Annotated in this window: 99 protein-coding genes and 6 pseudogenes (2 of these 105 running past the window's edge); 50 read left to right on the top strand and 55 right to left on the bottom strand. The window is 72.1% G+C overall.

The window, feature by feature from the left end; genetic code table 11:
• Nucleotides 1-93: the 3' end of a MerR family transcriptional regulator gene (locus ACWD1U_RS20815; RefSeq protein ID WP_451109391.1), read on the top strand. 417 nt of this gene lie to the left of the window's left edge; 93 of the gene's 510 nt are visible here — the last part of the coding sequence; its start codon lies off the left edge, out of view; its stop codon occupies nt 91-93.
• Nucleotides 94-211: 118 nt separating this feature from the next.
• On the opposite strand, the gene ACWD1U_RS20810 is transcribed toward ACWD1U_RS20815, so the two are convergent.
• From ACWD1U_RS20810 to ACWD1U_RS20800, 3 genes are all read right to left on the bottom strand, one after another.
• A complete protein-coding gene (locus ACWD1U_RS20810; protein WP_031113406.1) occupies nt 212-403 on the bottom strand; it encodes a DUF397 domain-containing protein in 192 nt (63 codons plus the stop codon).
• Nucleotides 404-599: 196 nt separating this feature from the next.
• Complete coding sequence (locus ACWD1U_RS20805) at nt 600-1,457, bottom strand: helix-turn-helix domain-containing protein (RefSeq protein WP_451109389.1); 858 nt, start codon at nt 1,455-1,457, stop codon at nt 600-602.
• Between the two features lie 256 nt (nt 1,458-1,713).
• The gene (locus ACWD1U_RS20800; protein ID WP_451109387.1) at nt 1,714-2,469 is read right to left on the bottom strand and encodes a GOLPH3/VPS74 family protein; all 756 of its coding nucleotides are present in this window, start codon (nt 2,467-2,469) and stop codon (nt 1,714-1,716) included.
• Nucleotides 2,470-2,705: 236 nt separating this feature from the next.
• Between ACWD1U_RS20800 and ACWD1U_RS20795 the strand changes: the two genes are divergently transcribed.
• The 3 genes from ACWD1U_RS20795 (at nt 2,706) to ACWD1U_RS20785 (ending at nt 9,586) form a co-directional block, all read left to right on the top strand.
• The gene (locus ACWD1U_RS20795; protein ID WP_451109386.1) at nt 2,706-5,699 is read left to right on the top strand and encodes a D-alanyl-D-alanine carboxypeptidase; all 2,994 of its coding nucleotides are present in this window, start codon (nt 2,706-2,708) and stop codon (nt 5,697-5,699) included.
• A gap of 195 nt (nt 5,700-5,894) precedes the next feature.
• Nucleotides 5,895-7,760 carry an MFS transporter gene (locus ACWD1U_RS20790; protein WP_451109384.1) on the top strand — a complete coding sequence of 622 codons (1,866 nt, stop codon included), beginning with the start codon at nt 5,895-5,897 and terminating at the stop codon, nt 7,758-7,760.
• Between the two features lie 254 nt (nt 7,761-8,014).
• Entirely contained in the window at nt 8,015-9,586 is a 1,572-nt protein-coding gene (locus ACWD1U_RS20785; protein WP_451109382.1) for a sodium:solute symporter family protein, read from the top strand.
• Between the two features lie 23 nt (nt 9,587-9,609).
• Here the strand turns inward: ACWD1U_RS20785 and ACWD1U_RS20780 are convergent, their stop codons facing one another.
• Together ACWD1U_RS20780 and ACWD1U_RS20775 are read right to left on the bottom strand one after the other, a co-directional pair.
• On the bottom strand, nt 9,610-10,725 hold the full coding sequence (locus ACWD1U_RS20780) for an ADP-ribosylglycohydrolase family protein (RefSeq protein ID WP_451109380.1): 1,116 nt from the start codon (nt 10,723-10,725) through the stop codon (nt 9,610-9,612).
• A gap of 181 nt (nt 10,726-10,906) precedes the next feature.
• A complete protein-coding gene (locus tag ACWD1U_RS20775; RefSeq protein ID WP_451109435.1) occupies nt 10,907-11,143 on the bottom strand; it encodes a hypothetical protein in 237 nt (78 codons plus the stop codon).
• Nucleotides 11,144-11,302: 159 nt separating this feature from the next.
• Between ACWD1U_RS20775 and ACWD1U_RS20770 the strand changes: the two genes are divergently transcribed.
• Nucleotides 11,303-11,497: a DUF397 domain-containing protein gene (locus ACWD1U_RS20770; RefSeq protein ID WP_451109378.1), complete on the top strand. Its 195-nt coding sequence runs from the start codon at nt 11,303-11,305 to the stop codon at nt 11,495-11,497.
• Between the two features lie 481 nt (nt 11,498-11,978).
• Nucleotides 11,979-12,491: a DUF2165 domain-containing protein gene (locus tag ACWD1U_RS20765; protein ID WP_451109376.1), complete on the top strand. Its 513-nt coding sequence runs from the start codon at nt 11,979-11,981 to the stop codon at nt 12,489-12,491.
• Here the strand turns inward: ACWD1U_RS20765 and ACWD1U_RS20760 are convergent.
• Both ACWD1U_RS20760 and ACWD1U_RS20755 read right to left on the bottom strand, forming a co-directional pair.
• A complete protein-coding gene (locus tag ACWD1U_RS20760) occupies nt 12,484-13,038 on the bottom strand; it encodes a hypothetical protein (protein WP_451109375.1) in 555 nt (184 codons plus the stop codon). The genes ACWD1U_RS20765 and ACWD1U_RS20760 overlap by 8 nt on opposite strands.
• Before the next feature lie 104 nt (nt 13,039-13,142).
• Nucleotides 13,143-14,141: a glycosyltransferase family 2 protein gene (locus ACWD1U_RS20755; RefSeq protein WP_451109373.1), complete on the bottom strand. Its 999-nt coding sequence runs from the start codon at nt 14,139-14,141 to the stop codon at nt 13,143-13,145.
• Nucleotides 14,142-14,233: 92 nt separating this feature from the next.
• On the opposite strand from ACWD1U_RS20755, the gene ACWD1U_RS20750 reads away from it, so the two are divergent.
• Nucleotides 14,234-14,704, top strand: a complete 471-nt coding sequence (locus ACWD1U_RS20750; RefSeq protein WP_451109371.1) for a GtrA family protein — start codon at nt 14,234-14,236, stop codon at nt 14,702-14,704.
• Nucleotides 14,705-14,740: 36 nt separating this feature from the next.
• Nucleotides 14,741-16,150, top strand: coding sequence for a hypothetical protein (locus ACWD1U_RS20745; RefSeq protein ID WP_451109369.1), 1,410 nt, complete (start codon nt 14,741-14,743; stop codon nt 16,148-16,150).
• Between the two features lie 12 nt (nt 16,151-16,162).
• Here ACWD1U_RS20745 and ACWD1U_RS20740 read toward each other — a convergent pair whose 3' ends face one another.
• The 3 genes from ACWD1U_RS20740 to ACWD1U_RS20730 form a co-directional block, all read right to left on the bottom strand.
• A complete protein-coding gene (locus ACWD1U_RS20740; protein ID WP_451109368.1) occupies nt 16,163-18,748 on the bottom strand; it encodes a bifunctional FO biosynthesis protein CofGH in 2,586 nt (861 codons plus the stop codon).
• Nucleotides 18,749-18,791: 43 nt separating this feature from the next.
• Nucleotides 18,792-18,998 (bottom strand): hypothetical protein, encoded by a 207-nt coding sequence (locus tag ACWD1U_RS20735; RefSeq protein WP_451109367.1) that lies wholly within the window; start codon nt 18,996-18,998, stop codon nt 18,792-18,794.
• Nucleotides 18,999-19,186: 188 nt separating this feature from the next.
• On the bottom strand, nt 19,187-20,032 hold the full coding sequence (locus tag ACWD1U_RS20730) for an LLM class F420-dependent oxidoreductase (RefSeq protein ID WP_451109366.1): 846 nt from the start codon (nt 20,030-20,032) through the stop codon (nt 19,187-19,189).
• 186 nt (nt 20,033-20,218) lie between these two features.
• Here ACWD1U_RS20730 and ACWD1U_RS20725 point away from each other — a divergent pair, with 186 nt between their 5' ends.
• Nucleotides 20,219-21,733 carry a CehA/McbA family metallohydrolase gene (locus tag ACWD1U_RS20725; protein WP_451109364.1) on the top strand — a complete coding sequence of 505 codons (1,515 nt, stop codon included), beginning with the start codon at nt 20,219-20,221 and terminating at the stop codon, nt 21,731-21,733.
• Between the two features lie 3 nt (nt 21,734-21,736).
• Here ACWD1U_RS20725 and ACWD1U_RS20720 read toward each other — a convergent pair whose 3' ends face one another.
• A complete protein-coding gene (locus tag ACWD1U_RS20720; RefSeq protein WP_451109363.1) occupies nt 21,737-22,558 on the bottom strand; it encodes an endonuclease/exonuclease/phosphatase family protein in 822 nt (273 codons plus the stop codon).
• A 400-nt stretch (nt 22,559-22,958) separates the two neighbouring features.
• Here ACWD1U_RS20720 and ACWD1U_RS20715 point away from each other — a divergent pair, with 400 nt between their 5' ends.
• The 4 genes from ACWD1U_RS20715 (at nt 22,959) to ACWD1U_RS20700 (ending at nt 29,155) form a co-directional block, all read left to right on the top strand.
• Entirely contained in the window at nt 22,959-25,988 is a 3,030-nt protein-coding gene (locus ACWD1U_RS20715; RefSeq protein ID WP_451109361.1) for a BTAD domain-containing putative transcriptional regulator, read from the top strand.
• A gap of 385 nt (nt 25,989-26,373) precedes the next feature.
• Nucleotides 26,374-26,559, top strand: coding sequence for a hypothetical protein (locus ACWD1U_RS20710; protein ID WP_451109360.1), 186 nt, complete (start codon nt 26,374-26,376; stop codon nt 26,557-26,559).
• A gap of 386 nt (nt 26,560-26,945) precedes the next feature.
• On the top strand, nt 26,946-27,878 hold the full coding sequence (locus tag ACWD1U_RS20705) for an SMP-30/gluconolactonase/LRE family protein (protein ID WP_451109358.1): 933 nt from the start codon (nt 26,946-26,948) through the stop codon (nt 27,876-27,878).
• 326 nt (nt 27,879-28,204) lie between these two features.
• Nucleotides 28,205-29,155, top strand: a complete 951-nt coding sequence (locus ACWD1U_RS20700) for an alpha/beta fold hydrolase (protein WP_451109433.1) — start codon at nt 28,205-28,207, stop codon at nt 29,153-29,155.
• Nucleotides 29,156-29,195: 40 nt separating this feature from the next.
• Here ACWD1U_RS20700 and ACWD1U_RS20695 read toward each other — a convergent pair whose 3' ends face one another.
• The 3 genes from ACWD1U_RS20695 to ACWD1U_RS20685 form a co-directional block, all read right to left on the bottom strand.
• Entirely contained in the window at nt 29,196-29,384 is a 189-nt protein-coding gene (locus ACWD1U_RS20695; protein WP_451109356.1) for a hypothetical protein, read from the bottom strand.
• Nucleotides 29,381-31,759: an outer membrane protein assembly factor BamB family protein gene (locus tag ACWD1U_RS20690; protein ID WP_451109354.1), complete on the bottom strand. Its 2,379-nt coding sequence runs from the start codon at nt 31,757-31,759 to the stop codon at nt 29,381-29,383. Before ACWD1U_RS20690 ends, ACWD1U_RS20695 begins: the two co-directional genes overlap by 4 nt.
• A 203-nt stretch (nt 31,760-31,962) precedes the next feature.
• On the bottom strand, nt 31,963-32,685 hold the full coding sequence (locus ACWD1U_RS20685) for a VOC family protein (RefSeq protein ID WP_451109352.1): 723 nt from the start codon (nt 32,683-32,685) through the stop codon (nt 31,963-31,965).
• 134 nt (nt 32,686-32,819) lie between these two features.
• On the opposite strand from ACWD1U_RS20685, the gene ACWD1U_RS20680 reads away from it, so the two are divergent.
• From ACWD1U_RS20680 to ACWD1U_RS20665, 4 genes and pseudogenes are all read left to right on the top strand, one after another.
• Nucleotides 32,820-33,455: a TetR family transcriptional regulator gene (locus tag ACWD1U_RS20680; RefSeq protein ID WP_451109432.1), complete on the top strand. Its 636-nt coding sequence runs from the start codon at nt 32,820-32,822 to the stop codon at nt 33,453-33,455.
• Between the two features lie 236 nt (nt 33,456-33,691).
• A pseudogene (locus ACWD1U_RS20675) lies at nt 33,692-33,948 on the top strand (acetyl-CoA acetyltransferase); the annotation flags it as partial.
• A 124-nt stretch (nt 33,949-34,072) separates the two neighbouring features.
• The gene (locus tag ACWD1U_RS20670) at nt 34,073-34,498 is read left to right on the top strand and encodes a pyridoxamine 5'-phosphate oxidase family protein (protein ID WP_451109351.1); all 426 of its coding nucleotides are present in this window, start codon (nt 34,073-34,075) and stop codon (nt 34,496-34,498) included.
• A gap of 27 nt (nt 34,499-34,525) precedes the next feature.
• A complete protein-coding gene (locus ACWD1U_RS20665) occupies nt 34,526-35,197 on the top strand; it encodes a pyridoxine/pyridoxamine 5'-phosphate oxidase (protein WP_451109349.1) in 672 nt (223 codons plus the stop codon).
• Nucleotides 35,198-35,290: 93 nt separating this feature from the next.
• Here ACWD1U_RS20665 and ACWD1U_RS20660 read toward each other — a convergent pair whose 3' ends face one another.
• The 3 genes from ACWD1U_RS20660 to ACWD1U_RS20650 all read right to left on the bottom strand — a co-directional run bounded on the left by ACWD1U_RS20660 (nt 35,291) and on the right by ACWD1U_RS20650 (nt 37,141).
• Nucleotides 35,291-36,160 (bottom strand): GNAT family N-acetyltransferase, encoded by an 870-nt coding sequence (locus ACWD1U_RS20660; protein ID WP_451109430.1) that lies wholly within the window; start codon nt 36,158-36,160, stop codon nt 35,291-35,293.
• Nucleotides 36,161-36,217: 57 nt separating this feature from the next.
• The gene (locus ACWD1U_RS20655) at nt 36,218-36,430 is read right to left on the bottom strand and encodes a DUF4287 domain-containing protein (protein ID WP_451109348.1); all 213 of its coding nucleotides are present in this window, start codon (nt 36,428-36,430) and stop codon (nt 36,218-36,220) included.
• A gap of 108 nt (nt 36,431-36,538) precedes the next feature.
• Complete coding sequence (locus ACWD1U_RS20650; protein WP_451109346.1) at nt 36,539-37,141, bottom strand: GNAT family N-acetyltransferase; 603 nt, start codon at nt 37,139-37,141, stop codon at nt 36,539-36,541.
• Nucleotides 37,142-37,468: 327 nt separating this feature from the next.
• Between ACWD1U_RS20650 and ACWD1U_RS20645 the strand changes: the two genes are divergently transcribed.
• Nucleotides 37,469-38,674 carry a flavin-containing monooxygenase gene (locus tag ACWD1U_RS20645; protein ID WP_451109344.1) on the top strand — a complete coding sequence of 402 codons (1,206 nt, stop codon included), beginning with the start codon at nt 37,469-37,471 and terminating at the stop codon, nt 38,672-38,674.
• Between the two features lie 232 nt (nt 38,675-38,906).
• On the opposite strand, the gene ACWD1U_RS20640 is transcribed toward ACWD1U_RS20645, so the two are convergent.
• A complete protein-coding gene (locus ACWD1U_RS20640) occupies nt 38,907-40,019 on the bottom strand; it encodes a methyltransferase (protein ID WP_451109428.1) in 1,113 nt (370 codons plus the stop codon).
• Between the two features lie 182 nt (nt 40,020-40,201).
• On the opposite strand from ACWD1U_RS20640, the gene ACWD1U_RS20635 reads away from it, so the two are divergent.
• Both ACWD1U_RS20635 and ACWD1U_RS20630 read left to right on the top strand, forming a co-directional pair.
• Nucleotides 40,202-40,672 (top strand): hypothetical protein, encoded by a 471-nt coding sequence (locus ACWD1U_RS20635; RefSeq protein WP_451109342.1) that lies wholly within the window; start codon nt 40,202-40,204, stop codon nt 40,670-40,672.
• A 275-nt stretch (nt 40,673-40,947) separates the two neighbouring features.
• A pseudogene (locus tag ACWD1U_RS20630) lies at nt 40,948-41,091 on the top strand (cyclase family protein); the annotation flags it as partial.
• A gap of 431 nt (nt 41,092-41,522) precedes the next feature.
• Here ACWD1U_RS20630 and ACWD1U_RS20625 read toward each other — a convergent pair.
• Nucleotides 41,523-42,011 carry an ATP-binding protein gene (locus ACWD1U_RS20625; protein ID WP_451109426.1) on the bottom strand — a complete coding sequence of 163 codons (489 nt, stop codon included), beginning with the start codon at nt 42,009-42,011 and terminating at the stop codon, nt 41,523-41,525.
• 480 nt (nt 42,012-42,491) lie between these two features.
• Nucleotides 42,492-42,876, bottom strand: a pseudogene (locus ACWD1U_RS20620) (acyl-CoA dehydrogenase family protein); the annotation flags it as partial.
• A gap of 44 nt (nt 42,877-42,920) precedes the next feature.
• Here ACWD1U_RS20620 and ACWD1U_RS20615 point away from each other — a divergent pair.
• A pseudogene (locus ACWD1U_RS20615) lies at nt 42,921-43,300 on the top strand (AMP-binding enzyme); the annotation flags it as partial.
• Between the two features lie 186 nt (nt 43,301-43,486).
• Here ACWD1U_RS20615 and ACWD1U_RS20610 read toward each other — a convergent pair.
• Both ACWD1U_RS20610 and ACWD1U_RS20605 read right to left on the bottom strand, forming a co-directional pair.
• A complete protein-coding gene (locus ACWD1U_RS20610; protein ID WP_451109340.1) occupies nt 43,487-43,999 on the bottom strand; it encodes an EF-hand domain-containing protein in 513 nt (170 codons plus the stop codon).
• Nucleotides 44,000-44,167: 168 nt separating this feature from the next.
• Nucleotides 44,168-44,548 (bottom strand): STAS domain-containing protein, encoded by a 381-nt coding sequence (locus ACWD1U_RS20605; RefSeq protein ID WP_451109339.1) that lies wholly within the window; start codon nt 44,546-44,548, stop codon nt 44,168-44,170.
• Nucleotides 44,549-44,913: 365 nt separating this feature from the next.
• On the opposite strand from ACWD1U_RS20605, the gene ACWD1U_RS20600 reads away from it, so the two are divergent.
• Both ACWD1U_RS20600 and ACWD1U_RS20595 read left to right on the top strand, forming a co-directional pair.
• Entirely contained in the window at nt 44,914-45,495 is a 582-nt protein-coding gene (locus ACWD1U_RS20600; protein WP_451109338.1) for a sigma-70 family RNA polymerase sigma factor, read from the top strand.
• Nucleotides 45,492-46,892: a zf-HC2 domain-containing protein gene (locus tag ACWD1U_RS20595; protein WP_451109336.1), complete on the top strand. Its 1,401-nt coding sequence runs from the start codon at nt 45,492-45,494 to the stop codon at nt 46,890-46,892. Before ACWD1U_RS20600 ends, ACWD1U_RS20595 begins: the two co-directional genes overlap by 4 nt.
• Nucleotides 46,893-46,987: 95 nt before the next feature.
• Here the strand turns inward: ACWD1U_RS20595 and purU are convergent, their stop codons facing one another.
• Together purU and ACWD1U_RS20585 are read right to left on the bottom strand one after the other, a co-directional pair.
• Nucleotides 46,988-47,869, bottom strand: coding sequence for a formyltetrahydrofolate deformylase (gene purU / locus ACWD1U_RS20590; RefSeq protein WP_451109334.1), 882 nt, complete (start codon nt 47,867-47,869; stop codon nt 46,988-46,990).
• A gap of 70 nt (nt 47,870-47,939) precedes the next feature.
• On the bottom strand, nt 47,940-48,440 hold the full coding sequence (locus ACWD1U_RS20585) for an SCO4402 family protein (protein WP_451109332.1): 501 nt from the start codon (nt 48,438-48,440) through the stop codon (nt 47,940-47,942).
• A gap of 117 nt (nt 48,441-48,557) precedes the next feature.
• Here ACWD1U_RS20585 and ACWD1U_RS20580 point away from each other — a divergent pair, with 117 nt between their 5' ends.
• A complete protein-coding gene (locus tag ACWD1U_RS20580) occupies nt 48,558-49,868 on the top strand; it encodes an ABC transporter substrate-binding protein (protein ID WP_451109330.1) in 1,311 nt (436 codons plus the stop codon).
• A gap of 37 nt (nt 49,869-49,905) precedes the next feature.
• Here ACWD1U_RS20580 and ACWD1U_RS20575 read toward each other — a convergent pair whose 3' ends face one another.
• Together ACWD1U_RS20575 and ACWD1U_RS20570 are read right to left on the bottom strand one after the other, a co-directional pair.
• Nucleotides 49,906-51,711, bottom strand: coding sequence for a hypothetical protein (locus tag ACWD1U_RS20575; RefSeq protein WP_451109328.1), 1,806 nt, complete (start codon nt 51,709-51,711; stop codon nt 49,906-49,908).
• A 200-nt stretch (nt 51,712-51,911) separates the two neighbouring features.
• Entirely contained in the window at nt 51,912-53,297 is a 1,386-nt protein-coding gene (locus tag ACWD1U_RS20570; RefSeq protein ID WP_451109327.1) for a transcriptional regulator, read from the bottom strand.
• A gap of 306 nt (nt 53,298-53,603) precedes the next feature.
• Here ACWD1U_RS20570 and ACWD1U_RS20565 point away from each other — a divergent pair, with 306 nt between their 5' ends.
• The 3 genes from ACWD1U_RS20565 to ACWD1U_RS20555 all read left to right on the top strand — a co-directional run bounded on the left by ACWD1U_RS20565 (nt 53,604) and on the right by ACWD1U_RS20555 (nt 56,761).
• The gene (locus ACWD1U_RS20565) at nt 53,604-54,266 is read left to right on the top strand and encodes a bifunctional DNA primase/polymerase (protein ID WP_451109325.1); all 663 of its coding nucleotides are present in this window, start codon (nt 53,604-53,606) and stop codon (nt 54,264-54,266) included.
• A gap of 114 nt (nt 54,267-54,380) precedes the next feature.
• Nucleotides 54,381-55,172, top strand: a complete 792-nt coding sequence (locus ACWD1U_RS20560) for an ABC transporter ATP-binding protein (RefSeq protein ID WP_451109324.1) — start codon at nt 54,381-54,383, stop codon at nt 55,170-55,172.
• The gene (locus ACWD1U_RS20555) at nt 55,169-56,761 is read left to right on the top strand and encodes a transporter (protein WP_451109322.1); all 1,593 of its coding nucleotides are present in this window, start codon (nt 55,169-55,171) and stop codon (nt 56,759-56,761) included. Before ACWD1U_RS20560 ends, ACWD1U_RS20555 begins: the two co-directional genes overlap by 4 nt.
• Before the next feature lie 26 nt (nt 56,762-56,787).
• On the opposite strand, the gene ACWD1U_RS20550 is transcribed toward ACWD1U_RS20555, so the two are convergent.
• Entirely contained in the window at nt 56,788-57,687 is a 900-nt protein-coding gene (locus ACWD1U_RS20550) for an alpha/beta fold hydrolase (RefSeq protein ID WP_451109321.1), read from the bottom strand.
• Nucleotides 57,688-58,495: 808 nt separating this feature from the next.
• On the bottom strand, nt 58,496-59,188 hold the full coding sequence (locus tag ACWD1U_RS20545) for a metal-dependent transcriptional regulator (protein WP_283971932.1): 693 nt from the start codon (nt 59,186-59,188) through the stop codon (nt 58,496-58,498).
• A 281-nt stretch (nt 59,189-59,469) separates the two neighbouring features.
• On the opposite strand from ACWD1U_RS20545, the gene ACWD1U_RS20540 reads away from it, so the two are divergent.
• Complete coding sequence (locus ACWD1U_RS20540; protein ID WP_451109319.1) at nt 59,470-60,225, top strand: SIS domain-containing protein; 756 nt, start codon at nt 59,470-59,472, stop codon at nt 60,223-60,225.
• Nucleotides 60,226-60,468: 243 nt separating this feature from the next.
• On the opposite strand, the gene ACWD1U_RS20535 is transcribed toward ACWD1U_RS20540, so the two are convergent.
• From ACWD1U_RS20535 to ACWD1U_RS20525, 3 genes are all read right to left on the bottom strand, one after another.
• On the bottom strand, nt 60,469-61,926 hold the full coding sequence (locus ACWD1U_RS20535) for a PAS domain-containing protein (protein WP_451109317.1): 1,458 nt from the start codon (nt 61,924-61,926) through the stop codon (nt 60,469-60,471).
• Between the two features lie 129 nt (nt 61,927-62,055).
• Complete coding sequence (locus tag ACWD1U_RS20530; RefSeq protein WP_451109315.1) at nt 62,056-62,469, bottom strand: RidA family protein; 414 nt, start codon at nt 62,467-62,469, stop codon at nt 62,056-62,058.
• Between the two features lie 445 nt (nt 62,470-62,914).
• Nucleotides 62,915-64,015, bottom strand: coding sequence for a citrate synthase 2 (locus tag ACWD1U_RS20525; protein WP_451109313.1), 1,101 nt, complete (start codon nt 64,013-64,015; stop codon nt 62,915-62,917).
• A gap of 283 nt (nt 64,016-64,298) precedes the next feature.
• Between ACWD1U_RS20525 and pdxH the strand changes: the two genes are divergently transcribed.
• On the top strand, nt 64,299-64,967 hold the full coding sequence (gene pdxH, locus ACWD1U_RS20520) for a pyridoxamine 5'-phosphate oxidase (RefSeq protein WP_451109312.1): 669 nt from the start codon (nt 64,299-64,301) through the stop codon (nt 64,965-64,967).
• Nucleotides 64,968-65,122: 155 nt separating this feature from the next.
• Here the strand turns inward: pdxH and ACWD1U_RS20515 are convergent, their stop codons facing one another.
• The 5 genes from ACWD1U_RS20515 to ACWD1U_RS20495 form a co-directional block, all read right to left on the bottom strand.
• Nucleotides 65,123-65,725 carry a DinB family protein gene (locus ACWD1U_RS20515; protein WP_451109310.1) on the bottom strand — a complete coding sequence of 201 codons (603 nt, stop codon included), beginning with the start codon at nt 65,723-65,725 and terminating at the stop codon, nt 65,123-65,125.
• Between the two features lie 65 nt (nt 65,726-65,790).
• Nucleotides 65,791-66,753, bottom strand: coding sequence for an EamA family transporter (locus ACWD1U_RS20510; RefSeq protein ID WP_451109308.1), 963 nt, complete (start codon nt 66,751-66,753; stop codon nt 65,791-65,793).
• A gap of 154 nt (nt 66,754-66,907) precedes the next feature.
• Entirely contained in the window at nt 66,908-68,044 is a 1,137-nt protein-coding gene (locus ACWD1U_RS20505) for a lipid II:glycine glycyltransferase FemX (protein ID WP_451109307.1), read from the bottom strand.
• Between the two features lie 120 nt (nt 68,045-68,164).
• Nucleotides 68,165-71,080 (bottom strand): FAD-binding and (Fe-S)-binding domain-containing protein, encoded by a 2,916-nt coding sequence (locus tag ACWD1U_RS20500; RefSeq protein WP_451109305.1) that lies wholly within the window; start codon nt 71,078-71,080, stop codon nt 68,165-68,167.
• Between the two features lie 43 nt (nt 71,081-71,123).
• A complete protein-coding gene (locus tag ACWD1U_RS20495; RefSeq protein WP_451109303.1) occupies nt 71,124-71,942 on the bottom strand; it encodes an alpha/beta fold hydrolase in 819 nt (272 codons plus the stop codon).
• Between the two features lie 183 nt (nt 71,943-72,125).
• On the opposite strand from ACWD1U_RS20495, the gene serC reads away from it, so the two are divergent.
• Nucleotides 72,126-73,244: a phosphoserine transaminase gene (gene serC, locus ACWD1U_RS20490; protein WP_451109301.1), complete on the top strand. Its 1,119-nt coding sequence runs from the start codon at nt 72,126-72,128 to the stop codon at nt 73,242-73,244.
• A 51-nt stretch (nt 73,245-73,295) separates the two neighbouring features.
• Here the strand turns inward: serC and ACWD1U_RS20485 are convergent, their stop codons facing one another.
• From ACWD1U_RS20485 to ACWD1U_RS20470, 4 genes are all read right to left on the bottom strand, one after another.
• Nucleotides 73,296-74,012: a formylglycine-generating enzyme family protein gene (locus ACWD1U_RS20485; RefSeq protein ID WP_451109300.1), complete on the bottom strand. Its 717-nt coding sequence runs from the start codon at nt 74,010-74,012 to the stop codon at nt 73,296-73,298.
• A gap of 59 nt (nt 74,013-74,071) precedes the next feature.
• Nucleotides 74,072-75,586: a cellulase family glycosylhydrolase gene (locus ACWD1U_RS20480; RefSeq protein ID WP_451109298.1), complete on the bottom strand. Its 1,515-nt coding sequence runs from the start codon at nt 75,584-75,586 to the stop codon at nt 74,072-74,074.
• A 133-nt stretch (nt 75,587-75,719) separates the two neighbouring features.
• Nucleotides 75,720-76,538 (bottom strand): ABC transporter permease, encoded by an 819-nt coding sequence (locus tag ACWD1U_RS20475; protein ID WP_451109296.1) that lies wholly within the window; start codon nt 76,536-76,538, stop codon nt 75,720-75,722.
• Complete coding sequence (locus ACWD1U_RS20470) at nt 76,535-77,494, bottom strand: ATP-binding cassette domain-containing protein (protein WP_451109294.1); 960 nt, start codon at nt 77,492-77,494, stop codon at nt 76,535-76,537. Before ACWD1U_RS20470 ends, ACWD1U_RS20475 begins: the two co-directional genes overlap by 4 nt.
• A 109-nt stretch (nt 77,495-77,603) precedes the next feature.
• Between ACWD1U_RS20470 and ACWD1U_RS20465 the strand changes: the two genes are divergently transcribed.
• On the top strand, nt 77,604-78,377 hold the full coding sequence (locus ACWD1U_RS20465; protein ID WP_451109293.1) for a TetR/AcrR family transcriptional regulator: 774 nt from the start codon (nt 77,604-77,606) through the stop codon (nt 78,375-78,377).
• 241 nt (nt 78,378-78,618) lie between these two features.
• Here ACWD1U_RS20465 and ACWD1U_RS20460 read toward each other — a convergent pair whose 3' ends face one another.
• Nucleotides 78,619-79,596: a WD40 repeat domain-containing protein gene (locus ACWD1U_RS20460; RefSeq protein ID WP_451109291.1), complete on the bottom strand. Its 978-nt coding sequence runs from the start codon at nt 79,594-79,596 to the stop codon at nt 78,619-78,621.
• A gap of 133 nt (nt 79,597-79,729) precedes the next feature.
• Between ACWD1U_RS20460 and ACWD1U_RS20455 the strand changes: the two genes are divergently transcribed.
• The 4 genes and pseudogenes from ACWD1U_RS20455 to ACWD1U_RS20440 all read left to right on the top strand — a co-directional run bounded on the left by ACWD1U_RS20455 (nt 79,730) and on the right by ACWD1U_RS20440 (nt 83,973).
• Nucleotides 79,730-80,404 carry an SGNH/GDSL hydrolase family protein gene (locus ACWD1U_RS20455; RefSeq protein ID WP_451109289.1) on the top strand — a complete coding sequence of 225 codons (675 nt, stop codon included), beginning with the start codon at nt 79,730-79,732 and terminating at the stop codon, nt 80,402-80,404.
• A 378-nt stretch (nt 80,405-80,782) separates the two neighbouring features.
• Nucleotides 80,783-81,003 (top strand): annotated as a pseudogene (locus tag ACWD1U_RS20450) (IS5/IS1182 family transposase); the annotation flags it as partial.
• 152 nt (nt 81,004-81,155) lie between these two features.
• A pseudogene (locus tag ACWD1U_RS20445) lies at nt 81,156-81,563 on the top strand (transposase); the annotation flags it as partial.
• Nucleotides 81,564-81,897: 334 nt separating this feature from the next.
• Nucleotides 81,898-83,973 carry a PA14 domain-containing protein gene (locus tag ACWD1U_RS20440; protein WP_451109287.1) on the top strand — a complete coding sequence of 692 codons (2,076 nt, stop codon included), beginning with the start codon at nt 81,898-81,900 and terminating at the stop codon, nt 83,971-83,973.
• On the opposite strand, the gene ACWD1U_RS20435 is transcribed toward ACWD1U_RS20440, so the two are convergent.
• Nucleotides 83,970-84,209: a hypothetical protein gene (locus ACWD1U_RS20435; RefSeq protein WP_451109285.1), complete on the bottom strand. Its 240-nt coding sequence runs from the start codon at nt 84,207-84,209 to the stop codon at nt 83,970-83,972. The two genes, ACWD1U_RS20440 and ACWD1U_RS20435, sit on opposite strands and share 4 nt — an antisense overlap.
• Nucleotides 84,210-84,260: 51 nt before the next feature.
• Here ACWD1U_RS20435 and ACWD1U_RS20430 point away from each other — a divergent pair, with 51 nt between their 5' ends.
• A complete protein-coding gene (locus ACWD1U_RS20430) occupies nt 84,261-85,253 on the top strand; it encodes an aldo/keto reductase (protein WP_451109424.1) in 993 nt (330 codons plus the stop codon).
• A 242-nt stretch (nt 85,254-85,495) separates the two neighbouring features.
• Here the strand turns inward: ACWD1U_RS20430 and thpR are convergent, their stop codons facing one another.
• The 3 genes from thpR to ACWD1U_RS20415 form a co-directional block, all read right to left on the bottom strand.
• Nucleotides 85,496-86,068 carry an RNA 2',3'-cyclic phosphodiesterase gene (gene thpR / locus ACWD1U_RS20425; RefSeq protein WP_451109284.1) on the bottom strand — a complete coding sequence of 191 codons (573 nt, stop codon included), beginning with the start codon at nt 86,066-86,068 and terminating at the stop codon, nt 85,496-85,498.
• A 188-nt stretch (nt 86,069-86,256) separates the two neighbouring features.
• Complete coding sequence (locus tag ACWD1U_RS20420) at nt 86,257-87,657, bottom strand: MFS transporter (RefSeq protein ID WP_451109282.1); 1,401 nt, start codon at nt 87,655-87,657, stop codon at nt 86,257-86,259.
• Nucleotides 87,658-87,807: 150 nt separating this feature from the next.
• Nucleotides 87,808-88,245: a MarR family winged helix-turn-helix transcriptional regulator gene (locus ACWD1U_RS20415; protein ID WP_451109280.1), complete on the bottom strand. Its 438-nt coding sequence runs from the start codon at nt 88,243-88,245 to the stop codon at nt 87,808-87,810.
• 156 nt (nt 88,246-88,401) lie between these two features.
• Here ACWD1U_RS20415 and ACWD1U_RS20410 point away from each other — a divergent pair, with 156 nt between their 5' ends.
• On the top strand, nt 88,402-88,629 hold the full coding sequence (locus ACWD1U_RS20410) for a ribbon-helix-helix protein, CopG family (RefSeq protein WP_451109279.1): 228 nt from the start codon (nt 88,402-88,404) through the stop codon (nt 88,627-88,629).
• On the opposite strand, the gene ACWD1U_RS20405 is transcribed toward ACWD1U_RS20410, so the two are convergent.
• A complete protein-coding gene (locus tag ACWD1U_RS20405; RefSeq protein ID WP_451109278.1) occupies nt 88,599-90,050 on the bottom strand; it encodes an NCS2 family permease in 1,452 nt (483 codons plus the stop codon). The two genes, ACWD1U_RS20410 and ACWD1U_RS20405, sit on opposite strands and share 31 nt — an antisense overlap.
• A gap of 117 nt (nt 90,051-90,167) precedes the next feature.
• On the opposite strand from ACWD1U_RS20405, the gene ACWD1U_RS20400 reads away from it, so the two are divergent.
• From ACWD1U_RS20400 to ACWD1U_RS20390, 3 genes are all read left to right on the top strand, one after another.
• Entirely contained in the window at nt 90,168-90,446 is a 279-nt protein-coding gene (locus tag ACWD1U_RS20400) for a DUF2530 domain-containing protein (protein WP_451109276.1), read from the top strand.
• 113 nt (nt 90,447-90,559) lie between these two features.
• Complete coding sequence (locus ACWD1U_RS20395; protein WP_451109275.1) at nt 90,560-91,405, top strand: class I SAM-dependent methyltransferase; 846 nt, start codon at nt 90,560-90,562, stop codon at nt 91,403-91,405.
• A gap of 136 nt (nt 91,406-91,541) precedes the next feature.
• Complete coding sequence (locus tag ACWD1U_RS20390; protein ID WP_451109273.1) at nt 91,542-93,935, top strand: HAD-IC family P-type ATPase; 2,394 nt, start codon at nt 91,542-91,544, stop codon at nt 93,933-93,935.
• 11 nt (nt 93,936-93,946) lie between these two features.
• On the opposite strand, the gene ACWD1U_RS20385 is transcribed toward ACWD1U_RS20390, so the two are convergent.
• The 4 genes from ACWD1U_RS20385 to ACWD1U_RS20370 form a co-directional block, all read right to left on the bottom strand.
• On the bottom strand, nt 93,947-94,807 hold the full coding sequence (locus ACWD1U_RS20385) for a hypothetical protein (protein ID WP_451109271.1): 861 nt from the start codon (nt 94,805-94,807) through the stop codon (nt 93,947-93,949).
• A gap of 197 nt (nt 94,808-95,004) precedes the next feature.
• The gene (locus tag ACWD1U_RS20380; protein ID WP_451109269.1) at nt 95,005-95,871 is read right to left on the bottom strand and encodes a calcium-binding protein; all 867 of its coding nucleotides are present in this window, start codon (nt 95,869-95,871) and stop codon (nt 95,005-95,007) included.
• Between the two features lie 168 nt (nt 95,872-96,039).
• The gene (locus ACWD1U_RS20375) at nt 96,040-99,189 is read right to left on the bottom strand and encodes a sacsin N-terminal ATP-binding-like domain-containing protein (RefSeq protein WP_451109268.1); all 3,150 of its coding nucleotides are present in this window, start codon (nt 99,187-99,189) and stop codon (nt 96,040-96,042) included.
• Between the two features lie 127 nt (nt 99,190-99,316).
• Nucleotides 99,317-100,243: a DUF3027 domain-containing protein gene (locus ACWD1U_RS20370; RefSeq protein ID WP_451109266.1), complete on the bottom strand. Its 927-nt coding sequence runs from the start codon at nt 100,241-100,243 to the stop codon at nt 99,317-99,319.
• Nucleotides 100,244-100,515: 272 nt separating this feature from the next.
• Here ACWD1U_RS20370 and ACWD1U_RS20365 point away from each other — a divergent pair, with 272 nt between their 5' ends.
• The 4 genes from ACWD1U_RS20365 (at nt 100,516) to ACWD1U_RS20350 (ending at nt 104,136) form a co-directional block, all read left to right on the top strand.
• The gene (locus tag ACWD1U_RS20365) at nt 100,516-101,949 is read left to right on the top strand and encodes an MFS transporter (RefSeq protein ID WP_451109265.1); all 1,434 of its coding nucleotides are present in this window, start codon (nt 100,516-100,518) and stop codon (nt 101,947-101,949) included.
• Between the two features lie 189 nt (nt 101,950-102,138).
• Nucleotides 102,139-102,612 (top strand): DUF2771 domain-containing protein, encoded by a 474-nt coding sequence (locus ACWD1U_RS20360; protein ID WP_451109263.1) that lies wholly within the window; start codon nt 102,139-102,141, stop codon nt 102,610-102,612.
• A 23-nt stretch (nt 102,613-102,635) separates the two neighbouring features.
• On the top strand, nt 102,636-103,298 hold the full coding sequence (locus ACWD1U_RS20355) for a futalosine hydrolase (protein WP_451109262.1): 663 nt from the start codon (nt 102,636-102,638) through the stop codon (nt 103,296-103,298).
• A complete protein-coding gene (locus tag ACWD1U_RS20350) occupies nt 103,288-104,136 on the top strand; it encodes a 1,4-dihydroxy-6-naphthoate synthase (RefSeq protein ID WP_451109261.1) in 849 nt (282 codons plus the stop codon). The genes ACWD1U_RS20355 and ACWD1U_RS20350 overlap by 11 nt, the downstream gene beginning before the upstream one ends.
• A gap of 3 nt (nt 104,137-104,139) precedes the next feature.
• On the opposite strand, the gene ACWD1U_RS20345 is transcribed toward ACWD1U_RS20350, so the two are convergent.
• The gene (locus ACWD1U_RS20345) at nt 104,140-104,523 is read right to left on the bottom strand and encodes a cold-shock protein (protein ID WP_010035896.1); all 384 of its coding nucleotides are present in this window, start codon (nt 104,521-104,523) and stop codon (nt 104,140-104,142) included.
• 164 nt (nt 104,524-104,687) lie between these two features.
• On the opposite strand from ACWD1U_RS20345, the gene ACWD1U_RS20340 reads away from it, so the two are divergent.
• On the top strand, nt 104,688-104,936 hold the full coding sequence (locus ACWD1U_RS20340) for a hypothetical protein (protein ID WP_039932946.1): 249 nt from the start codon (nt 104,688-104,690) through the stop codon (nt 104,934-104,936).
• On the opposite strand, the gene ACWD1U_RS20335 is transcribed toward ACWD1U_RS20340, so the two are convergent.
• Complete coding sequence (locus ACWD1U_RS20335; protein WP_451109259.1) at nt 104,915-105,547, bottom strand: HAD family hydrolase; 633 nt, start codon at nt 105,545-105,547, stop codon at nt 104,915-104,917. The two genes, ACWD1U_RS20340 and ACWD1U_RS20335, sit on opposite strands and share 22 nt — an antisense overlap.
• 51 nt (nt 105,548-105,598) lie before the next feature.
• Nucleotides 105,599-106,609, bottom strand: a complete 1,011-nt coding sequence (locus tag ACWD1U_RS20330) for an HAAS signaling domain-containing protein (RefSeq protein WP_451109258.1) — start codon at nt 106,607-106,609, stop codon at nt 105,599-105,601.
• Between the two features lie 153 nt (nt 106,610-106,762).
• Here ACWD1U_RS20330 and ACWD1U_RS20325 point away from each other — a divergent pair, with 153 nt between their 5' ends.
• The 3 genes from ACWD1U_RS20325 (at nt 106,763) to ACWD1U_RS20315 (ending at nt 109,955) form a co-directional block, all read left to right on the top strand.
• On the top strand, nt 106,763-109,339 hold the full coding sequence (locus ACWD1U_RS20325) for a helicase-associated domain-containing protein (RefSeq protein WP_451109256.1): 2,577 nt from the start codon (nt 106,763-106,765) through the stop codon (nt 109,337-109,339).
• 199 nt (nt 109,340-109,538) lie between these two features.
• Nucleotides 109,539-109,670, top strand: a complete 132-nt coding sequence (locus ACWD1U_RS20320) for a hypothetical protein (protein WP_451109255.1) — start codon at nt 109,539-109,541, stop codon at nt 109,668-109,670.
• 99 nt (nt 109,671-109,769) lie between these two features.
• Entirely contained in the window at nt 109,770-109,955 is a 186-nt protein-coding gene (locus tag ACWD1U_RS20315; RefSeq protein ID WP_451109253.1) for a hypothetical protein, read from the top strand.
• Here the strand turns inward: ACWD1U_RS20315 and istB are convergent.
• Nucleotides 109,933-111,333 (bottom strand): IS21-like element helper ATPase IstB, encoded by a 1,401-nt coding sequence (istB, locus tag ACWD1U_RS20310; protein WP_451109251.1) that lies wholly within the window; start codon nt 111,331-111,333, stop codon nt 109,933-109,935. The genes ACWD1U_RS20315 and istB overlap by 23 nt on opposite strands.
• A gap of 181 nt (nt 111,334-111,514) precedes the next feature.
• Between istB and ACWD1U_RS20305 the strand changes: the two genes are divergently transcribed.
• The gene (locus ACWD1U_RS20305; RefSeq protein ID WP_451109249.1) at nt 111,515-113,158 is read left to right on the top strand and encodes a DNA repair helicase XPB; all 1,644 of its coding nucleotides are present in this window, start codon (nt 111,515-111,517) and stop codon (nt 113,156-113,158) included.
• A gap of 25 nt (nt 113,159-113,183) precedes the next feature.
• Here the strand turns inward: ACWD1U_RS20305 and ACWD1U_RS20300 are convergent, their stop codons facing one another.
• Entirely contained in the window at nt 113,184-113,372 is a 189-nt protein-coding gene (locus tag ACWD1U_RS20300) for a hypothetical protein (RefSeq protein ID WP_451109247.1), read from the bottom strand.
• Between the two features lie 268 nt (nt 113,373-113,640).
• Between ACWD1U_RS20300 and ACWD1U_RS20295 the strand changes: the two genes are divergently transcribed.
• Nucleotides 113,641-113,961: the start of a HelD family protein gene (locus ACWD1U_RS20295; RefSeq protein ID WP_451109245.1), read on the top strand. Its footprint extends 1,722 nt past the window's final position; the window shows 321 of its 2,043 coding nt (coding positions 1-321); the start codon lies at nt 113,641-113,643; its stop codon lies off the right edge, out of view.

Here is a 113,961-nt window from a genome sequence, read left to right as displayed (position 1 = left end):
CCGGCCGGTCCCTGCCGGGAGCTGTACTTCGCGGACTGGGCGGCGACGGGACCCGAGGATCCCGTGTGTGACGTGGCGTTCCCCGTGCGCTGACCCGTGCGCTGATCCGCTTCCGGCGCACGTGGGCACAAGCGGAGCCCCCTCGGCAAGGACGGCGATACTGGTCGAGAGGGCTCTGTCGGTGGTGCTTGTGCTGTTGTCGTGCCGCGGCTCAGGCCTTGACCGAGGCCACGAAGGCGTTCCACGCGTCGGCGGGGAACGCCAGCTTGGGGCCCTCGGGGATCTTGGTGTCCCCGAGCTCCAGGGCCTCCTCGACGGTCGACCTGACCATCACGCAGGCGCCGTTGTTGTTGGTGTAGGAGGACGTCGTCCACGTTTCCGTGGCGCCCAGACGAATAGCCATGTTCGCTCCGTAGCCAGTTGCGTTTACGCCAACCCGTGCTGGTGGTTGGCGTGATCGACGCTACTCGCCCACATCCTCGTTCGGAGGAGTCATTCACTCGACTGGATGGCATATTCCAGGGGACACTGCAGTCAGGCTTGTCAGGGGTGTAGCATCCCGCGCTTCGCTGACCGGAAGGTCATCCTCCGGCGGCTGATCAGCGCGCGTAATCCTTCGCCAGGCGCTCGATGAGCTGCCGCGACTGGTCCACGTTCAGCGACTGGGCGCGCAGGTGCTCGTACATCACCGTGTACTTCTGCACGTCGAGCGGCTTCTCCAGGTACAGGTCGCTGGTGACGCCCTCGATGTACACCACGCTGGAGTCGGCCGCGTCGGCGAACTCCAGGATCGAGTACTGGCCGTTGATACCGGCGTGCGCACCGACCTCGAACGGCAGGACCTGCACGGTGATGTGGGGCAGCTGCGCCATCTCGATGAGGTGCTCCAGCTGCTCGCGCATCACCTGCCGGCTGCCCACGACCCGGTGCAGGGCCGCCTCGTCCAGCACCACCCACAGCCGCAGCGGCTCCGTCTCGGCGGTGATACGGCCCTGCCGGCGCAGCCGGACCTCGACGCGCTTGTCGTGGTCCGCCTCCGAGGCCTCGGGCGAACCGCCCCGGATGATGGCCTCGGCGTACGCACGGGTCTGCAACAGGCCGGTGATGATCTGGGGTTCGTAGACCCTGAGCGACTCGGCGTCCGTCTCCAGGCCGATGTAGACGCTGTACGGAATGTCCCCGAAGGCGTGCCACCAGCCCTGCTGCCGCGAGTCCTTGGCCATCTGCATCAGCGATTCGACGATCCGCTGGTCCTCGACCTCGTAGACTCCGCACAGGTCGCGCACGTCACGCTGGCTGATGCTGCGCCGCCCGTTCTCCAGACGGCTGATCTTCGACTGCGACACCAGCAGCCGCTCGGCGACCTCTTCGGCCGTCATGCCCTTGAGCTCGCGGAGCCTGCGGAGCTCCTGGCCCAGACGGCGCCGCCTGACGGTGGGATTGACATTGGACGCCACGGGACGTGCACCTCCGGCTGCGTGCCTCTACTTTGCGTATCTGCTGTTGAGCAGACTGCCACCAAGGCGCTTCCTACCGCTGGGAAACGGTGGATATGCGGCGGGTACACGCCAGTTCGGCCACGGCACGCCGAGCGGGGCGGAGAGAGTCTGCGCTCTCTCCGCCCCGCTCGGACAGCGGCTCCCGTGACCGGGCTCGTGGGGTCCCGTGATGCGTGTACCGGCCGTGGGTCGTACAGGTCCGGTGCGGTCCGGCTCAGTGGACCGCGGCGCGCGCCATGGTTCCGTGGCGCGGCTGCATCGGAACGCCTCGGGCGGGTTCCGCTGCGGGCCTGGCTCCGCCGGTGGCCTGACGGCCGGACGGGGCCTGGCTGCGGCGCGGCTGTGCGCCCACGCCGTTCTGAACGTCCATCACCGCGTGCGCGACGAGGCCGCCCATGGGGTCGTGCCTGATCAGGTCCCTGAGCCGGGAGCGAGAGGAACGTCCCTCGTTGCCCGGGTACAGGTGCTTGCCGAGGCCGACCGCGTGTGCGAGGGCGGCGAGCGCCGCGGTCCGCGGGTCCGGCGGTACGCCGGTGCGGATCGCGGAGTCCAGCCGGGCCCTGATCTCCCGGCTGATCTCGGTGTCCGTCGCCTGGTAGCGAGTCGTCGGCAGCACTCCGCACATCTGTCCCGCCACGGCATGCACCATGCCGCACCGCTCCAGATGCGAGAGGTAGGTCTGGCGGAGCCCGAGACGCGGCCCGCCTATCCAGTGGACCGCCCGTACGGGAGCGCCACGCCTTCGCAGCAACTCCAACGCGCAGTCCAGAGTCGGATCTCCAGTCGGCCGTGGTACCACCACGGCGATACGATCCCCGTCTGGGGCTATCCGTCCGGCCAGCGCCAGCTCCACTAGCTGTGCTCCGGCCAGACCAAGGTCGAGCGACTGCGGCTGTGCAGTGGTACCCGTGGCCGGGTCCAGTGCCAGCAGCAGAAGCTCCTCCGGAATGGTTCTGCGGCTCCTGCCCATCCATGCCTCCCCGCGTGGATGAATGACAGGGTGACCCCTCTCACATTGGTCTGTCGAGGGTGCGTGACCGGTTCGTAGTGGAACCAGTAGGTATGTCGTTCTCGTCTACCGGACGGGTTCGATCCGCGCGCAGGACACTGGTACATGGTTCGGACAGCGCCGGGGAGCGGTGTCAGGGCGGCGGTTCACGGTTCGGTACGCGCACGCGGGTGGTGCGGCGCGAGGAGGAGGCATCGGTGGCGGGCGAGTCCCCCGACAGGTCGAAGCAGCGCGAGTCGTCGGCAGAACCGACGTCGGGGAGCGCGGGTCCGGTTCCCGAGGCCAGGAGCGAGTCCGCCGACCCGCGACTCGCGGTGGCCCGGGACGCGAAGAGTTCCTCGACGGCGGCGCGCGGCGGCGTCGATACGGCGACGCGGGTGCTGTCCGTCCGGACGGCCGAGGAGCCGGAGGACGCCGAGCGGGACGCCGAGCGGGACACCCAGCGGAACACGGATGCGGCGGCTGACGCGGAGCGGGGCGACAGCGACTCGGGCACGGAGGACGCGGTCGCGGACGCCGAGGGCGTGTCGGCCGGCGCCGGGCGGGGCGCGAGCGACTCGGGCGAGGTGCCCGAGGCTCGACGGGCGGACGCGGAGCGGGACGAGGACGCCCCGGGGGCCGAGGAGGCGGTGGCGGACGCCGAGCAGGGTGAGGAGCCCTCGGGTGCGGCTGACCCCGAGCAGGGTGAGAGCGCCTCGGTTGCGGCCGGTGAAGGGGGCCAGGAGCCCGCGGAGGCGTCCGTGAAGGGCTCCGGCAAGTCCCCCGGTTCCGGCGGGCAGGGCGACGACGCCGCCGCCGGTGACGGGCGGCTCCGTGACGCCGTGGCCGCGTGGGTCGTGTCGGCGGACGAGGACGTGAAGCCTGCCGATGCCGAGGGCCGGGCCGAGGCCGCCGAGGGTGCCGACAAGGCCTCCGCGGACGGCCGGCAGACCGACGGGAAGGCGTCCGAGCCCGCCCAGGGCGGCACGGCCGCGGTGGACGGCCAGGAGGCCGGGGACTCGGACCGGCCCTCCGGCACCGGCGACCGCGCCGAGGAAGGCCGGGAAGCCAAGGGCCCGGACAAGCCGGCCGACACCGGGAAGCGCACCGGGGACAACCAGGAAGCCAAGGCCGCGAACAAGCCCGCCGACACCGGCGAGGGCGCCCAGGACGGCCAGGCGGCCGCCGGCAGCGCCGGTGGCCCAGAGGGCGGCCAGGAGGGCGTAGGGGCGGCGTCCAAGGGCGCCCGGAGCCGGGACGAGGAGGCGGAGGCGGACCGTTCCGCCACCGCCGGCCTCCCGGGCACCGACGGCGAGATCGACACCGCCGCGTCCGAGACCGACACCGACACCGAAGGCGAGACCGACACCGCCGCTTCCGATGCCGGCGGCCCGGCACGTGACGCGAGCCGCACCGCGGACACCGGCGGCGAGGCCGCCGAGCCCGCGGACCCGCGGTCCGAAGACGCCGAGGCCGATTCGAAGGCCCGCGCCGGCACCACGGCCGCCGCCGAGGACAACGCCGCCGAGAGCGAGACCGAGGACGAGACCGAGGACGAGAACACCGGCGACGCCGGCAAGGACGACGACGGCGGCAAGCCCTCCTCGCCCCCCGTCGACCAGCCCACCGCCGTCTTCAAGGCGGTGCGGCCCCCGGTGGACCAGCCGACCACCATGCTGAAGCTCGGCGGCGCTCCCAAGGCCACTGCCAAGGCCACTTCCCAGGTCGCTCCCAAGGACGCCCCCGAGAAGGAATCCGAGCGGACCAGCAAGTTCGTCGCGCTCAAGCCGCTGGACGACCCGGCGACGCGGAAGCCGCCGTCCGACCCTCAGGCCGGACCGGCCGCACCCGCCGGGCGGACCCGGCCCGCCGACGCCACCGCCCCCGTCCCCACCGTCGGCCCCGAGCGGACCACGCAGCAGCCGTTGCCGCCGAAGCCGCCGCTGGATCTGCTGGCCGAGCTGACGAACACCCCGCCGCCCCCGGCGACCCCGCTGCGCACGGCCGTACGCCGGGTGAAGATCTGGACGCCGCTGGCGCTGCTGCTCGTGATCGTCTTCGCGGTCGTGCAGAGCGTGCGCCCGCTGCCGACGCCCACCCTCGACCTCACCGCGAAGGACAGCTACACCTTCGAGGGCGGCAAGGTCGACATCCCCTGGCCGACCGACGGCCAGGCCGCGCTGGACGTCCAGGGCATCGGCACGTTCGGCTCCTCCGGCGAGCAGAAGCCCGTGCCGATCGCCAGTGTCGCCAAGGTCATGACCGCCTACCTGATCCTGCGCGACCACCCGCTCAAGAGCGGTGAGAAAGGCCCGAAGATCGATATCGACCAGGCCGCCCAGGACCAGTCGGACGCGGGCCAGGAGTCCACCGTCGACGTGACCAAGGGCGACCAGATCACCGAGCGGGAGGCCCTGGAGAGCATCCTGATCGCGTCCGCGAACAACGTGGCGCGGCTGCTCGCCCGCTGGGACGCGGGGTCGGAGAAGGCGTTCGTGCAGAAGATGAACGACGCCGCCAAGGACCTCGGCATGAAGAACACGACGTACACCGACCCGTCGGGCCTGAACAACACGACCGTGTCCACGGCCGTGGACCAGGTGAAGCTCGCCAAGGCGGCCATGCAGCAGCCCGCGTTCCGCGAGGTCGCGGCGATGATGTCGTACGTCGACTACAAGGGCACCAAGCACGACAACTGGAACCGCCTGGTCGGCTACAACGACGTCACCGGCATCAAGACCGGCACCACCACCTCGGCGCTCGGCAACCTCGTCTTCTCGGCGAGGAAGGACGTCGACGGCGAGACCCGCCGGATCGTCGGCGCCGTCGTGCGCCAGCCCGCCGGCGGCCCGGACAACACCATCCTGGGTGCCGCGCTGCACGAGGGAGACAAGCTGATCAGGGCCGCGCAGGGCGCGCTGGAGTCGGCGACGATCCTGAAGAAGGGCGACATCGTCGGGTACGCCGACGACGGTCTCGGCGGCCGTACGCCGGTCGTCGCCACCGAGGACGTCACGGCCGTCGGCTGGGCGGGCCTGTCCGTCAAGCTGACGTTCGCCGCGGACGACCTGCCGCATCAGGCGAAGGCCGGCAGGAAGGTGGGTACGCTCACCGTCGGTGACGGCACGACCAGCGCCGTGAAGGTGCCGGTGGCTCTCCAGAAGGACCTGGTGGAACCGGGCTTCGCGGACAAGCTGACGCGCATCGGCTGAGCCGGACCGCGACCCCGCACCACCGCATCCCGCCGGTAACGGCCCGTCCGGGCGCTGCCCGGCGGGGTGCGTGCTAGCGTCACGAAACGGGGCAGGTCGCCGGGCGCGGCGGCGCGGCTGCGCACCGAGGGCGAACGGTACGCGGCGGGGGGAAGAAGCCGAGAACAGAAGACGGGACACGGGGAGTGCCTTCGAGTGGCCACTGCGGAGCCGAAACACGCAGACGACGCCGATCCGGGTTCGGTATCCGGCCCGCGAATACGCCTGCCCGCAAAGCCGGAAGGCCCCCCGCGGGAGGGCGCCGGTACGCCCGGACGTGACGGCCGATCCCGGCTCCACCCCGCCCTGTTGACGCTGCGTGAGCGCATGCTGCGCCACCCGGTCCTGTCGATCACCGGCCTGGCCGGAATCCTCCACGTCGTCTGGTTCTTCACGTTCGCGAACAGCGGCGGCGACCTGGCGGCGCAGGACGCGTGGGCCGAGTTCGTCGGCCGGCACCCGGACTCGGCGTACAACCTCGCCTGGTACGGCGGCATGCATCCGGTGTCGTACAGCATGGTGTCGCCGTATCTGATGTCGCTGCTCGGCGTGCGGACGACGATGATGATCGCGGGCACGGTCTCGGCCGGACTGCTGACGCTGCTCCTCCTGCGTTCCCGCTCGGTCCGCAACCCGCTCTGGGCGTCGCTGGCGGGCGTGTTCGGGCTGTTCTGCAACGCCGTGTCCGGCCGCGTGACCTTCGGCCTGGGCATGATGTTCGCGCTCGGCGCGGTCGCGGTCGTGTTCTGCTGGCCGTACAAGTGGCGTCACAAGCGCTGGGCGAAGGCCCTGTGCGCGGCGCCCCTGGCGGCGCTCGCCACCATGTCGTCGCCGGTGGCGGGCCTCTTCGTGGGCCTGGTGGCCGTGGCGCTGTTCCTGCAGAAGCGGCGTCCCGGCGCCTGGGCGCTGGGCCTGGCGCCGAGCGCGGTTGTCGCGGTCTCCGCGTGGCTGTTCCCGTTCTCGGGGACGCAGCCGATGATGATCGGGTCGGTGCTGCTGCCGCTCACGTTCTCGATCCTCGTCTTCGTCCTGGTGCCGCAGGACTGGAAGACGGTCCGGCTGACGGCCGCGGTGTACGGCCTGGGGGTCGTGCTGGTGTGGCTCATCAGCTCCCAGATCGGCTCGAACATCACGCGCCTGGCGATGCTCTTCGCCGGAGTCGCACTGGTCGCCGCGCTCCCCTTCACGGTGCCGCGCAGCCGCAAGTGGTACACCGCCGTCGTGGCACTCGTCGGATTCACCGTGTGGATCGGCTTCAAGACGGTCGACGACATCGTCCACACGGCCCCGGCGGCGTCCTGGTCCCGCGAGCTCGCGCCGCTGGTGAACGAACTGCAGGAGGTCGGCGCCGAGAAGGGCCGGGTCGAAATCGTCCCCGCCCGCTCCCACCGCGAGGCCTCCGCCCTCGCCCCCTACGTCAATCTGGCCCGCGGCTGGAACCGCCAGGCCGACATGGAGCGCAACCCCCTCTTCTACGACGACACCCTCAACTCGGCGAATTACCACGAGTGGCTGAAGCGCTGGGCAGTCCATTACGTCGTCCTGCCGAAGGACGAGCCGGACGGCGACGGCGGCGAGCGGGAACGCGCCCTGGTGCAGCGCGGTCTGCCCTACCTGAACCAGATCTGGGGCGACGCCAACTGGCAGCTGTTCAAGGTGACCGCCCCCACCCCCCTGGCCGAGCCGAACGCCGTGGTCGACCGCGCCGAGCAGGGCGAGATGATCCTCCAGGTGCGGAAGCCCGGCCGCATCCTGGTCCGTATCCCCTACTCCCCCTGGCTGAGCATCGTCGACGCGGAGGGCAAGAGCCTGGAGCCGCCCCAGGAGACGGAAGCCTCGAAGGACCGTCCCGAGGGCGAGCCCAAGTCGTACGTCAACGTCAACGGCTGCCTGACGGAGACGGAGGAGGACGCCCACGGCGACAAGTGGACGGAACTCCTGGCCCCGAAGGCGGGCACGTACCGCCTGGCGGCCCCGTACCAACTGCCCAGGGGAACACCGTGCCCGGAGGAGCTGCGCTGACCCTCAGCGCAGCCGCCCCGCGGTCAGGTCGGTACCCGGCACCGCGGGAACGAGCGGCGCCACCGGCTCCACCGTGCCCAGCCCCGACTGCGGTGAGGCCGATTCCCCACCCATTGCGTTCATGTGCGTGAACTGAGGTCACCTCAGCGAACTATTTTGCCCTCTCTTGACCTTCCCCTTCCTTGCCGTGCGCACGTCACCGAACCCAGAGTTCACATGCCTGACTGTGGCGGCAGCACCGTGGAAGGGGACTCATGAACGGTCTCGACTGGGCCGTGCTCATCGGCTACTTCGCCGTGATGGTCGCGATCGGCGTCTGGTCGCACAAACGCGTGGACAACGTCAGCGACTTCTTCACCGCCGGCGGCAGGATGCCGTGGTGGCTGTCCGGCATCTCGCACCACATGTCGGGCTACAGCGCGGTGATGTTCACCGGGTACGCGGGCATCGCCTACACCTACGGCGTCACGTCCTTCGTCACCTGGTCCTTCCCCATCGCCCTCGGCATCGCCATCGGGTCGAAGCTGTTCGCGCCGCGCATCAACCGGCTGCGCTCCCGGCTCCATGTGGCCTCCCCGCTGGAGTACCTGAAGAACCGCTACGACCTGAAGACGCAGCAGGCGCTGGCCTGGTCAGGAATGCTGCTGAAGATCGTGGACGTGGGCGCCAAGTGGGCGGCGATCGCGACGCTGCTGTCCGTCTTCACGGGCATCTCCCTCAACCAGGGCATCCTCATCACCGGCGGCATCACGGCGATCTACTGCACGATCGGCGGCCTCTGGGCGGACGCGCTGACCGAACTCGGCCAGTTCGTCATCCAGTTACTCGCCGGCGTGGCGATGTTCGTCGCGGTGTTCGTGCGGCTCGACGACCACGGCGGCTTCTTCGGCGTCTGGGACTCCCCCGAGCTCCAGGGCCACGAGAAACCGCTGGTCGGCCCGTACGGCACGGTCTTCCTGCTGGCGTTCCTCTTCATCAAGCTCTTCGAGTACAACGGCGGCATGCTCAACCAGGCCCAGCGCTACATGGCCACGCCGAACGCCAAGGAGGCCGAGCGGTCGGCCCGGCTGTCGGCGATCCTCTGGCTGGTCTGGCCGCTGGTGCTGTTCTTCCCCATGTGGATGTCCCCGCTGCTGGTCGAGTCGCAGAAGGGCGACGGCTCCGACTCGTACGCGCTGATGACCGAACAGCTCCTGCCGCACGGACTGTTGGGCCTGGTCATCGTCGGCTTCTTCTCGCACACCATGGCCATGTGCTCCTCGGACGCCAACGCCATCGCGGCCGTGTTCACCCGTGACTGCGCGCCGGTGATCTGGGCGCGGGCCCGGACCTGGAACCAGAGCCAGGGCCTGCGGGTCGCCCGTATCGCCACGGTCGTCTTCCTCGGGCTGTCCATGGCGGCGGCGACGCAGGTCAACTCCCCGGCGTTCAAGGACATCATCACGGTCGTCATCAAGTGGGTGGCCGGTCTGATGGGGCCGATGGCGATCCCGATGATGCTGGGCCTGCTGCGGGCGTTCCGCCGCTCCGGCCCGACGGCCGCCCTCACCAGCTGGTCCATGGGCCTGTTCGCCTTCTGGCTGGTCAACTACCCCATCCACTGGAGCGTCGAGGGCGGTGTCCCGCTCCAGTACCAGGTGTCGATCCCGCTGGCGGTCTCCCTGGTCCTCTACATCCTCATCGGCTACATCAAGCCGGAGGACACCCCGGAGCGGCTGGCGCTCATCGAGAAGATCAACACGGACGGGGACGGTGCGGCGGCGGCCGCGGTGCCGGCACCGGCCGGGCCTGCGGACGAGGTGGTGCGCACGACGGTCAAGGACTGAGGAGCACCTGCCGAAAGGCCGGCTCAGGCCCTCGGGTAGCGGGCGAGCCACCCCGGTGCGGACCCCCCGGGCCCGTGCAGTGCGGGGCCCTGGGTCATCTCCATGGCGAAGTCGTCGGCCAGCTCCAGAATCGTGGGGCGGCCCTCCAGCTCGGCCAGCCAGGCCGGGGGGAGGGCCGTCTCTCCGTGCAGGGCGCCGAGCAGACCGCCGGTCAGCGCGCCGACGGCGGCGGACGGGCCGTCGTGGTTGACGGCGAGGCACAGCCCGTGCCGGACGTCGGCGGCGACCAGCGCGCAGTACACGGCGGCCCCGACCAGCCCCTCCGCCGTCCCGGCCCCACTCAGCTCGGCCACCCGCTCCGGACCGGGCATGCCCTGCCGCACGGCGCCCAGCGCATGCTGCAACGCGTCCGAGACGGGCTGGTGCCCGGACCGGCCGGCGAGCAGCGTGAACGCCCGCTGGACGGCACCGTCGAGATTCTCCCCGAGCGCCAGCGCATGGACGATCACGGCGTACGCGCCCGCCGCGAGACAGGCCGTCGGATGCCCGTGGGTCTGGGCGGCGCACTCGACGGCGAGCTGCGCGACGAGCTGCGGCTCCCAGCCGACGAGCAGCCCGAAGGGAGCGGACCGCGCGGCGGCCTCGGGCCCGGCCTCACCGGGATTCTTGGGCGCGTCCGGGGTCCCCATCATCTCGTCCCCGAGCCCGAGGAGCAGCGCACGGCTGGGATCCCGCCGCGCGTACAGCCACTCCTCCCGGGCGAGCCACCCGTCCTCCTTGCGGCGCTCGTCCGGTCCCCAGTCCCGCTGGGTGGCGGCCCAGCGCAGATACGCCCGGTGCAGGTCGGTGGGCGGATGCCAGGCGCCGGTGTCCCGCCGCACCTGCGCGCGGATCAGCCCGTCGACGGAGAACAGGGTGAGCTGGGTGAGATGGGTGACGGCACCGCGTCTGCCGTAGGCGGGGGCGAGGTCCACAAGCCCCTCGGCCCCGTGGGCCTCCCTGATCGCGTCGATCCCCAGCCCGTCCACGGGCGCACCCAGTGCGTCCCCGACGGCCGATCCGAGCAGCGTCCCCCGCACCCGACTGCGAAAGTCCTGCTGCTCCGTACGGCCCCAGACGGCACCGGCAGTCGCACCCACCTTGACCTCCCAGGGACCGTCCACACGTACGACAGCTCAGCACTGTATTCGAAGGGGGACGGTGGGTTCAGGGGGTAGAAGGGGTGGAAGGTGTGGCCGGGGTGGTGCCGAGCGGTCGGTGGCAGCCCGCAATGCGCGACCGCTGAGGCAGCTCACCTCACATGACTTGTTCCCCGCACGCCTACTCCGCCTTCCGCTCGGTGGTCCGGCATTCGCGGCATCTGCCGGGCAGCGCCGCCCGGAAGGACCGTTCGCAGCCGTCGCAGGTCTGGAGCGGGTCGGGATGGAGGGCGGGCGCCGGACGAGGCGGAGCCTCGGGCAGGGGTGGGGGGAGGAGGGTGGTCAGGCGGTGGGACAGGAGGGCCGCCGGGTGCTTGATCGGGTCGTGGGGCAGGCCGGCCGTCAGGGTCCGCGTCACGGCCGAGGCGGGGACGCCCCGGTCCAGCCAGGCCGAAACCTCCGGAGCCAGGCATGTTGCGCCGTCAACTCGAACACCTTGCTACGGCATGATCCGGGCGCAGGCCCTCTCGCCCCGCGAGTCGCTGGGCTTCATCGAAAAAGTGCTGGGAGAAGAGACATGACGCCCACCGCGCTGACATGGATCAAGAACAGCTACAGCGGAAATGGCGGACCCGATTGCGTCGAGGTCGCCATATCCCCCGAGCATCACCCCGCCATCCACATCCGCGATTCCAAGAACAAGGACGGCGCCCGTCTGGCATTCACCGACGGCGCCTGGTCCGAGTTCCTGGAATTCACGGCGGGGCGCTGACTCTCAGTCCTGGGCGAGGGGCGTTTCAGGGGTCTCGTCCGCCTCCTCGCGCTCCTTCCTCAGGGCGAGTTCCCGGGCCAGCTTCTCCGAGTACAGCCTCATTTCCGCTTCTTTGCGCTCGTCGAACACCGATGCCTCCTTGAATGCAGGGGTGTTGAAAGGAAGAACAAGGGGGGGGTGGGGACGGTCAGGCAGATGTGCGCTGGGACCGGGGACGGCTGTGGTCCGGGAGTGAGCGTGCCGACCGGATCTGGGATTCGTCAGGAATCAGCCGCCGCACCATCGCACACCTCCCAGAAGTAACTCGACCAGACCACAAGCCTCTTGGCTCAAAGATTACCCCACCACGATCCATTGCGTCACGGTCGGATCACGTCCGTACACAGGTGATTCGCATGCTGTTCAACGGACCGCCTCCGTCGTCACTCCGGTCCAGCGGTTGGGGAGACACCGACGGCCGCGCCCGGGGAGAATGATCGTCATGGCCACCTCCACCACTTCACGCGGCGGGCTGTCCCTCGCCGCCACGCTGCTCACCGCATCCGTCGCCCTCTACATGGCGCTCGTCGCCTTCGGGAACATCACCGACTTCGGGACCAACCAGCAGTTCGTCCGCCATGTTCTGGCCATGGACACCACGTTCAAGGACGAGGACTTGATGTGGCGGGCCATCACCAGCGAGGGACTGCAGGACGCCGCCTACGTCGCGATCATCGCGTGGGAGACCGTCGCCGCCCTCGTCCTCATATACGGCAGCTGGCTGTGGGCCAGACGGGACGAGGCGCGTGCCCGGCGGATGTCGACGTACGGGCTGCTGATGGTGATGCTGCTGTTCGGGGCCGGGTTCATCGCGATCGGCGGTGAGTGGTTCTCGATGTGGCAGTCGAAGACCTGGAACGGGCTGGACGCCGCGATCCGGGTGTTCGTGTTCAGCGGGGTCGTGCTGATCGTCAACCAGCTGTCCGCCCCGCGGTCGGAGACGTCCGCTACTTGACCACGGCCACGGTCGTGCCGACCGTGCCGAACGCCCACAGTGCCGAGCCGTCCGCCTTCTTCATCCGGACACCGCCCGTCTTCGCGCCGGAGGCGGCGGGCGGCGGCGATGCCCCGTCGACCGCGTTGGAAAAGGCGACGGAAACGCCGGACTTCGCGGTGAAGTACATGATGTGCTCGATCCGGACGCCGTCCGAGCCGGTCGTCGCCGGGTTGCGGAACGATATCGCGTACGTGCCGGGGTCGGGGCTGACCGTGCCCGGCCAGACGGTGAAGGTACGGCGGGTCGCGTCGCTCGCGTCGACCAGCCAGACCCGCTTCTCGCCGAGGGAGTAGACGATGCGCCGGCCGCTGCCGGAGCCGTCGGGCACCCTCGCCGGGACCGACGCCGTGGGCGTGGGCTGCGCCGACGCCGTGGCGCTCGGCTTGGCGGAGCCGGCGGTGGGGTGCGCACCCCGGTCCGCCTGCACGCCCAGGACCGTCACCGCGGCTATCGCTCCCACGGTCAGCCCGGTCACCCAGGCCCACGAAGGAAGTCGGGCAGGCACCGGCACGCATCTCCTCAGTCACGGGACCCCGCACACCACCGGGGTTCCGATCATCGTACTGCGCGTCCGCCACTCCCCAGGCGGCCACGAGGGCACCGACCGCCTCAGGGCCCGTCGGCCGTCTCGCGGACCGGTACCGGCCCGGTGCCGGCGCCGCGGGCGGCGTGGCGCGGGGAGCGCACCGGGGCCGGGTACGAGAGGTGCACCAGCCGGGTCTGCTCCTGCCGCATGTGCGTGAGCGACTCGAGGATGTAGCCCACGAGCAGGACCAGGGCGGCGATCGTCATGATCGCGGCTGCGAGGATCGCCGTGGGAACGCGGGGCACGGTACCGGTCTCGATGAAGTCGGCGATGACGGGGATGCCGAGGATGACCGAGACCAGCGCCAGCACGCCCGCGATCACGGTGTGGACGAGCGAGGGGCGCTCGCGGCGCGCCAGGTCGAGGATGACCCGCAGGATGCGCCAGCCGTCCCGGTACGTGCGCAGCTTGCTCTCGCCGCCGGCGGGCCGGACCCGGTAGTCCACGACCACCTCCGCCGTGGGCAGCCGCAGGTGCAGCGCGTGGATGGTCATCTCGGTCTCGGTCTCGAACTCGCGGGCCAGCGCCGGGAAGGACTTCACGAAGCGCCGCGAGAAGACCCGGTAGCCGCTGAGCATGTCGCTCACGTCGTTGCCGAACAGCGACCGCACGGCCCCGGTGAGTACCTTGTTGCCCACCGCGTGCCCGGCCCGGTAGGCCCCGTCGACCGTCACCCGTCGGGCCCCCACGACCTGGTCGTACGGCCCATCGAAGAGCAGGTCCACCAGGTCCCGGGCGCGGGAGGCGTCGTAGGTGTCGTCGCCGTCGATGATGAGCAGCGCGTCCGCGTCCACGTCGGCGAAGGCCCGGCGGATCACGTTGCCCTTGCCCTTGCGGGACTCCTCCCGGACGATCGCGCCCGCCTCCCGGGCGAGCTCCACCGTGCGGTCGGTGGAGGCGTTGTCGTACACGTAGACGACGGCCTCGGGGAGGGTCGCTCGCAGGTCGCGGACCACCTTGCCGACGGCCGCCTCCTCGTTGTGACACGGCACGACACACGCGATCGTCGGTCGCACGACCACTCCTCACTCGAACCGATGCGTCATACGTACGAAATAATGCGATATGAGCGTGCCGGGGCGGTGAGGGCGCGCCGGGTGGTTACGCTCGCCGTGTGCCGGTCCTCGCATCTGTGACGCTGCGTGCGCGTGACGCCATCAAGGGCATCTGGCGCGAGGCCGCCAAGTTCGGCGTCATCGGGGCCCTGGCCTTCGTCGTCGACAACGGCGGCTACAACCTGCTCGTCTTCGGACTGCCGGGGGGTGCGGGGGGCGGGCCGATGAGCGCCTCCCCCGTCGAGGCGTCCGTCATCGCGACGGGTGTCGCCGCGCTCTTCAGCTGGGTCGGGAACCGCTACTGGACCTACCGCCACCAGCACCGCGAGAAGGTGACCCGCGAACTCGCCCTGTTCCTCGTCGCCAACGGCGTCGGGCTCGCCATCACCGCCGGCACCGTCTTCGCCTCCCGGGAGCTGCTCGGGCTCGACTCGGCGCTCAGCGACAACACCGCCCGCATCCTCGGCTGGGTGCTGGCGACGCTGTTCCGCTTCTACACCTATCGGCGCTACGTCTTCGTCGCACCCTGAGCGGCAGGCATCCGACGACCCGTTAGCATCCGGCACATGGGACAAAAGGGATGGATGCCGCGTACGCAGCACTGGGTCTGGGGGCTGGCCGCCGTCGCCGCGGGGTGCTGCCTGGCCACGATCCTCGTCTTCGCCCCCGGCTACCTGAGTCCCGACAGCCTCGACCAGCTCCGGCAGGCCAGGGGAACGACACCGCTGACCGACTGGCATCCGCCGGTGCTGAGTCTGGTGTGGCGTGCACTCATCGCCGTGACCGGCTCGATCGCGTCCATGCTCGTCCTGCAGTCCCTCGTCTTCTGGGGCGCGCTGTGGGTCATGGCCTGGTGCGTCTGGGCGCTGACCGCGAGCCGTGCGGGTTCGCTCGCGGTGCTCGGGCTCGGGCTGTTGCCCTTCGTGCTGACGTTCGTCGGGGTCGTGTGGAAGGACGTGCACGCGGCGTTCGCGCTGCTCGCGGCCGGCGCGGTCGCCTTCACCGGGCTGCGAATCCGGGACAGGCGGGTCCACCCCGCCGTACGGTGGGGCCTGCTCTGGCTGGGTGTGCTGTTCCTCGCCTACGCCATGCTCGTGCGCAAGAACGCCTTCCTCGCCGCGATCCCCGTCTTCGTCATGCTGGTCCTCGCGCTGTGGCGCGACCCCGGGCGCCGTACCTGGGTGATGTGCACGGCCGCCCTCGTGGCCGGGCTCGTCGTGCCCGCCGCCGCCATCTCGCTGTTCGCGAAGCCGCTGCAGACCGAACAGGGCGCGCAGATCATGCTCGACGACCTGGTGCATGTGCTGAGGGTGGACGAACTGCGGTCCGCCGACGTGTCACCCGACCTGCGGGACCGGCTCGTGGCCTCGGCGCGGGAGTGCGAACGGATCGGGGCCCTGTCTGACGCCTACTGGGCCTGCTACGAGCGCCCGGCGGACGGGCTGCGCGGGGACTCCGACGAGATCACGTCCCTGTGGCTGCGCGAGATGAGCGGGCATGTGCCGCAGTACCTCCAGTACCGGCTGCGGCTCTTCACGAGTCTGCTGTTCGAGACCGGCTACCCGTACAAAGCGGGGGTCAGCCGCAACGACCTGGGCATCGAGGTGGCGCATCCCCGGCTGGAGGACATGCTCGACACGTACGTCAACGGCATCGTGACGGACCTGCGGTGGCTGTTCCGCGGCTGGTTCTGGCTCGCGGCCGCGCTGATGCTCGCCGTCCGCCCCGGCAAGGGCACCTTCTCCATGCCGATCCGCGCGCTGGGCATCAGTTCGGCGGCGTACATCCTCGGCTATCTGCCGATCATGCCCGCGACGGACTTCCGCTACCTCTACTGGCCGGCGATCGCCTGCGCCCTCGGCCTGCTCCTGCTGTGGCTGGACCGAGCCCCGGCCACTCCCCCACCGGCGACCCCCGGCACCTCGGCCGATCACGCCCTGAGGGCACATCAGCCGGCGGACACCGGGGGCCAGTAGAGGGCCGGTCGCTCAGTCCAGCACCGGCAGCAGCTCCGGCAGGTGTCCGTCCGACGCCTGAGCCGCCCGCTGCCGCTCCTCGGGCACCTCCCCGTACAGGGTGTTCCGGGGCTTGGCCGGGCGGCCCGCGGCGTCCGCGACCGCGATCAGGTCCTTGACCGACTTGTAGGAGCCGTAGGACGAGCCCGCCATGCGGGAGATGGTCTCCTCCATGAGTGTCCCGCCGAGGTCGTTCGCGCCGGAGCGGAGCATCTCGGCCGCGCCCTCGGTGCCCAGCTTGACCCAGCTGGTCTGGATGTTGGGGATGTAGGGGTGCAACAGGAGCCGGGCCATGGCCGTGACCGCGCGGTTGTCCCGCATGGTCGGGCCCGGGCGGGCGATCCCCGCCAGGTACACGGGCGCGTTGGTGTGCACGAACGGCAGCGTCACGAACTCGGTGAAGCCGCCGGTGCGCTGCTGGATGCCGGCGAGGGTGCGCAGGTGCCCGAGCCAGTGGCGGGGCTGGTCGACGTGCCCGTACATCATCGTCGAGGACGACCGGATACCCAGCTCGTGGGCCGTCGTCACGACCTCGATCCAGTCCGCCGCGGGCAGCTTGCCCTTGGTCAGGATCCAGCGGACCTCGTCGTCGAGGATCTCGGCGGCGGTGCCCGGGATGGTGTCCAGGCCGGCTTCCTTGGCGGCGGTCAGCCACTCGCGGACCGACATCCCGGTGCGGGTCGCGCCGTTGACGACCTCCATCGGTGAGAAGGCGTGCACGTGCATGCCGGGGACGCGTTCCTTCACCGCCCGCGCGATGTCGAAGTAGGCCGTGCCGGGCAGGTCCGGGTGGATGCCGCCCTGCATGCACACCTCCACCGCGCCGACGTCCCAGGCCTGCTGCGCCCGGTCGGCGACCTGGTCCAGGGAGAGGGTGTAGGCGTCGGCGTCCGTGCGGCGCTGGGCGAAGGCGCAGAAGCGGCAGCCCGTGTAGCAGACGTTGGTGAAGTTGATGTTGCGGGTGACGATGTAGGTGACCTCGTCGCCCACGGCCGACTTCCGTACGTCGTCGGCGACGCGGGCGAGCGCGTCCAGCGCCGGGCCGTCCGCGTGCAGCAGGGCGAGCGCCTCGTCGTCGGTGAGTTTCGTGGGGTCGTCGGCCGCCGTGCGCAGTGCCTGCCGTACGTCGGTGTCGATGCGCTCCGGTGCCATGCCCGGGGCAGCCGCCTCACGCAGGGCGCCCCAGTCGCCGTACACCTCGTCGAAGTCGTCCCGGCGGTCGGAGGTGCGGCCCTCGGTGTCGATGGAGGTGTGCAGGTCGGTGCGGCCGGAGGACACGAAGACCTCCTCCGACTCCTGCCACGGCAGGCCCCGCGGCAGGGCTTCGGGGCGTGCGAGCCCGGTTTCCGGGTCGGCCAGCGCGGCCACGTGCGGGCGCAGCCGCGGGTCCAGCCAGGGCTCGCCGCGCCGTACGAACTCCGGGTACACGCAGAGGCGTTCGCGCAGTTCAAAACCGGCGGCGCGGGACTTCTCGGCGAGCTGGTCGATCTGCGGCCAGGGGCGTTCGGGGTTGACGTGGTCGATGGTGAGCGGCGAGACCCCGCCCCAGTCGTCGATGCCGGCGCCGATCAGCCGCTCGTACTCGTCGTCGACGAGGTTGGGCGGGGCCTGGATACAGCCCGAGGGGCCCATGAGCAGCCGGGCGACGGCCACCGTGGCGACCAGCTCGTCCAGTTCCGCGTCGGGCATGCCGCGCATCGCGGTGTCGGGCTTGGCGCGGAAGTTCTGGATGATCAGTTCCTGGATGCCGTGGTAGGCACGGGAGACCTTCCGCAGCGCGAACAGCGACTCGGCGCGCTCCTCGTAGGTCTCCCCGATGCCTATCAGCAGCCCGGAGGTGAAGGGCACGGAGGAACGCCCGGCGTCCTCCAGGACCCGCAGGCGCACGGCGGGCTCCTTGTCGGGAGAGCCGTGGTGGGGGCCGCCCGGCTCGGACCAGAGGCGGGTCGCGGTCGTCTCCAGCATCATGCCCATGCTGGGCGCGACCGGCTTCAGGCGCTGGAAGTCGGTCCAGCTCATGACGCCCGGGTTCAGGTGCGGGAGGAGGCCCGTCTCCTCCAGGATGCGGATGGAGATGGCACGGACGTAGGCGATGGTGTCGTCGTAGCCGTGCGCGTCGAGCCACTCGCGCGCCTCCGGCCAACGGTCCTCGGGCTTGTCGCCGAGGGTGATGAGGGCTTCCTTGCAGCCGAGCGCGGCGCCCTTGCGGGCGATGTCCAGGACCTCGTCGGGCGACATGAACATCCCGTGGCCCGCCCGGCGCAGCTTGCCGGGGACGGTGACGAACGTGCAGTAGTGGCACTTGTCCCGGCACAGTCGGGTCAGCGGGATGAAGACGCTCTTCGAGTACGTGATGACGCCCGGCCGGCCGGCCGCCTCCAGGCCCGCGTCCCGCACCCGGGCGGCCGAGGCCGACAGGTCCTCCAGATGCCCGCCCCGGGCCTGGAGCAGGACCGCCGCCTCGGCGACGTCGAGCGAGACGCCGTCCCTGGCCCGTTTCAGGGCGCGACGCAGGGAGTTCTCGGTGGGGCCGGTTCCGGAGGTCGCGGAGGTCGTCATCCTTCGAGCATACGAGTGCGCTGATCAGACGCGGGGAGACCCGTCAGTGGAAGGCCAGCCACCCGATGCCCAGGGCGGACACGAGACCGGCGGCGGCGACGGCGGCCGGGCGGTTGCGGTGCAGGGCGAACCACAGCAGCGCGGCGGTCACGAGGACCGCGGCCGTGCCGATCGCGCCGCGCAGCAGTCCTTGGCTGTAGCCGTACTCGCCGAAACGGCGCACGAGCCAGGAAAACCAGACAAACCTCACGACGCCCCCCCGTGGTGACTGCGAGCCGGGCCCTCGTCCCGTGCGGCGCGGCGGTCAGTCGCGCAGGGACGGGCACCCGCTCGGTTCTTGACCCGCAGTTTAGGGGTCTTTGCACTATGACCCGGGCGGGCACAGTGCAAGGACCCCTCAGCAGGGGAGGCGAACCGGTCTGCCTGGCCGGGCGGTTGTCAGAGGTACTGCGCGAGGCCGTCCAGCACCTTCAGCACCTCCGTCTCCCCCGCCGGGGGCAGCTGCGTCACGACCTCCTCGATGCCGAGGTCGGCGTAGTGGGCGAGCTTGCCCGGGGTCGGGTGGACGGCGTACGGGACGACCTGGAGGGCCTGGGGGTCGCGGCCCGCTTCCGTCCAGGCGGTGCGCAGCCGGGGCAGGGACTCGGACAGGCCGCGTCCGCCGATGGGCAGCCAGCCGTCGGCGTACTCGCAGATGTGGGCGAACAGCTTGGGCCCGGCGCCCCCGCCGACGAGCGTGCGCGGGCCGACGACCGGGCCGCGCGGCTCCTGCACGGGCTTGGGGTGGGCGTGACTGGCCCGGACGCCGCCGAACTCCCCCTCGTAGGCGACCGGCTCCTGCGACCACAGGGCACGCATCAGCGCCATCCGGTCCCGGACCAGCTCGCGCCGGGTGCTCCACCGCACGCCGTGGTCGGCGGCCTCCTCGACGTTCCAGCCGAATCCGAGCCCGAGCGTGAACCGGCCGCCGGAGAGGTGGTCCAGGGTCGCGATCTGCTTGGCCAGGTCGATCGGGTCGTGCTGGGCGACCAGGGTGATGCCCGTGCCCAGCCCGAGCCGCTCGGTGACGGCGGCGGCCTGGCCGAGCGCCACGAACGGGTCGAGGGTGCGGCCGTACTCGCCCGGCAGCTCGCCGCCCGCGGGGTACGGGGTGGTCCGCTCGACGGGGATGTGCGTGTGCTCGGGCAGATACAGCCCGGCGAAACCGCGGTCCTCCAACTCCCGGGCGAGCCGGGTCGGGGTGATCGTCTCGTCGGTGAGGAAGATCGTTACGGCGATGCGCATGACCCATCTCTACCCGAGGGGTGCCCGACTGTCCATACCGACCGGTCGGCATTTCATGCCCGCCGTGTCGGCGAAATCCGCCGATCCCCTTGCCGTGCACCGGAGTTCACGGCTGAAGTCAAGGGTTGCAGGCAGCACCCCCGCATCACCCATGCCCTGTCGCCGACGACACCTGGGAGCAGCAGCATGTGCGAGGACGACCATGTCGGGCTCGGCCGGCGCGCCCTGTTCGTGACGGGAGCGGCCGCCGCGCTTACGTTGGGAAGCGTGAGCTTCGCTTCAGCGGCCGACGGGGGCCGGGAGAGCAGAACGGTGCGCGGCACGCTGCCGCCCGGCTCCCCGGACTTCGTGTACGTGCCCGTCGAGGTCCCGGCCGGGGTCCGGGAGATCAAGGTCGCCTACACCTACGACCGGCCGTCCGTCCCGCCGGGCACGACCGGCAACGCCCTCGACATCGGGATCTTCGACGACCGCGGTACCGAGCTCGGCGGCCGGGGCTTCCGCGGCTGGTCGGGCGGGGCGCGCACCGAGTTCTTCCTCCGCGCCGACGACGCCACGCCCGGCTACCTGCCCGGCCCGGTGCGCGAGGGCACCTGGCACATCGCGCTCGGCCCGTACACGATCGCCCCGCAGGGCCTGTCGTACGAGATCACGATCACGCTGACCCACGGCGAGCCGGACGAGGCCGTCGAGCCGGTGTACCCGCCGGACCGGGCCAAGGGCCGGGGCCGGGCCTGGTACCGGGGCGACTGCCATCTGCACTCCTGGCACTCCGACGGCCGCCGCACCCCCGCCGAGATCGGGGAGCTGGCCCGCGCGGCCGGCCTGGACTTCATCAACTCCTCCGAGCACAACACGCACTCGGCGCACGCCCACTGGGCCGACGTGGCCGGGGACGACCTGCTGGTCATGCTGGGCGAGGAGATCACCACCCGCAACGGCCACGTCGTCGCGCTCGGCACCGACCCGGGCACCTTCGTCGACTGGCGCTACCGGGCCCGCGACAACCTCTTCGGCCGGTTCGCCCGGCAGATCCGCCGCGCCGGCGGCCTGGTCGTCCCGGCCCATCCGCACGCCACCTGCGTCGGCTGCAACTGGAAGTTCGGCTTCGGCGAGGCCGACGCGATCGAGGTCTGGAACGGCCCCTACACGCCCGACGACGAGGTCGCCCTGGCCGACTGGGACAGCATGCTGGTGGCGTCCGTGCGGGACGGCCGCGACTGGATCCCGGCGATGGGCAGCAGCGACGCCCACCGCGCCCCGGACGCCGTGGGTAGTCCGCAGACGGTCGTCCTGGCCGACGACCTGACCCGTGAGGCCATCCAAAGCGGCATCCGGGCGGGACGGTCGTACATCGCCGAGTCCGCCAGGGTCGCGCTGTCGTTCCGGGCGTCCGGCGGGCGCGGCGAACACGCGGGCATCGGCGAGCGGCTCACCGTCGGCCGCGACACCCCGGTCACCGTCCGCCTGGAGGTCACGGGCGCTCCGCGCTGCACGGTCCGCTTCGTCACCGACCAGGGTGTGCTGCACACCAGCGCGCCGCTGCCGGTGTCCGGCTCGGGTGCCGTCGAGTGGCGGACGACCCCGTCGTACGCGGCGTACGTGCGGGCAGAGTTGCGGCACGAGGCGGCGGCGGGGCCGCTGCCCGGGCCGTTGGCGGCGTTCACCAACCCGATCTTCCTGGGGCGCCGCACGGACTAGGGGTCAGGTCCGGTCCGCCAGGTCGGCCACGACCGCCGCGTGGTCGGAGGGCCACACCCCGTCGACCGGGCCGTGGCACGCCCGCCGCACGTCCCGGACATGGCCGAGTCCGCCGGGACCGGGCGGGCCCACGTGGATGTAGTCGATACGCACGCTGGGCTCCCGGGCCGCCGCCACGTACGGGTTGGCCGCGTCCCAGGTGGCGGCGGGCGCGGCCGGGTCGGCGTACTCCCAGGCGTCCAGCAGGACCTGGCCGGGCACCACCGGGGCGGTCTTGTAACCGCCGAGCAGGCGGACCTCGTCGGAGTCGGGCCAGGCGTTGAGGTCACCGGTGACGACGGGCGGGAACGGGGTGTCGCCGCGGTGCCGGGCCACGAACTCGGCGAGCGCGGCGACCTGGCCGCAGCGGACCGCCGAGGCGTGCTCCGCGGCGGCGAAGTGGGTGGTGAAGAAGGGCACCTCGTGGGCGGGTCCGGCCAGACGGGCGTACAGGGCCACCCGGCCGTCGTCCAGGTCCGCCGGGGCGGGCAGCGACAGCACGTCCCGGTCGACGATGGGCCATCTGCTGAGCACGGCGTTGCCTATGTCCACCGTGGGGTCCCCGATCCGCCGCCGCCAGCGCTGCGGGGCGGGCGAGGCGGCCCAGGCACAGTGCAGGCCCAGCTCACCGGCCAGCCACTCGGCGAGGTTCTCGCCGTCGGCGGCCCACACCTCCTGCAGGCCCACGACATCGGGCCGCAGCTCCCGCAGGGCCGTGAGAATCGCCTTCTGCCGCGCCTGCCACGGCCCGAAGCGCCACCACAGATTCCAGGTCACGATCCGCATCCGCAGCCACCCGCTCCCGTCGTTGCGGCGTCGGGGATCATTGAAGCAGGAACCATTGGAGAAACGGTGAGAGCTTCGTGCGAAGGCGACCCGCCGGCTCCGCCGCACCGACCTGAGGTTCCGCCAGGCTCCTCTGACGTCACCGCGCGGCCACGTCCTGCCGTGGGCGTCCATGGCATCACGGCAGCGTTGACATGACGAAGCGTCATCTCTGGCGGCAGGGGCCTGTTCAGGCCGCGATGGCGTGATCCGCACAGTCCGGCCGGGCCGCACGCGGAGAGAGTGTGCAGACCCGGTGGACTCCCGTGCGCCGCCCTGTGATCGGTGTCTCCCACGGCTGACGTATCCGCCGCGCACAAGGCAAACTGGCCTGGTTGCTCAGGATGTCTAGGGGGACTGCATGGACGGTGTACCGGTCGGTGTACCGCGCGTACCGGAGCAGCGGCGGCCCGACTCCACGGCGGAGTCACCGGAGTCGGCGAAAGCGGCGGAACCGGAGAAGCCGGCCGGGCTCGCGACGCCGACGGCTTCCGCAGCGCTGCGATTCAGTGTGCTCGGCCCCGTGCGCGCCTGGCGCGGTGACGAGTCGATCACCACCGGTTCCCCTCAGCAACGCGCCCTGCTCGCCGCCCTGCTCCTCCGCGAGGGCCGTACGGCCACCGCCGCGGAACTGATCGACGCCCTCTGGGGCGAGGAACCGCCCTCGCAGGCCCTGGCGGCGCTGCGGACGTACGCCTCCCGCCTGCGCAAGATCCTGGACCCGGGCGTCCTGGTGAGCGAGTCCGGTGGCTACGCGGTACGGGACCTCGCCGAGGGCGCCCTGGACCTCGCCGTCGCCCAGGACCTGGCCACCGAGGCGGAGAAGGCCCGCTCGGCCGGCGACCTCTGCCACGCCCGTGACGTGCTGCGGCGCGCCCTCGCCCACTGGGACGGGGAGACGTTGGCCGGCGTACCCGGCCCGTACGCGGAGGCCCAGCGGGTCCGCCTGGAGGAATGGCGGCTCCAGCTCCTCGAATCCCGCCTGGACATGGATCTGGAGCAGGGCTGCCACGCCGAGGCGGTGTCGGAGCTCACCGCCCTCACCGCCGCCCATCCGCTCCGTGAGCGGCTCCGCGAGCTGCTGATGCTGGCGCTCTACCGCAGCGGCCGCCAGGCCGAGGCCCTCGCGGTGTACGCCGACACCCGGCGCCTGCTCGCCGACGAACTGGGCGTGGACCCGCGCCCCGGCCTGAGCGAGCTGCAGCAGCGGATCCTTCAGGCGGACCCTGGACTGGCGGAGCCCTCCTCCCCGGCCCCCGAGCCGGCCGCCGTCCCGCTCCGGCCCGCGCAACTGCCCGCGACGGTTCCCGACTTCACGGGCCGCTCCGCCTTCGTGCGCGACCTCGGCGACCTCCTGGCCTCCGCGGAGGGCCGGGTCATGGCGGTCTCGGCCGTGGCCGGCATCGGCGGCGTCGGCAAGACGACCCTGGCCGTGCACGTGGCCCACCAGGCGCGCTCGGCGTTCCCGGACGGGCAGTTGTACGTCGACCTGCAGGGCGCGGGCGCCCGGGCGGCGGAGCCGGAGACGGTCCTGGGCTCCTTCCTCCGCGCGCTCGGCACGGCCGACTCGGCGATCCCCGACTCGCTGGAGGAACGCGCGGCGCTGTACCGCTCGGTCCTGGCCGGCCGCCGCGTCCTGGTCCTGCTGGACAACGCCCGGGACGCCGCCCAGGTGCGCCCCCTGTTGCCCGGCACGGACGGCTGCGCCGCGCTGGTCACCTCCCGGGTGCGGATGGTGGACCTGGCGGGCGCGCACCTGGTCGACCTGGACGTGATGTCCCCGGACGAGGCGCTGGCGCTGTTCACGAAGATCGTGGGCGAGGAGCGGGTGGCGTCCGAGCGGAAGGCCGCCCTGGACGTGGTCGCGGCCTGCGGTTTCCTGCCGCTGGCGATCCGTATCGCGGCGTCCCGCCTGGCGGCCCGCCGCACCTGGACGGTGTCGGTCCTCGCGGTGAAGCTCGCCGACGAACGCCGCCGCCTGGACGAACTCCAGGCCGGCGACCTGGCGGTGAAGGCCACGTTCGAGCTCGGCTACGGCCAGCTGGAGCCCACCCAGGCCCGCGCCTTCCGGCTGCTGGGCCTGGCGGACGGCCCCGACATCTCCCTCGCGGCGGCAGCAGCGGTCCTGGACCTCCCGGTCGAGGACACGGAGGACCTGCTCGAGTCCCTCGTCGACACCTCACTCCTCGAATCCGCGGCTCCCGGCCGCTACCGCTTCCACGACCTCGTCCGGCTCTACGCGCGTGCGTGCGCGGAAAGGGACGAACAGCCGCCGAGCGAGCGGGGGGCGGCGCTCTCGCGACTGCTGGACTTCTATCTGGCGTCGGCCGCGGGGGTGTACGCGATCGAGCGGCCGGGGGACCGGCTGGTGGACCACCTCGAACCGACCTCGTATCCGGGGCTGCGGTTCGAGAACCGGCACACGGCGCAGGACTGGCTGTACGCGGAGGCCATCTGCCTCCTCGCCTGCGTACGGCAGTCGGCTGGGCAGCCGGAGACGCTCCCCCGGGCGATCGACATGCTGTGGGCCGCGCACGACCTGTCCGAGTCGGGAGCCAACTCCAAGGAGTACGAGGCGACGGCCAAGGCGCTTGTCGACGCGGCCCGGCTGCACGGCCTCGACCGGGCGGAGGCGCGTGCACTGATGACCCTCGTCAACGTCCACCATGTGAGCGGCCGTTTCGAGCGGGCCGAGGAGGAGGCGGAACGGGCCATCGCCCTCGCCCAGGAGGCCGACGACCTGCTTCCCGTCTGCTGGGCCCGCAACGCGCGCGGCATCATCGCGCTGTACCAGAACCGGCACGAGGACGGCGAGGAGCACCTTTCCCGGGCCATCGAGCACTTCCGTGCTCTCGGCGACCGCCCCGGCGAGGCCGCCGCGCTCTGCAACCTGTCCCGGATCCACCTGGCGACCGGGCGGACCCGGAGTGCGGTCGCGCTGGCCCAGGAGGGCATCGACATCTACGACGCCATGGGCAACTCCATGCGCGGCGCGAACGCCCGTTACGCCCTCGGGCTCGCCCTCACCCAGAGCGGGGAGCTGGGCAACGCGGCCGGACGGCTCCAGGAAGCGCTGGAGGTGTTCCGCGACAGCAGGCAGCGCCTCTGGGAGGGCATGAGCCTGTTCCGGCTGGCCGAGGTGGATCTCGCCGCCCGCCGCCCCGCGCAGGCCGCCGCCAACGCCGAGATGGCCCTCACCGTGCTCCGCGGTATCGGCGGGGAGTGGCGGCGCGGCAACGTCCTCACGGTCCTGGGCCGCGCGCTCACCGGTATCGGCCAGTCGGGCCGGGCTCAGGTCTGCTGGCAGGAAGCGGCCGGGATCTACGAGGAACTGGGCTCGCCCGAGGCCGCCGAGGTGCGCGCCCTGCTGTCCCCGGTGCGGGTGGCCTGAGGGGTCCTTGCACTATGAGCGTCCGATCAGGTCGCGTGGTCCGGTGCCGTGCATCGCAAGGCGCCTAAGTGCCCTGGTAGCGGAGCTGCCTGGGCGCTTCGGCAACGCGGCGAGGCGCGGTGCCAGGCCGCGCGACCCGGGCGGGCACAGTGCAAGGACCCCTGAGGCCTGGTCGGCGCGTTCATCATTCGTTTATCGCTCCACGCCATGCTTGTCGTAGTCGATCCGTCGTGTCGGGGGGGGCAGACGGGTCACTGCATCGGGCCCAGCACCGGCGACAAACGGTGTGCGGCCCTGGTGGGCCCGTCCGGTCGTCCTCGGGGGAATGACCGGGCGGGCCCGCCGACCTCACTGCTCGATCCATTGCCAAGGGGAGATGACGATCATGGGGGACGAGCTCAAGCCGCAGGACCTGCACGCGACGGGCACCACGGACGGCGAGGCGTCCACGGAGGACCTGCACGCCACGGAAGAGGGCGCCGTCACGACGCAGGACCTGCACGCCACCGGCGAGCCGCTGGAGACCAAGGACCTGCACGCCACGTCGGAGCCCTTCAAGCCGACGAAGTAAGCGATCTCGACACGGGGTTCGGCCGCGGCGGCGCGGAGGGGGAGCCGTCGCGGCCGATGCGTGTCCGCACACGGATGCGGTCGCGGCCGATGCGTGTCCGCACACGGATGCCGTGGATGCCGTCGCGGCCGATGCGTGTCCGCGCGGATGCCGTCCCGCCACAGCGGAACGACCCTCACGACCTGCCCGCGCAGCTTCCCCGTGTCGCCCTCGCCGGACGCGAAGAGCACCACACCCCCGGGCCGCCGCCTCGCGATCACGGCCAAACCCGCGCCGATCGCGTGCTTGGCCGTGCAGGCCCGTCAGCGGGCGGAGTGCGCCGCCGGTCCGGGCCCGCCATAGTGGGTCCCGACGATCAGCAGTCGGCCAGAACCCGAGGTGACGGCATGCCCGGCGAGCAACCGCAGATGTACGAGACGCTCGATGAGCGCTTCCGGACGGGCCGGTGTCAGGCCGGGGACTCGCGGCTGGAGACGTTGTTCGAGGGGTGCCGGTGGGCCGAGGGGCCCGTGTACGTGCCCGCCGGGCGGTTCCTCCTGTGGAGCGACATCCCGAACGACCGGTTGCTGCGGTGGGACGAGACCACCGGGGCCGTCGGGGTCTTCCGCTCGCCCGCCGGGTTCCCGAACGGCAACACCCTCGACGGCCAGGGCCGTCTCATCACCTGTGAGCAGGGGAACCGGCGGGTGACCCGGACCGAGCACGACGGTTCCGTGACGGTGCTCGCCGAGCGGTTCCGGGGGAAGCGGCTCAACAGCCCGAACGACGCCGTCGTGAAGTCCGACGGGTCGATCTGGTTCTCCGACCCCGAGTTCGGAATCGCCACCGACTACGAGGGGCATCGCGGGGACAGTGAGATCGGCGCCCGGAACGTCTACCGCATCGACCCCACCGACGGGGAGGTGCGGCTGGTCGCCGACGGGTTCCAGGGGCCCAACGGGCTGGTGTTCTCGCCCGACGAGCGGCGGCTGTACGTGTCCGACAGCATCGCCGGCCACATCCGCGTCTTCGACGTCCGCGAGGACGGGAGCCTCGGTGGCGGTGACACCTTCGCGCAGTGCGAGAGCCAGAAGGGCAGCTTCGACAACATCCGGTGCGACGACGAGGGGCGGCTCTGGGCGGCCGCCATGCACGGGGGCGTGCACTGCTACGACCCCGACGGCACGCTCCTCGGGCGCATCCTGGTCCCCGGCACCGTCGCCAACGTCCGGTTCGGCGGCGCCCGCCGCAACCGCCTGTTCATCGCCGCCGACACCACCCTCTACTCCCTGATGATGTCCGTGACCGGGACCCCGCCCCTGCCGGTCGTCATCCGGTGAACCGGCCGTCCAGTGCCCCACAGGTGATGCGGGGTACGGCCCTCGACGACCGCCTCGGCCTCGGCGTACCGTTCGGCCGCCGTCCTGCCCAGGCCCGGAAGGCTCTCCCATTCCGTATCCGTATCCGCTCGCACAGCAATCCTTCCCAGCCGTCACACAGAAGCTGACTGACCGTCATATCGGTTGGCTCGTCGTGCCGGCAGCGGCGGGTCGCTCGGCGTCGGGCCGAAGTGCCCGGCTTCGCGGGGCGGCGGCGGGAGTACCGGCTGCGTCAGACAAATCGTTTACTCATACACACGTATGCTCGTGGCGTGATTGAGCATCGGATGATCGACGTGAACGGCATACGACTGCACATCGCGGAGCAGGGCGAGGGCCCGCTCGTGGTGCTGCTGCACGGATTCCCGGAGTCCTGGCACTCCTGGCGGCACCAGTTCGGGCCGCTGGCCGAGGCCGGTTTCCGGGTGGTCGCGCCCGACCAGCGCGGCTACGGCGGCAGCGATCACCCCGAGGACGTGGCCGCCTACAGCATCCTCCACCTGGTGGGGGACGTGGTCGGGCTGATCCACGCGCTCGGCGAGGAGCAGGCGTTCGTCGTCGGGCACGACTGGGGGGCGTCGGTCGCCTGGCACACCGCGCTGCTGCGGCCGGACGTGGTGCGCGCGGTGGCGGGGCTGAGCGTGCCGCCGCCGTTCCGCGGGAGCCGGCCTCCGCTGCAGAGCATGCGGGAGCGCTTCGAGGGACGGTTCTACTGGAACTACTTCGAGCAGCCCGGCGTCGCGGACGCCGAGTTCGCCGCCGACCCCCGGACCGCCCTGCGCAAGCTGCTCTACTCCACCTCCGGTGACGCGCCCGGTGCCGGGCGTCCCGAGCAGGCCCTGGTCGACCTGGAGCGCGGCTGGCTGGCGGACGCGCCGGACCCCGAGGTGCTGCCCCCGTGGCTCACCGAGAAAGACCTCGACCAGCTCACCGAGAGCTTCGCGCCGGGCTTCACCGGCGCGCTCAACTGGTACCGCAACCTGGACCGCAACTGGGAGCTGACCGCCCCCTGGCACGGCGCGGTGGTGTCCCCGCCCGCGCTGTACGTGTACGGCGACCGGGACCTGGTCCCCGCCTTCCCGGGCACGCGCGAACTGATCGAGAGGCTGCCCGAGTTGATGCCGAACCTGCGCCGCAAGCCGCTCGTGCTGCCGGGCTGCGGCCACTGGACGCAGCAGGAGCGGCCCGACGAGGTGAACGCGGCGCTGCTCGACTTCCTGAGCGAGCTGCGGGACTGACCTGCGTCAGCCCAGCTCCCGTTCAGTCGTCGACGAGGGCCTAGCAGTCCACCTCGCAGGGGTCGACCGAGTCCACCAGGCCCGAGCCCACCTCGACGTCGACGGTCGCCGTGCCCTGGACGGGGACCGTGACGTCCGCGCACCGGTCGACGACGGTGATGCCCCGGGCACCGGCCGCCGTCCGGCCCCCTTTCGCACGCCGGTACGACGGCAGCCCGGGGCGCGTCACGCGGTGCGCGCCGTGCCCGTGCCCTTCTCCGCGTCCAGGGCGTACACGCAGCGGTCCTTGCTGCACGCGTACACCACCCCGTCCCGGACGACCGGGGAGCCGGTGATCTCGCCGCCGGTGGCGAGCTTCCAGCGCAGCCGGCCGTCGTCGGCCTTCAGGGTGTAGAGCAGGTGGTCGGTGGAGCCGAAGTGGATACGGCCCTCGGCCACCGAGGGGGCGCCCACGATGTCGCCGCCCGCCTGGAAGCGCCACTTGGGCGTACCGGTGACCGCGTCGAGGGTGTAGAGGCCCTTGCCGCTGCCCACGTGGACGTGCCCGGCGGCGACGAGGACGGGCTCGACGGAGGCGCGGGACTCGGTGGCGATGCGCCAGCGGTCGCGGCCGTCGGTGGCGTCGAGGGCGTAGACCGTGCCGAGGTAGTCGGCCAGGTAGATGCCGCCGCCGGTGACGGCGGGGCCCGGGACGAAGGTGGGCGGGCAGAGGAAGACGGCCGGGGCCTCGAAGTGCCACTTCACCTGCCCCGCGGCCACGTCGAGTGCGAGGACGCGGGTGCCGGCGCTGACGTACACGTACCCGTCACTCGCCTGGGTGAGCCGGACCGGGACGCCGCCGCAGGAGGCCGCGTCGCCGATCGGGTACGACCAGCGCTCGTCGCCGGTGCGGGCGTCCAGGGCGCGCAGTCGGGCGTCCTGCCACACGTAGACCGTGCCGTCGTGCAGGGCGGGGCCGGCCTCGGGGGACTCGAAGTCGCTCTGGCAGCCGGTGATCTCCCAGAGCTTGTGGCCGTTGGACGCCTCCCAGCCCTGGACGCCGCCACCGCGGGTGCCGGTGACGACGGTGCCGCGGCCGGCCTTGAGCGAGTAGACCCAGGCGTCCGTCTGCAGGCGCCACAGGTCGGCGCCCTCGCGGGCGTCCAGGGCGAACAGCGTGGGCCCGTCGGAGGCGTGGATACGGCCGTCCGCGACCGCCATGGACCAGGCGACGTCACGGGTCTTGAAGCGGCGGCGGCCGGTGGCGACGTCCAGGGCGTGCACCTCGAAGGAGGTGACGTAGACGAGGTCGCCGGCGACGGAGGGGGTGCCCCAGACGTCGTTGGACATGCGGAAGCGCCAGGGTCGCCAGCCGCCGGCCTGCTCGGGCGGCACGGCGGGGGCCGGGGGCGCGGCGACGGCAGGGCCTACGGCGGGGTCCGTGCCGTTGACGCCGGGGCGGGGCTTGGACCAGGAGGCGGCGAGGGCGGCCTCCGGAGGGGGTGCCTTGACGGCGGCGGCACGGACGTCGGCGACGCGCGGGCCCGGGCCGATGGGCACCTGGGCGCCGGCCAGCCGGACGGGGCCGGTGTCGGGGCCGCCGACGGGAGCGGGCGAGGGCGCGGGGACGACGGGGTCGTGCGAGGGCGGGGGCGGGATGGGCGCGGGGCCCGGGGCGGGGCGCCCGCCGCCGCTGCGGCCGGTGCCGGGGGCGGGCTTGCCGGCCGGACGGCCGTTGCGGCGGGACTCGATCAGGCCGACGGCCCGCTCGGGCAGCCACGCGGAGGCCGTGCCGCTGTCGTCGGAGCCGGAACCGAAGAGGTGGGGGGCCAGCTGGGCCTGGAGGTCGGCCGGATTGGGGCGGGCCGTGGGGTCCATCTGCATACAGGACTCGATGAGCGGACGCAGCTCGTCCGGGAGCCCTTCGAGGTCCGGGCCCTCGCGGAGCAGCATGAAGACCGTCTCGACCGGGTTGGCGCCGTGGAAGGGCGGGTGTCCGGTGGCGGCGAAGACCAGCATGGAGCCGAGGGAGAAGACGTCGCTGGCGCCGGTGACGCTGCGGGAGTCCTTGGCCTGCTCGGGGGACATGTAGGCGGGGGTGCCGACGGCGACGTTCGTCATCGTCAAACGGGTGTTCGAGACGCCGGAGGCGATACCGAAGTCGATCACCCGGGGGCCGTCCTCGACGACGAGGACGTTCGACGGCTTGAGGTCCCGGTGCACCAGCCCGGCGCCGTGGATGGACTGGAGCGCCTCGGCCACGCCCGCGGCCAGCCAGCGCACCGCCTGGGCCGGGAGCGGCCCGCAGTCGTTCACTATCTCCTCGAGGGAGGGTGCGGGGACGTACGCGGTGGCCAGCCACGGCACGGCGGCGCGCGGGTCGGCGTCCACGACGGCGGCCGTGTAGAAGCCGGAGACGGCACGGGCCGCCTCCACCTCACGTGTGAAGCGGACCCGGAACAGCTGGTCCTCGGCCAGCTCCGTCCGGACGGTCTTGATCGCCACGCGCCGGCCGGACGCCGAGCGCGCGAGATAGACCAGCCCCATGCCGCCGGCACCCAGCCGTCCCAGCACCTCGAACGGCCCGATCCGCCGCGGATCGTGCTGCGTCAGCTGATCCACCACTCTGCCTGCCACCTCCCCGTACGAGCCGCGCCAAGCCACATGTTCCACGCGACCCCGTGCAGCGTCTCACCACCGCACCGCCCTGGCGGCACGCACCCTGATTCTTCCTGGCCGGAGCCGTGGTTGCGAACCCGGTGACAATTCGGATGTCTCACCACACAGTCGACCAAACACAGACCAAACAAAGAGCAAACAATGCCTGCTCAGCGGTGCAGCAGCGCGAAGGACGCCCCTTGATTGTCCGTGACGACGGCGACGGTTCCGTACGAGGCCGCGAAAGGCGGAGCCTGAATGCGGCCTCCGAGCCGGGTCACGTCCTCCAGCGCGGCCGGCAGGTCCTCGACGGCGAAGTGGACGAGGAAGTGCGGCGGCATCTCGGCCGGGAAGACGGAGGAGACCGGGGCGCGACCGAAATCGGGCTCGGCGTCCGGCCCGAACAGGGCCTCCTGGAAGAGATCGCCGTAGAAGGTGTTGGCCGCCGCGGTGTCCCGGGCGTACAGCTCGGCCCAGGCGAAGGTGCCCGGCTCGTGCCGCCTGCCGAAGCCAGGGTGCTCGTCCGGCTGCCACAGGGCGAAGACCGCCCCTTCCGGGTCGGTGACGAGCGCGGTGACGCCGAGTTCGCCGGCCGGCACCGGCGCCGAGACGACCTGCCCGCCGGCGTCCCGGATGCGCCGGGCCAGGGCCGTCGCGTCCGGGGTCGCGAAGTACACCGTCCAGACGGTGGGCAGCCGGCCGTCCATCTTGCGGACCAGCGCGGCCACGGGCTCGCCGTCCTTCAGCGCCTGCGCGAAGGGGCCGAACCAGTCCTCGAAGGTCCACCCGAAAAGTTCACCGTAGAACCGCTTGCCCGCTTCGACGTCGGGAAGCTGCGCGTCCACCCAGCAGGGGACGCCCTCTGCGTACACCGATGCCCTGTTTTCGGCCATGCCGCCAACGTAACCGCGACTGCCGCACCGCGCAGACCAGGCACACCAGCCTCCGGACTCCCTCACACCCCATTTGCAGTCGGCCGAATCGCGCCCAGATCACGCCTCGGTAAGCTGACGACATGACAGGACAAGTGCGTACCGTCGACGGCCGCGTGGCCGGTCGGCGTGGGCAGGCGACCCGGCAGAAGCTGCTCGACTGCCTCAGCGAGATGCTCAGCTCCTCCCCGTACCGGGACGTCAAAGTCATCGATGTCGCCCGGAGAGCGGGCACTTCGCCCGCGACCTTCTACCAGTACTTCCCGGACGTCGAAGGCGCCGTCCTGGAGATCGCCGAGCAAATGGCGACGGAGGGTGCCGCGTTGGCCGAGCTCCTTCAGGGCCGCTCCTGGGCCGGCAAGGCCGGCTGGCAGACGGCGCAGGAACTCGTCGACGGTTTCCTGGAGTTCTGGCGCAAGAACGACGCGATCCTCCGGGTCGTGGATCTCGGCGCCGCCGAGGGCGACAAGCGCTTCTCCAAGCTCCGCACGAAGATCCTCAACTCGGTGAACAACTCCCTCGCGGACGCCGTCGCCGAGCTCCAGTCCAAGGGCAGGGTCGACAAGGACGTGAACCCGGCGGCCGTCGCCGGTTCGCTGGTCGCGATGCTCGCGGCCGTCGCCTCCCACCAGAAGGGCTTCTCCTCCCTGGGCGTGAAGCAGGCCGAACTGAAGCCGAACCTCGCGCTGTTGGTACACCTGGGCGTCACCGGGAGGAAGCCGACGAAGTAGCCGGTCGCAGCGCCTTTTTCCTTTCCAGGTCCTGTCTGGCAGGCGGCGGTCCACCCGGGTGGACCGCCGCCTGCCGCGCTTTCCACCGCCGGTTCTACCGCCGCACGATCCGGAACAGCACCTTTCCGCGGGTGATCCGGTGCCGGCCCGGCCCAGGGCCGGGAAGACGTACGGCGCCTGCCGCGCGAACTCAAGGGTGCAGGATCCCTGGCGCACGAACCGCCCGCTCCGCGCCATCAGCCGGGCTCCTCGAAGACGTCTGCGTCGAGGTCGCCGAGTACCTGGGCCTGCGTCCCACCTGAGTCGACTCCGCCTTTGTGGGCGGTGCGACCTGGAAGGTCATGCGGCCGCGGCGGCCGCGATCACGGTCGGGCACGCGCGCGTGGTGCTGCTCGCCCACGGCTCGACGGTCCGCGCGCTCATCAGGGCGGGCCGCCGCACCGGGACGTCGTCCTTCGGCACGTGCGGACCCCTGCAGTTCGAGGTCCCCTTCCGCTCCTCGGGGACGGTGGTGCTCGGGGCTGGGCGACCCATATTCGGTTCCCGGGAACAGCCGGGCGGGGCAAGGGCGTTGGTCCGACACCGAGCTTCCGAGCTTCCTGCCGAAGGAAACCGCAATGGCCCTGACCCGCGCAGAGCGTGAACAGTTCCTGGCCGAGCCGCACGTCGCCGCGCTCGCGGTCGACGCGGGTGCGGGCAGGGCCCCGCTCACGGTGCCGATCTGGTACCAGTACGAGCCCGGTGGCGACATCTGGATCATGACGCGCCTGGACTCCCGCAAGTACGAACTGATCAGCGCGGCGGGCCGGTTCTCGTTGATGGTGGACCGGCTGGAGCCCACGATCCGGTACGTGTCGGTCGAGGGCCCGGTCGTCGAGACGGTCCCCGCCACCCTCGACCGGCTCCAGGAGATCTCGGCGCGCTACCTGCCGGCCGAGAAGGTCGACGGCTATGTGGACTTCGCCTGGAAGAACTACGGTGAGCAACTGGTGCTGCGGATGCGGCCGGAGCGGTGGCTCTCCTCGGACCTCGGACAGGTGTGACGAACCCGCCGGGGTGACAATCGGGGCATGGCAACCGATCTTCACGAGCTGCTGAGGTCTCTGCGGGTCTGGGACCCCGAGGTCACGGACCTGCCCTCCTTCGACCCGGCCGCCGCACCGGCCGCCCCGCTGCCGCTCTTCGCCGAGTGGTTCGCGGCGGCGGTGGCGGCCGGGCAGACCGAGCCGCACACCATGTCCCTGGCGACCTCGGACGACTCGGGCCTGCCCGACGTGCGGATCGTGATGCTGCACGGGGCGGACGCCGACGGCTGGTCCTTCGCCTCGCACGCCGGCAGCCGCAAGGGGCGCCACCTCGCCGCCCGGCCGTACGCCGCGCTCGGCTTCTACTGGCCCGTGCTGGGCCGCCAGGTCCGGGTGCGCGGCCCGGTGTCGCAGGCCCCGTCCGAGGAGTCCCAGGGCGACCTCCACGCCCGCTCGACGGGCGCGCTGGCTGCGGCGCTGACCGGGCGCCAGAGCGAGGTCCTGGAGTCGCCGGACGCCCTGGCGCGGGCCTCGGAGTCGGCATGGGAGCACGCCGCGGCGGAACCGGAGGCTCCCGTCCCGTCCTGGACTCTCTATCGGCTGCGGGCCGAGGAGGTCGAGTTCTTCCAGGGTGACGAGCGGCGACGGCACGTCCGGCTCCGCTACCGGCGCGAAGGGGAAGGGGAGGTGTGGTCGCGGGAGCTGCTGTGGCCGTGAGGGGCCCCGGCGCACTAGACGACCGACTCACCCTGACGCCCATGCCCATGCCTGCGCCTATGCCTACACCTACGCCTACGCCTACGCCTACGCCTACGAGAAGTCGTAGACCGTGAAGTCCGCGACCGGCCGGTACCCGATCCGCTGGTACAGGCCGTTGCTGGTCGGGTTCGCCAGGTCCGTGAAGAGCACCACCTCTTCCGCCCCGGCGGCCAGGGCGGCGCGGCTGACCTCGGCCGTCACGGCACCCGCGTAGCCCCGCCGGCGCAGGTGGGACGGGGTGTAGACCGGGGCGACCCGCACCTGCCCCGCGACCTGGGGACTGGTGCCGGCCATGGCGACGGGTGTGCCGTCGGGGGTCTCCCAGAAGGCGATGCCGCCGTTCTCGATCCGGGCGTCCGCCCACTCGGCGCCGTCCCGGACGGTACCGAGGCCGACGGCCGCGCTGAACTCGTCGTGCCAGCGCAGGAGTTGCTCTCGGTCCGCCTCGACGGCGACCCGGGGCCCGCCGGGCGGCAGGGGGCTGGGCGCGGTCAGGGTGCCGAGGCGGTAGAGCCGCTGGCGCTGACGGAGCGTGGCCGTGACGCCCGTGTGCCGCTGCCAGGCTTCGGTGAAGGCGGTGGCGGTGTCACGGTCGGCGTTCACCCCGGGCAGGCGCCGCCCGAGACCGGCCAGCCGCGCGGCGAGGGCACCGGCGTCCTCGGGGGTCACGGCGGTGAGGTTCAGCCAGTGGGGCGGCGTACGGAAGAAGGCCGCCCGGACCGCACCGTCGCGCTCCAGCACGCCGAACTCCGGCTGTCCGTCGCCGTACACGCGCGGTCCGCGTGTCCGCAGCGTCTCCGTGACGGTCAGCGGGACGGTGTGCAGCGCCGGCCGGGAGCGGAGGAAGGCGTCGGCCCGGGTGAGGAAGTCGTCGACCTCGTGGGTGAGGTACCAGGTGTCGGTGTCGGTGTCGGTGTCCATGCTCCAGAATGCCGCGGGAGCCACTCCCGGCACCTCCTCTTTCACGGTTCCACCGGCTTACTTGGCGCTGTCCTCGGCGAGGGTGTGGGCCACGAGCGCGTTGGCGTGGCCGTGCCCCAGACCGTGCTCGGTCTTGAGCCAGGTGACGAGCTCCATGTGCCGGGTCAGCGGCGAGGTGCGGATGAGCGCCTGCCAGTCGGCGATCGGCCGGCCGTACTTCTTCTCGATGGCGGGGAAGTAGCTCGCGGGGCCCTTCACGGGTGCGGTCATCTCGAACGGTCCCTTCTCTGTGGTCGCCGGATATGACCGGCGGGGCGGGACGGACTGATCGCCCGGCCGCAGTGACCTGCGTCACACACTTCCTCCCCGCGAAGCACTTCACGGACCCGTCGGTTCCGGATCCATGGCCAGCCGTGCGTGCAGATGAGCGTCCCGGAACGCGTCGTGGCGGCCCGCCTGGAAGATCGCCTCGCGCAGGGTGCCCTCGTATGCGAATCCGCACCGCTCCGCGATCCTGCACGACGCTTCGTGGCCGACCGCGTGGTCCAACTCCAGCCGGTTCAGTCCGAGTTCCGTGAACGCCCAGTGCGCGGCGAGCAGCAGGGCACGGGTGGCGACACCCCGGCCGCGAGCCTCGGGCAGGACCCAGTAACCGACGCGGGCGACCTTCAGGTGGTACTTGATCTCGTTGACGCCGATGTGCCCCAGCGCCGTGTCACTGCGCGCGTCCGCGACCCGGAACGCCAGCGAGGTGCCCTCCGCCGCGCTCTGCTCCCGCGCCAGCAGCGCGTCCCGGGCGCCCCTGCGGTCCGTGACCAGACGCAGCGGGGTGTTCCAGCGCCGGAACTCCGGGTCCCGCATCCCGCGCAGCCACGTGTCGACGTCAGAGCCGGAGCCCGGGTCCCAGAGGCGCAGGCGCAGGCCGTGGCCGTTCAGTTCCGGTTGGGGACCGGTCAGGGAGTGGTCACGTATGGAGGCCATGGGGTCATTGAAGCGCGTGGAGCCGTGCCGTTCACCTGTCGGCCGCGCCCGGCACGGGCCGGTCCGACGGCCGGCGGTTCCGTCACCGCCCGGCCACGTCCACTGATGCGAGCCGTACCAGGAGCGGCGGCGCGGAGAGACGGAAACGTGACGCGCAGGGCGCCAGGCGGCCGTCGGATGCCACGTCGGGAATGATCACCGGCCCGCCACAACCGGGCCCGCTGCGCCACGATCCCCGCCCTCTCCCCCTACAGCCGTGATCAATCCGGAACCAATTCCGGTCTTGACCGAGACCCATCAAGCTGGGTCGTGATTACGCTCCCGCTCATGGCCGACTCCACACCCCTCACACGCTCCTCCGCACAGCCCGCACCCGACCGCCCCGTCTACGTCATCGGCGGCGGCCCCGGCGGACTCTCCGCCGCGTACGCGCTGCGCGCCCGGGGCATACGGGCCGTCGTCCTGGAGAAGTCCGACCGGGTGGGAGCGTCCTGGCGCCGCCACTACGACCGGCTGCACCTGCACACCACCCGCCGCCTTTCCACCCTGCCCGGGCTGCCGATGCCCCGCCGATTCGGGCGATGGGTGTCCCGGGACGACGTGGTGCGTTACCTGGAGAAGTACGCCGAGCACCACCGCCTCGAGATCGTCACCGGCGTCGAGGTCTCCCGCATCGAGCGCGCCCCCGACGGCACGGGCTGGCTGCTGCACGCCACCGGCGGCCGTGAGCTGACCGGCGCCGCGGTGGTCGTCGCGACCGGCTACAACCACACCCCGCGCGTGCCGGACTGGCCCGGCCGCGACTCCTTCACCGGCGCGTTCCTGCACGCCGGGGAGTACCGCAACGGCACGCCCTACGCCGGCCGGGACGTCCTCGTCGTCGGCGTCGGCAACACCGGTGCCGAGATCGCCGTGGACCTGGTGGAGAGTGGCGCCTCCCGGGTCCGGCTGGCCGTGCGCACCGTCCCGCACATCGTGCGCCGGTCGACCGCCGGCTGGGCCGCCCAGTACAGCGGCGTCCTCGTGCGCCGGCTGCCGGTCGGCCTCGTCGACCGGATCAGCCGGGTGCAGGCCAGGGTGGCCGTGCCCGACCTGTCGGCGCACGGACTGCCGCGTCCCGGCACCGGGTTGTACAGCCGGGTGAAGCAGGGGGCGATCCCGGTGCAGGACGTCGGGCTGATCGACGCCGTGCGCCGGGGCAGGGTCGAGATCGTGGCCGCCGTGGACAGCTTCGAGGACGGCGACAAGGTCCTGCTGACGGACGGCACCCGGATCTCCCCGGACACCGTGATCGCCGCCACCGGCTACGCCCGCGCCCTGGAGGGCCTGGTCGGCCATCTCGACGTGCTGGACGCCCGTGGCCGACCGGTCGTCCACGGCCCCCGCACCCCGAAGACCGCCCCCGGCCTCTACTTCACCGGCTTCACCAACCCGATCAGCGGCAATCTCCGGGAGATGGCGATCGACGCGCTGAAGATCGCGAAGGCCATCGCCCGGGACGGCTCGGGGAAGGTGTCCCGGCTGCTGGGCTGAGCACCCGCCCGGGCACCTGGACCCCGCCCGGACCGGCCGGTCGGCGACACCGCGTCGCCCTCGGGCCGGACCCGGCAACTCCGCCCGCGTCCAGCCATTCCTGCCGCTCCGTCAGTTCAGTGATCTGATGAACGTCAGCCAATGGCTGCCTCCCAGGAGCGGGCTGAACGGTCCCTGGATCGACCCGCGTCCGCCTCACCACCGACACTCGCCGAGCCCTGATCGCTACGGATCAGACAACCGCCAGTCGCCACAGCGACGTGACCTCGGCGGCCCGGGCGGAGTGCAGCGGATCACCGGTGTCCCGCACCCGCGCGTGACGCGGACGCGTGTCCAGACGGTCCACCACCCGCAGTCCGGCCTCCTCCACGAGGGTCAGCAACTCACCCCGCGTCCGCAGCCCGAGCCGTTCGGCGAGGTCGGAGAGCACGAGCCAGCCCTCACCGCCGGGCTCCAGCCGACGGGCCAGCCCACCGAGGAACCCGTGCAGCATGCCGCCGCCCGAGTCGTAGACACCGAGGTCGAGGCCGGAGGCGGGCCTGGCCGGAATCCAGGGCGGGTTGCAGACGACGAGATGGGCACGCCCCTCCGGATACAGGCGGGGCCCGTCGACCCGGACAGCCGGGTCGAGCCCCAGCCGCCGTACGTTGTCCCGGGCACACGCCCGCGCCCGGGCACTGACATCCGTGGCCACCACCCGCCCGGCACCCCGCCGGGCCAGCACGGCGGCGAGCACCCCGGTGCCCGTCCCCAGGTCGAACGCCGTACGCACCTCACCACCGCACGGCAAGGGCGCCCGCGCGACGAGATCGACGTACTCGCTCCTGGTCGGCGCGAACACCCCGTAGTGCGGGTGGATCCGCTCCCCCAGCGCCGGTACGTACACACCCTTCTCCCGCCACTCCCGGGCGCCGACCACCCCCAGCAGCTCCGTGAGGGCGATGGCCACAGGCTCCTCGAACGACCCGTACGCCTCTTCGCACGCCCGGCGCACGTCGGGCGCCCGGCGCAACGCCAAGGTCTGGTCGCTTTCCAGCAGGACGACCACTTTGCCGAGCACGCGGGCGCGGTGGCCACGGAACCGGCGTTGCAGACGGAAGGTCTCGGCAGGGCTGCCCGCCGCACCGGGTGCGGTACGCCCGACGCGGCGATCCAACGCCCGCAGCAGCTGACGAGCGTTCTGGAAATCCCCGCGCCACAACAACGCGGTGCCCTCGCAGGCCAGCCGATGGGCGACGGAGGCCCTCATCCCGTCGTCGGCGACGACGACTCGGCGGGGCAGGGGCAGCCCGGACTCAGAATGCCAGCGTGCTGAACGGGGTTGAGTCTCGATCCAGCGGATCATGGACACGGCATACTCCTCGGAAGGTCGAACCTGAGCGAACGCGCGAGCACAGGACGACCACGTCACCGAGGACCATGCCGAGTGTCATCAACCGACCTTTCGAAGCAGTGGGTACAAGAGGCAGCGAAGGCCCCCGACTTCAGGATCCCACGCCGCCGTGCGGCTCAGGAGGGCACAGCCGCATGAGCCAGGAAGCCACCCCGCAGGAGCCGGCCGAGCACGCCCGTTTCACCGGCTACCTCGACGAGCTGCGGCAGGTCGCCGACGCGGACGAAATCGGCCTGGTCGGCGGCATCCTCACCGATCCGGACCCCACCATGGCCCGGTCCGCCGTGCTGCGGCACCTGGACCGCCGGGCCGGGGAGCTCTGCCTCGGGCCCGGGTGGGAGGAGTGGGCAGGGGCAATGGCCCGGACCGTGGTGCGGCATCCGTTCCTGACCCGGCGCCTGCGGGAGTGGTCCCTCTTCCGAGCCGTCACGCTCCGGCTGCCCTGGCACCCGGACGAGCTGCTCGCGTCGTCCGACTGGCATCAGCTCAGGACCGCGGCCGGGGCGAACGACGAGGCCCTGGGCGTCCTCGCCGAGCGCGGACGGACGAAGAGGATCCGCCGCACCGCCAGGGACGGCCTCGTCCGGCAGCGGGACCGGCACTGAGCCAACCGGGCACAAGCGACTGCCCCTCTTCGGAGAGGGAGGCCGGGTAGGTTGATCGTTTGTGCCACGAGGGACGAGGGACGTGGTCGGCACGGCGCGGCGGCGGACGCCTACCGCGATGCCGCCCGACGTGCCACCAGCGCACCGGAACGGCGCCACCTCACCTCCCGCGCAGCGCGACTCACACCAGCGTCGAGTTGAGCGGCAACGCCCGAACTGGCAATGGTCCGGGCCGCGTGCTCAGACCACCGGCACCGCGTCCCCGGCCCAATGCTGAGACGGGCATGCCGCAGGGCCAGGACCGGAATCCCGAAGAGTTGTCCACAGCCTGTGGAGAAGCGGGCCACTGCGCCTTCCTGCTCACGGCGATCCCCGGGCCGTTCGCCGGGGCGACCGGGTCTCCGGTGGCCCCCGTCGCCGGCTGCGGACCGGCACTCGCCCCTCTCGAGCTGGATGGCGGCGCCGCGCTGCTCGCCCCGAGCACGGCAGCGCGCGCCGCCACCCGACTCCGGCGCTCCCGCCCCGGCTCCCTGCCCCTGAAGGAAGCCGACGCCGAATCACGACTCACGCTCGCCGAGGGCCGCCGTCGCCGGAGCCCTCGCCGTCCCCTCACGGCGAATCGCTGCCCACAAGCGTGAGCAGCCCATCACGACGCGTCAACACCTGTTCCGCTATATGTGGCTTATGCGGCTTTTGCCGCAGGCGCGCACGGATGCACGTCCCGGCGCACTACCGCATGCCCTGACAGAACCAGCCGATCGGCCGTGCATCCGTGCCCCCTGCCCGCCGCACAACCGCGCGGCATGTGCCGCGCACCCCGCGCCCGGCGGGCGGTGCCACGGCCGGCGCGCTACACCGCCTCGTACGCCGCCAGACCCTCGAAGGCCGCCCCGCCGGTGTCGCCGTACGCCACCGCACCGCCTCCGCACGACGCCGTGACATCCCGTGACGCGGCGCACCGGTCCACCTCGCACCAGATGCGCTTGCCGGTGGCCTCGACGCTCCAGCCCCAGCGGTCGGCGAGGCCGTCGACGAGGGCGAGACCCCGGCCGCCGGTCGCCTCGTCACCCGCGCACCGGGGCACGGGGGCCCGGCCGCTGCGGTCGGCGACCTCGAGACGGACCGTGACCTCGTCCGTCACCGCGTGCGGCAGGGACAGCCGCAGGACGGCGGGGCGGCCGGTGTGCACCACAGCGTTGGTGACCAGTTCGGAGACGAGCAGGATCAGCGTCTCGGCGAGCGGCTCGTCGGCCTCTATGCCCGACCCGGCCAGGCGCGAGCGGGCCCACCGCCGGGCTCGTCCCACCTCTGCGGGGTCGGGCCGGATCTCCAGCTGCACTTGAAGCACCTGCACCGCTCACACCATCCGAACCGGCGGACACTTAGGCTCGCGCCTCACGAGGGCCACGATCGTAGCCATTTTCTGCATGGCCAGAACAACGGCCGGGACAAGGATCACGGAACGTGAATCCCTTGTGGGACAGCATGGTTGACGTACAGTCACCCCAACAAGCGCTTCGGGCATATTCCAGCGCGAAGGAGTACCCCTGCGGCATACTGTGCGACGCTCCCCACGGGCAGTCGAACAGGCGGCGCCACTGGTTCGCACTGCGCTCAGAGCCACTCGCATCTCACACAAGGTACCGGAGCGGGCAGCCGACTCCGGGCCGTGACGAGTCACGCGGACGACACAGGCCGACATCAACGCTGCGTGATTCCGCCGTGCCACGATCCGCGACATCCTCCGCGGGCCGCATCCCCGATACCGCAGCCAGTCGGCCCGTCAGGCCCTTCCGACCGCCGAAGCGACCGCAAGGAGTTACTCACTCTCCGTGACTCCGCCCGCACGTCGAGTTCGAACCCATGCGCGTTCGAGATGGAGACGGGCCTCGGACTCCCAGGTGAAGCCCATGCCGCCGTGCACCTGGAGACACTCGCGGGTGCCGCGCACGGCGGCCTCGTCGGCGAGCGGACGGGCGGCGGCGATGCCGGCCGGGTCGGACGTGACGGCCGCCGCGTGGGCGCGGCGCGGGGCCGTCTCCGCCCGGACCGGCATCCCCGGCGCACAGGTGTGCCACGGCCTGGAGGGGCCCGACGGGCCGTCCGAACTGCTCGCGGCCCCGGGCGTGTTGCGCCGCGGGTTCGCAGACGCGGATCGCCGTACCGAGTTGGCCGGCGGCGGTGAGGAGCACGGCGAGGGGGCCACGCACGGGCTGTTCGGCGGGCAACCGGGGGACGCCGCCGGAGGCGATCCGGCGACCTCGGGCGTCTCACCGCGAGCGGACGCCCGGTCTTCACCGGCCGGCTCAAGGACATGATCATCCGCAAGGGCGAGAACATCCGGCCCGGGAGGTCGAGGACCTGCTGCACCAGCACCCGGCGGTCGGGGACGTGACGGTGATCGGGCTGCCGGACGCGACGCGCGGCGAGTTGGTGTGCCCCGTGGTGGAACAGCCGCCGGGGGCCGAGGCGTTGCCGCTCCCGGCCGTGACCGCGCACCTGCGCGCCGAGGGACTGTCGGTGCACAAGCTGCCGGAGCGGCTGGAGGTGGTGGACCCCCTTCCTCGGGGCGAGACCCTGCGGAAGGTGCTGAAGTACAAGTTGCGCGAGCACTGCTCGGGGACGTGAGGCCCGGTGGCCGGTGTGCCTGCCGGAGCACGTGAACCCGACGCCCGGCGTTTACCCGAGCACGTGAACCCGGCGCCCGGCGCCCTGGCCGGAGTGCGCGACGCGCGGTGGCCGCTGTGCTTGCCGGAACATGTGACGCCCGGTGCCCGGTCCGCCCCGGGCGCGTCCGCCCGTCGCCCGGTGGGACTACTCGGGCACGGTGAAGTAGCGGGCGAAGGCGGGCACGATCTCGGCCTCGCCGACCTTGCCGTCGCCGTCGGCGTCGAGCGCTCCGGCGGCCGGGCCGGCCAGGTCCTCCGGGACGCCGAGGCACTTCAGTACGCGGGCGGCCTCCTCGACCGTCGCCGCGCCGTCGCCGTCGGTGTCGGCGACGTCCAGGGCCGCGTGCAGGAACGGGCGGGCGATCTCGGCGAACCGGTCGGGGTTGTCGCGCAGGCGCTTGACCGCGCCGTCGACGAACTCCTCGCGCGTGACGCGCTGGTCGCCGTCGCGGTCCGCCATCCCGGCCATGCCCTGCCAGAACGCCTCGGCGCCGCCGTACAGCGCCTGCCCCTTGTCGGAGCGGGCCGCCACGGCGAACTCCCCGAGGAGCGCCTTGGCCGCTCCGTAGAAGTCCTCGCGGTCGATGTAGCCGTTGCCGTCCTGGTCGAAGGTGGCGAACCGGGCGGCGATCCTGCGCTCGTACTCGCTGCTGACCATGTCTGTTTCGGGCCGCCTTACGTCGGGTGGGGTGCGTCTGGGTCGGAGCGTACGACGGAGGGGACTGTCCGGGCACGGGAAAACGTCAGTTGTGCCAAGACCGGGGGAATTCCGGGACAACGGCGTGTCCGAACGGACACACACGTTCCACGGTGTGTCACCGGCTCCTCACGCGGACAGCGGTTCGCCCTCGTCGCCCAGGGCCGCGTCCAGATCGCCGTACACGTCGAACAGCCTGCGCACGCCCAGCGCGCCGAGGACGCGGTTGACGTGGGACCCGTCGGCCGCGCCACGGGCGGGCAGCACCAGGCGCAGCCGACCCTGGCAGGAGCGGATCAGCCGGCGGGCGGCGATGAGCACGCCGACGCCGCTGGAGTCGCAGAAGAACACCTCGGACAGGTCGAGGACAAGACAGTGGTGCCCGTCGGCCACCACGTCGTGCACACGCTGACGCAGCACCGGTGACGTCACCAGATCCAGCTCGCCCGACACCTGGAGCACGGCCCATTCGCCCTGCTCGCCGCCGGCCACTTTGAAGGTCACCACCACGCCCCTCGCTCACCCGAACGGAAGCAGTCCCTACGCTTCCTTGCATGCGCGGCTGCCCAGCGGCCGTTCCCTGAAACGCAACCCGAAAAACGGATCCCCCGCAGAACAGGCTTGTTTTAGTCGACTTCGATCCTGTTCGATCCTCTTCGGTCAGGTCTGATCGGAGGGCGGGTGGGTAGGCGCGACCCCAAAGGCGTCCGGCGCAAGCGCCGGTGGTCCTCTACCATCCGCGGCCTGTCAGGGGGCGCGCATTGCCATAAAGGGGCGTGCGCGACGGGACGTGCCGACTACATTCGAGGAGACGTCAGGCACAGGCTGGAACACGGCACGGGCGCGGGACACGAGCAGGGGGGTGAGGGGGCCGCATGGCGAAAAGGGACGTACCGCCTCGCTGGGACCGCAAGATGCAGCAGCGGCTCGCCCGCGGTGAGGCCGCCGCCCTCGGTGAGCTCTACGACCGGTTCGCCTCCCTCGTGCACGGCCTCGCCCACCGCGTGCTCGGCGACGAGCGCGCCGCCGACGGCATCACCCGCGAGGTCTTCATCCACGTCTGGGAGCACCCCGACTCCTACGACCCCGGGCAGGGCCCGCTGCGCACCTGGGTCGCGACCCTGACCCAGCGGCTCGCGGTGCAGCGGCTGCGCGCCACCGAGACCGCCGCCTTCGCCCGCGACGGCTCCGGCACCGCCGAGGAACTGGAACTCAGGGTGCGCAGCGCCTCGGTCGCCGCCCGCGCCGACTACATCGTCCAGTCCATGCCGGTCCCGCTGCGCTCGGCCCTGGAACGGGCCTACTTCCAGCGCCGCGACTACCGCCAGACCGCCGCCGATCTCGGCATCACCGAGGACGAGGCCCGCCGCCGCCTGCGCCTGGGCCTGCAACTGCTGTCCACGGCCCACGACACGGAGGCGCCGGGCGCACCGCCCGGATACGGGGGTGCGGTGTGAACGGGCCGGACCGCTTCGAGGCGTACGACGGCCGTGAGGGGGACGACACCCGGGACGAACACGGCACTCGGGACGAGGGTCGCCATGTCGGGCACGACCCCGGCACCCCTGCCCCGCCCTCGGGCGCGGGCCGGCCGGCCGAAACCGACGGGCCCGGGTACGGCGGCCGGCGAGGGCCGGGCCGGCCGACCCGGATACCGATGCCCCGCGCCTCCGTCGAGGACGGCGGACTGCCGCTGCCCGCGCTGGAGGAGCTCGGCGACGCGACACCGCCCCGGCCACGGCCCGTGTTCGCGCACGCCGTGCTGAAGTCCCTGCTCGGCGCGTGGGCGCTGGCCGCCTGCTCGGCCGAGGAGGCCACGGTCGTCGAGGAGCACCTCGGCGAGTGCGGCGCGTGCGCCGACGAGGCGCGGCGGCTGCGCGAGGCGGTCGGACTGCTCCAACGCCCCGAGAGCCTCGACCTCGCCCCGGGCCTGCGCACCCGCGTCCTTCAGGCCTGCCTGGAGCGCCGCCCGCCGCGCATCCCGGTGCCGGACTGGACCGCCGCCTACGACGCCGAGACCGCGCGCCTTGACGCCCTGCTGCAGGACTTCGGCGACGCCGAGTGGCACGCGCCGGTACGGCTGCGCTGGTTCCGCTCCGACGGGCCGACGAGCCGCCGCACCACCGTCGCCGGTGTCATCGCGCATCTGCTCAGCGTGGACGGTCTGGTGGCGGTGGCGCTCGGCCTGGACGACCCGCTCGGCGACGTGCCGTCCCGGCGCCCGACCCCGGCAGCCCGCACCGAGGCGTACTGGCGCGCCTCCCACTTCCCGCCCACCCGGGCCGTACGCGCCCCCTGGCGGGAGCAGAGCCACAACCTGGTCCGCACGGCGTCCTTCACGAGCGGCGGCGCCGGGAAGACGCCCATCCCGTACGGGGAGTTCGCGCTGCCCCTGCACGACGCGATGCTCGACCGGGCCTTCGAGTGCTGGGTCCACGCCGAGGACATCGCGGGCGCGGTCGACTACCCCTACGACCCGCCCTCGCCGCGCCACCTGCACCGCATGATCGACCTGACGGCCCGCATGCTGCCCACGGCCCTGGCCGACCGCCGCCGCACGGGTCTCGCGGCCCCGGCCCACCACCGCCGTCTGGTCGCGGCGGGCGAACCGGGCCGCAGCCTCCGCCTGGAGATCGAGGGCTCCGGCGGCGGCGAGTGGCTGATTCCCCTCGACTCCCCCGCGGCCAGGGGCTCCGCCGAACACGAGGTGGCCCACGTGGCCCTGGACGGCGTCGAGTTCTGCCGCCTGGCAGCGGGCCACGTACCTCCCCAGGAGGCGGCAGCGGGACAGGTGGGGGACAGAGAGGCGATCAGGGACGTCCTGTTCGCGGCCGCTTCACTGAGCAGGATGTAGCACCCGACAGCGGGGACCCGTCCTCAGGGGCGCGGGGAACCGCGTGAGCAATCACGAACAACCGCGGCCGCCGCCCCGGGGAACGAACCGAGCTCCTAGGCGAAGATCACTGTCCGCCGCCCGTTCAGCAGAATCCTCCGCTCGGCATGCCACTTCACGGCCCGGGCCAGTGCCTGGCACTCCACGTCCCGCCCGATCGCCACCAGCTGATCCGGCGTGACGCCGTGCCCGACCCGCTCGACCTCCTGCTCGATGATCGGCCCTTCGTCGAGGTCGGCCGTCACGTAGTGCGCCGTCGCCCCGATCAGCTTCACACCCCGCGCATGCGCCTGGTGATACGGCTTCGCACCCTTGAAGCTCGGCAGGAAGGAGTGGTGGATGTTGATGATCCGCCCGCTCAGCTGCTTGCACAGGTCGTCCGAGAGGACCTGCATGTAGCGGGCCAGCACGACCAGCTCCACGCCCTCCTCGCGCACGAGCTCCAGCAACTGCGCCTCGGCCTCGGCCTTGTTCTCCTTCGTCACCGGAATGTGGTGGAAGGGGATGTTGTAAGACCCCACCAGCTCGGCAAAGTCCGTGTGGTTCGACACCACGCCCGCGATCTCCACCGGCAGCGCCCCGATCCGCGCCCGGAACAGCAGGTCGTTCAGGCAGTGCCCGAACTTGCTGACCATCAGCACGACCCGCATCTTGTCCTCGGCCCGATGGATCTGCCAGTCCATCTGGAAGGAATCACCGATCGCGGCGAAGCTGGCGCGCAGCTTGTCCACGGTCACCGGCGCATCCGCCGAGAAGTGGACCCGCATGAAGAACAGTCCCGTGTCGTGGTCGCCGAACTGCTGGCTGTCCTCGATGTTGCAACCGGTCATGAACAGGTAGCTCGACACGGCGTGGACGATGCCCTTCCTGTCCGGGCAGGAAAGGGTGAGGACGTACTGGTCGGCCGGGACCGCGGCGCTGGTGGACTGCTCGTTCATGCAGGACAGGGTCCCACAAGGAACGACAGCACCGGCAATCGTCCCGCTCCACGGACCACGGGGACGACCGCTAGGCGGACCTCGTCATGATCCGCAGCACCTCCAGGCTGCGCGGCGGCGCGTCCGGCTCCTCACCGTCGCTCGCGGCGAGCCGCACATGCGCGTCCCGGGCCGCCCGGACCGCCTCCGGCCACGCCTCGTGCTCGAGGTACGCGGCGACCGGGGCGTCCGGCCCCACCTGGTGGACGATCCGCAGCACCCGCAGCACGGCCGTGTCGACGAGGGCCGCCTCCTGCGAGTCGCGGAAGATCGTGCCGACGTACTTCTCGGCGGACCAGTGATCCAGCCAGGTGTCCTCCACCAGCCGGTACACCGCGTCGGTCACGTCGCCGTAGCCGTCCACGCCGGCCAGCCAGACGTCCCGCTGGAACACGGGATCGGAGAGCATGTGCAGCGCCGAGCGCACATTGCTGCGCCAGCGCCACCACGGCATGTCGTTGACAGGCATGCCGCCCATGGTGGATGAGCGACGGCCACGACGGGAAGAGTTCTCCGAAGCTTGCACGGTCATCGATCGTACGTTCCCCTCCACATCGGACACACCGACCCCCGCAATTCACCGGTACGTCACCAATCGTTGACCGTAGAGCACTCACGGGTTAGCCATGTGGCGGAATCGTGCGGACCCATGACCGGCAGGCGACGCAACCGCAGCACATTCCTCCCCGGCCTCTTCACCCGCCACGCCAGGAACGGCGTCCTCTTCGCGGGGGCGACGGTCGCGTGCGTGTCGCTCCTCGCCGGCTGCGGAGTCGTCCCCGGCACCACGGGTGGTGCCGGGGACGACTCCATCACCGTCATGACCTGGGCGCCGCAGCACACCAGGGCCACCAACAAGCCCGGCATGCCCGCCTTCGCCCTGGCCTACGCCCGCTGGATCAACGCCCGGGGCGGGATCAACGGCCGCAAGCTCAACGTGCTGACCTGCAACGATCACAACGACAGCGTGGCCGCCGCGAAGTGCGCGCGGCGCGCCGCCAAGGAGAACGTGGTCGCGGTCGTCGGATCTTACAGCCAGTACGCCGACTCCTTCTTCCCGTCCCTCGAGGGCGCGGGCATCCCGTACATCGGCGGCTACGGCATCACCAACGCCGAGTTCACCAGCCCCCTGTCCTACCCCGTCAACGGCGGCCAGCCCGCGCTGCTCGCCGGTCTCGGCCGCGCGCTCGCCGACTGCGGGCCCGTCGCGCTGATCCGGCCCGACACCATCGTGGGCGACCAGTTGCCCCCGCTGCTCGACTCCGGCCTGAGGACGGGCGGGCACGAGGGCGCGCGGGACCAGCGGGCGGCGGAGGACGCAACCGAGTACGACGGCCATGCCGAGCGGGCGCTGCGGACGACGACCGCCGATCCGGGGCACAAGGGGTGCGTGGTGCCGGCGCTCGGGGACCGCAACAGCACCTTCATGGACTCCTTCCGGCGGGCCCGCGAGGACTACCCCGACGTACGGACGGCCACCGTGCTCGGCAGCGTCGACCAGACGGTGATCGACGCGACCGGCGGGGCGTCGGGCCCGTACGAGGGGTCGTACGTCACCGGCTGGTACCCGGCCGCGAGCGATCCGCGCTGGGACGGGATGAAGCAGGTGATCCGGGAGGAGGCCTTCGGCGACAACCGCATCGACCCGGCGGACGCCGGAGTGCAGACCACGTTCCTCGCCTACACCGTGTTCCGGAAGGTCGTCGAGTCGCTCGGCGCGGGAGAGGTGACCGCCGACACGGTCTCGGAGGCCCTCGACGACGGTCTCAAGATCGGCACGGGCGGGCTCACGCCGACGCTGCAGTGGCAGTTCCAGGACAAGCTCGCCGCAGTCGGCTTCCCGCGCCTGGTCAACGCGAACGTGACGCTTCAGGTGGTGCGGCAGGGGCGGCTGGTGTCGGCGCGCAAGGGTTTCGTCGACACGACGAAGACGCTCCAGGACGCCGACGTGAACTACTGAGCACCCGGCTCGGCAGTCCACGTCCGGATCGTCTCGTTCACAGCTGCGTCGGCTGGCGCTCGGTCAGGCCGTACGTCTTCGCGATGCCGTTCCACAGCCTGGCCGCCTCGGCCTTCTCGGCGCTCGCGACGCCGCTGGCGCGGTTGCCGGCCTGGGTCTGGCCGGTGACCCGGGCCTGGCCCTTCCGGCAGCCCTTCTTGCCCGCGGTCTGGTCGGCCCAGGCCGCGTAGTGGTTGTCGGCCGAGGCCGAGGCCTGCCACGCCTTGGTGAGGGCGGTGGTCAGCGCGGCGTGGTCGGGCAGCCGGTCGACCTGGATGCCGCCGAGCCGGGTGACCAGCTGGTTGCGCTGCTTGGCCGCTTCACGCAGGTCCTTGGCGGCCTGGGGGAGGTTGTCGCAGCCCTTGACGTCGGCGACCGCGTTGATCACGGCACTGCGGCTGTTGCCGCTGTCGGCGAGCAGCTTGTCCAGCTCGACCGCCTGCGCCCGGGCCGGGTCGGCGGACGGCGAGGCGGACCGGTCCGTCGCGGGCGCGGAGGCGGCCACCGTCTTGCTGTTGCCGCCCCCGTCGCCGTCACCGCCTCCGCCGGCGAGCAGCGCGCCGGCGCCGACGCCGAGGACGGCTATGCCTATGCCGACGGCGGCGATGACGGGTACGCGCGAGCCGGATCGACCGCCGGGCGACCGGCCTCCGGCGGGCGGTGCGTAGGAGGGCTGGGGGGCGCCGTGCGAGCGCTGCTCGATGCGGGGCAGCTGCTGCGTGGCCCCGGCCGGGCTCTGTGCGCCCTGTCCACCGCGGAAGAGACTGTCGAACTCGGAGGGCGGCTGTTTCTCCCCGCCGCCGGGCACCGGCTCGATGAACCGCGTCGCCTCCGCGTCCGGGTTCGAGGCGGGCGGCAACGGCCCGGCTCCCGCACCGGCAAGCGGCCCGGTCCCGAGGAACCGCGTCGCCTCGGGGTCCTCCCCCGCGGGCCTCTCGGGCGGCAGCGCGCCGGGTCCCACCGGGGGTATGTACTGGGTCGCCCCCTCGTCGCCGGCCGCGGCCACGGGCGGCAGGTACTGCGTCGCCGCGGCCGCCGCGTCCCCCTGGACGGGAGGCAGGTACTGGGTGGCGCCCTCGTCGGACGCCGGGTGCTGGTGGCCGGCTCCGGCAGCGGGCGGCAGCGGGGCACCCGCCCCGGAGGCCCCGTAGGCGCCGCCGGCGGCTCCGTACGCCCCGGAGGCCGGGGAGCCGTACCCGGGGGCCGCCTGCGGCGGCCCGCCTGCCGCGGAGGAGCCGTACGCGTCAGCGGCCGGCGGCGGAAAGCCTCCCCCCGGAGCGGAGCCGTACGCGCCGGAGGCCGGCGGCAAGCCGCCCCCGGCCGGAGAGCCGTATCCCCCGGCCGGGCCGGCGCCCTCCACGGGCAGCCCGGCCGAGCCGCCGGGCTGCCCGTACGAGCCGGTGCCGTACGGCCCCGCGGGCGGCTGGGCGGCGTACGGGTTCGGCGTGCCCTGCGCCGGGAACGCTCCCGGTCCCTGTGCGCCGGGTGTCGCCTGCTGGGCGCCCCAGGCCTGCTGCTCCGGCGTCGTCCACTGCTGGGGCTGGGGGGACTGCCAGGTCTCGCCCGGCGGTGGGGGCGGGGTCTGCTGGTCGGGTCCCCACGGCTGCCCCCAGTCCTGGCCGCCCGCGGGGGCGGAGGCCGGGGGCCGGCCGGTGGAGGGCGGGGCGGGCCGGCCGCCGGAAGGGGCGTCGCCGGATCCGCCCGTCATGCCCGGCAGCAGGGGTGCCCCACCGTCCGAGGGCAGCACGATGCCTTCGCGCGCGGGGCGCGCCGAGGGCTCCTCGCCCTGTCCACTCTGCGTCACCGGGACTCCTACTAATGGGGGACCTTGTGAATCGTCGGCTCACGCTACCGGGTCCCCGTAGCCCGGTGCCACGCCGCACAGGGCCTGACCTCCAGCCCTGTGAGCGCGGTTACACCGCCGGGTCACGGCACGCCGTTCATGTCACCTCCTGCTCGCCCAGCGGCCGTCCCCACACGTTCACGCATCCGCAGACCTCGTGCTCACGCGGCCGCCTGCAGGTCCAGCCGCGCCCCGAACTCCCGCACCACCGCCTCGTCCCGGTACGGCTCCAGCCGCTGCTGGAAGTCCTCCAGGTACTCGGCGCCCCGGTTGGACCGCAGCCCCTCCAGCAGCTCCACGGCCTTCATGCCCGTGCCGCACGCCTCCTCGATCTCGCGCTGCTGCACCTGCGCCGTGGCGAGCAGCACATAGCCGATGGCCCGGCGGCGTGCCCGCGACTGGGGATGCCCGGCCAGAGACTCCTGCGCGCACCGCGCCGCCGCCTCGGCCTGCCCCAGGTCCCTGTGGCAGTGGGCCAACTCGTCGGCGAGATAGGCCTCGTCGAAGTGCGCGATCCACGCCGGGTCGTCCCCGGCGGCGGAATCGGCCGCCTCCAGGGCGCTCACCGCGCGTCCGGCGCAGGACTGGGCGGCGCGCGCGTCGCCCAGCAGAGCGTGCCCGCGCGCCTCCGCCGCGTGGAACATCGACTCCGCACGCGGCGTCACGCGCCCTCGCGCCCCCTCCTGCGCCGCCCGCGCCAACTGCGCGATCTCCCGCGGGTTTCCGAGCTGCGCGGCGAGGTGGCTCATGGAGGCGGCCAGGACATACCCGCCGTAGCCCCGGTCCCCGGCCGCCTGGGCCAGTCGCAGCGCCTGGATGTAGTAGCGCTGGGCGAGGCCCGGCTGCCCCGTGTCCACGGCCATGTACCCGGCGAGTTCGGTCAGCCGGGCCACCGCGGCGAAGAGGTCTCGCCCCACCGCCTCCCGGTACGACCCCGCCAGCAGCCCCGAGACCACGCTGTTGAGGTAGTGCACGACGACCGGCCGCACGTGCCCGCTGCCGTACTGGTGGTCCAGATCCACCAGCGCCTGCGTCATGGCCCGGACCGCCTGCACGTCGGACTGCCCCACCCGCGGCCCGGCCGACCGCGACACCTGCCCGTCGGGCACGGAGATCAGCCAGTCACGGCTGGGCTCGACCAGCGCGGACGCGGCGACGGAGGAGCCGGACAGGAAGTCCCGCCGCCCCACGTCGCTGCGCCACAGCTCGCAGACCTGCTCGATCGCCCCCAGCACCGTCGGCGAGAACTGGAGACCGACCCCCGAGGCGAGGTTCTTGCCGTTGGCCATGCCGATCTCGTCGATCGTGACCGTACGGCCGAGTTTGCGGCCCAGCGCCTCGGCGATGATCGCCGGGGCCCTGCCCCGCGGTTGCTGCCCGCGCAGCCAGCGTGCCACGGACGTCTTGTCGTAGCGCAGGTCGAGACCGTGCTCGGCTCCGCACATGTTGACCCGGCGGGCCAGGCCGGCGTTGGAGCATCCGGCTTCCTGGATGAGCGCCTGGAGCCGTTCGTTCGGCTGCCGGGCGACGAGCGGCCTTGCGGCCATGGCGTACCCCCTGTGGCTGCGGTGCCTGCCCACGCACCGAGTTGACGTGTCTTCCGCGGCCGGGTCCCTCGCGTCCCGGCGAAAGGATCCGGCCGTGAAGATCAATGCCCCGCCGACCAGGCGAAAATGCGAGGCATGTGAGGATTGCCGGGGTAACGGCTGGTGCCGGCCCCACTCCTGGCTACCCACCTCCGGCCACGGATCCTCGTGCGCGCCCCCGCACATGCCCCGATGCGCCCCGGCCGGGGAAGCGATGCTCCTCCCCGCGCACACGGGCGGGCGTAACCCCCGGTGACGACCAGAGTTGTGTTCATCGTGGAAGAGACGATCGCGGGCACCGAAGCCGCTCAGATCCCGAAGCAGCGCGGGGAATCGCTGCTGGAGACCGCCGTTCGCTACGCCGAGGAGCGCCACTGGGACGTGTTCCCCGGCGCCTGGCTGGAAGCCGTCGACGGAAGTCAGCGCTGCTCCTGCGGTGACGCGGCGTGTCCGGCGCCCGGCTCGCACCCGGCGCGCCCGGACTGGGCGACGCAGGCGACGGGCAGTGCGACCGTCGCGCGGCGGATGTGGCAGAAGCAGCCGGCGGCGTCGATCCTGCTGCCCACGGGGCGGACGTTCGATGCGATCTCCGTACCGGAGACGGCCGGGTTCCTGGCGCTCGCGCGGATGGAGCGGATGGGGCTGACCCTGGGGCCGGTGACGCTCACGCCGGACCGGCGGATGGAGTTCTTCGTGCTGCCGGGAGCTTCGGCGAAGGTGCCCGATCTGGTGTGCAAGCTGGGGTGGTCGTTGTCCTCGCTGGACCTGACCGTGCTGGGTGAGGGGGCGTATGTGGCCGCGCCGCCCACGCGGTTCGGGGCTCGGGGGGCTGTGCAGTGGGCCTGCCGGCCGACGCCCGCGAATCGGTGGCTGCCGGATGCGGAGGAGTTGATCTCGCCGTTGGCTTATGCGTGCGGCAGGGATCGCTGAGGGCGCCTTCTGTCCTGCCTGGTCCGTGTACGCCGGCGGCTGCGGGGCGTTCGTGGTCGCTCGCGCGGTTCCCCGCGCCCCTTCACGTTCCGCTTCTCCACCGTAGGGTTCAGGGTGACGGAGGGAGACGCGGTGGGAACCAGCGCTGTGCGTGTGCGGGGGCTCTGGAAGCGGTTCGGGCAGCAGGTCGCCGTTGCGGGGATCGATCTCGACTTGCCCGCGGGCAAGTTCATCGGGCTCGTCGGGCCGAACGGGGCCGGGAAGACCACCACCTTGTCGATGGTGACCGGGCTGCTCCGGCCCGACCACGGAACCGTCGAAGTGGTCGGGCACGACGTGTGGCAGGACCCCGTCGAGGTGAAGGCCCGCATCGGGGTGCTGCCGGAGGGGCTGCGGCTGTTCGAGCGGCTGTCGGGGCGGGAACTGCTGGCGTACACCGGGCGGTTGCGCGGGCTGCCCGGCACCGAGGTCGACAAACGGGCCACGCAGCTCCTCGACATCCTCGACCTGGCCGGCGCCCAGCACAAGCTCGTCGTCGACTACTCGACCGGCATGCGCAAGAAGATCGGGCTCGCCGCCGCCCTCCTCCACAATCCCGAAGTGCTGTTCCTGGACGAGCCGTTCGAGGGTGTCGACCCCGTCTCCGCCCAGACCATCCGGGGCGTCCTCGAGCGGTACACGGCCTCCGGCGCCACGGTCGTGTTCTCTTCCCACGTCATGGAGCTCGTCGAGTCGCTGTGCGACTGGGTCGCCGTGCTGGCCGGCGGGCGGATCCGCGCCACCGGCACCCTGGCCGAGGTGCGCGGCGACGCGCCCTCCCTGCAGCGGGCGTTCCTCGAACTCGTCGGCGCCCAGAGCCGGGACGCCGGGTCCGACCTCGACTGGCTGGGCGGCGGGTCCCGGTGAGCGCCCCCGCGATCACCCCCGTCTTCGTACGGCTGAAGCTGTCGCTGCTGCGCAACGGTCTGCGGCGGTCCGGTGGGCGCAAAGCCGCCTACATCGCCTCGGCCATCTGCGCCCTGCTGTTCGCCGCGTTGCAGCTGATCGGCCTGATCGCGCTGCGCGGGCACGCGCACGCCGAGTCGGTGGTCGTACTGGCGGTGGCGGTGCTGGGGCTCGGGTGGGCGGTGATGCCGCTGTTCTTCCCCGGCGGTGACGAGACCCTCGATCCGACCCGCCTGGTGATGCTGCCGCTGCGGCCCCGGCCGCTGGTACGGGCCCTGCTCACCTCCTCCCTGGTCGGCATCGGGCCGCTGTTCACGCTGTGCCTGCTGGTCGGTTCCGTGGTCGCGGTGGCCGAGGGCGGGGCGGCGTTCGTGGTGGGCGCGGTCGCCGTCGTGCTGGCGCTGCTGGTGTGCGTGGCGCTCGCCCGGGCCGTCGCCGCCGCCAACGTCCGGCTGCTCACCAGCCGCAAGGGCCGGGACCTCGCGGTGCTGAGCGGACTCGTCATCGCGGTCGGGGCGCAGGTCGTCAACTTCGGCGCGCAGCGGCTCGGGGCGTCGGGGCTGGGCGAGCTCGACCCGGCGGCGGAGGTGCTGCAGTGGGTGCCGCCCGCGTCGGCGATCGGCGCCGTGCACGCGGTGGGCGAGGGGTCGTACGGACTCGCCGCCGCCCAACTGGCGCTGAGTGCCGCCGCACTGGTGACGCTGCTCGCGGTGTGGTCGCGGCACCTGACCCGGCTGATGACCTCGCCCGACGGCTCCACCCTGGCCGCAGCGGAGACGGCCGCCCGCGAGCGGACCTCGACCGGGCTCGGGCGGCTGCTGCCCGGGGGCCGTACGGGCACGGTCATGGAGCGCAGCCTGCGGTACGTGTGGCGCGACCCGAAGACCAAGGCGGCCTGGGTGACCTCGCTGGCCATCGGGCTGATCGTGCCGGTGTTCAACGCCTGGCAGGGCACCGGGTCGGTGTACTTCGCGTGCTTCGCCGCCGGGATGCTCGGCATCCAGATGTACAACCAGTTCGGGCAGGACACCTCCGCGTTCTGGATCGTCGCGATGACGATCTCCTCGACCCGCGACGCCTACGTCGAGCTGCGCGCCCGCGCCTTCGCCCTGCTGCTGATCACCCTGCCGTACGCCACCCTCGTGACGGTCCTGACGACGGCCGTGCTCGGCGACTGGCGGCGGCTGCCCGAGGCGCTCGGCCTGTCCTTCGCGCTGCTCGGCGCGATGCTCGCGACCGGGGCGTGGACATCCGCCCGCTTCCCCTACTCCATCCCGCAGGAGGGCCACAAGAACGTCGCCCCCGGGCAGACCGGACTCGCCTGGATCTCCATCTTCGGCGGAATGATGGCCGCCGCCCTGCTGTGCGCGCCCGTCATCGCGCTCACGATCTGGCTGAACGTGAGCGCGGACGGCGACGACCTCACCTGGCTGCTGCTGCCGGCCGGCACGGTGTACGGGGCGGCGCTCTCGGCGGTGGGGCTGCGGCTGGCCGCGCCAAGGACGGCCCGGCGGCTGCCGGAGATCCTGGCGGCGGTCAGCAAGGGTTGACGCGTGGGCTGACAAGGCGGCGTGTGTCAGTTGTGGTTGAGCGAGTCCAGGAACGGCTCGATCGCGGCGCGCCAGGCCTCCGGCTGGTCGTAGTGCACCAGGTGGCCGGCGTCGGCGACCTCCGCGTACTGGCCGAGGGGCAGGACCCGCACCATCTCCTGGGCCTCCGCGCGGCCCAGTTCACCGTCCAGGCCACGCACGACCAGCGCCGGGCACCGCACCTGTGCCAGCTCCTCCCAGTGCGCGTCGTACACCCAGGTCTCCCGCGAGCGCAGCATCTGCTCCGGTTCGAAGACCGGGCGCCAGCCGTCCTGGGACTCCGCCATCACCTCGGCGTAGAACTCGCCGCGGGCCGGATTGGGCCGCTCCACCCAGGGGTCGTCCTCGCCGAACCACTTGCGGACGTCGGCGAGTGTGGCGAACGGCAGCGGCCAGGACTTGAACCACTGGTCCCACTCGCGCTGTGAGGCGGCACCGAGGGCGGAGGCCCGCATGTCGCAGATGATCAGGCCGCGGACCAGGTCAGGACGCCGCGCGGCGAGCTGCCAGGCGGTCAGCGCGCCCATGGCGTGGCCGATGAGGACGACCGGGTCGAGGCCCAGCTGCTCGAGCGCGGCCTCCGCGTCGTCGACGTAGGCGTCACGGGTGAAGGACCCCTCCGGGGGCTTGTCGCTGCGGCCGTGGCCGCGCTGGTCGAGGGCGACGGCCCGGTACCGCTCGGAGAGCCAGCGGGCGGTGGGCGCCCAGTGCGAGGCGCGGCCCATCAGACCGTGCAGTAACAGCACGCCCGGGGAACCGTCCGGGGCGGGATCCGCGCCCCGGGCGTCCTGTGCCTCGTGGGCCGGATCGGGCTTGGGCGGGTCGCCGAACTCCCAGGCCGCGAGGCGTACGCCGCCCGTCCCGCTCACGTCGATGCGTCGCGCCATGTCCTGGCACCCCCCAAGCTTCGCGCGGACCGCGGCCCGGTCGGCCGGTTCGGTCCTGGAGCCGTGTTCTGCCTGCTGTGCCTGTTGTCGTGCGTGCTGCCGTGCTTGTCGCCGTGCGTCGCCGGTGCACGGGTGCCGTGCCGAGTGCCGTGCGCCGCTCGCAGACTATCGAATGGACATTCGAAGATGGCGTTTGGGCGGGCAACACCCCTCATTCGAGTGACCGCCCTCGGGGATTGATCGCCGCTGCCGAGGGGAGATCTTCAACGGGAGGCGGACCGCTCGGGGAAAAACGGTCCGAGGGGATGACCCTGAGAGCTCGGGGCTCCGGGTCAGCACAGGGGAGGACAGGCCCCGGCGCCATGCGGCGCCGGGGCTTTCCCACGTCTGCACGGCACATCCTCCCGGCCCCCTCCCCGGCCGGGCGACATCGCTGTCAGGCCGCGGCCAAGAACCCCTCAGGTCATATGCCTCACGCGACAGCGTCGCACGGGAAGCGGACGAGCGCTGCCATTCGGCGGACTGAATACAGGATTCGGTAGGGATCACGCCAACGCCGCAAGGGCTCCGCCCGCGGCGGGAGTTGCGCCGCTGCGGGCACGCGGCCGGGCACGTGGCCGGGCCCGCGCCGCGGCTCGCGACCAGGATCGCGGCCGGGCGCGCGGCCGGGCTGTGGGCCGGGCGCGCGACCGGGATCATGGCCGGGCGCGCGGCCGGATCGCGACCCGGCTCGGGCCAGGCCCGCGGCCGGGCTCGGCGAACGGAATCGTGGCCAGGCCCGCCTCAGGGCCAGGCACGCGGCCGGGGCTCAGGGCTTGGCGACGAAGACGTGGGAGGCCACGTCCGACTCCAGCTCGGCCGCCTCGCCGCCGCTGCCGACCAGCACACCGCCCGGAGATTCCGTCACGCTCACCACCGAGCCGGGCTGAACGCCCGCCCGCCGCAGCGTGTACATCAGCTGCGCGTCCGTCTGGATCGGCTCGCCGATCCGGCGCACCACGACCGTCTTGCCCTCGGCGCCCGGGTCCAGGCTGGCCAGCGACACCATGCCCTCGTCCAGGAACGGGTCGGCGCCGTCCTTCTCGCCGAGCTCCTCCAGCCCCGGGATCGGGTTGCCGTACGGCGACTCCGTCGGGTGCCGCAGCAGCTCCAGGACACGGCGCTCCACGGCCTCGCTCATCACGTGCTCCCAGCGGCACGCCTCCGCGTGGACCTGCTCCCACTCCAGACCGATCACGTCGACGAGCAGACACTCGGCGAGGCGGTGCTTGCGCATCACGCGCGTGGCGAGGCGGCGGCCCTCGTCCGTGAGCTCCAGGTGCCGGTCGCTCGCGACGGACACCAGACCGTCGCGCTCCATCCGCGCCACCGTCTGGCTGACCGTCGGCCCGCTCTGGTCGAGCCGTTCGGCGATACGGGCGCGCATGGGGACCACACCCTCTTCCTCCAGCTCGAGGATGGTGCGGAGATACATCTCCGTGGTGTCGATCAGTCCGGACATACGTGCCCCTCGAATGAGATCTGCCGGAGGCTGGACGGCTCACCGGCGTGTGCGCTGGCCCTGCACCCAATTCTGCCGGATACCACCGACAACCGTGCCGCGGGAGCGGAAGCAGGGGTTACACGCGCTGGAGGGAGGGTACGGCCTTCCCCTTCAGGCACGTCCCCGCTGCCCGTCGGCTCCCGGGAGCACGCGCTCACGGCCGTGTTGACACCACGCTGGTCCAGACCGCACCGTGATGCGCGACACAGCCCACCAAGGCCCAGCCTGAAGGGATCCGCATGAGCGACCGCGCGCCGGCCGGCCAGTTCCTCGACGCCGCGATCGACCTGCTGCGGCGGGTCCGCGACGAGGAGGCCGACAGCATCACGGCGGCCGGGACGCTCCTCGCCGACACGGTCCAGAGCGGCGGCCGGCTCTTCGCCTTCGGCGCCGGGCACTCCTCCCTCGCCGCGCAGGACCTCGTCTACCGCGCCGGCGGTCTCGCCCTGATGAACCTGCTCGCCGTCCCGGGTGTCGTCGGCGTCGACGTGAGGCCCGCCCCGCTCGGCTCCGCCCTCGAACGCGTCGACGGCCTCGCCGCCGCCGTCCTCGACAGCTCCCCCCTCCGCGAGGGCGACGCCCTGCTGATCGTCTCCCTGTCGGGGCGCAACGCCCTCCCCGTCGAGATGGCCGTGAACGCGCGCGCCCGCGGCGTGAAGGTCATCGGCGTGACCTCCGTGGCCTACGCCTGCGAGACCACGTCCCGGCACTCCTCCGGGACGTACCTCAAGGACCACTGCGACCTCGTCCTCGACTCCAAGATCGCGGTCGGCGACGCGGAACTCAGCCACGACGACATCCCGGCCCCCTTCGCCCCCGCCTCCACGGTCGTCACCTCGGCCCTCCTCCAGTCCGTCATGGCGACGACCGCCACGGCCCTCGCCGACCGCGGCATCGAACCACCACTGCTGCGGTCCGGGAACGTCGACGGGGGGCACGAGTGGAACGCCCGGGTGATGGACCAGTACGGGGACCGGATCTTCTACCGCCACTGAAGGAGGCCGTGGCGGGCGCGCCTCGCCGGGCCCGCGGGCGACCCGGCGTCCGGGCGCACCACGCGTGTCACCCACCGCCGGTCACTCGCGCCGAACACCTCTCCGCCGCACCCCGGACCAAGACACCCCGGACCAAGCCCGCACCCCACCCCGCCGCCAGGGGCCGATCAGCTCGGCTCCGCCCTCCCAGGGCCCTCCGCCCATCACCCCGAGCGCCCCGCCCGGGCGGGCCCCACCAGCCGCTCACCCCTCCCCCGACAGCCCCGCCAGATCCAGCGCCGCGGCGATCCGCACCGCCACGTCCTCCGCGTACATGGCGTCCGAACGATCGAAGGCGCTGCGGCCGGCACCGCGCAGGAACGTCACGACGCCCAGGGCCCGGCCCCGGCTGCGCAGCACCGCGCACAGGGCGTGCACCGCGTCCGGCGGCCACTGACGGGCCAGGGCCCAGGCACGGGCCTCCTCGGGCGAGGCGGCACCCGCACTCGCCCGCAGTGCACCGGCCCGCTCCACGCACTGCAGGGCCGGATGCCCCTCGGCGTAGCGCACGGGCAGACCGGCCCGGCCGGCGAGTGTGCTCGGGCCCGGAGCACCGGAAGGTGTGGCGGCGACCCGGACCAGACGCACCGGCCCACCGGCCTCCGGATCGGCCGACGCCCCGCCGGCGACCCGGTCGATCAGCGCGTGATCGGCGAACCCGGCCAGAGCGAAATCCAGATGGACGGTGGCCGCCTCCACCGGGTCCTCGCACTCGGCGGCAGCCCGCGACGCCCGGTGCAGCTGCTGCGCACGGAACCGCAGCAGCGACGCCTCCTGCTCGGCCTGCTTGGCCTCCGTCACGTCCTGGAACAACCAGCCAACACCCAGCGGAACCGGCTCCTCCGCGAGCGGCGACGCCAGCCGCAGGAAGCCACTGCGCCAGCACCGCCGCTCCTCCCCCTCCGACGCGCGCACACTCACCCACACCTCGGCCGGCGCGGGCGGCGCACCCTCCGCCAGCACGTGCTGCAGCGCGCTCTCCAGCTCCTCCACACCCTGCGACAGCAGCTCCCCGAGCGGCCGCCCCAGCACCGACGTACGCCCCGTGCCCAGCGCCCGGGCCGCGTGCGCGTTCACCACGGCGGGCCGCAGGTCGACGTCCACCAACACGACACCCCAGCTGGCGTCCTCGAACAACGCCTCGCTCAACGCGATCGACCGCTCCAGATCGATCTGCGCGTGCACCTCGCTGAACGCGCAGTACACGCCCGCCGGCTTCCCGTCGGTCCCGCGCACCCCCGCCGACTGCGTCCGCACGAGCACCCGCCCGCCGTCCTTCGTCAGCAGCGCGAACTCGTGCACCTGCCGCCCCGGCGCGTGCATCGCCGACAGCAGCCGCCCCTCGACCTCCTCGGCGTCCGCACTGCGCACGGCCCACCCGGCCAGCCCCCGCCGCCCCACGGCCTCGTCCGCGCTCCAGCCGAGAATCCGCTCGGCCTCACGATTCCAGTGCGTCACGACCCCGTCGGCGTCGAACGCGCACAGCGCCGCGTCCATCCCGTCCAGCAGCGCGGCAAGCAGATCAGAACCATCCGAACCGTCGCGCTCGGGCTCGTCCGGCCCCAGCTCGTCGGTGATCCCACTACGCCGGGAAGCACTCACCTGGACCCCCTGCAGGCTGCGTCCGCACGTCCGGCACGCCGGTTCGCTCCTTGCAACCATTCAACTGGAACGTGATCCAGCGCACACCGAGTTCCCAGAACATTGAAGGAATCGTTGTACGGCGGCAATCCCCACGTCAACGCCCCCGGCACCGCCCCCGCCGACCGCGTCGCCAGCCGGTCGCCACGCTCAGTCGATCAACGGAACGGCCCCGCCACCGCTCCCCCGCCGCGCGTACACCTCCATCTCGATCCTCATCCGCGGATCGGCGAGCCCGCACACCAGCATCGTCGCGGCCGGCCGCACCTCGCCGAAGTACTTCCGCAGCACCGGCCAGCACGGCTCGAAGTCCTCCCGCACCGGCAGCATGTACCGCACCCGCACGACGTCCGCGAACGAAGCCCCCGCTTCCGCCAGCGCCGCCCCGATGTTCCGCAGACACTGCTCCGCCTGCTCCACCACGTCCTCGGAGATCGTCATCTCCGCGTAGTCGAACCCGGTCGTCCCCGACACATGAACCCGGTCCCCGTCCACGACGGCCCGGGCATACCCGATCCGCTCCTCGAACACCGAACCACTGAGAATCGCCTGCCGCCGCGTCATGGGGTCAAGGTCTCAGAAAAACGGTTGATCCGAGGCCGAACGGTTTCTTAGGGTTCCAGGCACACGAGAAGGGAGGTGGTTCGGCAAATGTACAAGAACCGGACGCGTGAGGTGGCTGCGGGCTAGCGGCCCGACACCACACTCGGTGCGGTGCCGGACCAGCGCGTGAGCGAGACGTGCAGCCGGCCCAATCTCAAGCAGTCACCCGACCCGCGAGTCGCCGGTACGTCCGGCCGGCTCCTCCTGCGGAGGAACCAGACTCGCGGGTCGTCTGGGTTTTCGGGGGTGTGAGCGTGACGGGTGCGTGGCGCGAGGAGCGGTACGCGCTCGGACCGCGGCACGGCCCGTTGCGCGAGGCGATCGGTGCGGAGCTGGACCGGTCCGCGGGCGTGAGACGCGCTCACGGCCCCACCCGGAACCGGATGAGGCCGTGTGCGGGTCGGGCTCAGTCGACGATGTCCTCGTAGCCCTCGATCTCGCGGGGGTCGCGGGTGCCCGGGCCGACGTAGCGGGCCGAGGGGCGGACCAGGCGGCCGGTGCGCTTCTGCTCGAGGATGTGGGCGGACCAGCCGGCCGTGCGGGCGCAGGTGAACATGGACGTGAACATGTGCGCCGGGACCTCGGCGAAGTCCAGGACGATGGCCGCCCAGAACTCGACATTGGTGGCGAGGACGCGATCGGGGCGGCGAGCGTGCAGTTCCGCCAGGGCCGCCCTCTCCAGGGCCTCGGCGACCTCGAAGCGGGGGGCGCCCAGCTCGCGGGCCGTGCGGCGCAGGACCCTCGCCCTCGGGTCCTCGGCACGGTAGACGCGGTGGCCGAAGCCCATGAGGCGTTCGCCCTTGTCGAGGGTCTGCTTGACGTACGCCTCGGCGTCGCCCGTCCGCTCGATCTCCTCGATCATGTGCAGGACCCGGGAGGGGGCGCCGCCGTGCAGCGGACCTGACATGGCGCCCACCGCGCCGGACAGCGCGGCCGCGACGTCCGCGCCGGTCGACGCGATGACCCGGGCCGTGAACGTGGAGGCGTTCATGCCGTGCTCGGCGGCGCTCGTCCAGTAGGCGTCCACCGCCGCCACGTGCTTGGGGTCCGGCTCGCCGCGCCAGCGGATCATGAAGCGTTCGACGACGGACCGGGCCTTGTCGATCTCGCGCTGCGGCACCATGGGCAGGCCCTGGCCGCGGGCCGACTGGGCGACGTAGGAGAGGGCCGTGACGGCCGCTCGGGCCAGGTCCTCGCGGGCCTGTTCGGCGTCGATGTCCAGGAGGGGTTTCAGGCCCCAGACCGGCGCCAGCATGGCCAGGGCCGACTGGACGTCGACGCGGATGTCGCCGGAGTGGACGGGGATGGGGAACGGTTCGGCGGGCGGCAGGCCGGGGTTGAAGGCGCCGTCGACGAGCAGACCCCAGACGTTGCCGAAGGAGACGTGGCCGACGAGGTCCTCGATGTCGACGCCCCGGTACCGGAGTGCGCCGCCCTCCTTATCCGGTTCGGCGATCTCCGTCTCGAACGCGACGACTCCCTCGAGCCCGGGTACGAAGTCGGACATCAGGCGGCTCCTCGTGGTGTAAGTGACAGATGGTGTGGCGTGGGGCGGGGCGAACGAACCATGTGTCAGTCAGTGGCGCAGCGGGCGACCGTCCGACGGATCCACGGTCGTCTACGGCGACTCGTGGTCCTGGCCGGTCCCCCTGTGATGCCCCGTGCGGCTGGCGGTCACCCAACCGGAACGGCACGGAAACGATATCCCCGAGTGTCACCTTTGGGGAGGGGTCACGGCACTCAGTGCCATGCAGTGACGAAGGACACCGTCCGTACGGCAAGATGACCGGGTGACCGACCGCGACGCCGCCCCCTTCGATCTGGCCTCGATGCGCAAGCAGTACCGGGCCGAGGGGCTCTCCGAGACCGAGCTGGCCGCCTCCCCCGTGGAGCAGTTCGCGCGCTGGTTCAAACAGGCCGCGACGGACGGCGGGCTGTTCGAGCCGAACGCCATGGTCGTCTCGACGGCCGACGCCGAGGGGCGGCCCAGCGCCCGTACGGTGCTGCTGAAGCACTTCGACGAGCGGGGCTTCGTCTTCTACACGAACTACGACTCCCGCAAGGCGCGTGACCTGGCGGAGAACCCGTACGTCTCGCTGCTGTTCCCCTGGCATCCGATGGCCCGGCAGGTCATCGTGTCCGGGGTGGCGCGGCGCACCGGCCGGGACGAGACGGCGGCGTACTTCCGGACCCGCCCGCACGGATCGCAGCTGGGGGCGTGGGCCAGTGCCCAGTCCTCGGTGATCTCCACCCGGGCCGACGTCGACGGCGCGTACGCCGAGCTGGCAGCCCGCTACCCGGAGGGCGAGCGGGTCCCCGTGCCCCCGCACTGGGGCGGTTTCCGGGTGGCCCCCAAGACGGTGGAGTTCTGGCAGGGCCGCGAGAACCGGCTGCACGACCGGTTGCGGTACGTGGAGCTGGCGGACGGGAGCTGGCGGGTGGAGCGGCTCAGCCCGTGAGGTTCTGGGCTTCCCTCAGACCCGGGACGATGCCCTCGGTCACGAGCCGGTCGACCACGCGCTCTGCGAGGCGCGGCGCGCTCCGGGGCCCGCGTCGCGGTCCGCGGCCGTCTGAACTCGGTGCCCGGCAGTGCGGACCCGGGCGGGCCGGCGGCTCAGCCCGCTTCGCCCGCCTCGCGCGCCACACGCTCCAGCCGGAGCCGGTGAGTCTCCCACCATGCCCGGTCGCCCGGGGGCATGTGGCCCTTGCCCGGCGTCAACCCGACCGCCCCGTCGACGAGTTCCCGCACGATGTCGGCGTGGCCCGCGTGCCGGCTGGTGTCGGCGACGACGCGCACCAGGATGTGGTGCAGCGTGGTCTCGCGCCGCTCCTCCGGCCACCAGGGGACGCGACCGATCGCGTCCAGCGGCAGCGTCGCGATCGTGGTGTTCGCGTGCTCCCAGGCCCGGCGGTAGAGCCCGGTGATCTCCTCGCGTGACTCGTCCGCGGTGGCCCACATGTCGGCGTTGGGTTCGGCGTCCTGCGTGTACCACCAGGACGGCGGGTCCTCGTCGAAGAACGGCCGGCCGAACGTGTCACCGAAGTAGCCCAGCTCCACCCCGGCGGCGTGCTTGACCAGCCCCAGCAGATTCGTGCCGGTCGGGGTCAGGGGTCGGCGGACGTCGTACTCCGGGAGCCCGTCGAGCTTCCACAGCAGGGCGTCACGAGCCTCTTGGAGGTAGCGGAGAAGGTCCGACTTCGGGTCCGGTGCGGTCATGCCGGGCAGTCTTCCACCCGGCACTGACAACCGGGCCGGCCCGCGCTCCGGCCCGCGCTCACCGGCTAGCCCTCCAGGCCCGTGCTCTCCAGCGCCGCCCTCTTCTTCCGGCCGCGGCCCACCTGGGTGCGTACCGCGCCCATGCTCGCCGCGATGACGAGGGCGATCGCGGCGGCCTCCATGGCGGTGAGGGCCTGGTCGAGGACGAGGAAGCCGGCCGTCGCGGCGAGGCCCGGTTCCAGGCTCATCAGGATCGCGAAGGTGGAGGCGGGCAGGCGGCGCAGCGCGAGGAGTTCGAGGGTGTAGGGCAGGACGGAGGAGAGCAGGGCCACCGCCGCGCCCAGGCCCAGCGTCACCGGGTCGAGCAGCTTGGTCCCCGACTCGGCGAGGCCCAGGGGCAGGAAGAGCACCGCTCCGACCGCCATCGCCAGGGCGAGGCCGTCCGCCTGCGGGAAGCGGCGGCCCGTACGGGCGCTGAAGACGATGTAGGCCGCCCACATGGCGCCGGCGGCCAGGGCGAAGGCCGCTCCGGTGGGGTCGAGGCCGCTGAACCCTCCCCCGCCGAGGAGGAAGACACCGGCGAGGGCGAGTACCGCCCAGACGACGTTGATCGCGCGGCGGGACGCCACGACCGACAGCGCGAGCGGGCCGAGGACCTCCAGGGTGACGGCGGGACCCAGCGGGATACGGGCGACGGCCTGGTAGAAGAGGCCGTTCATCGCGGCCATGGTGATGCCGAAGACGACGACCGTGCCCCAGTCGGCACGCGAGTGGCCGCGCAGGCGCGGACGGCAGACCAGCAGCAGGACGACCGCCGCGACCAGCAGGCGCAGCGCCACCACCCCGAGGGCACCGGCCCTCGGCATCAGCGTCACCGCCAGCGCGCCGCCGAACTGCACGGAGATCCCGCCCGCGAGCACCAGGCCCACGGGCCCGAGCGAGCCGAGACGGCCCGGGCCGGCGGACGGCGGTGCCGTGGCGGCGGTGGTCGTGGGCTGGGGTGTGGCGGCGGTCTCCGGCGGGGTCACGGGCGGGTCCTGGGCTCGAAGGTCTGGTCCGGGCGTGTGCGGTGCGTAGAGGAGGATGCACTCCATGTACACCCGGATGCACTATCCGGTCCAGGGTAATGGACCCTCGTCAGGTGTGTGAACCCCTTTTGCCTCTGTCTCGGGCTGTGAGATGTCAGCGGCGGGCGAGGTACAGGTTCAGCGCCTTGTACAACAGCCGGTTGAGCGGGTAGTCCCATTCGCCGAGGTACTCGACGGCCTCGCCGCCGGTGCCGACCTTGAAGCGGAGCAGGCCCAGCAGGTCGCTGGACTCCTCCAGGGTGTCGGTGATGCCTCGCAGGTCGTAGACGGCGGCGCCGAGTTCGTGGGCGTCGGCCATCATGCGCCACTGCACGGCGCTGCTCGGCTGGACCTCGCGGCGGCGGCTGGTGGAGGCGCCGTAGGAGTACCAGACGTGGTCGCCGACGGTCAGCATGGTGGCGGCGGCCAGCACCTCGCCGTCGTGGTAGGCGAGGTAGAGCCGCATCCGGTCCGGGTGCTCGGCGGTGAGCGCGTCCCACATGCGCTGGAAGTAGGGCAGCGGGCGCGGGAGGAACCCGTCCCGTTCGGCGGTCTCGGTGTACAGCTCGTGGAAGGCCGGCAGGTCCGCCAGATCGCCGCGGACGACCTTCACCCCGGCCTTCTCCGCCTTCTTGATGTTGCGCCGCCACTGCTGGTTCAGGCCGTTGTGGATGTCCTGCAGAGAGCGTCCGGCGAACGGCACCTGGAAGACGTACCGGGGCTGGCCCGCGGCGAAGCCGTCCTCGCCGCCGGGCGCGGCCTGCCGCCAGCCCATGCGGCGGAGGCCGGCGGCGACCTGGCCGGCCCGGGGTTCGTACGACGTCGCCCGTACGTCGCGCAGCCGCCGGGCGGCCGGGTCCGCGATCGCCGCCTTGACCGTCTCGGCGCTCCAGCGGCGCACCACGACCGGCGGGCCCATCCGCACCGCGAAGGCGCCCTGCCGCCTCAGGTGCGCGAGCATCGGTTCCAGCAGACGCTCCAGACCTGGCTCGTGCCAGTCGAGGAGCGGGCCCTCGGGCAGGTACGCGAGGTACCGCGGCAGGCCGGGCAGCCGTGGCCCGGGCAGCGGGCGCAGCAGCACCAGTCCCGCGCCGACGAGCTGTCCGCCCTGGTCGAACCAGCCGAGGCTCTCGGCCCTCCAGTCGGGCTTCACCCCGCCCCAGGACGGGACCTGGGTGTGGCTGGCGGAGGGGCGGGCCGTGACGAACGCGAGATGCTCGTCTCGGGTGATCGGCTGGACGCGGACGCTCATGCGCGGGCTCCTTCGAGCAGCGGCCCTCGACGGGCAGTGGCTGGTCCCGAGAGCCTAGGAGCGGCTCCCGCCCAGCCCGGCTCAGACACTCGGGTCGGCTCGTCCGGTGGCCCGAACGCCTCACGCGCCCGCGCGCCGGTGCCGCGGTGCCCGTTCCTCGTCCAGCGCCTCGGCCAGCACCTCCGCCAGATGCCTCCCCCGCACGCCCGCCAGCTGCTCCAGCTGGGTGCGGCAGGAGAAGCCGTCCGCCAGGACCACCGCTGCCTGCGGAGCGTCCCGTACCGAGGGCAGGAGCTGTTCCTCCGCGCAGGCCGCGGACACCTCGTAGTGGCCCTTCTCGAAGCCGAAGTTCCCGGCGAGACCGCAGCATCCGCCGCTCAGCTCCCCGGCGAGCAGGGCCGCCTCCCGCAGCCGGCGGTCGGCGGCGTCGCCCAGCACCGCGTGCTGGTGGCAGTGGGTCTGCCCGGCCACCGGGCGGTCCACGCGCGGCGGGGTCCAGCCGGGGGCGTGGCGCTCCAGCGTCTCCGCGAAGGTGAGGACCTTCGTGGCGAGGCGGGCCGCGCGCGGGTCGTCGTGCAGCAGCTCCGGGACGTCCGTGCGCAGGGCGGCGGCGCAGCTCGGCTCCAGGACCACGACCGGGGCGTCGGTCTCCAGCACCGGTTCCATCAGGTCGAGCGTGCGGCGCAGGACGGCCCGGGCGCGGTCCAACTGGCCCGTCGACACGTACGTCAGCCCGCAGCAGACCCGGCCCCGGCCGCGCAGCAGGGACAGCGGGTCGAGGGCGACCGTCCTGCCGTCGCCCACGGGCGGCTTCGCCAGGTGCACGGTCGGTGGCAGCGCCACCCGCAGCCCGGCCGCCTCCAGCACGCGAACGGCGGCCTGCCCGACGGCGGGTGAGAGGTGCTCGGTGAAGGTGTCGGGCCAGAGGACGACGAGATCACCCTGCCCGGCGCGCGCGCCGCCCCCGCCGTCCCCCTCCCTCCTTCGCCGCTCCCACCACCGGCTGAACGTCCGCGGCGCCACCCGGGGAATCGCCCGCTCGGGCGCGATCCCGCCCAGCCGCTTCGCCGCCCAGGCGAAGGGCCGTAGCCCGGACAGCGCGTTGACCAGCCACGCCGTGCGGGTGCGCGAGACCACCCGGAGCCACACCGGCAGCCGGCCCATCGCGTAGTGCGCGGCCGGGCGGCGCCGCCCGGCGTAGTGGTGGTGGAGGAACTCCGCCTTGTACGTGGCCATGTCGACCTCTACCGGGCAGTCCGAGCGGCAGCCCTTGCAGGACAGGCACAGATCCAGCGCGTCCCGTACCTCGGTCGAGCGCCAGCCGTCGGTCACCAGCTCACCGGCGAGCATCTCGTGCAGCAGCCGGGCCCGCCCGCGCGTGGAGTGCTCCTCCGCGCCGGTCGCCCGGAAGGACGGGCACATGACGGCGGAGCCGGACACCGACGCCGTACGGCACTTGGCGACGCCCACGCAGCGCCGCACCGCTGCCGAGAAGTCACCGCCGTCGGCGGGGTAGCCGAAGGCGACCTCGACGGGCTCCCGCGGCAGGACGGAGAAGCGGAGGCCGGAGTCCAGGGGCGCGGGGCGGACGAGCATCTGGGGGTTCAGCAGGTCGTCCGGGTCCCACACCCCCTTCACCCTCTCGAACAGGCCCACCATCTCCTGCCCGTACATCCTGGGCAGCAGCTCCGCCCGCGCCTGCCCGTCCCCGTGCTCCCCGGACAGCGAACCCCCGTGCGCCACCACCAGCTCCGCGAGCTCCTCCGAGAAGCGTCGGAAACGCGCGACTCCGGCCTCCGTCAGCAGGTCGAAGTCGATCCGGACGTGGACGCACCCGTCCCCGAAGTGCCCGTACGGCGTGCCGTGCAGGTCGTGGGCGGCCAGCAGCGCCCGGAAGTCCCGCAGATACGGCCCCAGCCGGCCGGGCGGCACCGCGCAGTCCTCCCAGCCGGGCCACGCCTCCCTCCCGTCCGGCATCCGGGTCGCCGTACCGCTCGCGTCCTCCCGGATCCGCCACAGCGCACGCTGCCCCGCCGGGTCCGTGACGACCATCGCGTCCACGGCATCGGCCGCCCGCACGATCGCCTCCGCACGCGCGCGTGACTCCGCCGCCGACTCCCCGCCGGTCTCCACGAACAGCCAGGCCCCGCCCCGGGGCAGTGCGGCCGCCGGCGGTACCAGGTCCGCCGCCATGCCCTCCACCGTCAGGGGGCCGAACGGCAGCAGCCCGGCCGCGGCCTCGGCCGCCGCGCTCTCGTCGGCGTACGCCAGCACGGCCAGCGCACGCGTGCGTGGCGCCTCGACCAGCCGTACGACCGCCTCCGTCAGCACGCCGAGGGTGCCCTCCGAACCGCAGAAGGAGCGGGCCACGTCGGCGCCCCGCTCAGGCAGCAGGGCGTCCAGCGCGTACCCGGAGATACGGCGGGGCAGCTCCGGGAATCCGGTGCGCAGCCGGGCCAGTTCGCCGTCCACCAGGGCCCGCAGCCCGTCCGGTGCCCCGGCCCAGTCCCGCCCGAGCCGCAGCCGCTCCCCGCGCACGGTGACGACATCCAGCTCCCGCACACTGTCCGCGGTCGTCCCCCACGCCACGGAGTGCGAGCCGCACGAGTTGTTGCCGATCATGCCGCCGAGCGTGCACCGGCTGTGCGTGGACGGATCCGGTCCGAAGCGCAGCCCGTGCGGGGCGGCGGCCTCCTGGAGCCGGTCGAGCACCAGCCCCGGCTGCACGACGGCCGTACGCGCCTCGGGGTCCAGGGACACGAGCCGGTTCATGTACCGCGTGAAATCCAGCACCAGGCCCGTACCCGTCGCCTGCCCGGCGATGGACGTCCCCCCGCCCCGCGGCACCACCGGCACACCGCGCCCCCGGCACACCTCCAGCACCGCCGCCACGTCCTCGGCGTCTCTCGGCGCCACGACCCCGTAGGGCACGCGCCGGTAGTTGGACGCGTCCATGGTGACCAGCGCGCGGTCCATGACACCGAACCCCACGTCACCGCGGACGGCGGCGCGCAGCTCCGCTTCGAGATCCGTCATGCCTTCCAGGATGCCCGTGGCCACTGACAGTGACGACGCCTGGTCAGTGCGAACCCCCGCCCGCGGCTGTCGCGTGGGCGCGCCGCAGGGGCAGCATCGTCGGGACCGGATCGTTCGCGAGGAAGTCGAGAACGAGCCGGTTGACCTGGTCGGGCTTCTCCATGAACAGCGCGTGGGAGGTGCCTGGTACGACGGCCAGCTCCGCGTCGGGGACCGCGCGGTACAGGGCGACGGTGTGTTCGAGTGCCGGCAGGTCGTCGTCCCCGGCGAGGACCAGTGTGGGCACGCGGATGCGCCCCAGGTCGTCGGTGGAGAGGGCGGGCTGGGTGCGGATCATGTCCAGGATCTTCTCCGCGACGACAGGCCAGTGGTCGGCGCCGTCGGGCGACACGGCCGCGTACATCTCCCGGAACACCGCCATGCCGGGATCGTCGGGCGTCATGTGGTCGAAGATCTCGGGCGCCGCGACGCTCTGCGGCCCGGGGAGGAAGTTGGCACCCGCGGCCACCACCTTGCGCACCAGGTCGGGGCGGGCGAGGGCGACGAGCAGGGCGACGATCCCGCCGTCGCTCCAGCCGACGAGGTGGGCCGGGGCGCCGACGACGGTCTCGACGAAGGCGATCGTGTCGTCGGCCATGTCCTGATAGGAGAGCGGTCCGTCGACGTCGGGCGTGCGGCCGTGCCCGCGGCGTTCGGGGAGGAACACGTGAAAACGCTCCGCGAACGCGGAACGCTGGGCCTGCCACGTCTCGTTGGTACAGAAGCCGCCGTGGAGCAGGAGCAGCGGGTCACCGGCCCCCTCGGACTCGTACCACGTCCTGGCACCGGGGAGCTCGACGTATCCGCCCGTGGTTCCAGACATGTGTCCGCCCATCGCTGAAGGCCTCTCCGAGTGTGAGCGCTCGCCGCCAGTGTCCGCCGCCGTTCCGGCGGCCCGCAACACGACCACGGGGCCGGCCACCGCGGGCCGGAACGGCCCGCGGCGCCGTCTCACCCGACGGACGACGTTTCGCCCAGGTTTCCGTGAACGGCTACGCTCCCCTCCGTGGCTGAGATCCAGATTCCCTCTGACATCAAGCCCGCGGACGGACGTTTCGGCGCGGGTCCCTCCAAGGTGCGGACGGAGGCGCTGGACGCCCTCGCCGCCACCGGCACCTCCCTCCTGGGCACCTCTCACCGCCAGGCCCCCGTCAAGAACCTGGTGGGCCAGGTACGCGAGGGCATCAGTGAGCTGTTCCAGCTCCCCGACGGTTACGAGGTGGTCCTCGGCAACGGCGGCTCCACCGCCTTCTGGGACATCGCGACGCACGGCCTGATCGAGAACAGGTCGCAGCACCTCAGCTTCGGCGAGTTCTCCTCCAAGTTCGCCAAGGCCGCCAAGCTCGCCCCGTGGCTCGCCGAGCCGCACGTCATCTCCGCCGACCCGGGCACCCACCCCGAGGCGGTCGCCGAGGCGGGCGTGGACGTGTACGCGTTCACCCACAACGAGACCTCCACCGGTGTGGCCATGCCGATCAAGCGCGTGGACGGTGCCGACGAGGGCGCCCTGGTGCTCGTGGACGCCACCTCCGGCGCCGGCGGCCTGCCCGTCGACATCAGCGAGACCGACGTCTACTACTTCGCCCCGCAGAAGTCCTTCGCCTCCGACGGCGGCCTGTGGATCGGCGTCTTCTCCCCGGCCGCGATCGAGCGCGCCGAGCGCGTCCACGCGTCCGGCCGCCACGTCCCGGAGTTCTTCAGCCTCCCCACGGCGATCGACAACTCCCGCAAGAACCAGACGTACAACACCCCGGCGCTGGCCACCCTCTTCCTGCTGAACCAGCAGCTGGAGTGGATCAACGGCCAGGGCGGCCTGGACTGGTCGGTGCGCCGCACGGCCACGTCCGCGCGGACGCTGTACGGCTGGGCCGAGGACGTGAAGTTCGCGAACCCGTTCGTCACCGACCCGGCCAAGCGCTCGCAGGTCATCGGCACGATCGACTTCACCGACGAGGTCGACGCCGCCGCCGTCGCCAAGGTGCTGCGCGCGAACGGCATCGTCGACACCGAGCCGTACCGCAAGCTCGGCCGCAACCAGCTGCGCGTCGCGATGTTCCCGGCGATCGACCCGGCGGACGTCGAGGCGCTCACCAAGTGCGTCGACTACGTGATCGAGAAGCTCTGACCTTCTCCCCCGCGTGAGAGAGGGCGCCCCGCCCGTGCGGGGCGCCCTCGGTCACAGCGTGCCGCGCTGCCCGCCGGTGCCGGCGCCGCGGTCCCTGCCCGGTACGCGACGGGCGACCCGGAACCCCACGTCGTCGATCCGGAACGTCGGATGGCTCCGGCGCCGCACCGAGGCCCGGCAGCTCCAGTGCTCGTCCGACCAGCCGCCGCCGCGCAGCACCCGGTAGCTGCCGTAGACCTCGGCGTCGTAGAGGTCCCAGCACCAGTCCCAGACGTTGCCCAGCATGTCGTACAGGCCCCAGGCGTTGGGCTGTCTGCCGCCCACGGGGTGGACGCGGCCGTCCGCGGTGCCCCGGTACCAGGCGATGTCGTCGAGCGGTCCGTAGCGCGGGCCGGTGGTGCCGGCCCGGCAGGCGTGCTCCCACTCGGCCTCGGTCGGCAGCCGGTAGCCGTCGGCGCTGGTGTCCCAGTCGGCCGTCTCGGCGCCGGACCGCAGGTCGTACGCGGGGGTCAGTCCCTCGTGACGCGACAGTGCGTTGCAGAACCGGACCGCGTCCCACCACGAGACGCCCTCGACCGGCAGCCGGTCGCCCCGGGCCGTGCTCGGCCACCGGCCGGTGACCTCGGCGTACCACGCCTGGGTGACCGGGAACGCCGACAGGCGGAACGCCGCGACCTCGACGGACCAGCTGCGCTGCGACCTCCGGTCCGACAGCGTCACCTGGCCGGACGGGACGGTGACGAACTCGTTTCCCCGATCCCCACCCATGATCGCCACCTTACGCGTGAGGGCGCCCGGCCGGGACCGGGCGCCCCCTCACACCGGCGTCACGTCGCCGTACAGCTCACCCTCGGCACACCCCCGCCCCCAGGCCTGCCCCCGAACCCGAAGCTCGCCGAGCCGCCCACGGCCACATTGCCGTTGTGCGCGGCGTTGACGGCCGTGACACTCGCGCCGAGCTGCGTGTGCGAGGCGTTCCACATGTTCGTGACCGTCTGGGGGCCGCTCCATGTCCACGTCACCTTCCAGGACTTCAGCGCAACGGTGCCCGTGTTGGTCACCTTCACCTCGGCGGTGAATCCGCCGCCCCACTCGCCGCCGAGGGTGTAGGCGGCACTGCACGCGGCCGTGCCGCCACCGGGGTCGCCGGGGCCGCCCGGGCCGGGGGCGCCGGGCTCGAAGCCCGGGGCCTTGATGGGCGCCAGGTAGGCGTCCTTCACCGTGTCCACGGTCTGCCAGTCGTCCTTGAGGATGCCGCCCGTGTCCCCGGAGTTGGGGTTCCAGGACCAGAACGTCCAGTGGAAGCTGTCGGCGCCGTACGCCGACGTCGAGCGCAGGTACTTCACCAGCTCGGACAGCCACTTCTGGTCCACCGCGGGCTGGAGCGTCGTACCGAACTCGCCGAGCCAGACCGGGGCGATGTTCTGCTTGAAGACGTAACCCCAGTACTTGTCCCAGATCCCGGGCAGGTTGGCGGGGAAGGACGGGTCCGAGAACCAGGGCTGCTGTGCCACCGAGGTCGCGTAGTCGTGGGCCGAGTACACCAGCCGGTTCGGCACGTCCAGCTGGACCGGGTGCTGGGCGACGCCCATCAGGTTGCCGCCCCACCAGCCGTTCACGCCGTTGTACGACTGCACGCCCTCCACCATGATCAGCAGCTCGGGGTTGACCGACAGCACCGCGTTGCCCGCGCGCTGGGCGGCCAGGCGCCAGTCGCGGGAGGTGTCACCGCAGCCCCAGCAGGCCGGGTCGCGGGGCTCGTTGTGCAGGTCGATGCCGATCACGGTGGAGTTGCCCTTGTAACGGGCCGCCAGGGACTTGAGGTTGGTGATCCAGGTCGACTCGGGGACCGAGGACGTGTACCAGAGCGCCGACTGCCCGGCCGCGTCCGGGCGGTGCCGGTCCAGGACGATCTTCAGGCCGGACTGACCGGCGTAGGCCACGATTCTGTCCAGGACCTGCAGCGAGGTCAGGCCCCGCAGGTCGGTGTTCTTGCCGTCGTGGTTGATGCTGTCGGGCATGGTGCCGGGCTTGAGGATGTCGTCGCTGTAGGGCATCCGGATGGTGTTGTAGCCCAGCGACTTCATCTGGTCGATCATGCTCTTGTAGTCGCGCGCCCACAGGCCGTGGACGACGTGGTTGGCGGTCTCGAAGCCGAACCAGTTGACGCCGGCGATACGGACCGGCTGTCCGGCCGCGTCCAGGATCTGGCGGCCGCTGGTGTGCCAGTAGCCGGCACCGGCGGCCTTCGCGTCCACGTCGGCGTGCGCCGACTGCACACCCGCCAGCGGCAACAGGAGCGCCGCGGCGGCACACAGCGCTCTGCGCAGAGTGCGGAACATGTGGCTGCTTCCTCTCGGAGGGGGACGCGCGGCACCCGGAACGGAATGGGAGCGCTCCCATAACGCCGCACACCTCCCAGAGAACTGACGCACCATAAGCACGTCAAGACTCCGGGAGGTGCGCGATCGCGCGCTACCGGCTGAGCTTCTGGAACCGCCGCACCGCCAGCGGGAGGAAGACGGCCGTGAGGACCACCGGCCACACTCCGGCCATCAGCAGTGCGTGCTGTTCGACCCAGGTGTCGCCGGTGACCGGCGTGCCGAACAGCTCACGGGTCGCTGCCGCCGTGGAGGAGATCGGGTTCCAGACGGCCACCCAGCCCAGCCAGTCGGGCATGAGCTGCGGGGCGACGAAGATGCTGGAGATCATCGTGAAGGGGAAGGCGATCGCGAAGAGGCCGCCCGCCGCCTCCGGGTTGGGCACGATCAGGCCGAGCCACACACCGATCCAGATCAGCGAGAAGCGCAGCCACAGCAGCAGCCCGAACGCGCCGAGGAATCCCAGGCCGCCGTCCGGTCGCCAGCCCATGGCCAGCGCGGTGAGCATCATGATCGCCAACTCGGCGCAGGCGACGATGAGATCGGTGATGCCGCGCCCGGCCACCACCGCGGATGAGGCCATCGGCATGGAGCGGAAGCGGTCGATGACGCCCTTGGTGGAGTCGTAGACCACGACGGTCGCGGTGTTGATGAAGCCGAACGCCATGGTCATCGCGAACATGCCCGGCATCAGGAAGTCCTTGTAGTCCCCGCCGCCCGGCACCTTCATCGCGCTGCCGAAGACATAGCCGTAGAGCAGCACGGAGAGGATGGGGAAGCCGAGCTGCCAGGCGATGTTGACGGGCTGGCGCTGGTAGTGGGTCAGGCCGCGGCGGACGATGTTCCAGCAGTCGGCGAGCAGCCAGTACGTACCGCTGCGGGTACCCGGCGTGCTCAGGTCGAGGGCACTCACGCGGCGGCCTCCTTCTCGGCCCGGTGTCCGGTCAGGCGCAGGAACACGTCGTCGAGGCTGGGCCTGCGCAGCCCGATGTCCTCGACGCGCACGCCCTCGTCCTGGAGGGTGCGCGCCACTTCGGTGAGCGCCGCGACCCGGTCGGCGACCGGGGCGTGCACCCGCAACTCGCCCTCGTCCGCCTCGGGTTCACCGTCCGCGACCCGGGCGACGCACTTCACCACCCGCGGGATCTCGGACCGCTCGGTGACCACGACCTCGATCCGGTCGCCGCCGACCAGGTTCTTCAGCCCGTCCGGGGTGTCGTCGGCGATGGACCGCCCCTGGTCGATGACGGTGATGCGCGAGGCCAGCTTGTCGGCCTCCTCCAGGTACTGCGTGGTCAGCAGCACGGTCGTGCCGCCCGCCACCAGCGCCCTTACGGAGTCCCAGACTTCGCCCCGGCTGCGGGGGTCCAGTCCGGTCGTCGGCTCGTCGAGGAAGAGGACGGCCGGGGCGAGGATCATCGACGCCGCGAGGTCGAGGCGGCGCCGCATGCCGCCGCTGTACTTGCCGACGCCCCGGTCGGCGGCGTCCGTCAGGTCGAACTGCTCCAGCAACTCGGTCGCCCGGAGCTTGGCGCGCCTGCCGCCCAGATGGAACAGGCGGCCGAACATCTCCAGGTTCTGCCGACCGGTGAGCACCTCGTCGACCGCCGCGTACTGGCCGGTGAGCCCGATGCGGGCCCGCACCTCGCGCGCCCGCCGGACCACGTCCAGCCCGGCGACCGTCGCGCTGCCGCCGTCCAGCCGGATCAGCGTGGACAGGATGCGGACGGCGGTGGTCTTGCCCGCCCCGTTCGGCCCGAGCAGGCCGTGCACCGTACCTTCGCGCACCGCCAGGTCGAAACCGTCGAGGGCACGCTTCTCGCCGTACCGCTTCTCCAACGCCTCGGCCCGCACCGCGTATCCGTCCATGCCGCCCCCTCCCGTGCGCCCGGGCCCCGTCGGCCCCGAACTGAGTACAGCGTACCCGATTACGCGTACGCCGTACTCAATTTTCCGGCGGGCACTTAAGCTGGGCTCCATGACGAGCGGTACGAGTGGCACGGGCGGTACGGAGACCAGTGGCAGCGGCGACATCGCCCGCACTCTCGAACTGCTGTGGGACACCGGCCACCGCCCCAGCCGCGGCCCCAAACCGACCCTGACGCTGGACCGGATCGTGGAAGCAGCCATCCAGGTGGCGGACACCGAGGGGCTGGAGGGCCTCTCCATGCGCCGCGTCGCGGCGGAGCTCGGCACCGGCACCATGTCGCTCTACCGGTACGTGCCCGGCAAGGGCGAGCTGCTCGACCTCATGCTGGACAGGGTGCAGCGCCCCTCCGAGAACCCGGCCGACTCCGGCGACGGCGGCTGGCGGGCCGCCCTGGAGGCACTGGCCCGCGCCACGCTCGCCCTCTATCAACGCCATCCCTGGCTGCTCCAGGTCAACCAGTCCCGGCCGATCCTCGGCCCCAGCGCCCTCGACGGCATGGAGAAGGTGATGACCCTGATCCGCCCCATGGGACTGAGCGACCCCGAGCTGGTCTCCGCGATCATCATGATCGACGGGTATGTCGTCGGGGCCGCGCGTACGCGGCTGTACCAGATCGAGGCCGAACGCCGGACGGGCCTGACGGACGCCGAGTTCTGGCAGGCGCAGGTGCCGGCCCTGGAGAAGGCCATGGCCACGGGCCGCTACCCGGTGATGGCGTCCCTCTCCGAGGACGCCTTCGGCTCGGAGTTCGACCACTTCGAGTTCGGATTGCAGCGGATCCTGGACGGGTTGGAGGTGCTGGTGGCGGCACGCACGGCCTAGGGAGGCGGAGCCGTCACGGTCGGGCCGGGCCGTTGGGACCGGAGGCCGCGTGGGACGCCCCCGGCAGCGCCTTCGCCGAACTTTTCGCCCAGTTCGGCGAGGAGGAACTCGTGGTGATCGAGCGCTACTTGCGCCGCGCCACGGAGGTGGGCTCCGCTCAGACGGCACGGCTGCGTGAGCGGTGGCCCGGGCGGTGTGCGGTAGCCCGGGCGGTGTGCGGTGACCAGGGCGGTGGGCGGTACTACCCGCGCCGCCGTCTCATCCCCCGCAGCGCCAGCACCGTCAGCAGCACGACACCCGCGGCGATCGCCCCCGTCTTCACGTTGCCGCTCAGTCCGTCACCGCCGTTCTCGGACGCGGCCGAACCGCCGCTGCCCGAGGAGGAGTCGGACTCCCCTCCCCCGGGGGCGTCCTGGGGCTCCACGGGACTGTCCGCCCCCTCGGCGCCGTACATGAGCTTCTTGCCGTCGGCGGTGTACGTGACGGACTCCCCCTGCCCGAGGAACGGCACTCCGAGCCGCTCCTTCCGCTTGATCCTGCCGCCGTTCCAGTCGTACGCGATCGCGCCGAAGTAGCTGCGTACGACGACGTGTTCGCCGTCCGGGGAGAGCGTGGCATCGGTGGCCTCCAGGTCGGGGACGGCCGCGATCGGCCGGAAGATGTTCGACCCGGTGGGCGAGAGCCGGGCCGGGCCCTCGTACAGGTGCCCGCCCTTCTCGTTCTTGTCGACGATGTAGACCCGGCCGGTCTTCGGGTGCACGACGAGGGACTCGGCGTCCCGCGCGCCGTCGGAGTACTTCACGACGTACTGCGTGGCCCGGATGGTCTGGTCGCGCAGGTTCTTCGGTTCGGGGAGGCGGTAGATCCAGACGTACGGCCAGGTGCCGCCGAGGTTGTCGCCGATGTCGCCGACGTAGATCTGGTCGTCCGGCCCGATGGAGATGGCCTCGACGTCGCGCGGGCTGCCCACACCGGACATGGTGATCGTGGCGACCGTCTCGCCCGTCGCGCTGTCGACGGCGTAGAGGTACGCCCCGTCGTCGCTGTCGTTGTGCGTCCAGTAGATGCCGGGGTGCTGCCGCGACGCCGCCAGGCCACTGGACTCGGTGATGCGCGGATCCTTGATCGTGAACTTCTCGTCGCCGTCGGCGGCGGACGCGGGCACGGCGAGGGCGCCCGTGAGAAGGGCCGCGGCGAGAAGGGCGAACGGTCTGCGCATGCCCCAAGCGTGCCATCCCGCCGCGGGGTTCATCCGACGGTTCACCAGGAGTGACGGGTCACTGGCGGTGCCCGGCGACCTTCGTGGCCCGACTCACACCCCGTCCGGCGCGCTGATCGTTCATGATGAGCGGATGCTCAGGTTCATGCCCGTCGGTGACTCCATGACGATCGGAAGCACGGGCGAACACACGTGGCGCTACCGGCTGTGGCAGCACCTGTGCCGTTCCTACGGCGGCCCCTTCACCCTCGTCGGCCCCCGCGAGACGCTCTACGACAAGCTCGACGAGGCCCCGACGTCGCACGCGTACGCCGAACCGGACTTCCCGCGCGCCCACCTGGCCGGCTGGGGCGAGGGCTGGCAGCACATGGCGCCGCTGATCGGCGAGGCGGTGCGGTCGTACCGCGCTGACGTGCTCCTGGTCTCCCTCGGCCTGATCGACCTGGGCTTCTACACGAACGCGGAGCAGACCGCCGAGAACGTCCGGGCCTTCACGGCCGAGGCGCGGGCGGCGAACCGGCGGGTGCGGATGGTGTGGTTGCCGGTGACCCCGAACGTACGGGCCGAGACGGACGCGGCCTTCGCCACCGACGTCACCCGCTTCAACGAACTGCTGGCGAAGACGGCCGCCGACCTCGACGAGCCCGGCTCGCCCATCCTCCTGGCCTCGCCCCCGCCGTCGTACGACGTCTCCGCCGACACCTACGACGGCACCCACCCCAACGCCCACGGCGAGCACAAGATCGCGGCTGCCTTCGCGGAGGCGATGTACCAGGCCTGGGACCTGGGCGCACCCTACGAGGAGTGACGCCTACGCCTCGCCGAAGTCCCCGTCCACCTCATCTCCGACCCGTACCAGGGCGTGCCCCCTGTACGCCCGGCCCAAGGACGGCGGCTGCCTCACGAAGACCACGGTCGTCTTCGGCGGGGGCGCCGGCCGCACCGTCACGGACCTCGGCCTCACCGTCGAGACCGACGAGTTCCCCGTGGCTGACGACGGTTCGTCAGAAACCCACGTCAGCAGGCCGACGACCCGGCGGCCGCCGCACCCCACTCGCCCGTTCATGCGCATAAGGGCGACCGGCAGTAGGCGTGCACCGAGGGTCGGAGGGTGCCCCGAACGAAGAGCAGGCACGAGCTTCGGTGATCATGGAGCTCTCTACGCTCAGTGATCACCGGAGGGCTCGTGCCTGTTCTGCCCTCGTGCCTGCTCGACCCCCTGTCGGACCAATTCGCGGTGCTGCTGCCCGAGCACGTGGACACCCACCCGCTGGGCTGCCACAACCCGCGCATCCCCGACCGGATCGTGTTCGAGCACATGATCGCCGCCCTGGTGCACGGGAGCGGCTACGAGCGCACGCCGGGCCCGGCTGTTCGGACCGCACCATCCGACGGCGCCTCACATACTGAGCTGAGCTGGGGATATCCGCGCAGGTCCACGCACTAGCTGTATGAGGCCATGACGTTGGTGACACGTCGATCGAGGGCTGCGGCGGGTGGTCGACCGGCGGCTGATCGTGACGCCAGTCTGGTTGAGTTCGAAGGACCCGCAACCACTAGCGCTGCGGGCGTACGACCGCATGATCGGCCTGGAGCTCGGCGAGCTGTCCGTGGACGGCTGCATCACCAAGGCGCCCAGCGGCGGCGAGGCCGCCGGACGCTCCCCGGTGGACCGGGGCAAGCAGGGCCTGAAGCGCTCGGTGGCCTCCGAGGCCCGCGGCGTCCCACTCGGCCTGGTCTCAGCCGGGGCCAACCGGCACGACTCGCCCCCTGCTGGTGCCGACCCTGGAAGCCGCGAGACCCAGGTTGGGCCGCCGCCCGAGCAGGTAAACGTCAACCTGGACCGCGGCTACGACAGCGACAAGACCTGTTGTGCACTGGCAGAACTCGGCTTCACCGGCGAGATCGCCCGCAAGGGCGTGTCCGCCCCAATCCAGGCCGGCACGAGGTGGGTGATCGAGCGGGCACTGCCACGCGGGCCCGAGGGCACCCTCACGCACCCCGTGTGAACGGGGCGCACGCGCCCGTGGCACGCGCACTCTTCCCGTGCGCCCCGGCAGGAGTGGACGGGGCCCCAGCCCCGCACAGGATGACGGTCCCCGTGCGGCAGCGGGTCGCCGGCCTCACCCAGCCCTTGTACGGCGGCCTATGGCGTACCCGTACGGACACGACACCCGCCCCCACGTCATATGTGCGGGACGCCACACCCGAAACCCGCACAACCACCCGCCCTTCCCGAAGGTCTGGGTCGGCGGTGGGAAGACACCGTCTTCCCACCGCCGACCCAGAACGAAGGAAGGCATGAACCGAGCCACTCGTGCGTCCGCCCTCGCCGCGACCACCGTCCTCGCGACGACCGGGGCCCTGCTCACATGCACGTCCGCCGCCGGTGCCGCCACGGCGACCGTGACCTGTAAGTCGCCCGTCTTCAAACGGCAGTTCTACGCGAACACGACCTTCTCCGGTACGCCGAAGAAGACCGACTGCGATTCGAAGATCGATCAGAACTGGGGCACCGGCGCCCCCGCCGCCGGGCTGCCCAGCAACTACTTCGGCGTGCGCTGGACGGTCACCCGGGACTTCGGCTCCGGCGGTCCGTTCTCGATCCCCGTCGCGACCCGCGACGGCCTGCGTGTCTACCTCGACGGCACGCGCAAGGTCGACATCTGGAAGAACGTCTCGACGACCCAGACGAAGACCGTCAACATCACCATCCCGTCCGGGACGCACACCCTCCGCTTCGACTTCGTCAACTGGACGGGCGCCGCGAACGTCAAGGCGGACTACCTGCCCCGCACGTCCGCCACCGTCGACACGGTCAAGCCCCTCGTGCCCACCGGCACCTCCCTCACGTACGACTCCTCGTACCAGGCCAACTTCAGATGGACGGCCAACAAGGAGATGGACCTCGCGGGCTACCGCGTGTACCGCCGGCTCCAGGGCACCTCGTACGGCACCAAGCCGCTGGCCACGACGACCTCCACCTCGTACACGGACACCACGCTGCCGAAGAACGGCGCGGTCTACTACTACGAGGTCCGCGCCTACGACAAGGCGGGCAACGAGTCCGCGGGTACGGCGGACAAGTCCGTCACCACCGTCGACAAGAGCGCTCCCGCGGCGCCGACGGGGCTCGACGGCGACTGGAAGCCCGACTACTCCGAGAAGGTCGGCCTCTCCTGGTACGCGAACACCGAGGCGGACCTCGCCGGGTACAACGTGTACCGCTCCACCACCGGCAGGCCGGTCGCACTCACCGCGGCGAACCGGCAGAACGGCGACAGTCCGCTCACCGGCACCTGGTTCGAGCAGCCGCTGCCGCAGACCGGGGACACGTACTACTACGTCGTCACGGCGGTCGACACGCACGGCAACGAGTCGGCGGCTTCCGGCACGGCGGAGTTCTACACGCGGGACAAGACGGGCCCCGTGGACACCGCGCACAACGCGACGGCGGTCGAGGACGAGCGCGGGGTCACGCTGACCTGGGACAAGTCGGAGGTCACCAGCGAGGACTTCGTCGGGTACACGGTCCTGCGCTACAACAAGCCGCGCACGGAGAGCGGGCGCACGGTCGTGCAGGTCGCCAAGGACATCCAGGGCACGTCCTTCACGGACGCGGCCCCGCCGCCGGGCGCCACGTACTACTACACGGTCGTGGCCGTGGACGACGCGGGGAACGGGGGCCCTCCCTCGGTCGAGATGCCGGTCGCCGTCGCGGGGAACAGCACCCCGCCGCCCCCGGTGACGGGCCTGACCGCCACCGCCCGGGAGAACGGCGTCTCGCTGAGCTGGGACGCCAGTGACGACCCCGGTCTCGACCACTACCGCATCATCCGGGGCACCCTCGTCGACGGCGAGTGGGTCCACAAGCCGCTCATCGACGCCTGGACCCTCAAGCCCAAGGAGTTCACGGAGACCCACCACCTCGACCGTATGGCCGCCGACGGTGAGCAGTTCCGCTACAGCGTCATCGCCGTCGACCAGTACGGCAACCAGCTCACCGTCGAGACCGGGGCCCCCGTCCAGGACGTCACCGAGCTCGACCTGCGCCCCGACGCCGACGCGGGCCCCGCCGTGGGCGACACCCCGATCGGCCACCTCTACGGCGACGTGAACGGCTGGGTCGCCTGGTGGCTGGGCAGCGACACGGGCGCCAACGGCAGCAAAGTGACCGGCTTCACCGTCTACCGCTGGAACCGGTCGACCCACGTCTTCGACAAGGTTGACGTCCAGACGCGCGGTGACAGCGCCACTTGGTCGTACGTGGACACCGCCCGGCCCAAGGGAACGACCACGTACTACCGCGTGACGGCCACCCTCGCGGACGGCACGGAGACGGCCGCCCGCGAGATGGCGTTCGCCTCGGAGAACTAGCTCCCGCCAGGGGAAGCAGTGGAGGCGCCCGGCCGGAGTTCCCGGCCGGGCGCCTCCCTGTTTTTGTGCCGCTGTATGCGCCAGAGCGAGCCGCGGGCCGCTGCCTCGACGAAGTCCGAGAACGCCTTCGGCGTCACCTCGAAGGCGGCCGCGCCCCCGCCGTGCGCGTCCCCGCGGTTCCGGTCGATCGTGGCGGGCGGCCCGGACGGCCGCATGGAGAACGTGAGCGCGCTCACTCGGGGTTCGTGCTTGCCTGGAGCGCACTTCAAGACGTTGGCTTGGACACCATGAAGTACACGCAGCTCGGACGCACGGGACTCAAGGTCAGCCGGCTCGTCCTCGGCACCATGAACTTCGGCCCGCAGACCGACGAGGCCGACAGCCACGCCATCATGGACGCGGCGCTGGACGCGGGCATCAACTTCTTCGACACGGCCAACGTCTACGGCTGGGGCGAGAACAAGGGCCGCACCGAAAGCATCATCGGCAACTGGTTCGCCAAGGGCGAGGGACGGCGCGACAAGGTCGTCCTCGCCACGAAGGTGTACGGCAACATGGGCGCCGACGGCCCGGCCTGGCCGAACCACGACAAGCTCTCCGCGCTCAACATCCGGCGCGCGGTCGACGCCAGCCTGAAGCGCCTGCAGACCGACTACATCGACGTCTACCAGTTCCACCACGTCGACCGGGACACGCCCTTCGAGGAGATCTGGCAGGCGATCGACGTCCTGGTCCAGCAGGGCAAGATCCTCTACGTCGGGTCGTCGAACTTCCCCGGCTACAAGATCGCCCAGGCCAACGAGATCGCCGCCCGGCGCGGCGGGACCATCGGGCTGGTCAGCGAGCAGTGCCTGTACAACCTCGCCGAGCGGCGCGCCGAGATGGAGGTCGTCCCGGCCGCGCAGGAGTACGGGCTCGGCGTCATCCCGTGGTCGCCGCTGCACGGCGGTCTGCTGGGCGGTGTCCTCAAGAAGGAGGTCGAGGGCAAGCGCCGCGCCTCGGGCCGCGCGGCCGACGCGCTCGCCGACGCCGACACCCGCGCGCAGATCCAGTCCTACGAGGATCTGCTCGACAAGCACGGCGTCGAGCCCGGCGAGGCCGCCCTGGCCTGGCTGCTCACCCGCCCCGGCGTGACCGGCCCGATCGTCGGCCCGCGCACCGCCGAGCAGCTCGCCTCCGCGGTCCGCGCCGCCGAGCTGGAGCTGTCCGATGAGCTCCTGACCGGCCTGGACGAGATCTTCCCGGGGCCGGGTCCGTCCCCGGAGGCCTTCGCCTGGTGACGCCCTGAAGGGGGCGGGGGGCTGTGTCGAGGTGCGGCTGTGCCACGAGGGGGTCCCCCTGTTCGAGCGAAGCCGAGAACGTGGGGGAGCGACTGGCCCCCACCGGCCGGCAGCCGGACAGCAGCGGGCAGTCCCCCCGCCCCTACCTGCCGAGTGCGGCGGCCAAGGCGACGACGAGGAACATCAGCACGAGCACACCGGCCATGATCCGGTTACGGGTTTTCGGGTCCACGGCACCGAGCCTAACCGGCGCCGCCGAGCGCCCACCGACCGACCGCCTCGTACCGGGGCTGCTCCCCCGCCACCCCCGACACCGGGAGATCGCTCCGCACCAGCGCCAGCTCGTCCACCGTCCAGGTCCGGCCCGTGAATCCGGCCAGGGCGTCCAGATACGCCCGCACGTCCCGCGCCTCGCGGCTCCGCGCCACCGTCAGGTGGGCCTTGTACCGGCGGTGCTCCCCCATCGGCACCCCCGCCTTCCGCGCCGCCGCCTCCGCCCGCTCGGCCAGCAGCCGCAGGGTCGCCAGATCACCTTCGGCCCCGGCCCACAGCGCCTTGCCGTGACCGAACTGGCCCCCGCCGCGCACGGCCAGCGAGAACGGATCGGTACGGTGCGCGGCGCGCTCCAGCCGGGCCGACAGCCCGGGGACCAGGCCGTCGTCGACCTCACCGTAGAAGGCGAGCGTGAAGTGCCAGCCGGGGCGCCCGGTCCAGCGCATCCCGTCGGCCCCGGGCAGTTCGCGCAACTCGTCGACCAGGGAAGCGAGTTCACGACGCACCTCGTCTGGGGGCAGTACGGCGGCGAAGAGTCTCATGGGTCCAGCCTGGCACCATGAGGGGACCAGGGTGTGTCCCGGTCACCGTGCGTACCGTTGTACTGCGCGGCCGAGTCCGGTCACGGGGAGCGGCCGGGGAGGAGCGCCACGATGACCGTCCTCGCACGACCGGCACCGTCGTCGGGCTCGTCCTGAAGACCGGCGGGTTTCGCCGCGGCTGAACCCCGCTACGCCGCCGGGGCCAGTTCCTCCCGCTGCTCCCGCGGCACGAACCGCACCTTCGGATGCCCGTGGTGCCAGCCCACCGACAGGCGGAGGTTGCCGACCCGGGCCAGGATCAGGCCGATCACGGCCGCGGCGATCGCCGCCACCGCGCCGCCGGTCGCGAGGCCGGCCCGCGCCCCGTACGTGTCCGTGATCCAGCCGACGATCGGGGCGCCGACCGGGGAGCCGCCGAGGAAGATCATCATGTAGAGGGCCATGACCCGTCCGCGCATGGCCGGGTCGGTGGCCATCTGGATGCTGGTGTTGGTGGTGACGTTGACCGTCATGCCGAACAGACCCAGCGGGACCATGAGCAGCGCGAACATCCACAGGGCCGGGGTCGTCGCCGCCAGGATCTCCAGGGCGCCGAAGGCCATGGCCGCCACGATCAGCAGCCGCAGCCGGGCCGTGCCGCGCCGCGCCGCGAGCAGCGCGCCCGCGACCGAGCCGACCGCCATCAGCGTGTTGAACATGCTGTAGGCGCCCGCGCCCGCGTGGAACACGTCGTCCGCGAAGGCCGAGAGGTAGACGGGGAAGTTGAAGGCGAACGTGCCGACGAAGCCGACCAGCACGATCGGCCAGATCAGCTCGGGGCGTCCGGTGACGTAGCGCACGCCCTCCCGCAGCTGCCCCTTGCCGCGCGGGGTGCGCTCGACGACGTGCAGCTCGCGGGCGCGCATCAGCAGCAGGCCGGTGAGCGGCGCGATGAAGGACAGGCCGTTGAAGAGGAAGGCGTAGCCGGTGCCGACGCCGGTGATCAGTAGGCCCGCGACGGCCGGGCCTACCAGGCGGGCGGACTGGAAGTTCGCCGAGTTCAGGCTGACCGCGTTCTGCAGCTGGCCAGGGCCGACCAGCTCGGAGACGAAGGACTGCCGGGCCGGGTTGTCGACGACCGTGGCGAGACCTACCACGAAGGCGGCGACGTACACGTGCCACAGCTGGACATGTCCGGTGAGTGTGAGGACGGCCAGGGCGATCGCCGTGAGCGCCATCGACGACTGCGTCACCAGCAGCGCGGGCCGCTTGCGCAGCCGGTCGACCAGGACACCGCCGTAGAGGCCGAAGAGCAGCATCGGCAGGAACTGCAGCGCGGTCGTGATGCCGACGGCGGCGGAGGAGCCGGTGAGGCTGAGCACCAGCCAGTCCTGGGCGATGCGCTGCATCCAGGTGCCGATGTTGGAGACGACCTGCCCCATGAAGAACAGGCGGTAATTCCGCACCCTCAGGGAGGAGAACATCGACGACTTGCGGGTCGGCCGGGCGCCATCGGAGGCGGGTGCGTCGGAGGTGGGTGCGTCGGAGGTGGGCGGGGAGTCGTGGGGGTCAGGTGCGGGGGCGGAAGCTGTTCCGGGTCCCGAACTCAAAGGGTTCGCCTCCTCTTTCATTGCTCGTTCGCCTTCGGGACGCCGGAGCCGATGTCGAGGGGCCGACCGTGCTCACCCCTGCGGGCCGTTGCACGCTCGGCCCCTCGACATCGGCGCGGGCCCTAAGGCTCACTCGCGGCGACGTACGGCTTACAGATGCGCGAGCTTCTCCAGCACGGGGGCGGCGGCGCGCAGTTTCGCCCACTCGTCCTCGTCGAGGTTCTCCACCAGCGAGGCCAGGAACGCGTTCCGCTTGGCGCGGCTCTCCTCGAGCATCGCTTCGGCCTGCTCGGTGCGCGTGACGACCTTCTGGCGCCGGTCCTCGGGGTGCGGCTCCAGCCGGACCAGCCCCTTGGCCTCCAGCAGCGCCACGATGCGGGTCATCGACGGCGGCTGGACGTGCTCCTTGCGGGCGAGTTCGCCCGGGGTGGCCCGGCCGCAGAGAGACAGGGTGCCGAGCACCGACATCTCGGTCGGGCTGAGCGACTCGTCGACCCGCTGGTGCTTGAGCCGACGGGACAGCCGCATCACGGCGGAGCGGAGGGAGTTCACGGCGGCCACATCGTCGCCATGGTTGAGGTCCGGCATGTTCTTTAGCGTAACTCATTACTCTCGCTAAGGACCAGTCGGGACACACCGGAAGGTTCCGTGACGCCCGCCACTGAACCGTGACGTCACTCATATGAGTGATCCGGTGGCGGAACGCGACACACCGCACCGAATGCTGCCGCGACCCTCATGGTCATGGGGACCAGCGTGCTCAGCCTGCGAATAGACCACGTCCTGCTCGAACGGCTCCGGCACCATGCCGCGAAAAGAGGAATGAGCGTCCAGGACTATGTCGTCCGGACGCTCATCCGAGATGACTTCGACGAACGGTTCCAGACCGCCGTCGAGGAGACGGAGAGGTTCTACGGGGCGCCCGACTCCGGCGACGAGGATCAGGTCAGGCCCAGCGCCGGCATCAGGTAGTAGAAGCCGAACACCGCCGCCACCGCGTACATCGCCGTCGGCACTTCCCGGCCCCGTCCGGCCGCCAGGCGCAGCACCACGAAGGTGATGAAGCCCATGCCGATGCCGTTGGTGATCGAGTACGTGAACGGCATCATCAGCATCGTCACGAAGGCCGGGATGGCGATCGTGTGGTCCGCCCAGTCGATCTCCCTGACCGAGCCGGCCAGGATCAGGAAGCCGACCGCGACCAGGGCCGGGGTGGCCGCCTGGGAGGGCACCATCGTGGCGACCGGCGTCAGGAAGAGGGCAGCGGCGAAGAGACCGCCGGTGACGACGTTCGCGAGGCCGGTGCGCGCACCCTCGCCGACACCGGCCGTGGACTCGACGAAGGCGGTGGTCGCCGAGGAGGAACTGGCACCGCCGGCGGCGACCGCGAGGCCGTCGACGAACAGCACCTTGTTGATGCCGGGCATCTGGCCCTGCGCGTCGGTCAGCTTCGCCTCGTCGGAGACGCCCATGATCGTGCCCATCGCGTCGAAGAAGCACGACAGCAGCACGGTGAAGACGAACAGCACCCCGGTCAGCACGCCGACCTTGTCGAAGCCGCCGAACAGGCTGACCTGGCCGACCAGCCCGAAGTCGGGGGCGGCGACCGGGTTGCCGGGCCACTTCGGGGTGGTCAGACCCCAGCTCGGCACCTTGGCCACGGCCTCGATGACCACGGCCACGACGGTCATGGCGACGATCGAGATCAGGATCGCGCCGGAGACCTTGCGCACGATCAGGGCGAGCGTGAGCAGCACACCCAGGACGAACACCAGCACCGGCCAGCCGTTGAGGTGGCCGGTGCCGCCGAGCTGCAGCGGGACGGTGGTCTGGGCGACGTCCGGGATCCGGGAGACGAAGCCCGCGTCCACCAGCCCGATCAGCATGATGAACAGGCCGATGCCGATGGAGATGGCCTTGCGCAGCCCGTAGGGCACGGCGTTCATGACGCGCTCGCGCAGGCCCGTGGCGACCAGCAGCATCACCACGAAGCCGGCGAGGACCACCATGCCCATCGCGTCCGGCCAGGACATGCGCGGAGCGAGCTGGAGGGCGACGACCGAGTTCACGCCGAGGCCGGCGGCGAGCGCGATCGGGACGTTGCCGATGACGCCCATGAGGAGGGTGGTGAGCGCTGCGGTGAGGGCCGTCGCGGTGACCAGCTGACCGTTGTCGAGCTGGTGACCGTACATGTCCTTCGCGCTGCCGAGGATGATCGGGTTCAGCACGATGATGTAGGCCATCGCGAAGAAGGTGGCGAGACCGCCCCGGACCTCGCGGGACAGCGTGCTGCCCCGCTCGGAGATCCGGAAGAAGCGGTCAAGCGCGCCGTACGTGGGCCCGGCTCCCGGCTGTTCAGGGGCGGGGACCTTGGCGGGAGCCGAGGAGGACATGTGTTTGGTGTTTCCTACGAAGAGAAGCGGTCAGACACAAACCGTTTCAGTATGAACATATAAGGTCCCGATCGCACATCTCCGCGCGTAGACCCGATCGCCTCGTAAGCTGTCCCCATGGCGAAGTGGACCCCCCGACACGAGGCGCCGGAGCCCCTGGAGGGCCCCGTGGTCGCCACCATCACCGGCGGCACGATTGCGTGGTTCGTCCTCTTCCTGGTCCAGCTCCCCTTCTACGGCTGGTTCGACGACCACGGCCACACGTGGTGGCTGTGGACCTGCCTGGCCGGCGGCGGGCTCGGCTTCATCGGCATCTGGTACGTCCGCAGGCGCGATGCCGCGCTCAAGCGGGCCGCCGCCGCGTCGGACCCCACGGCCACCGGCTCCGCCCCCTGAGGTGCCGCGCCCGGCGAGACACCGCCCCGCCCCGTCCCTACGCTCGAGGGAGGCGGCGAAACGCTCGGAACCCGTCGCGCGTCACCGCCGCCCGACCGGTGAGGAGCGCAGCCATGACGATGCGGAACGACGCGGTCGAGGCCGACCGGGCGCTGAAGGCCAAGCACCGGGCGATGTGGGCCCAGGGCGACTACCCCTCCCTGGCCGCCGAGGTCATCCCCGAGCTGGGACCGGTCCTGGTCGAGGCGTGCGGGGTGCGCCCCGGCCTGCGCGTGCTGGACGTCGGCGCCGGCTCCGGCAACGCCGCGATCCCCGCGGCCCTGGCCGGTGCGGACGTCATCGCCTCCGACCTGACCCCCGAGCTGTTCGAGGCCGGCCGGCGGGTGGCCGAGAAGCAGGACGCGCGGCTCACCTGGCAGGAGGCCGACGCCGAGGCCCTGCCCTTCGATGACGCGGAATTCGACACCGTGCTGTCCTGCGTCGGCGTCATGTTCGCCCCGCACCACCAGCAGGCCGCCGACGAACTCGTCCGGGTCTGCCGACCGGGCGGCACCATCGGGCTGCTGAGCTGGACGCCCCAGGGGTTCATCGGCCGGATGTTCGCCGTGATGAAGCCCTACGCGCCCCCGCCCCCGCCGGGCGCCCAGCCGCCCCCGCTGTGGGGGGACGAGGAGCATGTGCGCACCCTCTTCGGCGACCGGGTCACGGACGTCAGCGCCGAGCGCCGCACGGTCAGGATCGACCGCTTCGAGACGCCCGAGGCGTTCCGCGACTACTTCAAGGAGCGCTACGGCCCGACCATCTCCGTCTACAAGAACATCGCCGGCGAGCCCGACCGCGCCGCCGCCCTGGACCGCGACCTGGTGGCCCTCGCCCGCGACGGCGACCTGGGAACGGGGCCGGGCGGGACGGTCCTGGAGTGGGAGTACCTGCTGTTCACCGCCCGCCGGGCCGGCTGACACCGGGCAGGGGCGGCACCGGGGTCCGACGGCGGACAACTGCCGTACGACCACGGCATGAAGTCGGTCCTCCCCGGGTCGGATCTTCCTCGCATTCGGCAGGTGAACCGGCAAAACCGCACGTACCGTCGAAGGCATGACGCATCTCGACGCGGGTGCCCGGCTCGACTCCGCGCGGCCGGCGACGGTCACCTCACGCGAGACCGGACTGACCAGCGCTCAGGTCGCCGAGCGGGTGGAGCGCGGCCAGGTCAACGACGTCCCGGTACGCAGCAGCCGGTCCACCGTCGACATCGTCCGCGCGAACGTCTTCACCCGCTTCAACGCGATCATCGGCGTGCTGTGGCTGATCATGCTGGTCGTCGCGCCGATCCAGGACAGCCTGTTCGGTTTCGTGATCCTCGCCAACACCGGCATCGGGATCGTCCAGGAGTGGCGGGCGAAGAAGACGCTGGACTCGCTCGCGCTGATCGGCGAGGTGCGGCCGACCGTGCGCCGGGACGGCGCCGCCGGGCAGGTCAGCACGTCCGAGATCGTCCTCGACGACCTGATCGAGATCGGGCCGGGCGACAAGGTCGTCGTCGACGGTGTCTGTGCCGAGGCCGACGGGCTGGAGATCGACGAGTCGCTGCTCACCGGCGAGGCCGACCCGGTCGTCAAACACCCCGGCGATCAGGTGATGTCGGGCAGCTTCGTGGTCGCGGGCGGCGGGGCGTTCCAGGCCACGAAGGTCGGGCGAGAGGCGTACGCCGCGCAGCTCGCCGAGGAGGCGTCGCGGTTCACGCTCGTCCAGTCCGAGCTGCGGTCGGGCATCTCCACGATCCTGAAGTACGTCACCTGGATGATGGTCCCGACCGCGATCGGCCTGATCATCAGCCAGCTGTTCGTGAAGGAGAACGCCTTCGACGACTCCGTCGCCCGCACGGTCGGCGGCATCGTCCCGATGGTCCCCGAGGGCCTGGTCCTGCTCACGTCCGTCGCCTTCGCCATCGGCGTCATCCGCCTCGGCCGCAAACAGTGCCTGGTGCAGGAGCTGCCCGCGATCGAGGGCCTCGCCCGCGTCGACACCGTCTGCCTCGACAAGACCGGCACCCTCACCGAGGGCGGCATGGACGTCACCGAGCTGCGGCCCCTGCAGGGCGCCGACGAGACGTACGTACGGAAGGTCCTCGGCGCCCTCGGTGAGTCGGACCCGCGGCCGAACGCCTCCCTGAAGGCGATCATCGACGCCTACCCGGCCGTCGAGGGCTGGCGCTGCACCGAGGCGCTGCCGTTCTCCTCCGCCCGCAAGTACAGCGGCGCCGCGTTCAGCGAGGACGACGGGCAGGCCGGCAGGTGGCTGCTGGGCGCGCCCGACGTGCTGCTGCCCGACGACGACCCGGCCCTGGCCGAGACCGGGCGGCTGAACGAGCAGGGTCTGCGGGTGCTGCTGCTCGTCCGGGTGGCGCGGGACTTCGACGATCCCGAGGTGACGAAGGGCGCGGAGCCCACCGCCCTGGTCGTACTGGAGCAGCGGCTGCGGCCGGACGCGGCCGACACGCTGCGCTATTTCGCCGACCAGAACGTCCAGGCGAAGGTCATCTCCGGTGACAACGCCGTGTCGGTCGGGGCGGTCGCCGCCAAGCTGGGGCTGTCCGGGGCCACCGTGGACGCGCGGCGGCTGCCCGCCGATCAGGACGAGATGGCCGACGCCCTCGACGACGGCACGGTGTTCGGGCGAGTCACACCGCAGCAGAAGCGGAACATGGTGGGCGCGCTCCAGTCCCGCGGGCACACCGTCGCGATGACCGGTGACGGGGTGAACGACGTGCTCGCCCTGAAGGACGCCGACATCGGCGTCGCGATGGGCTCCGGCTCGGAGGCGACCCGGGCGGTCGCGCAGATCGTGCTGCTGAACAACAGCTTCGCCACGCTGCCGTCGGTGGTCGCCGAGGGCCGCCGGGTCATCGGCAACATCACGCGCGTGGCGACCCTGTTCCTCGTCAAGACGGTCTACTCGGTGCTGCTGGCCGTCCTGGTGGTGTGCTCGCAGGTGGAGTACCCGTTCCTGCCCCGCCACCTGACGCTGCTCTCCACGCTGACCATCGGCGTCCCGGCGTTCTTCCTGGCGCTCGCGCCCAACAAGGAGCGCGCGAAGCCGAACTTCGTACGGCGGGTCATGCGGTACGCGATCCCGGGCGGGGTCGTGGCCGCGGTGGCGACCTTCGCGACGTACCTCGCCGCCCGGGGGCACTACACCGGGGCGGGCGCGCTGGACGCGGAGACCAGTGCCGCGACGCTCACATTGTTCCTCATCTCGATATGGGTCCTGGCGATCATCGCCCGCCCCTACACCTGGTGGCGCGTCGCGCTGGTCGCCTCGATGGCCGGCACGTTCCTGCTCGTCCTGGTCGTGCCGTGGCTGCAGCACTTCTTCGCGCTGAAGCTGGTCGGGATGACGATGCCGTGGATCGCGGTCGGCATCGCGGTGGTGGCGGCGGCCACCCTGGAACTCCTGTGGAGGTGGGTGGACCGCCGCCTGCCCGCTTGACGCGGGTTTCCTTACCGCACGTCGACGTAGTCGCCCGTGGCGTTGACCGCCGGGGTGGTCGTGGTGCCGGCGAAGCTGAAGCGCCAGTAGCCGTCGTACTGGGCGGTCGCGGTGGCCTTCAGGTTGCCGTACCGGTCGCTGTACACCGTCTTGACCGTGGTGTACGTGCTGGTGCCCGCCTTGCGGAACTGGAGCTTGACCGGCTGGTTGGTGTAGCCGTGGTAAGCGTTGTCCTCCCAGTTGGCGCGGGACAGCTTGCCGGTGGACGTGACGGTCTTGCCCTTGGTGACGGGCTCGGGACCGGCGTTGACGGTCAGCTTGGAGTAGCGCTGCACCTTGGTGCTGCCCAGGCCGCCCTGCATCTTCTTGTCGCCGTTGCTGGTGACGGCGAGGGCGCCGGCGCCCCAGGTGCCGGCGTCGGAGTTGAACAGGTCGCCGTCGGCCGGGCGGATGCTGATGACGCCCTTGCAGTTGAGGACGGTCGACGAGGCGGCGGTGCAGGTGGCCGGGTCGTCGCTGATGAGGACGTTGTCCGCGGTGTCCAACGAGGAGCCGTGGTAGATCAGCGGGCCGGTGGCGAAGTTGTCCGAGCTGGTGTCGAGGTCCGCGGCGTGGGTCACGGTGTAGGTGACCGGGACGCTGACCACGTTCGTGGTGCCGACGACGATGTTCTTGCCGCTGTTGACCTTCACGTTGGAGAAGGTGACGTCGAGGGTCGACGCGGTGGTGGTGCTGCCCGAGTCGGCACCGGCCGAGGCGGAGCCGAAGGCCGTCTTGCCGGACGGTGCGTCGGCGGCCTGGGCGGCCGGCACGGCAAGGGCGGAGAGGGCCAGGGCGCCGGCGACGGCGGCCACGGTGGCTCGCATGTGCATGTGTTCCCCAGGGGGAGAAGTGATCGTGGAGTCTGTTGACTCACGCGATCAGATCCGCGAGCCCGTCGGCAGGTTGTAGGACCGGGTCCGGGTTTTGCCGCCTCATCCGCAACGTTTGACACATTCATGGGACACGCGACACCGCCGGCCCCGGGACGGGTCCCGTGACCGGCGGTGTCGTCCCTGCGGGGACGGTGTCAGCGCACGTCGACGAAGTCGCCCGTGGCGTTGACGGCCGGGGTGGTCGTCGTGCCCGCGAAGGAGTAGCGGAAGTAGCCGTCGACGGAGGCCGTGACGGTGGTCTTCAGCTCACCCGTGCTGTTCGACTTGATGGTCTTCACCGTGGTGTAGGTGCTGGAGCTCTTCTTGCGGAACTGCAGCTTCACCGACTGGTTCGTGTAGCCGTGGTACTTGTTGTCGTCCCAGTTGGCGCGGGACAGCTTGCCGGTGACGGTGATGGTCTTGCCCTTGGTCACCGGCTCCGGCGAGGCGTTGACCGTCAGCCGGGAGGCGCGCTGGACCTTGGCGGTCTTGTAGGCGTCGCGGATGACGTAGTCGCCGTCGTTGCCGATGGCGCCGACCCACACCTTCCAGGTGCCGGCCAGGATGTTGCCGTAGATGTTCGTCTGCGGGTCGGCGACCAGCGTGACCTTGCAGGTCGCGGTGGTGGCGCTGGAGTGCGTGCAGGTGCCGACCTGCTCGTCGTCCAGGTTGTCCGGGACGATCGCGCCGTCGGCGGTGTCGGGGTCCGAACCGTGCCACAGGACCGGGAAGGCGTCGTAGATGCCCTCCGGGTCGGTGGCCGTGACGGAGACGGTGAAGGACTTCTTGACGGTCGTGCCGACCACGATGTTCTTGCCGCCGTTGACGGTCACGCCGGTGACCTTGGTGTCGCCGAAGGACTCGTCCGCCGGGGCGGCGGCTGCGAACGGCGTGGCCTTCGAGGTGGACGGGACCAGCGAAGCCAGGTTCGGCATCTGGTCGCCCGCCTGCGCGGCCGGCACGGCAAGGGCGGAGAGGGCCAGGGCGCCGGTGACGGCGGCCACAGTGGCTCGGATACGCATGCGTTCTCCAGGTGAGGGGCCCCAGTGCTCGTCGTCGGCTCTCGGGGCCCAAGTGATCGTGGAGTCTGTTGACTCACGTGATCAGATCCCTCAGCGGTACGCATGGTTGTACGGCTGGTGAAAAATATGTGCGGGAGTTTTCACCAACGGCCGTACGTCACCACCGGATCAGTCGAACCACCGGTCCCTCCCCAACTCCTCCGTCCGTGACGGGTCTTCCAGCAGCGCCGCCACCTCGAACCGCCGCGGCCACTGCCCCGCCGCCCACGCCAGCCCCGCGGCGACGCCCTCCAGGGTGGCGGCGTGCAGCACGCCGTCGTCCGTGAGCCGCCAGTCGATCTCCACGCCGTCGACGACGAGTTCGTCGTGCTCGACGTAGGTGGCCGGGGCCAGCCGGCCGAGCAGCACCCGCACCGGCTCCGGTACGTCGTGCTCGGCGCCCTCGGAGGTGACCTCCCCGGTGACGGACTCGCTCAGCCGCCGCACCTGGAACAGCTCGGCCAACTCGGCTGCTCCCGAGGGGCGTACGGGGAGCAGGGGAACACCGGACGTGAACGGCAGCAGGTCCGGTGAATCGCACACCACGGCGTCGGCCGCGTCCACGACCTCCACCCGGCCGTCGGTGACCGCCCGCAGCTCGTCCGGCAGGGTCACCTGCTCCGGGTCCAGCTCGGCCAGCGCGCTGTACAGGGCGTGCAGCTGAGCGTCCGTCACCTCCCGCTCGGGGTCGGCGAGCCGGTCGAGCAGCTCGGCGGCCCCGCCGGGTTCGTCCAGCAGCGCGGCGACGGACGTCCGTACGCCCAGCGCCCGCAGCACCTGCTCGTCCTCGAAGCCGGTGGCGTCGGCCTCGTCGTACAGCCCGCGCAGCAGCGGGTCACCGCCGGCGGCGCGCACACCGGCGGGGCGGCGGCCGTCCAGCACCGGGTTTCCGCGCAACCACCAGGCGGTGTACGGCCGGACGACCTCGTGCGTCCCGTCGTGCAGCAGGATCCGCACGGGCTGGACGATCGCGTCCCGCAGGGGCGGCTGGGACAACAGGGCCAGGGCCTGCGGCCACTTGTCCTCGTCGACCAGGTCCAGGTCCCGCACGGCGACGATCTCGGTCGCGACCGGCGGCACGGGGCTGTCCGGGAAACGGTCGAGGATGTCCTCACACCACACGTCCACGGCGTCCAGCAGGCCCGGGTCATCGGGCTCGGCGAAGTCCCCTTCGCGGGGCTCCAGTTCGTCCGGGTCGAGGACGACGTCGGTGGCGCGGACCAGCGCGAAGTTCACCAGCACCCCGCAGGCGGCCAGCGGCTGCTCGCCCCACTTCGCGGCCAGCTCGGGGTCCACGGTGGCGAGTTCGCCCTCGCGCATCACCCGGGCGAACGGACCGCCGGGGAAGACGAGTTCGCAGGCGGGGGCCGGTTCGCCGTCCTCGTCGGGCAGGGCGAGCGCGCCGAGCCAGGGCTCGTCACCGGGCTCCAGGCCGGCGTCCCGCACCAGCGCGAGCACGGTGTCGGCCAGCTCGTCGGCGTCGAGGGAGTCCTCCTCCCAGTTCACGCCGCCCTCGTCGTCCAGCGACGCGGCGACGGCGGACCGCACCTGCGGGGTGGTGAGGACGGCCCGCGGGGTCGCGGGCAGGGCGCCGAGCTTCTCCAGGATCGGGTGGGCGGCGTCCGGGTGGGCCACCTTCAGCCCGAGCCGGGCCAGCACCTCGGGGTCGATCCGGGCGGTTTCCGCGCCGGGCAGGAGGACCTGCCGGGGCCCGATGGTCGTACGGCTGTCCGCGAGCGGCACCGGCAGCCCCGACAGCCGGTCCGGATCCACACCCGCCAGGCTGTCGTAGAGGCGCCGCCACCAGCCCGGTTCCTTCTCCAGCCCGGCCAGCCGGTCGATCGCGTCGGTCAGCGGGACGCGGGCGACGCCCAGCGTGCGCAGCTCGGCGCGGCGTTCCAGTCCGGCGGGCAGCAGGGTGGGCAGCACCTCGGCGAGCACCCGCACGGTGTCCGCGCCCGCGCCCTCGACGACCTCGGCGTCCCGGGGCCGCAGGGACTCGGGCAGATCCGCACCGTCCTGGTCGCGGGGCTCGACGGCCGGCGGCAGGGAGGCCGGGTGGGCGGGCGGGAGGAATTCGGTGCGCGGCAGCCGCTCCAGGATCGCCCGGCGCAGGGCGCCGTCCAGCTCGCCCTTGCCGAGCGGACCGGGCACGAGGTCGATGATCCCGGCGGTCACCGGCCGCCAGTCGCCGAGGAGTTCGGCATACGCGTCGGCCGCGCGTTCGACCAGGAAGTCGGTCAGCGGGCCGGGGGCGGCGTGCCGGCGGGTGGAGTCCAGCGGGAACGAGGCGATGAGCAGCGCCGGGACGCCGAGCGGCTCGTCGCTCGGGGTGGGCGCGTGCACCACCGGGCTGGTGCGGGGCCGGGCCGGGCTGCCGTCGCTGTCGACCGGCACGGCCCAGGTGACCGACCAGTGCGGCCGCAGCCGCTCCTCGACGGGCCGGTCGGCGAGCAGGTCGGGCGTGAGGGGGCCGTGGGCGGCGGTGGTACGCCAGTGGGTGACGCCGTTGCCGGAGTCGTCGACGACGGTGAAGGGCCCGTCGGTACGCCGCGTGAGCGTCCGAGGACTCTCCCCGTTGATCTCGACGACGAGCTCTTCCAGCCCGGTGAGGGTGAGGAGGAGGGCGTCGTCGACGGCCCGCAGGAGCCGCTCGGCGAGATCGGCGGCGGCCGCGTCCCGCAACGGCAGGATGACGGCGGTGTCGTAGGGGTCGGGGGCGGTGCCCTCGGCGGCGAACGGCAGCCGCAGCAGCGGTACGTGCCCGTCGCGCCGGCGGACCTCGTCCCCCAGCCCGGGGCTGTGCCGGGCTGTCTCCGCCGCCAGTTCCCTGGCCTCGGCGAGGGACCACCGCACCCCTCCGTGCCGGCCGACCACGGCGGGCTCGTCGGTGACGGACAGCACGGCGGCGAACCCGACACCGAAGCGCCCGACGGAGGGCGTGTCCCGCTTCGCCGACGCCCGCAGCGTGGACAGCGACTCGACCCCAGCCGCGTCCAGCCGGGCGCCGGTGTTGGCGGCGACGAGCACCCCGTCCCGGAGCGTGAGCCGCAACCGCCCCGGCGCCCCGGCCCGGGCCGCCGCGTCGGCGGCGTTCTGGGCGAGCTCGACGACGAGCCGGTCCCGGTAGCCGCCGAGGACCAGATCCTCCTCGGCGTTGGCGTCCTCACGGAACCGGGCGGGGCTGGTGGCCCAGGCGTCGAGGACCCCGCGCCGCAGACGGGCCGTACCGAACGGGTCGGCACCCTCGGCGGCCGGGCGCACGAACTTGCTGCTCACGTTGCGGTTCCTTCTCCTCGTCGACGTGAGGACGAAGGTACCGCCTGGGGAGCGGGGGACGTGCGCCTGTCCGGCCCGGGCTGCCGGGCGCCCGGGTGGGCGCCGGAGACGACAGGGCAGCCGTCGGCTACGAGTGCCCCAGTTCCTCCGTGTCCTCGTCCGTCGTCGTCGGGACCGAGCCGGAGTCCGACGACGGGCGGAGGGGGAACGGGTCGACGCGGGTCTCGTCGATGACCGGCGGGGCCGGCTGGGGCGGACGGGGCATGACCGCGGCCTCCGAGTGGCCGCCGCAGCCGTAGGCGAGGGAGACCAGACGGCCGTCGGCCGGGGAGAACTCGTTGGCGCAGGCGCCGAAGGCCTGGCCGAGGGAGCCGCCGATGGGCACGAGGAAGCCGCAGGTGACGCAGGCCGCGGGGGCCGACTGGGCCATGGGGGTCTTGGCGCCGAACGCCTCCTCCCAGCGGTCGGCCGCGGTGTGCAGGCCGTAGCGGGACAGGACGCGGGCCCGGCGCATGCCCAGTTCCTCCGCGACCGCCGCGATCGAACCGCGCGACGGGGTGAGCGGGAGGCGGGACGGCGGACCCTCGGTGACGTCCGCGTCCTCCGCCTCCACCAGGTCGGCCATCTCGTGGGAGACCGGGGAGTTGGGCAGCGGCTCGTCCTCGCCCGAGTAGCCGGGCTCCAGGCGGAGGTCCTCGGCGTCCGTGGGGAGCAGGTCGCCCGGGCCCATGTCGCCCGGCCGCAGCCGCTCGCTCCACGGCACCCACTCCGGCGCGAGGACCGCGTCCGGGCCGGGCAGCAGCACCGCCTCGTCCACCGTGACGATCTTCGCCCGGGACGCCCGGGCCACCGTCACGGCCCAGCGCCAGCCCCGGTACCCGAGCTCCCGGCACTCGAAGAAGTGCGTGACAACGCGGTCCCCCTCGGAGACCGTCCCCACATGCTCGCCGACGATCCCTGGCGCGGCGGCCTCCTCGGCTGCGGCGCGTGCGAGGTCGACGGCCTCGGCGCACAGACGGTCAGGGGTGCGGCTTCGCGTTGTCGCTGCGCTCACAGGTATCGCTTCTCTCCATACGCCGTCTCACGAGTGCGCCACTCCCAGCGCGGGGGCGGACGGAGCGGACCGGGGGACCGCGTCGACATCCTTCATCCATTTTGCGGGATGGCTGAGATATGCACGCTACCCTTCCGCCCCACTTCGCGTACACCGACGGTCCTGTTCCCCGCGGAACCGGTCATCCGCGATCGCCCCCGGACAGTCACCCCTCAGGCCCTATACAGGCGGTAATGGCACTACCCACAGCGTTATCGGGGCACTATGACGAAGTGGCAGCCGCGAAGACGCCCCAGGACGCCACCGGGACCGGTGGGTCGAAAGGGGTCAAGGGAAGCAGCCGACCGAACGGACCGGGCCGTCGGGGCGGCCCCCTCCGCGCGGTCGGCCGCGCCCTGCACTTCCCGGTGACCGGAACCGCCCGCGGCATCCGCAAGGCCACCCATGCGCACGGCGCCGGCGAGTCCGGCCTCGGCAAGCTGATCGAACTGCACGGCGTGAACGGCGCCGGTGACGTCATGATCACCGTCGCCCTCGCCTCCACCGTCTTCTTCTCCGTGCCCACCGACGAGGCCCGCGGGCGCGTCGCGCTGTACCTCGCCATCACCATGGCGCCCTTCACCCTCCTCGCCCCCGTCATCGGCCCCCTCCTCGACCGCGTCCCGCACGGCCGCCGCGCCGCGATGGCCTGCGCCATGCTGGCCCGGGCACTGCTCGCGATCGTCCTGTCCGGCGCGGTCGTCGGCGGCAGCCTGGAGCTGTACCCGGCCGCGCTCGGCGTCCTCGTCGCCTCGAAGGCGTACGGCGTGGTCAGAAGCGCCGTCGTGCCGCGGCTGCTGCCGCCCGGCTTCTCCCTCGTGAAGGCCAACTCGCGGGTCACCCTCGGCGGCCTCCTCGCCACCGGCATCGCCGCACCCATCGGCGCCGGGCTCCAGCAGATCGGCCCGCGCTGGCCGCTCTACGGCGCCTTCCTGATCTTCGTGGCAGGCACGTTCCTGTCGTTCACGCTGCCGCCGAAGGTCGACTCCGCCAAGGGTGAGGACCGGGCGCTGCTGGCGGCCGACGAGCAGCACCTGCACGGGCCGCACCGCCGGCCGGTCAAGCGCCCCGGGCTGCGCACGGTCGGCCCGGCCGTCACGCACGCCCTGGCCGTCAACGCCTCCATCCGCTGCCTCACCGGCTTCCTGATCTTCTTCCTGGCCTTCCTGCTGCGCGAGCACCCGGTCTCGGGCCAGAGCGCCGCCGTGTCCCTGGGGATAGTGGGCGTCTCGGCGGGCGCGGGCAACGCGCTCGGTACGGCAGTCGGGGCGTGGCTGCGCTCCCGGGCGCCGGAGATCATCATCGTGACGGTCGTGGCCTGCGTGCTGGGCGCGGCGATCACGGCCGCGGTGTTCTTCGGCGCGATCCTGGTGGCCTGTCTGGCCGCGGTGGCGGGCTTCGCCCAGGCCCTCGCGAAGCTGTCCCTCGACGCGCTGATCCAGCGGGACGTCCCCGAGCTCGTCCGCACGTCGGCCTTCGCCCGCTCCGAGACCCTCCTGCAGATGTCCTGGGTGCTCGGGGGGGCGGTCGGCATCGTCATGCCGCTCAACGGCACGCTCGGCCTCGCGGTGGGCGCCGCGATCATCGGCACCGGGTGGCTGACGACCGTGCGGGGGCTGATCGGCTCGGCACGACGCGGCGGCACGGGCCGGCCGAGGGTGGCGTAGGCGGGTACGGGACGCGCGGGCAGGCCTTTCGGCGTGCGGCGGGTCCGGGCGGCACAGGCGGACCCGGTATGCGCCGGGCGGGTCCGGGCCGAGCGGAGGGGGTGCGGGGTGGCGCAGGTGAGTGCGGGTGTGCGGGCGCGCCGTACCCCGCGTGGGCGGTCCGACCCGCGGGCCCGATAGCCTTCGCCCATGAACACGTTGCAATCCGCTGTGCGACGCCGCCGCGCCGTCGCCGCCGCCGGCGTCGTATCCGCCGGACTGCTCGTCCTGTCGGCCTGTGACAAGCCGACGCCGATGGCCACGGTCACCGTGGGCAGCGACTCGGTGAACTCCGAGGCCACCTGTGGCGGCGAGGGCAGCGCCCTGAAGCCGTCCGATCTCACCCAGTGCCTGAAGGACAAGGGCGTCAAGAACATCTCCGTCGACCCGGACGAGACCGTCCGCTTCGGTGTCGACCCGGAGATCGCCGACAAGGGCTGGACGATCCTGATGAACGGTCAGCCGCTGACCGACTCCAGCACGAAGACGTACCGCACCATTCCGGGCAGCGTGTTCTTCAACGCCCAGTACGGCGCGCAGGGCAACTCGACGCTGGTGTCCATCAAGGAGGGCGACAAGGACACCTCCGGGCTCTGGAACTTCAAGCTCAAGAAGGACGCCTGATCGCTGCCGCCGGGCTTGGCCGGGTGCTGGTCGCCACCGCGGTTCCCGTGGAACGGGACGCGGTGGCCACGGCCTGTGGGGCGCTGTCCGGTAGTACGGTCGACGTGATCGCCGCCGGGGTCGGGCCCGCACTCGCCGCCGCCGGTACCGCCTCCGCCCTCACCGCCGCAGCCCTCCGGGGCAGCCCCTACGGCCTCGTCGTCTCCGCCGGGATCGGCGGCGGCTTCCAGCCGGACGCGCCCGTGGGCTCGCTCGTCGTCGCCGAGGAGATCGTCGCGGCCGATCTGGGGGCCGAGACACCGGACGGGTTCCTGTCGGTCACCGAGCTCGGGTTCGGGACCGTCCGGCACCGGTCGCCCGTGGAGCTGGTGCGGCGGGTCGCCGCAGCCACGGGGGCCCGGGCCGGGGCCGTGCTCACCGTGTCCACCGTGACCGGGACGGCCGCCAGGGCCGCCGCACTGCGCGAGCGGCATCCCACCGCTCTCGCCGAGGCCATGGAGGGGTTCGGTGTCGCCGAGGCCGCCGTCGCGCAGGCAGTGCCCGTCGTCGAGATCCGGGCGATCTCCAATCCCGTGGGGCCGAGGGACCGTGCCGCCTGGCGCATCCCCGACGCCCTGGCCGCCCTGACCGAGGGGTTCGGGAAGCTCATGCCCGTACTGGAGAGTTGGAACCGGCATGACAGTTGAGCAGCTGCAGATCGCGTACTCCCCCTGCCCGAACGACACCTTCGTCTTCGACGCCCTAGCCCATGGCCGCGTCCCGGGCGCCCCCGCGCTGGACGTGACCTTCGCCGACATCGACCTCACCAACGGCATGGCCGAGCGCGGCGAGTTGGACGTGCTGAAGGTGTCGTACGCGGTGCTGCCCTACGTCCTCGACGAGTACGCCCTGCTGCCCTGCGGGGGTGCGCTGGGACGGGGCTGCGGGCCGCTGGTGCTGACGCGGCAGCCGGACGTCGACCTGACCGGCCGTACCGTCGCCGTGCCCGGTGAGAAGTCCACCGCGTACCTGCTGTTCCGGCTGTGGGCCGCGGACACCGTGGCCGACGGGGTCGGCGAGATCGTCGTCATGCCGTTCCACGAGATCATGCCGACCGTGCGGGACGGGGAGGTCGACGCCGGACTCGTGATCCACGAGGCGCGCTTCACGTACCGGAACTACGGGCTTCACAAGCTCGCCGACATGGGCGAGCACTGGGAGCACACCACGGGGCTGCCGATCCCGCTGGGCGCGATCATCGCCAAGCGGTCGCTGGGCGAGCAGAAGCTGCGGCTGCTGGCCGACTCCGTACGGACCTCCGTGCGGGCCGCCTGGGACGACCCCGAGGCGTCCCGGCCGTATGTCATGGAGCACGCCCAGGAGATGGACCCGGCCGTCGCCGACCAGCACATCGGACTGTACGTCAACGAGTTCACCGCCGACCTCGGCGAGGACGGCTACGCGGCCGTGCGCGGGCTGCTCACCCGCGCGGCGGCCGAGGGGCTGGTGCCGCCCCTCGGCCCGGACGCTCTGCGGTTCCCCTGAGGCTCAGACGTCCAGCTGGTCGGCGACCGCGCGCAGCAGGCCCGCGATCTTCTTGCCGGCGGTCTTCTCGGGGTAGCGGCCCCGCTCCAGCATCGGCGTGATGTTCTCCAGGAGGGTGGTCAGATCCTGGACGATCGAGGCCAGCTCGTCCGGCTTCTTGCGGGTCGCCGCCGCGACGGACGGGGTCGGGTCCAGGATCGTCAGGGACAGCGCCTGGTCGCCGCGCTGGCCGGCGACGACCCCGAACTCCACCCGCTGACCCGGCTTGAGCGTCTCGACTCCGGCGGGGAGGACCGAGGAATGGACGAAGACGTCGCCGCCGTCGTCGCGGGAGAGGAAGCCGAAGCCCTTCTCGCTGTTGAACCACTTGACCTTGCCGGTAGGCACGTCTGTCCTCGTCCTCGTACTCGTCGGAAAACTGCTTCTGAAAACGGCTCTTGATAGCACTCGGGCGGGTCGAACGGACCCGCCGGTACCAAGGCTAATGCTCTTGCAGCCGGTGACAAGACGTCACTCGGTTGTTCCTTCGCGCTGGGAACTACCCTGGTCGGGTGCGTGACAAAACCCAAACGAATTCCGCCGCTCCCGGTGACCGGCTGGTCCGTGCCGGAGCCGTCGTCTTCTTCATCGGCGCCGTGGCCACACTGGTCACGGTGGCCCCGCTGTTCCTCGGGACGACGCCCTTTCCTACGTACATGTTCGGATTGAGCATGCTCATGGCGGTCGGATTCCTGATGGCCGGCGCGGGAGTGCTGCGTTCCGTGGCGGCGGGCCGGCGTCAGGCGCGTGCGGGGCGGTAGCCCGCAATCCACCCCGGGAATTCGGTCAGGTCCGTGAGGACGACGTCCGCGCCGGCCGCGCGCAGTTCCTCCGGGGGGCAGGGGCCGGTGGGCACCGCGACCGACAGCGCGCCGGCCGTCCGGGCACCGCGGACGTCTCCGACGTGGTCGCCGACGTAGACGCTCGCCTCGTGCTCGCGCAGGGCCTCCGCCTTCTGCTCGGCCCACAGGTCGCCGATGACGGCGTCGGGCTCGATGCCGAGGTGGGCGAGGTGCAGCTTGGCGTTGGGCTCGTATTTGGCGGTGACGACTATCGCGCGCCCGCCGGCGTCCCGTACGGCGGCGATGGCCTCCCGGGCGCCGGGCATCGCCGGGGTCGCCGCGATGGCGATGGCGGGGTACATCTCCCGGTACACGTCCGCCACCGTCTCGACCTCATCCGCCGGGAACCAGTTGACCAACTCCTCTGCCAGCGGCGGCCCGAGCCGTGTGACCGCGAGGTCGGCGTCGATGTAGACGCCCGTCCGCTCGGAAAGGGCCTGGTAGCAGGCGCGGATGCCGGGGCGGGAGTCGATGAGGGTCATGTCGAGGTCGAAGCCGACGGTGAGCGCGGGCGAGGTCGTGGAGGCCATACGGGCCATTGTGCCCAGGCCGTGTGAACGGCGGACGCCGCCTGTGAACGGCTACGGCCGGCGTTGCGAGCGCCACACCAGGAACAATGCCGACGTCACCGCCGCCGCTCTCACCACCCACGGCCACGTCTGCGCCACCGCGTCGTTCATGTGCCCCTCGGCGATGGGGGTGCCCCAGCGGCCGTTCATCCTGCCCCAGAGCCAGACCAGGCCGCCCGCCACGGAGAGGCCGGGCAGGATCACGACCGCCCACTTCGTCTCCGTCTGGGTCAGGCGGCGGGAGGCGTACGCGAGGAGCCAGCCGAGGAGGAGCACGAACCAGTTGCCGAGCACGGCGCCCGCCACGAGGAGCCCGGCGGCGACCAGCAGGAAGGGGTTGCTCCAGCCGCCCGCGGGGAGGCGCGGGAGACGGCGGCGGGTGCCGGTCTCGTCGGCCTTCTCGTCCGCCTCGACGACCGCAGCGGACTCCTCGGCGGCCTGCTCGTCCTTCTCCGCCCTGCGCTGCGGCGGCTTCAGCAGATCCGGCAGCTCCACCCCGCCGACGAAACCCGGCACCTCGTCGCCCACGCCGAACGGGCTGCCGTCCACCCGCCACCAGTCCGGCTGGACCGCGCTGTCGCCCAGCTCGTGCCCGGCGGCCAGGTGCGGCGGGGCCGCGCCCTCGGAGCGGGCGGCGTGCGACTCCTGCGCGGGCCGCGCCGGACGGGGACGCGGCACGACGCGCCGCACGACCCCTCCGGGCCGCTCGCCCCGGCCCGCCGGCTCGCGGTCGCGCTGTACGGGCACGGAGGAGGGCGCCGCGTTCCGCGGCGCGCGCTCCGGGCCGGAAGCCGTGCCGTCCGCTGCCGCCGCCACGATCTCGTCGGGGCTGCCCAGGCGGGACAGGATGCGGCGGACGGCGGCGGGCGAGTCGACGGTGCCATTCGCGCGGCGCCGGTCGATCTCGTCGCGCAGGTCCGCGACCAGGCGCATGCGGGTGGCCGAGGACAACTGCTGTTGCTGGGCCACGTCGCCGACACGGCTCAGATACTCGTAAACGACCTGGTCGCTCTCAATCCCCACGAAGTCCCCTCCGGGGCGGGTGCGTTGCGTGACGCCGTCGAAACGACGGTACCGCGCGCACCGGCGGGGCGGCCAAAAGGCGGCCCGGTGTTCGGGGGCGAGGCCGCGCACAGTCGGCTCAGCCGCCGAGGGCAACCCGCTACCGTGGACCGGATGAGCACCGAGGACACGCCTTCGGCCCCACGCTCCCTCGCGGAAGCGCTCCGCGCGCGGGGCGATGCTTCGCTGGGCGCGCTCCTGCGCAGCCGCCCGGATCTCATCACGCCCGTCCCCACCGACCTGACGCAGCTCGCGACCCGGGCCGGCACACGTGCCTCGGTGGTGCGGGCGCTGGAGCGGCTGGACCGGTTCGCGCTGCAGACGGCGGAGGCGCTGGCGGTGGCGGCGGACCCGGCGACGTACGGCGAACTGCTCGGGCTGATGGCCGGGGACGACGACGACCCGGCCGTCGCCGCGGCCCTGCCGCACGCCCTGGACGTCCTGCGCGAGCAGGCCCTGGTGTGGGGCGACGACGACCGGCTGCGGCTGGTCCGCACGGCGCGTGAGCTGCTGGCTCCCGCGCCGCAGCACCCGTCGCCGACGGGACTCGGCCCCACGGTGCGGGAGGCCACCGCAGGGATGTCCCCAGGGCGGATCCAGGAGATCGTCACGGCGGCCGGGCTGCCCTCCACGCACGACTCGGTCTCCGCGGTCGCCGCCCTCACCGGGCTGTTCACGCACCGGAAGCGGATGACCGCGCTGCTCGCCGACGCCCCGGCCGACTCCCTGGACGTACTGGAGCGCCTGGTGTGGGGGCCGCCGTACGGCCAGGTCACCGCCGATCCGGCGCCCCGGCTGCGCTGGTTGCTGGACCGGGGCCTGCTGCTGCCCACCGCGCCCGGGACGGTCGTGCTGCCGCGGGAGGTCGCCCTGCATCTGCGGCGGGGGCTGGCGCACCGGACGCCCGAGCCGCTGCCGCCGGCGGTCGAGATCACCTCCGCTCATCGTCCACAGGTTGTGGACGGCACCGCGGCCGGGCAGGCGTACACCGCGCTCGCGACCGTCGAGGAGCTGCTGAAGGACTGGGACGAGGGCGGTCCCGCGGTGCTGCGGGCCGGCGGCCTGAGCGTGCGGGACCTGAAGCGCACCGCGGTCGCCCTGGACGTGCCCGAGCCGGTCGCCGCGTTCTGGGTCGAGCTGGCGTACGCGGCGGGCCTGATCGCCTCGGACGGGGAGGCCGACGAGCGGTACGCGGCGACCCCCGCCTACGACGAGTGGCTGGAGCTGCCCCCCGCCGAGCGTTGGTCGCGGCTGGCCACGGCATGGCTCGCGGCGACCCGGACCCCCGGGCTGGTGGGCGGGCGGGACGCGAAGGACCGCACGTTGTCGGCGCTCGGTCCCGGACTGGACCGTTCGGCGGCGCCCGAGGTGCGGCACCGGGTGCTGGCGCTGCTGGCCGGGCTGCCCGAGGGCGCCGCGCCTTCCGCCGGGTCGGTGCTGGCCCGGCTGCGCTGGGAGCGCCCCCTGCGCGGCGCCGTGGGGGTACCCCCGCGCGAGCGAAGCCGGGCGTGGGGGAGCGAGGACGACCTGCGCGGTCGGCTCGCCGAGTGGACCCTGTCCGAGGCGGAGCTGCTGGGCGTGACGGGCCGGGGCGCGCTGTCGGGACACGGCCGGGCGCTGCTGGGCGCGCCGGCGGCACCGGTGAAGAACCCCGAGGCGGAGCCCTCCGGCCCCGGGGACAAGCTCCCCGTGCACCATCACCACCGTCCCGTTCCCCTCACCCCCCTCTCCCCCGCCGAACAGGCCGCCGCCTCCGCCGCCGCGGCCCGGCTGCTCACGCCGCTGCTGCCCGAGCCGCTGGACCATGTGCTGCTGCAGGCCGACCTGACGGCGGTGGCGCCCGGACCCTTGCGGCGGCCGCTCGCCGACATGCTCGGGGTGCTCGCGGACGTCGAGTCCAAGGGCGGGGCCACCGTCTACCGGTTCACGCCCGGCTCGGTGCGGCGGGCGCTGGACGCCGGACAGAGCGCCTCCGACCTGCACGCCTTCCTCACCGCGCACTCCCGTACGCCGGTGCCGCAGCCGCTCGCGTACCTGATCGACGACGTGGCCCGCAGGCACGGGCATCTGCGTGTCGGTGCGGCCTCGGCGTACGTGCGCTGCGACGACGAGTCGGTGCTCAACGAGATCCTCGCCGACAAGCGGGCGGGCGGACTCGGGCTGCGCCGCCTCGCCCCGACCGTGCTGGCCGCGCAGGCCGGCCCGACGGGGCTGCTCGAAGGGCTGCGGGCGATGGGGTTCGCACCGGCCGCCGAGTCCGCCGAGGGTGATGTGCTGATCACGCGTGCCCTCGCCCACCGCACCCCGCTCCGCAGCGCGCCCGACCCGGTCCCGGACGGCCCGCCGGTCCCCGACGACACGCTCCTCGCGGCCGCGCTGCGCGCCATCCGGGCCGGTGACCTCGCCTCCACCGCCCCGCGCAAGCCCGGCACGGCCCCGGCGGCCGAAGGCGAACTGCCGCGCACCGGTTCCGCCGAGACCCTCGCCACCATGCAGGCCGCCGTCCTGACCGGCGAGGCCCTGTGGATCGGCTACGTCAACGCCGAGGGCGCCGCCAGCCAGCGGGTCATCGCCCCGGTCCGGGTCGAGGGCGGCTTCGTCACGGCCTACGACCACACGGCGGACGAGGTCCGTACGTATCCGCTGCACCGGATCACCGGGGTCGCCGAGCTCGCCGACGACGCGGGCTGACGGCCGCCCGCGGGGCGTGTCACCCGTTCGGGTGCAGGCGGGCGTTCATGCACGCCACGCCGGGGATGTCCCACGCTCGGGCGACCTTTCCGGGCGTGCCGCATCGCGCCGCTCGCGCGGGGGCAGCCACCGGATGTCCTGATCGAGCTCGGGCGCCCGGCAGGGGGTTCGAGTGAGTGCATGTCGAAAGGAAGTCCTCATGGTTGCTGCCCGTCGATTCGCCGCCGTCCTGGCCACCGCCGCTCTGATGACCTTCGGTGGGCTCGCCACTCCGGCCGCCGCGGTGAGCATCGACGTCGCCGGCCTGGTCCTGGAGACGCCGCAGATCTGATCCGTATCCGGCGCACCCGTCGGGCCGGCCCCGGCGCCCCTGGGCCGGCCCGCGGTACCGCGTCCTCACCGCTCAGCAGGGAAAGGACCTGTCGTCCCCATGCGTGAAAAGCTTGCCGCCGTCGCTCTCTGCGCCGTCGCCCTGGTGGGGGTGGTCGCGCCCGCCGCCGCGGCGCCCGCTTTGCCGCTGCCCCTGCCGGTCGCCGGGGGCGAGCCCCTGGTCTCCGAGGGGATCGGCATCGAGGGACCGCTGATCAACAACGTCAATCTGCCCACGCTGAAGTAGCGCGCCGCGTCCGGTAGCTGTCGCCGTCCAGCCGCACGACCTCGGCGTGGTGGGCGAGGCGGTCCGCCAGCGCCGGGGCGGACGCGCCGAAGACCTCGTCCCAGCGGCCGAGCGGGCGGTCGCTGGTCAAGATCAGCGAGGCCCGCTCGTAGCGGTGCGCGACCAGTTGGAAGAACAGGCCGGCGGTCGCCGCGTCGAACGGCGTGTATCCGACTTCGTCGACGATCAGGAGGGGGTGTTCGTCGAGGGCGGTCAGCTCCGCGCCGAGGCGGCCGGCGGCCCGGGCGTCGGAGAGCCGGGCGGCCCACTCGGCAGCGGTCGCGAAGAGCACCCGGTGCCCGGCCTGGCAGGCGCGCACACCCAGGGCGATCGCCAGGTGGGTCTTGCCGGTGCCGGTCGGGCCGACGAGGACCACGTTGTGCCGGGCGGCGACGAAGTCCGCCTTGCCGAGCCGGGCCACGGTGTCCCGGTCGAAGCCGCGGGGGTGCCGCTGGTCGAAGTCCTCCAGCAGCTTGCGGGCCGGGAAGCCGGCGGCGCTGATCCGGGCCTCGGCGTCCGCGTCCCGGTCCGGCTGGGCGCTGATCCGGGCCTCGGCGTCCGCGTCCCGGTCCGGCTGGGCGCTGATCCGGGCGTCCGCGTCCGGGTCCGGGTCCGGCTGGGGGCAGATCCGGGCGTCCGCGTCCGCGTCCGGGTCCGGCCGGGGGCGGATTCGGGCCTCGGCGTACGCGTCCGGGGCCGGCTGCCGTGGGACGGCCGGGATCGCCGCCGCAGGCTCCGGTTTCCGCTCGTCGACGGGCTCCGCGGGGGCGTGTCCGGCCCGGGAAGGCTCGGCCGGGGACCGGTCGGCGTGCCCGCGGTCCCCGTGCGCGGCCATCGGCCCCGACATGTACGCGAGGATCGCCGCCGAGACGATGAACGCCATGTGGATGGTCGTGCCCCACAGCAGGGCGTGACGGGGGGTGTGGTGGACGTCCACGAACATCTGGAGCAGATGGACCGAGGAGATGCCCACGATCGCCGTGGCGAGTTTGACCTTGAGCACGTTGGAGTTCACGTGCGAGAGCCATTCGGGCTGGTCGCGGTGGCCCTGCAGGCCGATGCGCGAGACGAACGTCTCGTAGCCGCCGACGATCACCATGATCAGCAGGTTGGCGATCATGACGACGTCGACCAGCTTCAGCACGGCCAGCATCACGTACGTCTCGGTGGCGTGCCCGCTCACGCACATGAGGATTAAGGTCCACAGCTCCTTGAAGAACTTGAAGACGTAGACGCCCTGGGCGGCCACGAGCCCGAAGTAGAGCGGGGCCTGGAGCCAGCGGGTGGCGAACAGGGCGTATCCGAGCGTGGTGGTCGGCGGGTTCTGCACAGTCGCCATTCTTCGGGGCCGCCATGGAAAAACTGAATTCACACCACACGTTGGGATGAATAGGCATTCAGTACGACTGGACGCGCAGATCACACCACCGGACACGGTCGATCAGGCACACTGGACGTTTGGCCGAGGCGTCGAGCTGTCGAGCCGTCCGAGCCGTCCGGCCGTAGAAAGGGTGCCGCGCGTGAATGGTCCGCTGATCGTCCAGTCCGACAAGACCCTGCTCCTGGAAGTCGACCACGAGCAGGCCGACGACTGCCGTCGGGTCATCGCCCCGTTCGCCGAGCTGGAGCGGGCGCCGGAGCACATCCACACCTACCGCGTGACCCCGCTGGGCCTGTGGAACGCGCGCGCGGCTGGCCATGACGCCGAGCAGGTCGTCGACGCGCTCGTGCAGTACAGCCGCTACCCGGTGCCTCACGCGCTGCTCGTCGACATCGCCGAGACGATGGACCGCTACGGCCGCCTCACCCTCTCCAAGCACCCGGCGCACGGGCTGGTCCTGACCACCACAGACCGCCCGGTGCTGGAGGAGGTCCTGAAGTCGAAGCGGATCGCGCCGCTGGTCGGGGCCCGGATCGACCCCGACACGGTGGCCGTGCACCCCTCCGAGCGCGGGCAGATCAAGCAGACGCTGCTGAAGCTGGGCTGGCCCGCCGAGGACCTCGCCGGGTACGTCGACGGCGAGGCGCACCCGATCGAGCTGGCCGAGGACGGCTGGGCGCTCCGGCCGTACCAGAAGCAGGCGGTGGAGAACTTCTGGCACGGCGGGTCGGGTGTCGTCGTCCTGCCCTGCGGCGCCGGAAAGACGCTGGTCGGCGCGGGCTCGATGGCCCAGGCGAAGTCGACCACCCTCATCCTCGTGACGAACACCGTCTCCGCCCGGCAGTGGAAGCACGAACTGGTGAGGCGGACCTCGCTCACCGAGGACGAGATCGGCGAGTACAGCGGGACGAAGAAGGAGATCCGGCCCGTCACCATCGCCACGTACCAGGTGCTGACGACCAGGCGGAAGGGCGTCTACCCGCACCTGGAGCTGTTCGACTCGCGGGACTGGGGGCTCATCGTCTACGACGAGGTGCACCTGCTGCCCGCCCCGGTCTTCAAGTTCACGGCTGATCTGCAGGCGCGGCGGCGGCTCGGCCTGACCGCGACCCTGGTCCGGGAGGACGGCCGCGAGTCGGACGTGTTCTCGCTGATCGGTCCCAAGCGGTTCGACGCGCCGTGGAAGGAGATCGAGGCGCAGGGCTACATCGCGCCCGCCGACTGCGTCGAGGTCCGGGTGAGTCTCACCGACTCCGAGCGGCTCGCGTACGCCACGGCCGAGACGGAGGAGAAGTACCGCTTCTGCGCCACGACCGCGACCAAGCGGAAGGTCACGGAGGCGATCGTCCGCCGCTTCGCCGGACAGCAGATCCTGGTGATCGGCCAGTACATCGACCAGCTCGACGAGTTGGGCGAGCACCTCGGTGCGCCCGTGATCAAGGGCGAGACGTCCAACGCGCAGCGCGAGAAGCTCTTCGACGCCTTCCGGGAGGGCGAGATCAGCGTGCTCGTCGTGTCCAAGGTCGCGAACTTCTCGATCGACCTGCCGGAGGCGACGGTCGCGATCCAGGTCTCGGGCACCTTCGGCTCCCGCCAGGAGGAGGCCCAGCGCCTCGGCCGGGTCCTGCGCCCCAAGTCGGACGGCCACCAGGCCCACTTCTACTCCGTGGTCGCCCGGGACACCATCGACCAGGACTTCGCCGCCCACCGCCAGCGTTTCCTGGCGGAGCAGGGCTACGCGTACCGGATCATGGACGCGGACGAGTTGCTCGCGGAGAGCTGACGGCGCTCGGCCGGGGCAGGTCCGCTCACTTACGGCGGACCACGCCGACCTCCTCTCCGTACTGACCGAGGATGACCACGTCGAAGGCGGCGCCCGCGAAGACCTTGACGGCGCGCAGGGCATCGCCGAGACGGTGCCTGTGGCTGCCTGCCACGGCGGTGGCGCCGGGCGGGCGGCCCGGTGCCGGGGCGGGGGAGATGATTGCTGCGCTCATGTCTCCATGGTGCGTTTCGGGCCGTAAGACCCGCGTCGGTCTCACGGCCGAACCTTCCGTCGGCCCGCGTACGCCCCTGGGCCGACCTTCCCCCCTCAGGGGGGAGGGGCCCGTCCCCTAGGGGACGAGGAAAACGATTCGCGGTCGCGTCCCGGCTCCTCTAAGATCTCCGCTCTTGCCCGCCTCCCCACGGAGTGCCGCCGACCGGACGGAAACCGGCCGGCATCTCACGGCCGTCCACGCAGCAGGCCCCTCCGGAGGCACCCCCTTGTCCACGCCCGTCGACGATCCCCTCTCCCGCGAGCGCTCCCACCTCTCCGCGTCCCGTTCCGCCCTGCGTGCCATGCGCGAGGACGTCGAGGCCCTCGACATCAGCGACGTCACCGCGAACTGGGTCAACGCCGAGGTGCTGGCTCACCAGATCGAGGAACGCATCAAGGCCCTGGCCGACCTCAGCGACACCCCGCTGTTCTTCGGCCGGCTCGACTACCTGCACGCCCCGGGCGCCGAGGAGGCGGAAGGTGCCGAGGGCGAGCGCTTCTACATCGGGCGGCGGCATGTGCACGACCACGACGGCGACCCGATGGTC

The organism is Streptomyces sp. NPDC002788, from assembly GCF_053592115.1.
Note: the sequence above shows the minus strand (reverse complement) of the source record. Positions and strands in the feature narration are given on the sequence as shown.

Coding starts and splice junctions, on each gene's coding strand:
- ACWD1U_RS20400 (WP_451109276.1), top strand. CDS start 90,168: ATGGCGAAGTGGACCCCCCGACACGAGGCGCCGGAGCCCCTGGAGGGC.
- ACWD1U_RS20495 (WP_451109303.1), bottom strand. CDS start 71,942: ATGTCTGGAACCACGGGCGGATACGTCGAGCTCCCCGGTGCCAGGACG.
- ACWD1U_RS20470 (WP_451109294.1), bottom strand. CDS start 77,494: ATGGACGGATACGCGGTGCGGGCCGAGGCGTTGGAGAAGCGGTACGGC.
- ACWD1U_RS20720 (WP_451109363.1), bottom strand. CDS start 22,558: ATGCGGATCGTGACCTGGAATCTGTGGTGGCGCTTCGGGCCGTGGCAG.
- ACWD1U_RS20390 (WP_451109273.1), top strand. CDS start 91,542: ATGACGCATCTCGACGCGGGTGCCCGGCTCGACTCCGCGCGGCCGGCG.
- ACWD1U_RS20485 (WP_451109300.1), bottom strand. CDS start 74,012: ATGGGTGGGGATCGGGGAAACGAGTTCGTCACCGTCCCGTCCGGCCAG.
- ACWD1U_RS20335 (WP_451109259.1), bottom strand. CDS start 105,547: ATGGCCTCCACGACCTCGCCCGCGCTCACCGTCGGCTTCGACCTCGAC.
- ACWD1U_RS20430 (WP_451109424.1), top strand. CDS start 84,261: ATGAAGTACACGCAGCTCGGACGCACGGGACTCAAGGTCAGCCGGCTC.
- ACWD1U_RS20580 (WP_451109330.1), top strand. CDS start 48,558: ATGACCGGCAGGCGACGCAACCGCAGCACATTCCTCCCCGGCCTCTTC.
- ACWD1U_RS20705 (WP_451109358.1), top strand. CDS start 26,946: ATGCCCGGCGAGCAACCGCAGATGTACGAGACGCTCGATGAGCGCTTC.
- ACWD1U_RS20410 (WP_451109279.1), top strand. CDS start 88,402: ATGGGGACCAGCGTGCTCAGCCTGCGAATAGACCACGTCCTGCTCGAA.
- ACWD1U_RS20635 (WP_451109342.1), top strand. CDS start 40,202: ATGAGCCAGGAAGCCACCCCGCAGGAGCCGGCCGAGCACGCCCGTTTC.
- ACWD1U_RS20585 (WP_451109332.1), bottom strand. CDS start 48,440: ATGACCGTGCAAGCTTCGGAGAACTCTTCCCGTCGTGGCCGTCGCTCA.
- ACWD1U_RS20480 (WP_451109298.1), bottom strand. CDS start 75,586: ATGTTCCGCACTCTGCGCAGAGCGCTGTGTGCCGCCGCGGCGCTCCTG.
- ACWD1U_RS20770 (WP_451109378.1), top strand. CDS start 11,303: ATGACGCCCACCGCGCTGACATGGATCAAGAACAGCTACAGCGGAAAT.
- ACWD1U_RS20810 (WP_031113406.1), bottom strand. CDS start 403: ATGGCTATTCGTCTGGGCGCCACGGAAACGTGGACGACGTCCTCCTAC.
- ACWD1U_RS20395 (WP_451109275.1), top strand. CDS start 90,560: ATGACGATGCGGAACGACGCGGTCGAGGCCGACCGGGCGCTGAAGGCC.
- thpR (WP_451109284.1), bottom strand. CDS start 86,068: ATGAGACTCTTCGCCGCCGTACTGCCCCCAGACGAGGTGCGTCGTGAA.
- ACWD1U_RS20465 (WP_451109293.1), top strand. CDS start 77,604: ATGACGAGCGGTACGAGTGGCACGGGCGGTACGGAGACCAGTGGCAGC.
- ACWD1U_RS20685 (WP_451109352.1), bottom strand. CDS start 32,685: ATGGCCGAAAACAGGGCATCGGTGTACGCAGAGGGCGTCCCCTGCTGG.
- ACWD1U_RS20415 (WP_451109280.1), bottom strand. CDS start 88,245: ATGCCGGACCTCAACCATGGCGACGATGTGGCCGCCGTGAACTCCCTC.
- ACWD1U_RS20665 (WP_451109349.1), top strand. CDS start 34,526: ATGGCAACCGATCTTCACGAGCTGCTGAGGTCTCTGCGGGTCTGGGAC.
- ACWD1U_RS20500 (WP_451109305.1), bottom strand. CDS start 71,080: ATGACGGATCTCGAAGCGGAGCTGCGCGCCGCCGTCCGCGGTGACGTG.
- ACWD1U_RS20800 (WP_451109387.1), bottom strand. CDS start 2,469: ATGGGCAGGAGCCGCAGAACCATTCCGGAGGAGCTTCTGCTGCTGGCA.
- ACWD1U_RS20325 (WP_451109256.1), top strand. CDS start 106,763: ATGAGCACCGAGGACACGCCTTCGGCCCCACGCTCCCTCGCGGAAGCG.
- ACWD1U_RS20650 (WP_451109346.1), bottom strand. CDS start 37,141: ATGGCCTCCATACGTGACCACTCCCTGACCGGTCCCCAACCGGAACTG.
- ACWD1U_RS20655 (WP_451109348.1), bottom strand. CDS start 36,430: ATGACCGCACCCGTGAAGGGCCCCGCGAGCTACTTCCCCGCCATCGAG.
- ACWD1U_RS20545 (WP_283971932.1), bottom strand. CDS start 59,188: ATGTCCGGACTGATCGACACCACGGAGATGTATCTCCGCACCATCCTC.
- ACWD1U_RS20550 (WP_451109321.1), bottom strand. CDS start 57,687: ATGGCGCGACGCATCGACGTGAGCGGGACGGGCGGCGTACGCCTCGCG.
- ACWD1U_RS20785 (WP_451109382.1), top strand. CDS start 8,015: ATGAACGGTCTCGACTGGGCCGTGCTCATCGGCTACTTCGCCGTGATG.
- ACWD1U_RS20570 (WP_451109327.1), bottom strand. CDS start 53,297: ATGGCCGCAAGGCCGCTCGTCGCCCGGCAGCCGAACGAACGGCTCCAG.
- ACWD1U_RS20515 (WP_451109310.1), bottom strand. CDS start 65,725: ATGACCGCACCGGACCCGAAGTCGGACCTTCTCCGCTACCTCCAAGAG.
- ACWD1U_RS20320 (WP_451109255.1), top strand. CDS start 109,539: ATGGTTGCTGCCCGTCGATTCGCCGCCGTCCTGGCCACCGCCGCTCTG.
- ACWD1U_RS20405 (WP_451109278.1), bottom strand. CDS start 90,050: ATGTCCTCCTCGGCTCCCGCCAAGGTCCCCGCCCCTGAACAGCCGGGA.
- ACWD1U_RS20710 (WP_451109360.1), top strand. CDS start 26,374: ATGGGGGACGAGCTCAAGCCGCAGGACCTGCACGCGACGGGCACCACG.
- ACWD1U_RS20535 (WP_451109317.1), bottom strand. CDS start 61,926: ATGGTTGCAAGGAGCGAACCGGCGTGCCGGACGTGCGGACGCAGCCTG.
- ACWD1U_RS20300 (WP_451109247.1), bottom strand. CDS start 113,372: ATGAGCGCAGCAATCATCTCCCCCGCCCCGGCACCGGGCCGCCCGCCC.
- ACWD1U_RS20385 (WP_451109271.1), bottom strand. CDS start 94,807: ATGCACATGCGAGCCACCGTGGCCGCCGTCGCCGGCGCCCTGGCCCTC.
- ACWD1U_RS20380 (WP_451109269.1), bottom strand. CDS start 95,871: ATGCGTATCCGAGCCACTGTGGCCGCCGTCACCGGCGCCCTGGCCCTC.
- ACWD1U_RS20460 (WP_451109291.1), bottom strand. CDS start 79,596: ATGCGCAGACCGTTCGCCCTTCTCGCCGCGGCCCTTCTCACGGGCGCC.
- ACWD1U_RS20730 (WP_451109366.1), bottom strand. CDS start 20,032: ATGCGCATCGCCGTAACGATCTTCCTCACCGACGAGACGATCACCCCG.
- ACWD1U_RS20600 (WP_451109338.1), top strand. CDS start 44,914: ATGGCGAAAAGGGACGTACCGCCTCGCTGGGACCGCAAGATGCAGCAG.
- ACWD1U_RS20530 (WP_451109315.1), bottom strand. CDS start 62,469: ATGACGCGGCGGCAGGCGATTCTCAGTGGTTCGGTGTTCGAGGAGCGG.
- ACWD1U_RS20610 (WP_451109340.1), bottom strand. CDS start 43,999: ATGGTCAGCAGCGAGTACGAGCGCAGGATCGCCGCCCGGTTCGCCACC.
- ACWD1U_RS20540 (WP_451109319.1), top strand. CDS start 59,470: ATGAGCGACCGCGCGCCGGCCGGCCAGTTCCTCGACGCCGCGATCGAC.
- ACWD1U_RS20700 (WP_451109433.1), top strand. CDS start 28,205: ATGATCGACGTGAACGGCATACGACTGCACATCGCGGAGCAGGGCGAG.
- ACWD1U_RS20440 (WP_451109287.1), top strand. CDS start 81,898: ATGAACCGAGCCACTCGTGCGTCCGCCCTCGCCGCGACCACCGTCCTC.
- ACWD1U_RS20645 (WP_451109344.1), top strand. CDS start 37,469: ATGGCCGACTCCACACCCCTCACACGCTCCTCCGCACAGCCCGCACCC.
- istB (WP_451109251.1), bottom strand. CDS start 111,333: ATGGCGACTGTGCAGAACCCGCCGACCACCACGCTCGGATACGCCCTG.
- ACWD1U_RS20740 (WP_451109368.1), bottom strand. CDS start 18,748: ATGACGACCTCCGCGACCTCCGGAACCGGCCCCACCGAGAACTCCCTG.
- ACWD1U_RS20745 (WP_451109369.1), top strand. CDS start 14,741: ATGGGACAAAAGGGATGGATGCCGCGTACGCAGCACTGGGTCTGGGGG.
- ACWD1U_RS20715 (WP_451109361.1), top strand. CDS start 22,959: ATGGACGGTGTACCGGTCGGTGTACCGCGCGTACCGGAGCAGCGGCGG.
- ACWD1U_RS20455 (WP_451109289.1), top strand. CDS start 79,730: ATGCTCAGGTTCATGCCCGTCGGTGACTCCATGACGATCGGAAGCACG.
- ACWD1U_RS20360 (WP_451109263.1), top strand. CDS start 102,139: ATGAACACGTTGCAATCCGCTGTGCGACGCCGCCGCGCCGTCGCCGCC.
- ACWD1U_RS20725 (WP_451109364.1), top strand. CDS start 20,219: ATGTGCGAGGACGACCATGTCGGGCTCGGCCGGCGCGCCCTGTTCGTG.
- ACWD1U_RS20660 (WP_451109430.1), bottom strand. CDS start 36,160: ATGGACACCGACACCGACACCGACACCTGGTACCTCACCCACGAGGTC.
- ACWD1U_RS20670 (WP_451109351.1), top strand. CDS start 34,073: ATGGCCCTGACCCGCGCAGAGCGTGAACAGTTCCTGGCCGAGCCGCAC.
- ACWD1U_RS20315 (WP_451109253.1), top strand. CDS start 109,770: ATGCGTGAAAAGCTTGCCGCCGTCGCTCTCTGCGCCGTCGCCCTGGTG.
- ACWD1U_RS20765 (WP_451109376.1), top strand. CDS start 11,979: ATGGCCACCTCCACCACTTCACGCGGCGGGCTGTCCCTCGCCGCCACG.
- ACWD1U_RS20640 (WP_451109428.1), bottom strand. CDS start 40,019: ATGATCCGCTGGATCGAGACTCAACCCCGTTCAGCACGCTGGCATTCT.
- purU (WP_451109334.1), bottom strand. CDS start 47,869: ATGAACGAGCAGTCCACCAGCGCCGCGGTCCCGGCCGACCAGTACGTC.
- ACWD1U_RS20525 (WP_451109313.1), bottom strand. CDS start 64,015: ATGTCCGACTTCGTACCCGGGCTCGAGGGAGTCGTCGCGTTCGAGACG.
- ACWD1U_RS20505 (WP_451109307.1), bottom strand. CDS start 68,044: ATGAGCGTCCGCGTCCAGCCGATCACCCGAGACGAGCATCTCGCGTTC.
- ACWD1U_RS20350 (WP_451109261.1), top strand. CDS start 103,288: ATGACAGTTGAGCAGCTGCAGATCGCGTACTCCCCCTGCCCGAACGAC.